We start from the raw sequence: 112090 nt of genomic DNA, 5'->3' as shown, positions 1-112090 counted from the left end.
GCTCGATCTCACAGGCGCCGAAAATCTCTTGCCTGTTCGCTCGCCGCGACGAGAGCGGCCCCGACTATTTCAGAGTGTTTCGCGCTGGCGGCTGAGGTCGCGATAACCCGCAGCCGGGTGGCTGGCCGGCAGCCGTGGGCCGTCGCCGAACAGCTTCTCGCGCAGGGTGCCGGGGCGGTATTCGGTCTTGTAGGCGCCGCGTTGCTGCAGCTCGGGTACCAGCAACTCGACCACGTCGCGGAAGGTTTCATGGGCCAGGGCATAGGTCAGGTTGAAGCCGTCGACATCGGTTTCTTCAACCCAGGCCTGCAGTTCGTCCGCCACGGTTTGCGCACTGCCGACGATCAGCGGGCCAAAGCCGCCGATGCCGACCCAGTCGGCGAGTTCTTGCACGGTCCAACGCTTGTTCGGGTCGGCGGTGGAAAACGCTTCCACGGCCGACTGAATGGCATTGGTGTGGATATGCTCCAGCACCTGGTCAGGCTGGTATTCGCTGAAATCGATGCCGGTCCAGCCGGAAATCAGCGCCAGGGCGCCTTCGTAGCTGGCGTAGCTTTTCAGCTCCTGCCATTTGGCCTGGGCCTTGGCGTCGGTTTCGTCGACGATCACCGTCTGCATGTTGAAGATCAGCACCTTGCGCGGGTCGCGCCCGGCCTCGGCGGCGCGGCGGCGAATGTCGGCCACGGTCTTTTTCAGGATGACCTTGGACGGCGCGGCGACGAACACGCATTCGGCATGGCCGGCGGCAAAATGCTTGCCGCGGCTGGACGCCCCTGCCTGGTACAGCACGGGGGTGCGTTGCGGCGAAGGTTCGCACAGGTGAATACCTGGGACCTGGAAGTGCTTGCCGTGGTGGCGGATCTCGTGGACTTTGCGCGGGTCGGTGAACAGGCCGGTTTCGCGGTCGCGCACCACAGCACCGTCTTCCCAGCTGCCCTCGAACAACTTGTACAGCACCTCCAGGTACTCGTCGGCGTAGTCGTAGCGGGCATCATGGTCGCTCAACGCCTTCTGCCCAAGGTTGCGCGCACCGCTGTCGAGGTAGGAGGTGACGATATTCCAGCCGATGCGGCCCTTGGTGAGGTGGTCCAGGGTCGACAGGCGGCGAGCGAACGGGTACGGGTGCTCGAACGTCAGCGAGGCAGTCAGGCCGAAACCGAGGTGTTCGGTGACCAGCGCCATGGGTGTGATCACTGCCAGTGGGTCGTTCACCGGCACCTGCGCCGCCTGGCGGATGGCCGCGTCACCGTTGCCGCCCAGCACATCGTAGATGCCGATCACGTCGGCAATGAAGATGCCGTCGAACTTGCCGCGCTCCAGCAGCTTGGCCAGGTCGGTCCAGTAGTCCAGGTCCTTGTACTGCCAGGCGCGGTCCTTGGGGTGCCGCCACAGGCCGGGTGACTGGTGGCCGACACAGTTCATCTCGAAGGCATTCAAACGAATTTCACGTGGCATGGGGGATTCCTGTTCGATAGGCTCGGCACCCTTCTCAGGTGCCCTTGATGCTTATCAACACGATTCATGCCAAAAAAATAATCTTTATAAATCAGTGGCTTATATGCACATAGACAGCACTGATGCCTGAGCGGCGACATCACTGTCGAACAACTGTCCGCTGGCAGACAGCAGGCAAATGTGAGCTGGTTTTAGCCGGATCGCGCCCGACCCGTTAAGATGGTGATTCTTCAACAAGATGCAGACCACAATGCCCAATGACGCACCCATCGGCCCAGGCCGGCCAAAGGACCTGGTCAAGCGCGAGGCGATTCTCGATGCGGCCAAGGCCCTGTTCCTCAGCCTTGGTTACGCCAACACCAGCATGGATGCGGTCGCTGCGGCGGCAGGTGTTTCAAAACTCACTGTGTACAGCCACTTCACCGACAAGCAGACCCTGTTCTGCTCAGCGGTCATGGCCACCTGCCAGATCCAGCTGCCGGACCTGCTGTTCGAGTACCCCGAGGGGGCACCGGTGGAGGAAGTACTGCTGACCATTGCCCGTGGCTTCCAGGCACTGATCAGCAGCGACGAAGCGGTCAAGCTCAGCCGCCTGATCATGGCCCAAGGCAGCCTGGACCCAAGCTTTGGCGAATACTTCTACGAAGCCGGGCCCAAGCGCGTGCTGGCAGGGATGGAAGCGCTGCTGCGCGGGGCGGATGAGCGCGGGCTGTTGCGCATCGACAACCCGCTGCGTGCGGCGGAGCACTTCTTCTGCCTGGTCAAGGGGGCACCGGATTACCGCTTGCTGCTGGGGTGCGCGGGGCCGCTGGAGGGCGACGAAGCCGAGGCGCATGTGCGCGAGGTGGTGGGGGTGTTCTTGCGGGCGTTCAAACCCTGAGCGCTGCCAGGCAGAGAACAGTGGCCATTGTGGGAGCGGGCTTGTCCCGCGAATGGGGCCACGCGGTGCATGGCACCGGCTTCGCCGGTGTTCGCGGGACAAGCCCGCTCCCACAGTAATCGCGCCAAGTTTCAAAATTTAAGCAAGACAGTTGCTCTCACAATGACCGCGCTAGCCGGCCAGTTGGGTGAAAATCAGGCCTTCAGGGCTTTCTTCGGGTAAATGTCATACCGGCTCGACTTGCCTTCCAGGCTATGGCTGGGCTTCGGCCCGTCGATGATCGGCGCCTTGCGCGGGCGCTTTACCACCACCCGGTGGCTGGCCAGCGCCAGGGCAGCTTCGAGCAGGGCCGGGGCATCCAGGTCGTCCCCAACCAAGGGCCGGAACACGCGCATTTCCTTTTTCACCAAGGCGCTCTTGTCGCGGTGCGGGAACATCGGGTCGAGGTAGATCACCTGCGGCGCTTCGCCTTCCCAGGCGCGCATGCGCTCGATGGCGTTGCCGGTCAGCAGGCGCATGCGCCCGACAATCGGGCCCACCTCGTCATCCGACCGCGCCCGCGCCAGGCCATCCTCCAGCAGCGCGGCAATCAGCGGCTGGCGTTCGATCAGGGTCATCTGGCAACCCAGGCTGGCCAGCACGAATGCATCTTTGCCAAGACCTGCCGTGGCATCCAGCACTTGTGGCCGCACGCCTTGGGCAATGCCCACGGCCTTGGCGATCATCTGCCCGTTGCCACCGCCAAACTGGCGCCGGTGGGCGGCCTGGCCTTCGACAAAGTCCACCCGCACTGGCCCCGGTGCCTGCGGCCCCAGCTGCTGGATCTGCAAACCCTCGGCGCCCACCTGCACGGCGAAGCCGGCGCTCTCGTCCTGTAGCGGCAGGCTTAGGCGTTCAGCCCACACCTTGGCCTGCTCCGCATACTCAGCCGACATCGCCTCGACCCTGATACCCGTGCCTTGCTCTTCCATCGTCCACACCTAAAAAATCAAACCAAGCCTTAATGAATCAGCAGCCACGGCCGATACAGGCAATATCCCGCTATTCTGCCAGAGCACAACGCGCGCGACTGCCATGTCAGATACTCTTCCTATCGGCTTGACCTATTTGTCGCCTGTCGGCAACTACAGTCAGCACAACACCCAGGCACTCGGGGGCGTCAGCCACCTGTGGCAGGATTTCTTTGCCCGGGCCATGGCCGAGCAGCAGGAAGAGCCCGTAGACAGCGTCAGCCAGTCGTTCGTGCAGTACGACCACGACAGCGGCGAACCCATCGGCGGCGCCCGTGCGCTGGCCCTGATCGACGCCCAGCGCGCCTGCCCGGTGCAGGACACCGAGGTAGTACCGCCCGAGCCGCTGTTCTTGCCCAAGGCAGAGCTTGAAGCCAACCTGCTGCCGCCTGCGCCTGAGCCGTTCAGTGCCATGGAACTGATCGAGCAGCAGCGCCAGCTCGACACCAGCAACAGCTGGATGCGCCCGGTGGTGATGAGCCAGGGCCATCCGATTGCCGAGCCCGGCCCGGGCCCTGCCCCGCGGTCGTTGTTCCTGCCAATTGCCGAGTTCGAGACCAACCTGCTGGACCCGGCACCCGAACCGTTCGACGACGCCACCCTGGCCAAACAGCAAAACGACCTGGAGTTCGACATCCACTGGGCGCGCCCGGTGGTGCTGAACAACGTGCGCGTTCACGCCTGAAGCTAACGGCAGATCTGCCAGCGGCCCATGTCCAGGTGAAAGTGATTGTGGTGCGCGGCGTTGTAATCCGGCCCCAGTACCGTGCTGAAGCTCTCGCAAGCCGCCTGCTGCACCTGCCGCAAGAATTCTGCCTTCTGCCCGCCCGCCTGCCAGTCACGCGCCAGCACGATGCGCCGGCCGTCCTGCAGGCGAAAGCCGCTGATGTCCAGCGCATTTGCCGTAGCGTGCTGGCTCAGGCGACCCTGCTTGCGGTGGTAGACATTGCGGCAGGCAAAGCTGCCCAGGTGATCGACCTGGGTCACCGGTTGGCCCAGCACACGCTGGGCCACCGGCTGCAAGCCATGGTTTTCGAAAAGTGCATAGGCCACCGCCAGCGGGCAACTGGCCAGGAAGCTGCTGCTGAGCCGCGCCTGGCCGCCCTCGATGCGCCATACGTTTTGCAGCGGGCAGTTGGCCGAAGTCGGGCTGTCGGCTTGCGCCCGGTAGCGCAGCTGGCTGGTTTCCAGCGCCTGCCGGCACAAGGCCGGGTCATCGCGCAGGCGTGAAAGCTTGTACGGCGTCAGCAGGTTGGGCGGCTGGCGGACGTCCAGCGGCGCCCAAGGGTTCCACACGGCAGGCAGGCGCCAGCCGAAGTGCCAGGCCAGGCCGGCCAGCACCAAAAGGCCGGCCAGCAGCGCCAACACTCCCCGCATCAGCGGCGGAACAGGTCGTTGAGCTGGGCGAACGGCAGTGCCTGCTCACCGTAGCCGAACGTGCCCTCGTTGCGAATTTCCAGCGCGGCACGGTGGAAGGCCCCCAGCGCAGCACGGGCCAGCGACGAGCCGACGCTGATGCGCCGCACGCCCAGGTCCTGCAACTGGTTCACGCTCAGCGGCACACCCGCCATGCCCATCAGTACATTCACTGGCCGCGGGGCGACCGCCTGTACCACCGCACGCACTTCCTCAACGGTGCGCAGCCCGGGGGCATACAGCACATCGGCACCGGCCTCGGCATAGGCTTGCAGGCGCAGGATGGTGTCGTCGAGGTCCATGCGGCCATGCAGCAGGTTTTCTGCCCGGGCGCACAGGGTGAAAGGGAATGGCAGGCTACGGGCAGCCTGCACGGCGGCGCGTACGCGCTCCACGGCCAGCCCCAGGTCATAGATGGGCGCATCACTGCGGCCACTGGCATCTTCGATGGAGCCACCTACCAGGCCGATTTCGGCAGCACGCAAGATGGTCTGGGCACAATCTTCAGGCATGTCGCCGAAGCCGTTCTCAAGGTCCGCGGCCACTGGCAACGCAGTGGCATCGACGATCTCGCCGGCATTGTCCAGGGTATCGTCCAGGCTCAAGGCGCCTTCGGCGTCTGGCCGGCCCAGGCTGAACGCCAGGCCGGCACTGGTGGTGGCCAGCGCCTCGAAACCCAGGCTGGCAAGCAGCTTGGCGGAGCCGGCATCCCACGGGTTGGGGATGACGAACGCGCCTTCGCGCTCGTGTAAAGCCTTGAAGGCTTCGGCTCGCAGGGTTTGCACATCCATGGTTCAACCTCCGGCAGTCAGGGAAAGGTCAGAGTAAGCCCAGTTGTTCGACCTCGGGCGCGCGCGGCAATTCCGGCAAAGGTGCAAGACCTGGCAGGCGTGCCATCAGCCGTTGATGGAAACGCTGGGCCAACGCCGCAGCCAGGCGATTGTCCGAGGTGTGCAGGAATATGTAGGGGTTGCGGCCTTCTTCGATCCAGTCGGCGACCTTTTCTACCCAAGGGCTGAGGAAGGTGTGATTGGCCTCCAGCTCCGGGTGGCCGATGAAGCGCACCTGTGGGTGCTGGCTGAAGGCCGCGGGGCGCGGTGGCACCTTGGGCTTTTTGGATTGCGCGTGCAGCACGGCAGGGTCGCGCGAGGTGCAGCTGAACAACGCACGCGGGTCCAGGCAGATGCGCTCCACGCCGCGTTCGTGCAGCAGGCGGTTGAGCAGGCGTTCTTCTTCACCCTTGGCGAAGAAGGCCTGGTTGCGCACTTCCACGGCCACCGGCGGGCCGATTTCGTCGAGGAAGTGGCAAAGCTCGCCCAGGCGTGCCGGGCCGAACTGGGCCGGCAACTGCAGCCAGTACGGCGAAACGCGCTCGCCCAGCGGTGCCATCAGCCGCGTGAAGTCGAAGGCAGGCTCCAGTTGATCACGCAGGTCACCCTCATGGCTGATGTCCCGGGGAAACTTGGCGGTGAAACGGAAGTGCCCGGGCATCACCTGCGCCCAGCGGGCAATGGTGCCGGGGGCGGGGCGTGCGTAGAAAGTGGTGTTGCCCTCAACGGCGTTGAACACCTGGCTGTAGAGGCCAAGCATTTCACTGCTGTTAGCGTCGGCGGGATAGAGGTAGTCGCGCCAGGCGTTTTCGCTCCAGGACGGGCAACCGAGAAAATAAGGCAGTGGTGATGGACTCATCCACTAAATGTACAGGTCGAGCCCCAGTACTTCCATGTCCCAGTCGGTAAAACCGGCGGTGCTCAGGTAGCTGGCCAAGGCAGTGGCGGTGCGCCGGTCACGGGCGCGGGGGAAGACCATGTCCTGCTGGCGGGCTGGCAGGCCACCGCTGCAGCGGCGGGCGGTGGCATCCACGGGGGCGCCCTGGCTGTCATCTATCAGCTCGGCATCATCGATGGCCTCGTCACGCGCCGGTGCCTTGCGCGGGGTGCGCTTGACCGGGTAGGACTGCGATGAGAAACCGTCGATACGCATGGCATGAGCACTCAGGACCAATGATGGCAATTTAGCAGCATCAGGGTTCCGTCGCTAATGCTTGACTGATAACTGGACCACAGATCGCGCAAAAGGTTTTAGAGTGATCGGCGATAACCGACGAACAGCACTCAGTGCTTCTTGGGCGTGGCTACATTATCGCGCAGATATACCGGTTGCGCCTGCTCGGCAACGATTGCCTCATCACGAGCCCAGGCGAAGGTAGCCAGGCTGAGAATGTCCAGCGCATTGGGCAAGGCGCCAGGGTTGCTGGTCGCCACCTTTACCGCCAGGCGCTCGGCATAGCCCCATCCGGTACCGGCACCGAACCACTCGCCATTGCTGCCCGCCGGCAGCGCTACCTGCTCGGGCGGCAACACCGCTTCGCGCCCGACCAGGCGCATTTCGCCGGCCGTGGCCTGGTAGCAGCCCCAGTACACTTCATCCATGCGCGCATCGATGGCAGCCGCCACCTGCTGCACGCCCTGCTCGCGCAAGGCACCCTGGGCCAGCGCGGCCAGGTTGGACACCGGCAGCACCGGGCGCTCCAGCGCGAAGGCCAGGCCCTGGACCACACCAATGGCAATGCGCACGCCGGTGAAGGCGCCCGGGCCACGGCCAAAGGCGATGGCATCCAGTGCATTCAGCGCAACGCCGGATTCGGCCAGCAGCTGCTTGATCATCGGCAGCAGCTTCTGCGCGTGCTGCCGTGGGATCACCTCGTAATGGCTGGTTACCTTGCCGTCATGCAGCAGCGCGACGGAACAGGCTTCGGTGGCGGTATCCAGGGCCAGCAGGGTGGTCATCGAACAGGTATCCAGGTGCGAATGAAAAGAGCGGCAGTATAGAGCAGCAGCGGCGTTGTGTCCCGAGGGGGCGCTGTGCGGCCTTTGCAGGCGGTCTACACAACATGGCCTTGACGCGGTCCCTGTAGGAGCGGCCTTGCGTCGCGATGGGGCGCGTAGCGGCCCCACGATTTCAGCTTCGCCGCAGAAATTGCCGGGGCCGCTTGGCGGCCCATCGCGACGCAAGGCCGCTCCTACAGGGGCCGCGCCAGGCCGTGGACTGCAGGCCGGAAACGACAACGGCCCGCTAGCGGGCCGTTGTCGGGGGGCGTCAGGCGCTGATCAGCTCAGGGCTGCCAGGACCTTGGCAGTGATGGCGTCGACCGAACCGACACCTTCGATGTGGCTGTACTTCGGCTTGCCGGCATTGGCGGCCGACAGCTTCTGGTAGAACTCCACCAGCGGCTTGGTCTGGGTGTGGTAGACCGACAAGCGATGACGAACGGTTTCTTCCTTGTCGTCGTCGCGCTGGATCAGGTCTTCACCAGTGACGTCGTCCTTGCCTTCCACTTTCGGTGGGTTGTACTGAATGTGGTAGGTGCGGCCCGAGGCCAGGTGCACGCGGCGGCCAGCCATGCGGCCGACGATTTCTTCGTCGTCCACGGCGATTTCGACCACGGCGTCGATGTCGACACCGGCAGAGACCATGGCCTCGGCCTGCGGGATGGTGCGTGGGAAGCCGTCGAACAGGCAGCCGTTGGCGCAATCAGGCTGGGCGATGCGCTCCTTGACCAGGCTGATGATCAGCTCGTCGGAGACCAGCTGGCCGGCATCCATGACTTTCTTCAGCTCCAGGCCCAGCGGGGTGCCGGCCTTGACGGCGGCACGCAGCATGTCACCGGTGGAGATCTGTGGAATACCGAACTTTTCGGTGATGAACTTTGCCTGAGTACCTTTACCGGCCCCGGGAGCTCCCAGCAGAATTACGCGCATCTTGTGCTCCTCAAATTTTTTTATGAAATTCAATGGATTCGGCAACCAGGGCCAAGTCCGGAAAATCGGGTATGACCATAAAACGGTCAGAAGGCTGCTCAAGATACACAGCGCCCGGCAGCCATACAAGCGTCCCAAAGTTGCAGGAATGCGCCACTTGTGGCCGACCGGGCAGGTGGTTGCGCCGGGCGCAACCACCCTCCCCTTACCCGTGCACGGCCTGCACGCCACTCACCCCTGCTGGCCTGGGCACACCTTCAGCCGGTATTGCGCAGCCCGGCGGCAATACCCGCCACGGTCACCAGCAAGGCCTGCTCCAACGGGCTGTCCAGAGCGGCTTCGCGGCTGCGCGAGCGGGCCAGCAACTCGGCCTGCAGGCGGTGCAGCGGGTCCAGGTAGGTGTTGCGCAGGCTGATGAATTCCAGGGTCTCGGGGCTGTGCGCCAGTAGCACCTGCTGCCCGGTCAGGCCCAGCACCACCTGGCAAGACTGCGACAATAGGTCGCGCAGGTGTGCACCTAAAGGAAGCAAGTGCGGTTGCACCAGACGTTCGTCGTAGGCCTCGGCAATTTGCGCATCGGCCTTGGCCAGCACCATTTCCAGCATGTCGATGCGGGTGCGGAAGAACGGCCATTGCTCGCGCATCTGTGCCAGCAACTCACCCTGGCCGCGGGCCAGGGCATTGCTCAGCGCGGTTTCCCAGCCCAGCCAGGCCGGCAGCATCAGCCGGGTCTGGGTCCAGCCGAAGATCCACGGGATGGCCCGCAGGCTTTCGATCCCCCCGGCGCGGCGCTTGGCCGGGCGGCTCCCCAGCGGCAGGCGCCCCAATTCCTGTTCTGGCGTCGACTGGCGGAAGTACTCGACAAAATCGGGGTTGTCGCGCACCACGCTGCGGTACGCCTTGACACCATCGGCCGCCAACTGGTCCATCACCTCGCGCCAGGCCGGCTGCGGGGGCGGCGGGGGCAGCAGCGTGGCTTCGAGCACAGCGGCCAGGTACAGGTTGAGGTTTTGCTCGGCAATGCCCGGCAAACCGAACTTGAAACGAATCATTTCGCCCTGCTCGGTCGTGCGGAACCGCCCCGCCACAGACCCCGGCGGTTGCGACAAGATCGCCGCGTGCGCCGGGCCACCGCCGCGGCCTACCGTACCGCCACGGCCGTGGAACAGCAGCAGTTCGACCTGGTGCTCGGTACAGATGCGCACCAGGTTTTCCTGCGCCCGGTACTGCGCCCAGGCCGCCGCCGTGGTGCCGGCGTCCTTGGCCGAGTCCGAGTAGCCGATCATCACCTCCTGCGGGCCACGCAGCCCGGCCCGGTAACCCGGCAGGCCGAGCAGGCGCTGCATCACCGGGCCGGCGTTGTCCAGGTCTGCCAGGGTTTCGAACAGCGGCACCACACGCATGGGGCGGGTCAGCCCGGCTTCCTTGAGCAGCAGCTGCACCGCCAGCACATCCGACGCGGCACCGGCCATGGAAATCACGTAGGAGCCCAGCGAGGCCGCTGGCGCAGCGGCAACTTCACGGCAGGTTGCCAGCACCTCGGCGGTATCTGCCTGCGGCTTGAAGTGCGCGGGCAACAGCGGCCGGCGGTTTTTCAGTTCGGCTTGAAGGAATTCGATGCGGCGGTCTTCATCCCAGTCGGCATAACGGCCCAGCCCCAGGTAGTCGGTGATTTCGGTCAGCGCGTCACGGTGGCGGGCAGCGTCCTGGCGCACGTCCAGGCGGCCCAGGAAAAGGCCGAAAGTGACGGCGCGGCGCAGGCAGTCGAGCAACGGGCCTTCGGCGATCACGCCCATGCCGCATTCGTGCAGCGACTGGTAGCACAGCTCCAGCGGCGCAATCAGGTCGCGGTTATCCACCAGCACATCGGCGCTAGCCGGTTGGCTGCTGGTCAAAGCGGTATGCGCCCAGGCACGCGTCGCCCGCAGGCGGTCGCGCAATTGCTTGAGCACGGCGCGGTAGGGTTCGGCACTGTCGCCCACCCGTTCGCGCAAAGCGTCGCTGGCCTGCTGCATGGACAACTCGGCGGCCAGTGCATCGATGTCGCGCAGGAACAGGTCGGCGGCCATCCAGCGCGCCAGCAACAGCACTTCGCGGGTGACGGCGGCAGTCACATTGGGGTTGCCATCACGGTCACCGCCCATCCACGAGGCAAAGCGGATCGGCGCGGCCTCCAGCGGCAGGCGCAGGCCGGTGACATCCTGCAGGGCCTTGTCGACCTTGCGCAGGTGGCTGGGGATGGCGTGCCACAGCGAATGCTCGATCACCGCGAAGCCCCACTTGGCTTCGTCTACCGGCGTTGGCCGGGTACGGCGGATTTCTTCGGTGTGCCAAGCCTCGGCAATCAGCCGGCGCAGGCGTTCACGCACCTGCTGGCGTTCGTCAGGGGTCAGGTCACGGTGGTCCTGGGCAGCCAGCTGGCCGGCGATGGCGTCGTACTTCTGGATCAAGGTGCGGCGGGCCACCTCGGTGGGGTGTGCGGTAAGTACCAGCTGGATGTCGAGCTTGGCCAGTTGCCGGGCCAGGGCATCGTTGCTATGCCCGGCCTGCTTCAGGCGCGCCAGCAATTCGGGCAGTACACGGGCCTCGAACGGTTCGGGCTGGCCGGCGTCGCGGCGGCGGATCAACTGGTACTGCTCGGCCATGTTGGCCAGGTTGAGGAACTGGTTGAAGGCCCTGGCCACGGGTAGCAAGTCTTCTTCGGCAAGGTCGGCCAGGGTCGAGGTCAATTGCTCGCCCGGGCCGCGGCGGTCGGCCTTGGCGCTGTGGCGGATGTCTTCGATTTTCTGCAAGAACGCATCGCCATGCTGCTGGCGAATGGTTTCGCCGAGCAGCTCACCCAACACATGGACATCTTCACGCAAACGCACATCGATATCGGTCATTGGCCCTCTCTTTGGCGCGGCTCTGGCGCACTCCTGTACACAGCTCTACCGAAGAGTGCCCCCAGCCGAGCGGCAATGGCAAGCCGTGATCAGCCAAAGCAAACTAAAGTGAAAGCAAGCACTCCCATGCAATGCAGCCTTAGCAGGCGTCAATAGAGGTCGTCATGAAAATCCGTGAACTCGCCCAGCACTGGGAACAGAATGCCGCTGGTACCCTAAGCCGCACGGGCCATGTCTTGCATCTGGATCTGGAGTCCGAGGCGCGCCTGGCCGCGCTGATCGACATGTACCCCAAGCGCACCGCCGAGGAACTGCTCGGCGAGCTGGTGGCGGCCGCCCTCGAAGAGCTGGAAGCAAGCTTCCCCTATGTGCAGGGTCGTCAGGTCATCGCTACCGATGAAGAAGGCGACCCGTTGTATGAAGATGTCGGCTCTACGCCACGTTTTCTGTCCCTCTCGCGACAGCACCTGCACAACCTGAGCACCACCGGCGACGACAGCGAAAGATAATTACCCGCTCCGCGTTCCGGGCCTGCAAAAAGGCCCGGAATACCGCTCCAGCCCGCGAAAGTTCCGGCCAGTCCTCACTGACCAATCAGTCAGAAATAATTCCTCGTTTAGCGCACTTTTTTCTGAACCATTCTGAAAACGCTCGAGTCGGAGCCAATAGCCATCACGCTAAAACCCTGCACACTGCCCTCGTGCACCGTTCAGCTGAAGCGCTCGGTTTTGTCAGGGATTAAGCGATGGACTGCTACGGACATCGTCGTTATCAGGAGTGATCCAATGGAGCTGACCACCATGAAGACCCGCACTAGCAAACTGTCATCTACTCATGTGCGCGGGTTCAAGCTGGCCGCGCTGGCCCTGGGCAGTAGCCTGGTCCTGGCCGGCTGTGCGGGCAACCCGCCCACCGAGCAGTATGCCGTTACCCAATCCGCCGTGAACTCCGCCGTGAGCGCCGGTGGCACCGAGTTCGCTGCCGTGGAAATGAAAGCGGCCCAGGACAAGTTCAAGCAAGCCGAAATCGCCATGCACGACAAGAAGTACGACGAGGCCAAGCGCCTGGCCCAACAGGCCGAGTGGGACGCACGCCTCGCCGAACGCAAGGCCCAGGCGGCCAAGGCCCAGAAGGCCGTGCAGGATGCCCGTCAGGGCGTTCAGGACGTACGTGAGGAAGGCCTGCGCAGCGCTCAGTGAGCCCTGCCCCGCCAACCTTAGCCTTCGCACTCGATCAAAGGATGAACACTATGCGCAAACACGTCATGATTCCCGCCCTGCTGGCCCTCAGCGTTGGTCTTGCTGCCTGCTCGCACGACCCTAACGCCAACCTCGAGTCGGCCCGCACCAACTTCTCCTCGCTGCAGAGCGACCCGCAATCGAGCAAGGTCGCGGCACTGGAGACCAAGGACGCCCAGGACTGGCTGAACAAGGCCGACAAGGCCTACATGGACCGTGAAGACGAGAAGAAGGTCGACCAGCTGGCCTATCTGACCAACCAGCGCGTTGAAGTGGCCAAGCAGACCATTGCCCTGCGTACTGCCGAAGGTGAGTTGAAAAACGCCTCGGCCCAGCGCGCACAGGCCAAGCTGGACGCCCGCGACGCCCAGATCGCCAAGCTGCAGGACAGCCTCAATGCCAAGCAGACCGACCGCGGTACACTGGTGACCTTCGGCGACGTGCTGTTCGACTTCAACAAGGCCGAACTCAAGAGCAATGCATACCCGAACATCACCAAGCTGGCCCAGTTCCTCCAGGAAAACCCGGAACGCAAGGTGATCGTAGAGGGCTACACCGACAGCGTCGGCTCGGCCAACTACAACCAGACCCTGTCCGAGCGCCGCGCCAACAGCGTGCGCATGGCACTGGTACGTGCCGGCGTCGACCCGGCGCGCGTCGTTTCCCAGGGCTATGGCAAGGAGTACCCGGTAGCTGACAACGGCAGCAACTCGGGGCGTGCGCAGAACCGTCGGGTGGAGGTGACCATCTCCAACGACAACCAACCGGTAGCACCCCGTTCGGTGAGCCAGGTTCAGCGCTAAGGCTGGCTAGCTGAACACATAACCCCGCCTTCATGGCGGGGTTTTTCATGCGCCGCAACCAAAAAAGCACCTTTAAAAGCACTCTTTGAGGTACTACACTTTCATCACCGCCAATCACACTCATCGGTTGATACAACTATGACCTACCCGGTTCTTGCCGATCTGGCAGCATCCATCACAGACCTCAAGAAAGACCCTATGGGCACTATCCGCGAAGCTGCCGGCGAAACCGTGGTCATCCTCAATCGAAACGAACCTGCTTTCTATGCCGTTCCGCCAGAACGCTATGAAGCGATGATGGAATTGATCGACGACATGCAACTGGCTGAGCTTGTCCGACAGCGGCGCGGTGGGCCTACCGTGAGAGTGGATATCGATGAGCTCATCGCCGAAGCCGAAGGAAACAAAAAGCTACGACCTTGAATTCGATGTGCGGGCAAGGAAGGAGTTTCAAAAGCTCGATGGCGCATTGCAGGTGCAGTTCGCGAGAAAGCTGAAGGAGCGATTGGCTCAGCCCAAGGTGGAGAAAGACAAACTTTCCGGCATGCCGGATTGCTACAAGATCAAGCTGCGTTCGGCTGGTTATCGGTTGGTTTATCGGGTTTTCGATCAGCGCGTGGTGGTGATCGTCATCGCGGTAGGCAAGCGAGAGCGAAGCGATATTTACGATTCTGCCCGTTCACCCCTGAAATGACCTGGCAGTCTTTCATGACCTGCTCGGGCCTCTTCGTGGCTAAAGCAATCCCACAAGGACCGCGTCAAATCGGCTTTACGCAGTACCTGTGGGAGCGGCTTTAGCCGCGAAAGGGCCGCAACAGGCGCTGAAAAGGCTGGCTCATTTCACCTGCTGCGGCGTTTCATCGCCCATGCAGCGCACCGCACGCTTGCGGTTGTCCACCAGCACGCCGGTCAGGCCTTTCTGCCCGGTGTCGAACAACACCAGCACGCCATCGACGCACTGGGCCACTTGCGGCGCCGGGTCCAGCGAAACCTTGTAGTCCTCGCCAGGGATGGTCTTGAGCATGGTGAAGTCCTGCAGCAACAGGGCATCCTCGGGTTTGGCGAAATGCAGGTAACCGTAGTACCACAAGGCCCCCACCGTCACGATGATGCTGCCGACGCCGGTCAGGATCAGCGGGATGGCGTTGCGTTCTTCACTCATTGCTTGTTCTTCTCGTCAGGGAAATTGGGCACTTCGGCAAGCCGCCGCAGGCCGTTGAAATGGCTGGGGTCGTCGAGGAAACGCAGCATCACCTGGCGCCACGTGGGGTCGGCGAAGGTCTGCACGTGGCCACCACGAGTCAGTTGCAGCACCCGCGGCGGTGGCGCGTGCTGGTACAGGCGGATACCGTTGTCCATCGGCACCAGGTTGTCGTCGATGCTGTGGAAGAACAGCTTGGGCGGGCTGCTGAGCTGCTCGATCGAACGGATTGCGCTGTCGCCGTCCGGCACCAGCCACGACAGCGGCACCTGCAACGGCCAGGTCATCCAAGAGGTGCTGAGGGCAAAGCGCCCGACTGACCGGTAACTGGCTGGCACGCCATCGAACACCAGGGCACTGAAGCGCTGGCGCTGCTCGGGGTGGGCCGCCAGGTAGTGAATGGCCATGGCCCCGCCAAGGCTCTGGCCCAGCAGCACCAGGGGCTTGCCCTTTACCTCGGGCGCCTGGTCCAGCCAGGCCATGGCGGCGGCGATGTCTTCGTACACCTCTGGCAGGCTCGGCGTCCCCTGCGACAGGCCATAGCCGCGGTAATCGATCATCAGCACCTGGTAGCCCTGCTCCGGCAGCCAGTAGCTGCCACCCAGGTGCCCCGGCAGGTTGCCACCGTTACCGTGCAAGTGCAGTACCGTACCCTTGACCTCGACGCCGGCCTTGGCCGGCAACCACCAGCCGTGCAGGCGCAAGCCGTCCGACGTGACAAGGGTGACATCGCGGTAGGCGAGCTTGGCCCGCTCGGGGGTGAACGCCTGACCAGGCTCCGGGTAGAACAGCAAGCTGCTGCAGCCAATCAGGCCCAACAGCACCAAGCCAAGCGCCAGCAGGCGGCAGCGCTCAGAGAATGTTCGCGTAGTCGGCTTCAATACGGTCCAGGCTCAGGTGGTTGAGGAAGTTGGAGAAACACATCCAGGCCGACAGCGCGTTAAGGTCGCGAAACTGCTCGGGCAGGTACTTGGGCGGCTCGACCAGGCCCTCCTCGACCAGCTGGCGCAGGGTGCGCATGTCCTCGAGGGTGGTCTTGCCACAGAACAGCAGCGGGATCTGTTCGAGCTTGCCCTTCTTCACGGCCAACTGAATGTAGTTGTAAACCATGATGAAGCCCTTGAGGTAGGACAAGTCCTTGGTGAATGGCAGGCCATTGGGCACCGAACCGCGGAATACCCGGCTGGCGTTGCTGTAGCTCTGCGCAACCTCGAAGCCTTGCCCACGGAAAAAATCGAACACCTGGAGGAAATCGGCGCCCTCCTCGACCATGTGGATGGCGCGGGTGCGGTTGGTGAGCTTGCGCAGGCGGCTGGGGTAGGAGGCGAAGGCAATTACCTCCATGAGGATGGCCAGGCCTTCCTGGGTGACCGTGGACGAGGGCGGGCCCTTGGCCAGGAAGGTGCAGATCGGCTGGTTCAGGCCATTGAGCGTGGTACCGACGTGCACCAGCCCTTCGTGCACCTCCAGGGCGCGGACATCGCGGGCGTTGAACATGGCATCGGCGCGCACCTTGATGTAGTCGGCGCCGGCGGCGGCATCGGCGACGATGCCGTCGGACTCGAACACGCGAATGGTTCCCTCGGCCTCGCCGAACACCGTGTTCAGCCGGCGCTGGAGGATCTCCACGGCCTCCTTGGCGGTAAGGTTCTTCGGCTCGTCCTTCAGGTCGCCACGGCCATCGATGTTGTTCAGGTAGTCCGACAGCATCAGGCCAAGGTCGGCCAGGGTCGGGTCACCGGCATGGAAGGCATCGGAGGCCGCGCCATACAGCTCCTGGGAGATCAGGCCGAAGTCCTCGGTACCGCGCGCTTCGAGCATCCGCACTACCATGCGGTATTCGCGGCACATGCGCTTCATGATCTGGCCGACCGGGTTGAACTGGCCAAGCTGGCGGATGATGTCGCGCTCGATGCCCTGGAACTCGGCCTTGACCGCGCCGGAGTCGAACGACAGCGGGCGCGACTGGTAATAGGCACGGTCGACGGCCGGCGGCTCCTTGCCCTTGGCCTTGAGGAAGCCCTGACGAATGTTTTCGTCCCATTTCACCGCGTCCAGCACCCGGATCGGGGTCTGCGCCGCAACGATGCGGTCGGACAGGGCACGGATGGTTTGCTGGTATTCGTCCACCGGGGACTCCTTATTGCAACAATGAGCCAAGCCTTGTGTTGCCTGTGCTGGCCTCTTCGCGGCTAAAGCCGCTCCCACAGGGACCGCACAGGTCTCAAGCCTGATGCAGTGCCTGTGGGAGCGGCTTTAGCCGCGAAGAGGCCGGAACAGGTAACTACTTGCCAGTACGCTGGAACCGCGCCACTTCGACGAACAGGTCGGAGTTGGCCGGGTCGTCCAGGTAGGCCAGCACCCGCGCCGACGGGCTATCGATCAGCACGCCGTCGCCGTTGTCTTCCGGCACCTCGGTGCTGCGCCCGGTCAGTTCCTTCTTGTCCACCGCCTGCTGCACCTGCTCGACATCCAGGTTGTAGACGACCAGCTCGTTGCCATCGACGATGTCGAAGCCACCGATCAGGAAGTTACCCCCCAGGCGCTTGGGCACGCCAGCCGACAGGTACCAGCGGTTGCCGTGGCGCGATACGGTGAACACGTATTCTTCAGGGGCCTTGCCCTTGGCCGTGGCCATCGCCTTGTAGGCACCGCCGCCGCTGCGGCTGATGGTCAGCTTCAACGGCTCGCCCCAGGCGTCTTTGCTGCTCCACTTGCCGAGCAGGGCCTTGGGCGCCGCCTGGTTGCTGGGCAAGGGCTCATGGAAGGTCACCAGACAACCGCCCAGCAGCAGGAATGACAGAGTCAACAAAACCACACGCCAGGCTTTCATCAGGTTCTCCTTGAAAAATCGATCTCGGCTCAAGCCGATGCCAGCACCAGCTGCAGGTATCGGGTAAGCATAGCGAGCATCTGCCCATCGGCTTGCGCGTTCGCATCCTTGAGCAGGCCCTGATATTCCATCTGCACGATAATCGCCGTCAACATCTGGGCGTCCTGTTCCGGTTGCCGCGACCCCACCACCTGCAGCAATTGCCGGGTGCCGTGCAGCAGGATCTGCTCGTGGGCACGCACCAGCTCAGCCAGGCGTGGGCACAGCAGCGCCTCTTGGCGGAAGGCCTGTTCGGCCATGAGGAAGTCGCGGCGGTTCAGCAGTTGCCGCTGCACATAGTCGGCAGTCATGCGCGCCACTTCGTCAGCCAGCCGTGCCCGTGCCTGCGGGCTACCGTCGCCCTGGGCCAGCAACTGGCGCAACACCACTTCGGTGTTGGCCCACAGTTTGGCCATGTAGGCGGCACTGCGCTCGACATACTGGGCGAAGGTGTCGGTGAGCAGGTCCTCGATATCCTTGAAGTAATAGGTGGTGGCCGACAGCGGCACAGCGGCCTCAGCGGCTACCGCACGGTGGCGCACACCGCGTACACCATCGCGTACAACGATGCGCATGGCGGCGTCGAGGATAAGCTGGCGGCGCTGTTCGCTGCCTTGGCGGGCAGTCTTGCGGCCTTGGTATTGCACGCTTTCGGCGACGGCGGTAGCGATGCCGGCGGCGCCTTGGTCAGGCATGGCGGGTGTCACGGGGATACCTCACGGTTCAAGTCATCTGCGGCCTGTACTGACCTCATCGCCGGCAAGCCAGCTCCCACCGGCCCGCACAATAGTCAGGACCTGTGCAGTTCCTGTGGGAGCGGGCGTGCCCGCGAAGAGGCCAGTACAGACAACATAAAGCTTCAGGCAAGAAAAAGCCGCCTCGAAAGGCGGCTTGTTCAATTCACTCAGGCCTGTGGACGCATGTGCGGGAACAGGATCACATCGCGGATCGACGGCGAGTTGGTCAACAGCATCACCAGGCGGTCGATGCCGATGCCTTCACCGGCGGTCGGCGGCATGCCGTACTCCAGTGCACGCACGAAGTCGGCGTCATAGTGCATGGCTTCGTCGTCACCCGCGTCCTTCTCGGCCACCTGGGCCAGGAAGCGCTCGGCCTGGTCTTCGGCATCGTTGAGCTCGGAGTAGGCATTGGCGATTTCGCGGCCACCGATGAACAGCTCGAAGCGGTCGGTAACGGCCGGGTTGTCGTCGTTGCGACGGGCCAGCGGCGACACTTCGAACGGGTACTCGGTGATGAAGTGCGGCTGCTCCAGTTTGTGCTCGACCAGCTCTTCGAAAATCATCACCTGCAGCTTGCCCAGGCCTTCGTGGCCCAGCACCTTGGCACCGGCCTTCTTGGCGATGTCGCGGGCGCGGTCAACGTCCTGCAGGTCGGCAGCGGTCAGTTCCGGGTTGTACTTGAGGATCGAGTCGAACACCGACAGGCGCACGAACGGCTCACCGAAGTGGAACACCTTGTCGCCATACGGCACGTCGGTAGACCCCAGCACCAACTGCGCCAGCTCGCGGAACAGTTCCTCGGTGAGGTCCATGTTGTCGCGGTAGTCGGCGTAGGCCTGGTAGAACTCGAGCATGGTGAATTCAGGGTTGTGACGCGTCGACACACCTTCGTTACGGAAGTTGCGGTTGATCTCGAACACCTTTTCAAAGCCACCAACCACCAGGCGCTTGAGGTACAGCTCCGGCGCGATACGCAGGAACATGGCCATGTCCAGGGCGTTGTGGTGGGTTTCGAACGGCTTGGCCGCCGCGCCACCCGGGATGGTTTGCAGCATGGGCGTCTCGACTTCGAGGAAGTCACGCTCGATGAGGAACTTGCGAATGTGCGAGATCACCTGCGAACGCACACGGAACGTGTGGCGGGTTTCTTCGTTGACCATCAGGTCGACGTAACGCTGGCGGTAGCGCTGCTCGGTATCGGTCAGGCCGTGGTGCTTATCGGGCAGCGGGCGCAGCGACTTGGTCAGCAGGCGCACGTTGGTCATTTCGACGTACAGGTCGCCCTTGCCGGAACGGGCCAGGGTGCCTTCGGCGCTGATGATGTCGCCCAGGTCCCAGGTCTTGACTGCGGCCAGGGTTTCTTCCGGTAGGGTCTTGCGGTTGACGTAGACCTGAATGCGACCGGTCATGTCCTGGATCACCATGAACGAGCCACGGTTGAGCATGATACGGCCGGCAACCTTGACCGGGATCGCGGCTGCTTCCAGCTCTTCCTTGGTCTTGTCCGCGTACTGTTTCTGCAGGTCGTTGCAGTAGCTGTCGCGACGGAAGTCGTTGGGGAAGGCATTGCCCTTGGCGCGCTCGGCGGCAAGTTTTTCCTTGCGCAGGGCGATCAGGGCATTTTCTTCCTGTTGCAGGTCTTGCGATTCAGTCTTGAGGTCGCTCATGTCGTCATTCTTTCCATCAGGTATTCGTTGCCCTTTTCGGGCAGGGCACGCGATACCGGCGGGTAGCCAGGTATCGCGGCAGTGGAGTGCGGCTTACAGCCCTTGCTTGAGGCTTGCTTCCAGGTACTGGTCAAGGTCGCCGTCCAGCACTTTCTGGCAGTCGCTGCGCTCTACGCCTGTGCGCAGGTCTTTGATGCGCGAGTCATCCAGTACGTAGGAACGGATCTGGTGGCCCCAGCCGATGTCCGACTTGCTGTCTTCCAGCGCCTGCGAAGCGGCGTTGCGCTTCTGCATTTCCAGCTCGTACAACTTGGCCCGCAGCATTTTCATGGCGGTGTCTTTGTTGGCGTGCTGGGAGCGTTCGTTCTGACACGCCACCACGGTGTTGGTCGGCACGTGGGTGATACGTACGGCCGAGTCGGTGGTGTTCACGTGCTGACCACCGGCACCGGAGGAGCGGTAGGTGTCAATGCGCAGGTCGGACGGGTTGATCTCGATCTCGACCTTGTCGTCGATTTCGGGCGACACGAACACCGCCGAGAACGAAGTGTGGCGACGGGCACCGGAGTCGAACGGGCTCTTGCGCACCAGGCGGTGCACACCGATTTCGGTACGCAGCCAGCCGAAGGCGTACTCGCCCTTGATGTGCACGGTGGCGCCCTTGATGCCGGCGACTTCACCTTCGGAAAGCTCGATGATGGTGGCGTCGAAACCGCGCTTGTCGGCCCAGCGCAGGTACATGCGCAGCAGGATGTTGGCCCAGTCCTGCGCCTCGGTACCACCGGAGCCAGCCTGGATATCCAGGTAGGCGTTGTTCATGTCCATTTCGCCGCTGAACATGCGACGGAACTCAAGCTGGGCCAGGGACTCTTCCAGGCCCTGCAGCTCGGTCTCGACGTCGCCGACAGCGCTTTCGTCCTCTTCCTCGACAGCCATGTCGAGCAGGTCCTTGCAGTCGGACAGACCGTTGGACAGTTTGTCCAGGGTCTCGACGACCTGTGCCAGCATGGCACGCTCGCGGCCCAGGGCCTGGGCGTACTCGGGCTTGTTCCAGACGTTGGGGTCTTCCAGCTCGCGGTTGACTTCGATCAGGCGGTCATGCTTGTGATCGTAGTCAAAGATACCCCCGAATGGACTGGGAACGCTCGGTGAGGTCCTTGATGGTGTTCAGGATCGGTTGGATTTCCATGGGCTGGCTACTCGTGCGAATTCGGTGAAAAGCCCGCGAGTATAACCGAGTCCGCTGCTGGGCGGCAGACCCGCCGGGCGGTCGCATGTATAGAGGGCACACAGGCGCGCAGTCTCTGGAGGCTCAAGCGATGCCGACCTGGTTACGCCCGCTGTTTTTGGCCTGGTACAGGCCTTTATCCGCCGCCGAGATCAACTGCCGGCAGTGGCTGCCGACGGCCGGGGTCTGGGTGGCCAGGCCGATACTCACGGTCAGACGCGCATCGGTCACCGGCGCGGTATGCGGGATGCCAAGGCCCAGCACGGTCTGGCGCAGCTTCTCGGCCACCAGGCGTGCCCCGCCTGGCGAGGTGTTGGGCAGCACCAGGGCAAACTCCTCGCCGCCATAGCGCGCCGGCAGGTCGGTCGGCCGCGAGCACGAGCCACGGATCGCCTCGGCCACCTGCCGCAAGGCCTCGTCGCCGGCCAGGTGGCCGAAGCTGTCGTTGTACGCCTTGAAATAATCCACATCGATCATCAGCAACGACAGCTGCTGCTGTTCACGCATGGCCCGGCGCCATTCCAGCTCCAGGTACTCATCGAAGTGGCGGCGGTTGGACAGCCCGGTCAGGCCATCGGAGTTCATCAGCCGCTGCAGCATCAGGTTGGAATCGAGCAACTGCTGCTGGCTGACGCGCAAGGCGCGGTAGGCCTCGTCGCGCTGCAACAGGGTGAGGTACGAGCGTGAGTGGTAGCGAATGCGCGCAACCAGCTCGATAGTATCCGGCAGCTTGACCAGATAGTCGTTGGCCCCGGCGGCAAACGCCGCGCTCTTCACCAGCGGGTCTTCCTTGGTCGACAGGACGATGATCGGGATGTCTTGGGTGGCCGGGTTGTTGCGGTACTCGCGCACCAGGGTCAAGCCGTCCAGGCCAGGCATGATCAGGTCCTGAAGGATGACCGTGGGCTTGATGCGCACGGCCTGGGCCACCGCCTGGTGCGGGTCGGCACAGAAGTGGAAGTCGATGTTGTCTTCATTGGCCAGACCACGCCGCACCGCCTCGCCGATCATGGCCTGGTCGTCGACCAGCAGCACCATCGCCGAGTTCTCGTTGGTGGTGGCAAAACCTTCGATCGGTAATTCATTCATACCTGTTCACCCGATCACTGCCGGCCTGGCGGCGTGATTCAATACATTTCGTCATTTTGCGAAAAAGTCCATCAAGCGCCCGGCGATGCGTTCCAGCGGGCGAATTTCCACTGCGGCATCGATTGCCGCAGCAGCCTTGGGCATGCCGTACACCGCACTGCTGGCCTGGTCCTGGGCAATGGTCAGAAAGCCCTGCTGACGCATCAGCTTCAGGCCCTGGGCGCCGTCGCGGCCCATGCCGGTGAGCAGCACGCCCACCGCATCGCCATTCCAGTAACGTGCCACGCTTTCAAAGAACACGTCGATCGAGGGCCGGTAGATTTCATTGACAGGCTCGGCAGTGTAGGCCAGTTGGCCATTCTGTAGCAGACGAATGTGGTGGTTGGTGCCTGCCAGCAAGACCTGGCCCGGCTGCGGCGGCTCGCCTTCGCGGGCCAGCCGCACCGGCAGGCCTGCTGCGCTGCTGAGCCATTCGGCCATCCCGGCGGCAAACACCTGGTCCACATGCTGAACCAGCACGATGGCCGCCGGGAACGCTGCCGGCAAACCCTTGAGCAGCACTTCGAGCGCCGCCGGGCCACCCGCCGACGAGCCGATCGCCACCAGCCCGCGACGCTGGGAGGCCTCGCGCAACGGCGCAGCAACCGGCCTTGCGGCAGGGGTGCGCTGCTGGCCGACCAACCAGCCGATATTGAGGATTTTGCGCAGTAGCGGTGCCGCCGCTTCGCGGGGGTCGCCAGCGCCCAGGGCGGGGGTGTCGACCACGTCCAGGGCGCCGTGGCCCATGGCTTCGAACACCCGATGCATGTTCTGCTTGCGGTCGACCGTGACGATGACGATGGCGCACGGGGTTTCGGCCATGATCCGCCGGGTTGCCTCCACGCCGTCCATGACCGGCATGATCAGGTCCATCAGGATCAGGTCCGGCAGTTGCTCGGCGCAGCGCTGCACCGCCTCGGCGCCATTGCTGGCCACCCACACCACCTGGTGCGCAGGCTCCAGGGCGACCGCACGGCGCAGCGCCTCGACGGCCATGGGCATGTCATTGACGATGGCGATCTTCATCCCTGAGCACCTCCGATCAGCTCCACCACAGCATCCAGCAACGCATCGTCGTGGAAACTGGCCTTTGCCAAATAGTAGTCGGCGCCTGCATCCAGGCCACGCCGTCGGTCTTCCTCACGGTCTTTATAGGACACCACCATCACCGGCAGCGACTGCATGCGCTGATCGCGGCGTACCAGGGTCACCAGCTCGATGCCGTCCATGCGCGGCATGTCGATGTCGGTGATCAACAGGTCGAAGTCCTCGCCGCGCAGGGCGTTCCAGCCGTCCATGCCATCTACCGCCACCGCCACATCGTAGCCACGGTTGCCCAGCAGCTTGCGTTGCAGCTCGCGCACGGTCAGCGAATCGTCGACCACCAGGATGCGTTTACGGGCCACGCCGCGGGCACCGCTGCTGCCGCGCTCGACGCGTTCCAGGCTGCCGGTGCTGAGCAGTTTTTCCACCGAACGCAGCAGGTCTTCGACATCGACGATCAGCACCACCGAGCCGTCATCAAGCAAGGCGCCCGAGGAAATGTCCTGCACCTTGCCAAGCCGTGGGTCGAGTGGCATCACCACCAGCACCCGCTCGCCTACCAGCCGCTCCACGGCCACGCCGTACAGTTGCTCGCGCTCGCGGATCACCACCACCCGCAGGCTGGCTTCATCGCTTTGCCCGGCCGGGCGGTTGAGCAACTGGCTGGCCGCCACCAGGCCGATATGCCGGCCTTCATGCCAGAAGTGCTGGCGCCCTTCGATCTGTACGATCTGCTCGGCGGTCACTTCCAGCGTGCGCTCGATATGGGCCAGCGGGAAGGCGTAGGCCTCACCGCCCACCTCGACAACCAGGCTGCGCACCACCGACAGGGTCAGCGGCACCTGCAAGTGGAAGCGACAGCCCTGCCCCGCCATCTGGGTCAGCTCTATCGAGCCGCGCAACTCGCGGATCATGTGCTGCACCGCATCCAGCCCCACACCGCGCCCGGACACCTCGGTGACCTTGTCGCGCAGGCTGAAGCCAGGCAGGAACAGGAACGTCAGCAACTCCGCCTCGCTCATCCGCGCCACGGTGTCGGCGGGCGACAGTGCACGCTCGACGATGCTGCTGCGCAGGCGCTCCAGGTCGATACCGCCGCCATCGTCGATCAGCTCCAGGCTGAGCATGCCGGCCTGGTGCGAAGCGCGCAGGCGGATCACCCCTTCGTCCGGCTTGCCCGCCAGCAGGCGCCGCTCGGGCAGTTCGATGCCGTGATCGACGGCATTGCGCAACAGGTGGGTCAGCGGTGCTTCGAGCTTTTCCAGCACATCGCGGTCAACCTGGGTCTTCTCCCCTTCCACCACCAACCGCACGGGCTTACCCAGCGAACGGCCCAGGTCGCGGACCATGCGGCTCTGCCCGGTCAGCACGTCGGCAAACGGCCGCATGCGGCAGGCCAGGGCGGTGTCATACAGCAACTGCGCACGCTGGCTGGCCTGCCAGCCAAATTCATCCAGGTCGGCCGCCTGCTGCTGCAGGATCTGCTGGGTTTCGGCCAGCAGACGCTGGGTTTGCGCCAGGGCCTCGAGCACTTCGCTGCTCTGGCCGCTGTCCTCCAGCTGCATGCGCAAGCCATCGAGCGCCTGCATGCCTTGGCCGTGCATGCGCTTGAGGCGCTGCAGGGTGGCCAGGTAAGGCTTGAGCCGCTGGGTTTCCACCAGCGACTTGCTGGACAGGTCGAGCAGGCTATTGAGGCGGTCGGCGGTAACCCGCAATACCCGCTCGGCACCTTCGCCAGCGCGCTTGCCAGCCTTGCGCTGCAGAATCGGCTCGGGCTCGGGCTCTGCCTCCGGCGGCTCGGCGGGCAATATCCGTGGTGCAAGCGGCAAGGTTGCGGGCGGCGGCTCCGGCACCACAGGTGCGGCCAATGGTTGCACAGGTAGCGCAGCGCCCGGGTCGAGCAGGCTGGCCATCTGCGCAAGAAACACCGGCAAGGTCGCCTGCGCCACGGCATCGCCCGGCGTGGCGATACGCATCAGCAGGTCGGTGCCCTGCAACAGCGCATCGATATGCTCGGCGGTGAGCCGCAGGCGGCCTTCCTGGGCCGCCACCAGGCAATCTTCCATGACGTGGGCGACGCTGACGCCAGCATCCACCCCGACGATGCGCGCTGCCCCCTTGAGCGAGTGAGCGGCACGCATGCACGCCTCAAGCTGGTCGGCCTGGGTAGGGTTGCGCTCCAGTGCCATCAGCCCAGCACTGAGCACCTGGGTCTGCGCCTCGGCCTCCAGGCTGAACAGTTCGAGCAACGATGCGTCGCGCATTTGCTCTGGGGTCATGACAGGCTCCGCTGCACGGCAGACAGTAAGTGTTGATCGTCCAGCACCCGCACGCTGCGGCCGCGCCACTGCAGGACTGCGGCGGTAAAGCGCGTGGCGTCCTGGCCGCTGCCCAGCAGCAATGGGTCTAGCCGGTGAATACCGTCGATTTCCTCAACGGCCATCACTACCGGCCCTCCCTCGGCCGCCAGAATCAGCATGCGTGGCATGGCCCGACCGCTGTGTTGCTCGGCGGTGTAGGCCTGCACACCCAGCAAGTCAGCCAGTGACAGGCACGGCACCAACGCACCGCGCACATTGGCAACCCCCTGCAGCAGCCGCGAGCGCTGGTGCGGCAGCGAATGCACAGTCTGCAACGGTGCGATTTCGGCCAGGCTGGCGGTGGCCAGCGCCAGCCACTCTTCGCCCAGGCGGAACAGCAGCATGGAGCGGCCGGTGTTTTCCTCGACCGGCTGTACCGCTGCAGCCTGGTGGTCCTGCATCAGCGCGTAGCGGTCGAGCAGCCGTGTGGCCGCAGCGGCATACACCTCGCAATTGCGGCAATGCACATGCCGCTCCAGCAGCGGGCACTGCTTGTCGCCGTGCACGCCAATACGGTTCCAGCAGTCGTCGATGTGCGCGTCATCCTCGGCCAGCAACTGCATCGTCGAATCACTGTTCATCGTTCAGGCTCCCGGCCAGCACGCGCCGCACGATCCTGCAGGCGCCTGGCGCCGGCCAGGTCGCCCTGGGCAGCCAGCAAGGCGGCCAGGTGCACCAGCGCTTCAGGGTGCTGTGGCTCCAGGTACAGGGCCTTGCGATAGTGGGTGAGCGCCTGCTGCGCATCGCCCTCGGTATCGCTGAGCAGCCCCAGCCAGTAGTACACCTGCGCCGACGGCGGATACTGGCCCAGGTAGCGCTGGCACTCGCCACGCGCCTGCTGGCTGGCGCCGGCATTGGCCAGCCGGGCGATGCTGGCCAGCAACTCGCTGGCGCCCTCGTGCTTGTGCTCGCGGGCTGGCGCCGGCCTGGCCGCCACCGGCAGCACACGCAGCGGGCGCGGCACCGGCACGTTTGGCGGCGGATAAACTGATGTAGGTAAAGTCGCCAGCGTGCGTTTCGCAGGCTGGGCAGGTGCCGCCGGCAACGGGGCGCTGTCGCCCTCCTGGCGCACGTAGGCAAACGACTGGGCGATCCCCAGCGGACGCATGCCCAGGCGTGCCAACAAACTGCCTTCGGCCGGGCCGATGAACAGCACACCCTGCGGATGCAGCAGGCGCTTGAGCACCTCGAACACACGCTGTTGGGTAGGCACGTCGAAATAGATCAACAGATTGCGACAGAATACGAAGTCATACAGGCCATCGCGGCTGGCCAACGCCGGGTCAAGCACATTGCCCACCTGCAGGCTGACCTGCTGGCGTACCCGCTCATGCAGGCGGTGGCCTTCGTCCAGCGCATCGAAATAGCGCTCGCGAAAGCCCAGTTCGCTGCCACGGAAGGCATTGCGGCCATACACACCCTGCCCGGCCTTGGCGACCGAGCTGGGGCTGATGTCCATGCCATCAATCAGGAATGCACCCGGCGCCATGCCGGCGTCGAGCAAGGCCATGGCCAGCGAATAAGGTTCCTCGCCGGTCGAGCAAGGCAGGCTGAGCAATCGCAGCGGGCGCGCGCCCGCCAGGTGGGCCTGGCGCTTGTGGGCCAGGCTGGCCAGCGCTGTGAACGATTCGGGGTATCGGAAAAACCAGGTTTCCGGGACGATCACCGCTTCAATCAGCGCCTGTTGCTCATCGGTCGACTGCTGCAGGCGCAGCCAGTAGTCGTCCAGGTCCATCGCGCCCATGGCCACGCAACGCTGGCGCAGCGCGCGTTCGACCATGGGCGCGCCCACCGACTCCACGTCCAGGCCAATTTGCTCACGCAAGAAGCGGAAAAAACGCTGTTCGTTCATGTAGGCATCCCTGTCGGGTCTTGCGTGTACAGCAATTGGTGCACGGCGTCGGTCAGCAGGTCATTGACTTCGATGCGCTGCAGCAGGCCCAGAGCATCCTGGCGCACCGGGCCCAGGTAAGGCGCTTGACCTGTGTCCACCCCATAGGGCTGGAATTCGTCCGGTTGGCAACGCAGGGTTTCGGTGGCCTGTTCCAGAATCAGGCCAAGCTGCAGGTTGCCACGGTAGTGCACCAGCACCAGGCGCGTGCTGGTGCGTTGCGCCGCCGGCTGGCCAAAACTCAGCGCGGCCAGGTCGATTACCGGGACGAGTTGGCCGCGATGGGCAAGGATGCCCGCGACCCAGGCAGGTGCCTGGGCAATCGGCTTGAGCGGCTGACGCGGCAGCACCTCGATCACCTCGTGCACGCTCAGGGCAAAGCGCTGCTCCTTGAGGCGAAACTGCAGGTACAACGTGCCCTTGGCGTTGGGCGCGGGAGCTGCGCGCGGGTGCAAGTCGTTCATCGCGGTCAGACTTTGAAGCGCGACACGCCGCCACGCAGGCCGGCGGCCACCTGGCTCAGTTCATCGATGGCAAAGCTGGCCTGGCGCAGCGACTCGACGGTCTGGGTACTGGCATCGCTGAGCTGCGCCAGCGCCTGGTTGATCTGCTCGGCACCGGTGGCCTGGGCCTGCATGCCTTCATTGACCATCAGCACGCGCGGCGCCAGGGCCTGCACCTGATGAATGATCTGGCTAAGCTGCTCGCCTACCTGCTGCACCTCGAACATGCCGCGGCGCACTTCTTCAGAAAACTTGTCCATGCCCATGACCCCGGCCGACACCGCCGACTGGATCTCGCGCACCATCTGCTCGATGTCGTAGGTGGCCACGGCGGTCTGGTCGGCCAGGCGGCGCACTTCGGTGGCCACCACGGCAAAGCCACGGCCGTACTCGCCGGCCTTTTCCGCTTCGATGGCGGCATTGAGCGACAGCAGGTTGGTCTGGTCGGCAACCTTGACGATGGTCACCACCATCTGGGTGATATTGCTGGCCTTTTCGTTGAGGATGCCGAGTTTGGCGTTGACCAGATCGGCGGCGCCCATCACCTGGTGCATGGTCTCTTCCATCCGCGCCAGCCCCTGCTGGCCAGAGCCGGCCAGGCTGGACGCCTGATCAGCGGCGGAGGTGACTTCGGTCATGGTGCGCACCAGATCACGCGAGGTGGCGGCGATTTCCCGCGAGGTAGCGCCGATTTCGGTGGTGGTGGCGGCCGTTTCGGTGGCGGTGGCCTGCTGTTGCTTGGAGGTGGCGGCAATTTCGGTGACCGACGTGGTCACCTGCACCGACGAGCGCTGGGCCTGAGCCACCAGGTTGGCCAGCGCCTCGGCCATTTCGTTGAAGCCGCTTTCGATGGCGCCGAACTCGTCCTTGCGGTCCAGGCTCAGGCGCATGCTCAGGTCACCCGAACGCAGCTTGTCGAGGGCATGGACAATGCGCTGCATGGGCGCCGTGATGGCCCGCATCAGCAACAGCCCGCAGATGCCGGCGGCAACAATGGCCAGCAGCAGCGATACCACCATGCTGCCCTTGGCCGTGCTGACGGCACTGACGATCTCGTTGGTAGCGGAGTCGGCAGACGCCCGATTGTGCTCGATCACCTCATTCAGGTGCTTGCGCCCCTCCACCCAAGCTGGCGTCAGCACCTCGATGATCAGCCGCTCGGCTTCGGCGTAGTTGCGCTGACGGTAAGTGTCCAGCACCTGACCGACGATCTTCATGTAGTTCTGTTCCAGCTGCACGAAGTTGTCGAAGCGGGTCTGGTCGTCCTTGTCCTGGATGGTGGTCTGGTAGCTGGCCATGTGTTGCTTGAGCCGGTCTTCGAAGCTTTTGAACAGCTCCATGTCGGCCGAAGTGATTTCCCGGTGGTTGGACAAGCCCACCAGTTGCTGGCTGGTGACGTAGCTGTCGACCCAGGCGCTGCGGATCATCGAGCTGTAGTAGACCCCGGGAATGCTGTCGGTCCCCACTGCCTCCTCGGCGGTTTCGATGGCCACCAACCGCGAGTAGGCGGCCACGATCATCAGCAGCATGATGGCGATGATCACGGCGAAACTTGCCAGGATCCGTTGGCGCAAGGTCCAGTTCTTCACATTCAGCCCTCAGGAATTCACAACGAGCGGGAAAAATCGCTGAAGTATAGCCCAGAGGCCTTACAGATTTGCGGGCGAAGTGAGGGCTAAACAGGCATCCCTGCTGATGGACATGCCATTTGTTTCGTAGATCGTGAGCGCACCATGGCCCCTGTAGGAGCAGCCTTGCGCTGCGAGAGGGCCGGGATGATCAATACTGCTGCATGGGCCTTCATGGCCTCTTCGCAGCGCAAGGCTGCTCCTACAGGGAGCGCGCACGCCTGAACGAGTGGTTATTGGCCAGCAGCAAGCCGTACCTGGCTTTCCAGTTCCTGGCGCAGGGCCGGGTCCAGGCGCAGCTGACGGGCCAGTTCGTCCAGGTAGGAACGCTCCATGAAGTTTTCCTGGTCGACCATCATCACGCTGGCCAGGTACATCTCGGCGGCCATTTCTGGCGTTTGCGCGGCGCGGGCCACTTCGGCCGGGTCCAGCGGTTTGTTCAGCTCGGCATGCAGCCAGTGCTGCAGTTCACGGTCGCTGTCCAAACGGGTGAACTCGCCCTCGATCAGCGCCCGTTCGCGCTCGTCGATATGGCCATCGGACTTGGCCGCCGCTACCAGCGCCCGCAGCACCGCCTGGCTGTGCTGCTCGACCTGGGCAGGCGGCAGGCGGTCGACGGTTTGCGGTTCGGCTGCGGCGCCCTGCTGATTGGCCTGCCAGTTGCCGTAGGCTTTGTAGGCCAGCACACCCAGCGCAGCCAGGCCACCGTAAGTCAGGGCTTTGCCGCCGTACTTTCGGGCTTTCTTGCTACCGAGCAGCAGGCCCAGGGCGCCCCCACCCAACAGGCCGCCACCGGCACCGGACAACAGCCCGCCAAGCCCACCGGCAGCGCTGCCGGACTTGTTGGTGCCCCCCTGTTTTTCGAGCATCTGCTGGCCGGATTTGAGGAGTTGATCAAGCAAGCCCCGAGTGTTCATTCGTGTGTCTCCACGCAAGAAGATTCAACCGCCAGAGTAAGGCTTGGCAGAACGCACGCCATCGCGGATTTGCTTCCGGATGTTGCATTGGCTGGCAAAAAGCCAACTAGACTCGATATCGCCAATACCTAGCGCCATCGCACTACGCTTATAACAATTGCTTCACGGCTTGCTTGATGACTGCCCCGAACAAGATCTGCAAAAAGAGGGAACACCATGTCAGTGCACAAGACCGCATTGCTCGGCGCCATGACCGGTGCCGTGCTGGCCAGCGCCAGCCTGCAGGCTGCCGAACCGCCCAAGGCCCTGGGGCCTGGCGAGGGGCGCCTGGATATCGTTGCCTGGCCCGGCTACATCGAGCGCGGTGAAAGCGACAAGGCCTACGACTGGGTGACCGGCTTCGAGAAGGAAACCGGCTGCAAGGTCAGCGTGAAGACCGCCGCCACCTCGGACGAGATGGTCAGCCTGATGACCAAGGGCGGTTATGACCTGGTCACCGCCTCGGGCGATGCCTCGCTGCGGCTGATCGTGGGCAAGCGCGTGCAGCCGATCAACACCGCCCTGATCCCCAACTGGAAGAACATCGACCCGCGCCTGCAGAACGGTGGCTGGTACGTGGTCGACAAGCAGGTGTACGGCACCCCGTATCAGTGGGGGCCGAACGTGCTGCTGTACAACACCAACACCTTCAAGCAGGCCCCTACCAGCTGGGGTGTGGTGTTCGAACCGCAGAACCTGCCCGACGGCAAGCCGAACAAAGGCCGCGTGCAGGCCTACGACGGGCCGATCTACATAGCCGACGCGGCGCTGTACCTGAAGTCGACCAAGCCCGAACTGGGCATCAAGGACCCCTACGAGCTGAACGAGGAGCAATACAAGGCCGTGCTGGAACTGCTGCGCCAGCAGCAACCGCTGATCCACCGTTACTGGCATGACGCCACGGTGCAGATGAGCGACGTGAAGAACGAAGGCGTGGTCGCCTCCAGCTCCTGGGGCTACATGGTAAATGGCCTGAAGGCCGAGAACCAGCCGGTGGCCTCGACCATTCCCAAGGAAGGCGCAACCGGCTGGGCCGACACCACCATGCTGCACAGCGAGGCCAAGCACCCCAACTGCGCCTACAAGTGGATGGACTGGTCGCTGCAACCTAAGGTGCAGGGTGACGTGGCGGCCTGGTTCGGCTCGTTACCGGCGGTGCCGGCGGCGTGCACCGGCAGCGAGCTGCTGGGGGCCGAGGGGTGCAAGACCAACGGTTTCGACAATTTCGACAAGATCGCCTTCTGGAAAACCCCGCAGGCCCAAGGGGGCAAGTTCGTGCCGTATAGCCGCTGGACCCAGGATTACATCGCGATCATGGGTGGGCGCTGAGGTTGCCTGAATGCCTGTGCTGGCCTCTTCGCGGGCACGCCCGCTCCCACAGGTAGATCACCGCCTGTAGGAGCGGGCTTGCCCGCGAAGAGGCCGGAACAGCAGAAACACTGATGTCCGGAGCCCACGCATGCCCCTAGCCGTCCAGTTCACCCAGGTTTCCCGCACCTTCGGCGAGGTCAAGGCTGTCGATCAGGTCAGCATCGACATCATCGATGGCGAATTCTTTTCAATGCTCGGCCCTTCCGGCTCGGGCAAGACCACCTGCCTGCGCCTGATCGCCGGCTTCGAGCAACCCACGAGTGGTTCGATCCGCATCCACGGTGTCGAGGCCGCTGGCGTGCCGCCCTACCAGCGCGACGTCAACACCGTGTTCCAGGACTACGCCCTGTTCCCGCACATGAACGTGCTGGACAACATCGCTTACGGCCTGAAGGTAAAGGGTGTGGCCAAGGCCGAACGCCACAGCCGCGCCGAAGAAGCCCTGGCCATGGTGGCCCTGGCCGGCTATGGCGCGCGCAAGCCAGCGCAGCTGTCCGGCGGCCAGCGCCAGCGTGTGGCCCTGGCCCGTGCCTTGGTCAACCGGCCACGGGTATTGCTGCTGGATGAACCCCTGGGCGCGCTGGACCTGAAGTTGCGCGAACAGATGCAGGGCGAGCTGAAAAAACTGCAGCGCCAACTGGGCATCACCTTCATCTTCGTAACCCACGACCAGACCGAGGCCCTGTCGATGTCCGACCGGGTCGCGGTGTTCAACCGCGGCCGTATCGAACAGGTCGACACCCCGCGCAACCTGTACATGAAGCCCGCTACCACCTTTGTCGCCGAATTCGTCGGCACCTCCAACGTGGTGCGTGGCGAGCTGGCCAAGCAGCTCAACGGCAGCCCGGCGCCCTTCTCCATCCGCCCCGAGCACATCCGCATGGGCGAGCCGGTGGTCACCAGCCACGAAGTGCAGGTAAGCGGCCTGTTGCGCGATGTCCAGTACCAGGGCAGCGCCACACGCTTCGAACTGCAACTGGAAAGCGGCCAGCTGTTGGCGGTCAGCCAGGCCAACGACCGCTGGCAAGCGCAGCCCCAAGTGTGGCAGCCCGGGCAACGGGTGCTGGCACATTGGCCGCGCGAGGCTATGACGGTGCTGCAGGAAACCGAGGCGCGCTGACATGAGCACATTGCGCAGCCTGGCCAACCTGCTGTACCGGCGGCCGAACCTGTACCTGGCATTGCTGCTGGTACCCCCGCTGACCTGGTTCGGTGCAATCTACCTGGGCTCGTTGCTGAACCTGCTGTGGCAAGGGTTCTACACTTTCGACGACTTCACCATGGCGGTGACCCCGGACCTGACCCTGGGCAACTTCGCCGCGCTGTTCAACCCGTCGAACTTCGACATCATCCTGCGCACCCTGGGCATGGCGGTGGCGGTGTCGTTGGCCAGCGCGGTACTGGCCTTCCCCATCGCGTATTACATGGCGCGCTACACCAGCGGCAAGACCAAAGCATTTTTCTACATTGCGGTGATGATGCCGATGTGGGCCAGCTACATCGTCAAGACCTATGCCTGGACCCTGCTGCTGGCCAAGGGCGGCGTAGCCCAGTGGTTCGTCCAGCAGTTGCACCTGGATGGCCTGCTGCAAGCGGTGTTGGCGGTGCCGGGCGTGGGCGGCAGCACGCTGTCGACCTCCCACCTTGGGCGCTTCATGGTGTTCGTGTACATCTGGCTGCCGTTCATGATCCTGCCGATACAGGCCGCGCTGGAGCGCCTGCCGCCTTCTCTGCTGCAAGCCTCGGCAGACCTTGGCGCACGGCCTGGGCAAACCTTCGTGCAAGTGATCTTGCCGCTGTCGATCCCCGGCATCGCCGCCGGCTCGATCTTTACCTTCTCGCTCACCCTGGGTGACTTCATCGTGCCGCAGCTGGTGGGCCCACCCGGTTACTTCATCGGCAGCATGGTCTATGCCCAGCAAGGGGCGATCGGCAACATGCCGATGGCCGCCGCGTTCACCCTGGTGCCCATCGTGCTGATTGCGGTGTACCTGGCCATCGTCAAGCGCCTGGGGGCCTTCGATGCACTCTGAAAAAGCCTCTACAGGGCTGCGCCTGGCGGCTTGGGGCGGGCTGCTGTTCCTGCATTTCCCAATCCTGATCATCTTCCTGTATGCCTTCAACACCGAAGACGCGGCATTCAGCTTCCCGCCCAAGGGCTTCACCCTGAAGTGGATCGGCGTGGCCTTCGCCCGGCCCGATGTGCTGGAGGCGATCAAGCTGTCGCTGCAGGTGGCCTGCCTGGCCACGCTGATTGCCCTGGTGCTCGGCACACTGGCGTCAGTCGCGCTGTATCGGCGCAGCTTCTTCGGCAAAGAGAGCATTTCGCTGATGCTGATCCTGCCTATCGCCCTGCCCGGCATCATCACCGGCATCGCCCTGCTCTCGGCATTCAAGTCCTTGGGGATAGAGCCGGGCGTGTTCACCATCGTGGTCGGCCACGCTACGTTCTGCGTGGTGATTGTCTACAACAACGTGATCGCCCGCCTGCGGCGCACTTCGCAAAGCCTGATCGAAGCGTCTATGGATTTGGGCGCCGATGGCTGGCAGACCTTCCGCTACATCATCCTGCCCAACCTCGGCTCGGCACTGCTGGCCGGTGGCATGCTGGCTTTTGCCCTGTCGTTCGATGAAATCATCGTCACCACCTTCACAGCCGGCCACGAACGCACCCTGCCGATCTGGCTGCTGAACCAGCTGAGCCGCCCGCGCGACGTGCCGGTGACCAACGTGGTCGCCATGCTGGTGATGTTGGTGACCATGCTGCCAATCCTTGGCGCCTATTACCTGACCCGTGGCGGCGAAAGCGTCGCGGGCAGTGGCAAATGACCCTGGAGGAGCCCCCGATGCAAACGCAGATGCTGATCAATGGCCAGTTGGTCGCTGGCCAAGGCCCGGCCTGGACCGTGCTCAACCCGGCGCTGGGAACCGCCCTGGCGCAGATCAACGAAGCCACCGAGGCCCAGGTGGACAGCGCCGTGCGCGCCGCCGACCAGGCCTTCGACAGCTGGTCGCAAACCAGCCCCAAGGACCGCTCGCAAACCTTGCTTGCACTGGCGGATGCCATCGAAGCCCATGGCGATGAACTGGCCCGGCTAGAATCGCAGAACTGCGGCAAGCCCCTGAGCGCCGCGCTGAACGACGAAATCCCGGCGATTGCCGACGTGTTCCGCTATTTTGCCGGCGCGGCACGCTGCCTGGGCGGCTTGGCCGCGGGCGAGTACCTACCGGGCCACACCTCGATGATCCGCCGCGACCCATTGGGTGTGGTTGCCTCCATCGCACCGTGGAACTACCCATTGATGATGCTGGCGTGGAAGATCGCCCCGGCCCTGGCAGCCGGCAACACGGTGGTGATCAAACCCTCCGAACTGACCCCGCTGACCGCTTTGCGGCTGGGTGAACTTGCCCAGGATCTGCTGCCACCGGGCGTGCTGAACATTCTGTTTGGCCGCGGCCAGACCGTCGGCAACCCGCTGGTCAACCATCCCAAGGTGCGCATGGTGTCGCTGACAGGCTCCATCCCCACGGGTGCGCACATCATCAGCGCCACCGCCGACAGCGTGAAACGCATGCACATGGAGCTGGGTGGCAAGGCCCCGGTGCTGGTGTTCGACGACGCCGACATCGACGCTGCCATCGACGGCATCCGTACCTTTGGCTTCTACAACGCCGGCCAGGACTGCACCGCAGCCTGCCGCCTGTACGTGCAGGACGGCATCTACGAGCGCTTTGTCGAGCGCCTGGGTGAAGCCGTCGCCAGCCTCAAACCGGGCCTGCAGGAGGCCGAGGACACCGAGCTGGGGCCGCTGATCAGTGCCCAGCATCGCGACAAGGTCGCCGGGCTGGTGGAGCGGGCCATCGCCCAACCGCATATTCGCCTGGTGACGGGTGGCAAGGCGATTGATGGCGATGGTTTCTACTTCGAACCGACCGTCCTGGCCGACGCACTGCAGGACGACGAGATCGTGCGCAACGAAGTGTTCGGCCCGGTGGTATCGGTCACGCGCTTCAATGACGAAGCCCAGGCGCTGGAATGGGCCAACGACTCCAACTACGGCCTGGCCTCATCGGTCTGGACCCGCGACACCGGCCGCGCCCATCGCCTGGCGGCGCGCTTGCAGTACGGCTGCACCTGGGTGAATACCCACTTCATGCTGGTCAGCGAAATGCCCCATGGCGGGCAGAAGCATTCGGGGTATGGGAAGGATATGTCGATGTATGGGCTGGAGGACTACACCTGCGTGCGGCATGTGATGATCAAGCATTAAGTGCTCACGCTGACCGAGGGTGCTGACTGCCCCTCGGTCAAAATCTCAGAAATTTCCTTCAACCGAGATCGACTCCCTCCTACTGCTCATCCATTGAACCTTCGCGAGTGGTATCATAATTTGATACCATGAATAATTATCAGAAAGCCACACTTGAAGCAGTACTGAAAAGGCCGGTTCCCAGGACTCTGGAATGGGCGCGAGTGGAGTCACTGTTGATATCGCTGGGTGCCAGGATCATTGAAGGAAGAGGGTCACGGGTTCGTTTCGAACTCAATGGAGCGGTGGCAACCTTCCACCGCCCTCATCCAGACAAGCACGCCAAGCCCTATCAACTACGAGACACCCGCCAGTTCCTTGAGCAGGCAGGAGTATTACCATGAATGTAATGACCTACCGCGGCTACGCCGCTCGTATCGAATACAGCGACGAAGACCAGTTGCTGATCGGCCATGTCGCAGGTATTCGCGACGTGATCGGTTTTCATGGCGAATCGATCAGTGAGTTGCGTCAAGCATTTGAAGAGGCCGTTGACGATTATCTTGAGACGTGTGAACGCCTCGGGCGGGAGCCGCAGAAAACGTACTCCGGCAAGCTTAGCCTACGCCTTGAGCCTACCCTCCACGCCAGTGTGGCGGCCAAGGCAGAGCTGGCGGAAAAGAGCATCAACCAATGGGTCAGCGATATCCTCAGCAAGGCTGCCTATAACTGATTCGAGCTGCCGACACGGTGATTGTAGGGGCGGCCTTGCGTCGCGAACGGGCTGCGAAGCGGCCCCAGCATTGTCAGCGGCGGAGCTGAAAATCTGGGGGCGCTTCGCAGCCCATCGCGACACAAGGCCGCTCCCACAAGGACCGCGCATGCCTTCGGTAAAGGGTTGGGTCAGTCGCGCAGATCGGACTCGTGAATCGGGTTGGCGCGGCTGGTCGCGCGTTGGTATTGCGCAGGCCAGGTGGCCTTGTTGCCGCCCAGGTCGTCGTCGGCGTGCAGTGGCCAGTACGGGTCACGCAACAGCTCGCGGGCGAGGAAGATGAGGTCGGCCTGGCCGGTGCGCAGGATGTGCTCGGCCTGGGCCGGTTCGGTGATCATGCCCACGGTGCCGGTGGCAATTTCCGATTCCTTGCGCACGCGTTCGGCGAAGCGGGTCTGGTAGCCGGGGCCGGTGGGGATCTCGGCGTTTACCGAGGTGCCCCCAGAGGATACATCGATCAGGTCCACGCCCAACCCTCGCAGGCGACGGGCCAGTTCGACGGTTTCATCCGGGTTCCAGCCGTCCTCCACCCAATCGGTTGCCGATACCCGCACCAACAGCGGCAACTCGGCAGGCCACACCTTGCGCACGGCCTCGACCACCTGCAGGGTCAGGCGGATGCGGTTTTCGAAACAACTGCCGTACTCGTCGCGGCGCTGGTTGCTTAACGGTGACAGGAACTGGTGCAACAGGTAGCCATGGGCAGCATGGATTTCCACCACCTTGAAACCGGCCTTCAAGGCGCGCTCGGTCGAGGCGACGAACGCCGCGATCACATCCTGGATCTCGTCCGGGGTCAGCTCATGTGGCGGTGTGTGTTGCGGGTCGAACGCGATCTTCGATGGGCCTACTGGCTGCCAGCCTCCCTCTTCGAGCTTCACACTGCCCTGTTTGCCCAACCATGGGCGATAGGTACTGGCCTTGCGCCCGGCGTGCGCCAACTGTATGCCCGGCACGGCGCCCTGGGCAGTGATGAAACGGGTGATGCGTTGCAGCGGCGCGATCTGGGCGTCGTCCCACAGGCCCAGGTCTTCGGCGGTGATGCGGCCATCGGCGGTAACTGCCACGGCTTCCGTGATCACCAGACCGGCGCCACCCACAGCGCGGCTGCCCAAATGGACAAGGTGCCAGTCGTTGGCCAAGCCATCGATGGCGGAATACTGGCACATCGGCGATACAGCGATGCGGTTGGGCAAGGTCAGCTGACGCAGGGTGTAAGGCTCGAGCAGCAGGCTCATGAGGGCACCTCCCAAGGACTCCAATGGTGATCCGGCCCGGACACTCAATTGCACGTCCCTGGCCCAGGTCCGGTCATAACTTCAGACTAGACCAGAATGGGTGGGGGGGAGGTTCCATGGGATTTTGGGTGGGGTGCGGGTGTCAGGCTCGAAAGTGATGGCGCCGGTGAGATCGAGCGCCGCGCGGGCGGCGCTCGATTTCCGCCACACCAAACAAATCAAGGCAAGCCCAGCGAGCCCGTCAGCGCGGCTCCATGTGGGCAATCATCAACTGCACACTTTCGTTGCCACGAAACTCGTTCACATCCAGCTTGTACGCCAGTTCGACCCAGCGCACGGTCGGGTTCGGCCACACTTCGCGGTCGACGCCAAAGGCAATGCCATCCAGGCGCACCGCACCACACTCGCTCTTGAGCACCACCTTCAGGTGCCGCTCGCCCACCACGCGCTGCTCCACCAGCTGGAACACGCCGTGGAACAGCGGCTCGGGGAAATGCTGGCCCCAAGGCCCGGCATGGCGCAGGGCCTTGGCCAGGTCGAGGTGGAATTCCTCCACGGCCAGGCTGCCATCGGACAACAGCCGGCCTGTCAGGTCTTCCTCACGCAGCTGGCGCCGCACTTCTTCGTCGAACGCCTCGGCAAAGGCCGGGAAATTACCCTCGGGCAACGATAAGCCCGCAGCCATGGCGTGGCCACCGAACTTGCTGATCAGCTGCGGGTGACGCGCCGCCACGGCATCCAGTGCATCGCGGATGTGGAAGCCTGGTACCGAGCGCGCCGAACCTTTGAGCATGCCCTCGCCGGCATCCGCGAACGCGATGGTTGGCCGGTGATAACGCTCTTTAAGGCGCGAAGCCAGAATACCGATCACACCCTGGTGCCAATCGGCATCGAACAGGCACAGTCCATACGGCATCGACTCGACCGGCAGGTCCTTGAGCTGGGCCAGGGCCTCGCGCTGCATGCCCTGCTCGATGGACTTTCGGTCCTGGTTAAGCTCGTCCAGCTGCTGGGCCATGTCCTGGGCCAGCGTCGCGTCTTCACACAGCAGGCATTCGATGCCCAGGCTCATGTCGTCCAAGCGGCCGGCGGCGTTCAGCCGGGGGCCGAGGATGAAACCGAGGTCAGTCGAGGTGATTCGCCGGTGATCGCGGCGGGCCACTTCGAGAATCGCCTTCAGCCCTGGCCGGGCGCGACCGGCGCGGATGCGCTCAAGGCCCTGGTGCACAAGGATGCGGTTGTTGGCGTCCAGCGGCACCACGTCGGCGACGCTGCCCAACGCGACCAGGTCGAGCAGTTCGCCGATGTTGGGCTGTGGTTGCGTCTCGTAGCGCCCCAGGCTGCGCAGGCGCGCACGCAGGGCCATCAGCACATAGAAGATCACCCCTACCCCGGCCAGCGCCTTGCTCGGGAACGTACAGCCCGGCTGGTTGGGGTTGATGATGGCGTCGGCCTCGGGCAGTTGCTGGCCCGGCAGGTGGTGGTCGGTGACCAGCACCTTGAGCCCGGCGGCCTTGGCTGCCGCCACACCCTCGACGCTGGAAATGCCGTTGTCCACGGTAATCAGGAGTTGCGGTTGACGCTGCAGCGCCACCTCGACGATTTCCGGGGTCAGGCCATAGCCGTATTCGAAGCGGTTGGGTACCAGGTAATCGACATGGGCCGCACCCAGCAGGCGCAAGCCCAGCACCCCGACGGTGCTGGCGGTGGCACCATCGGCGTCGAAATCGCCAACGATCAGAATGCGCTGGCGCTGGTCCAGCGCCTCGACCAGCAGGTCGACACCGGCCTCGATGCCCTTGAGTTGCTGGTACGGCAGCAGGCGCGCCAGGCTTTTGTCCAGTTCGGCCTCGCACTGCACGCCGCGCGCGGCGTACAGGCGGGTCAACAAGGGTGGCAGGTTACCCAGAAATGGCAGGGTCGGCGGCAGGGGGCGAGGTTCGATGCGCATGGGTCGCTTCAGCCACGCTCACCGAGCAGCCACTGCAGTTGCACTTCGTGCTGGCCACGGTCATCGGTCACGAACACCGTACCTTCACTGATCATCACGTCCCACTTGATGCTGCGCGGCATGTCGGTAGCCAGCGTCTCCAGCACCTCCTGAGGCACGGCAGCGATGTTCAGGTTTTTCAGGTTCTTGACCGCGCCCACCACCTTGCCTTCCCACACGCGCAGGCTGCCATAGGCCAGCAGGCTGGTGCGTTCGGTGCGCCGCGAGCACCAGGTCAGGCGGTCGGCGTCCGGCTGGCCAACTTCAATCCAGTGCAACACGCGATCATCCAGGCTCTTTTCCCACAGTGCCGGCTCATCGACATCCGACAGACCGCGGCCAAACGACAAGTTCTCGTTGTACCAGAGCGCGTACGCCAACAGACGAACCGCCATACGCTCTTCGGTTTCCGAAGGGTGGCGAGCAATGGTCTGCTTGACGCTTTCGTAGACATTGCGGTCAAGGTCGGTCAGATTCAATTCGAACTTGTAGGTGGTGGACGGCTGGGCCATGGTCGACGGGCTTCGTGCAAAAGAAAAGTGGCACAGTCTAACCCATCCGCTCCCTCCATGCGCCGCAGCAGTACCCGGCGAAACCGACGTGTGATAAAACCACGGCTCTGCCCAGCTGCCACGGATGCCCCATGTCGACGCCCAGCAAACCCCTCGCCGGCCTCAAAGTTGTCGAACTCGGCACCCTGATTGCCGGGCCGTTCGCCTCGCGCATCTGCGCCGAATTCGGCGCCGAGGTGATCAAGGTCGAATCCCCCGACGGCGGCGACCCGTTGCGCAAGTGGCGCAAGCTGTATGAGGGCACTTCGCTGTGGTGGTTCGTGCAGGCGCGCAACAAGCAATCGCTCACCCTCAACCTCAAGCACCCCGAAGGCCTCGAGATTCTGAAGCGCCTGCTGGCCGACGCCGACATCCTGATCGAGAACTTCCGCCCGGGCGTGCTGGAAAAACTCGGCCTGGGCTGGGATGTGCTGCATGCGCTTAACCCGCGCCTGGTGATGGTGCGCCTCTCGGGCTTTGGCCAGACCGGGCCGATGAAAGACCAACCGGGGTTCGGCGCGGTGGGCGAGTCGATGGGCGGTTTGCGCTACATCACCGGCTTCGACGACCGCCCGCCGGTGCGCACGGGCATTTCCATCGGTGACTCGATTGCCGCCCTGTGGGGGGTGATCGGCGCGCTGATGGCGCTGCGCCACCGTGAGGTCAATGGCGGCCAGGGCCAGGTGGTGGATGTGGCGCTGTACGAGGCGATCTTCGCCATGATGGAAAGCATGGTCCCGGAGTTCGATGTGTTCGGTTTTATCCGCGAGCGCACCGGCAACATCATGCCGGGTATCACCCCCTCCTCCATCCACACCAGCGCCGACGGCAAGCACGTGCAGATCGGCGCCAACGGCGATGCGATCTTCAAGCGCTTCATGCAGGCCATCGGCCGTGCCGACCTGGCAGACGACCCGGCCCTGGCCAGCAACGATGGCCGCGACCTGCGCCGTGACGAGCTGTACGGGGTGATCGACCGCTGGGCCAACAGCCTGCCTCTTGAGCAACTGATGCAGGTACTGACCACGGCCGAAGTACCGGCCAGCCGTATCTATTCGGCCGAGGACATGTTCAATGACCCGCAGTACCTGGCGCGGGAAATGTTCCTGCAGGCCAAGCTGCCGGACGGCAAGCCGTTCCGCATGCCGGGCATCGTGCCGAAGCTGTCGGATACGCCTGGCTCTACCGAATGGGTAGGCCCGGCGCTGGGCGAACACACCGACGCACTGCTCACCGGGCTGGGCTACGACGCGGCGGCCATTGCCGGCCTGCGCGAAGCCGGCGCGGTCTGACGCCTGACGCCGCCCTCGCCCATGCGCACTGCCAGCTGGTTACGCCACCTGATCCTGTTGAGCGGGCTACTGCCTGCATTGCTGCTGCAGCCTGTCAGTGCCAAGGAACGCATCTTCTGGCTGGTGCGTGACCTGCCGCCGTTCACCATTTTTGCTGGCCCGGAAAAAGGCCAAGGGGTGATCGACCAGCTGTTGCCGCTGCTGATCGGGCAGATGCCCGAATACGACCACAGCATCGTGCGGGTCAACCGCGCCCGCGGCATCCAGATGCTGCAAGACCGCAACAGCTTCACCTGCGACCCGACCCTGTTATGGACCCCGGAACGTGCCGAATATGTGCGTTTTTCCAGGTCATCACTGGGCGTGCTCAGCGGTGGCCTGGTGCTGCGCAAGGAAAACCAGGCGCTGGTGGCGCCGTACCTCAACGGTCAGCAGGTAGACCTGCATGGCCTGCTGAGCAACGACTCGCTGAAGCTGGGGATTGTTGCCGAGCGCAGCTACGGCACCCAGATCGACGCCATCCTGCGCCAGTTGCCCGACAGCGTGCTCAGCCGCCACTACGGCAACGATGCCACCGCCAACCTGCTACAGATGCAACAACTGGGGCGCCTGCGCATGGTGCTCGGCTACTGGCCGGAGGTGCGCTATCTGATCCAGCAGCAAGGAGGCTTACTGGCGGATTACCAGTTTCATCCGGTGCAGGGAGTAGAGCGCTACCAGTTTCTACATGTGGGTTGCTCGGACAGCCCTCTGGGGCGCGAAGCGATCGCGGATATCGATCGGCTGTTACCTGCACTGCGCCGGGATGTTTTGCCGGCGTTGTATGCGCGCTGGCTGGACCCGGCGTTGCAGGAAGACTATCTGGAAGACAGCAAGCGCTTCTTCGAAGGCCAATAAGCCAACCGACATACACGGTCGCTGTAGGAGCAGCCTTGTGCTGCGAAGAGGCCCTCATGACAAACGACATTCTCAAGCTGCACTGGCCCTTTCGCAGCACAAGGCTGCTCCTACAGGGAAATGTGCCTGCGCAGAAAAAAGAAACCCCGGACGCTGGGGAGGACGCCCGGGGCCAAGCGAAAGCCGATTGAGGCTTCCCGAGGCAGCCTTGCCAGCGCCGGAGCAAAGCTCTGGCTGGCTACCCTCACACTGTCTGATAAACCACTCAGGCAAAGGTTCCCCTTGGTTGCTGACGCTGCTGCAGCGCCGCGATCACACAGGGCTGCAACCGCCCTTCGGCAATCTGCAAGTCACGGTGCAGGCCATCTACCAGATCGATCAACAGGCGTTGCTCCTGCAACTGACGCTCGCTCACCGTGCGCCGCAGGGTAATGCCGGCAACGGGGTCGTGAAGGGTCAATTGGCGATCACCGCTGGCATCAGCGATGCCGAGCTGAGCCTGATAGGGAGTCAGGGCGTCGTTGAGCAGTTTGCAGATTCTTTCCATCCGGTTCACTCGCTGCGTGGTGGGATATAAAGGAACTGACCAACAGGCGCAGCGCAAAGTTCGTTGTCCGCGGCTGTTTCAGTGAGCATGCGGGGCAGACGTGACAGTTTTAGTATGCCGCCACGGGCGCACGTGCAGCGCTTGCAAGGCACGCTGCAGGCGCGTGGACGAAAGCGGCCAGGGGAGTTCGGCGAGTACCCACAGGCCCCGCTTTCTCGCCTCCTGGGCAAGGTTCTGGTGCTTGGGGGTAGCCTGGCCGACGAACAGCAACGCGCGTGATCGATGCTGCCGAGCGAGCAAAGAAAGGCCGGCCCGGGTTGGCATGGCATGGTCGAGAATCAGCAGGTCGGGGCGACGTTCAGCGGCCAGGCAAGCGTCCAGGTCGCTGGCGTTTGCGCTGATGCGCACGTTGAACATGCCTTGGGCATTGAGGGCCTGGTGCAGGAGGATCTGGTGGGACGGGCGAGCCTGATGGATCAACACGTAGGGCTGGTGCATATGCCGCTCCAGGTGGGAGGACCGGCTAATTTAGGCTTGGCGCTGGACGGGTCGAATAGGAAATTTCTGAAGGTTCAAGGGAAAGGGCTGACATGTGGGGCCGCTTAGGGGCCCCACATGGCAACGTGCTTACAACGGTTTGCCGCGGTTGCCGTGCTGGCTGACAAAGCCCTGCACTGCTTTCAGGTCATTGGCCAGCACCGTGCAACGCTCTTCACGGCTGAACAGGTCACTGAGGTGCGCCGGCAGCTCCAGCGCCTTGCCCACACCCGCCTTTTCCACCGCTTCCGGGAACTTGACCGGGTGCGCGGTACCCAGCACCACCATCGGCGTGTCCAGGCTACGGCGGCACTCGCGTGCAGCCTTGACGCCAATCGCGGTGTGCGGGTCGAGCACTTCACCGGTGGCAGCGAAGACTTCGGCAATGGTCTCGCAGGTCTGCTCGTCGCTGACGGCCAGCGAATCGAACAGTTTGCGGGCCTCGGTCCAGCGGCCTTGCTCGACGCTGAAGCCGCCACCTTGCTTGAAGTTGTCCATCAGCTCGGCAATGGCGGCGCCGTTGCGGCCGTGCAGGTCGAACAGCAGGCGCTCGAAGTTGGACGAGACCATGATGTCCATCGACGGCGACAGGGTGGCGTGCAGGGTGTCCTTGACGTACTGGTTGCCGCTCATGAAGCGGTGCAGGATGTCGTTGCGGTTGGTGGCGACGACCAGCTGGCTGATCGGCAGGCCCATGTTGCGCGCCAGGTAACCGGCGAAGATGTCGCCGAAGTTGCCGGTTGGTACCGAGAACGCCACCGAACGTGCCGGGCCGCCCAGCTGCAGGGCTGCGTGGAAGTAGTAGACGATCTGGGCCATGATGCGCGCCCAGTTGATCGAGTTGACTGCCACCAGGCGGGTGCCCTTGAGGAACGACTGGTCGGCGAAGCTGGCCTTGACCATTTCCTGGCAGTCATCGAAGTTGCCTTCGATGGCGATGTTGTGGATGTTGTCGCCGAAGATGGTGGTCATCTGCCGGCGTTGCACTTCCGACACGCGCTGGTGCGGGTGCAGGATGAAGATGTCGACGTTGTCGCAACGGCGGCAGCCTTCAATGGCGGCAGAACCGGTGTCACCACTGGTGGCACCGATGATCACCACGCGCTCGTTACGCTTGGCCAGCACATGGTCGAGCAGGCGGCCGAGCAGTTGCAGGGCGAAGTCCTTGAACGCCAAGGTTGGGCCGTGGAACAGCTCCAGCACCCACTCGTTGCTGTTCAGCTGACGCAGCGGGGCTACCGCAGCGTGGGCGAACTCGCCGTAGGTTTCTTCGAGGATCTTCTTGAAGTCGGCGTCGGCGATGCTGCCTTCAACGAACGGGCGCATCACGCGGAAGGCCAGCTCGTGGTATGGCAGGCCAGCCCAGGAAGCGATTTCTTCCTGGGTGAAGCGTGGCAGGTTTTCTGGCACGTACAGGCCGCCGTCACTGGCCAGGCCAGCCAGCAGCACGTCTTCGAAATTCAGGGCCGGTGCCTGGCCGCGGGTACTGATATAGCGCATGGGTGCAAACCTTCGATGCTGGGGCCGGGGCCGCGCTGGCGGCCCGACGGCAATAATTTTGTCAGTTGAGCTGTTCGACGCGGATACGCACGACCTTGCCGATCACGTCCTGCAGGGCTTCCAGGGCGACGATGGCGTCGTTGATGCTCTGTTCGACCACACCATGGGTCAGAAGGATCATCGGCACCAGGCCGTCCTGCTCCTCGGCTTCCTTCTGCATGATCGACTCGATGTTGATGCCACGCTCCGACAGGATGCTGGCCACCTGGGCCAGTACGCCCGGGTGATCCTTGGCCTGGATGCGCAGGTAGTAGGCGCTTTCGCAGGCTTCGATCGGCAGGATCGGGTGGGCCGACAGCGAGTCTGGCTGGAAGGCCAGGTGCGGTACGCGGTTTTCCGGGTCGGAGGTCATGGCACGGACCACGTCGACCAGGTCGCCAACCACCGACGAAGCAGTAGGCTCCATGCCGGCGCCCGCACCGTAGTACAGGGTGGAACCGGCGGCGTCACCGTTGACCATGACGGCGTTCATCACGCCGTTGACGTTGGCGATCAGGCGGTCGGCCGGGATCAGCGTCGGGTGCACGCGCAGCTCGATGCCTTCGGCGGTGCGACGCGCCACGCCCAGGTGCTTGATGCGGTAGCCCAGGGCCTCGGCATAGTTCACGTCAGCAGTGGTCAGTTGGGTGATGCCTTCGGTGTAGGCCTTGTCGAACTGCAGCGGAATGCCAAAAGCGATGGACGCCAGGATGGTCAGCTTGTGCGCGGCGTCGATGCCTTCGACGTCGAAGGTCGGGTCGGCTTCGGCGTAACCCAGCGCCTGGGCTTCGGCCAGCACGTCCGGGAAGGCACGGCCCTTTTCACGCATTTCGGTGAGGATGAAGTTACCAGTGCCGTTGATGATGCCGGCCAGCCAGTTGATGCGGTTGGCCGACAGGCCTTCGCGGATGGCCTTGATCACCGGGATGCCACCGGCCACGGCCGCTTCGAAGGCGACGATCACGCCCTTCTCGCGGGCCTTGGCAAAGATTTCGTTACCGTGCACGGCAATCAGCGCCTTGTTGGCAGTGACCACATGCTTGCCGTTTTCGATGGCCTTGAGCACCAGGTCGCGGGCGATGGTGTAGCCACCGATCAGCTCGACGACGATATCGATCTCCGGGTTGCTCGCAACTTCGAACACGTCAGCGGTAATGGGGGTACCGGTAATCTGGCAGTTCGGGTTCTGCGAGCGCATGGCGATCTGTGCCACTTCAATACCGCGCCCGGCACGGCGGGCAATCTCCTCGGCGTTGCGCTGAAGTACATTGAAGGTTCCGCCACCGACGGTCCCCAACCCACAGATGCCTACTTTGACCGGTTTCACTGTGAACTCCCCATTGAACGGCCGACACCTTCGCCGACCGTGAAACATGCCGTCACCCCATGACGACGGCGTACTGAATTGGATTACTTGGCAAGTGCCAGCTTGGCGACCTGCGGTGCCGGCTGGTAGCCCGGAATGACCTGGCCGCTTTCGAGGACGATAGCCGGCGTACCGTTGACGCCAATCGACTGGCCAAGCTGGAACTGCTTGCCGACCGGGTTGGCGCACTTGGCGGCCTTGATCTCTTCACCTTCGACCATCTTGTCCATCGCCCCGCGGCGGTCGCTGGAGCACCAAACAGCCTGCAGCTGCTGGTCACCCGGCGAGCCGAGCCCCTGGCGCGGGAAGGCGACATAACGCACTTCGATACCGCGACGGTTCAGCTCGGGCACTTCGGCGTGCAGCTTGTGGCAATACGGGCAGGTAGTGTCGGTGAACACGGTGATGTGCGACTTGGTCTCGCCCTTGGCAGGATAAACCACCATCTCGGCCGCTGGAATGCCGTTGATGAGTTTGGCAACACCCTGGCGTTCGGTCTTCTCGGTGAGGTTGACCGGCTTGCCGTCCTGGATCTGGAACAGATAGCCCTGCATCACGAACTGGCCGTCGGCGCTGGCGTACAACACGCGGCCGCCCTGCAGCTTGACTTCGTACAGGCCGTTTAGCGGGCTGCTGGCCACGCTTTCTACCGGTACTTCCAGCTCGAGGTTCTGCAACGATTTACGGATGGCCTGCTCGGCACCGGCATTGCTATCGGTTGCCGCAGCAACGGCAAAGGTACTGGCCAGCGCCAACGCGGCGGCGGCGAAAAACTGGGTCACGCGCATGGGAACTCCTGAAGGCGGACAGGGGCCGGAGGGCGCCACCTGCGGAAAATACGCGGTGGCCGTGCGGCCCTTGGTGCAAACCGCCCAAGCCTACCACATCACACCACCGGTGAAGGGGCTCGCAAGGACCAGTCGGCGGAACATGAAAAACATTCATCCACGCGGGTGGTGCTGCGCGTGCAACTGCTGCAGGCGGGCTTTGGCAACGTGGGTGTAGATCTGGGTGGTCGACAGGTCGCTGTGGCCGAGCAGCATCTGCACCACGCGCAGGTCGGCACCATGGTTGAGCAGGTGGGTGGCGAATGCATGGCGCAGCGTGTGCGGCGACAACGGTTTGTCGATGCCTGCCACCCGGCCATGGTGCTTGATGCGGTGCCAGAAGGTCTGGCGGGTCATCTGCTCGCCGCGCTGGCTGGGGAACAGCACGTCGCTGGGGCGGCCATTGAGCAACTCGGCGCGGCCATCGCGCTGGTAGCGCTCCAGCCACACCACGGCCTCTTCGCCCATGGGTACCAGGCGTTCCTTGCTGCCCTTGCCCATCACCCGCAGCACACCTTGACGCAGATTGATCTGGTCGAGGGTCAGGCTGACCAGTTCGGTGACACGCAGGCCGCAGGCATACAGCACTTCGAGCATTGCCCGGTCACGCTGGCCAATGGCTTCGCCCAGGTCCGGGGCCTGCAACAGGGCTTCCACGTCGGCTTCGGACAGCGACTTGGGCAGCGGCTTGCCCAGTTGCGGCATGTCGACCTGCAGGGTCGGATCTACCGCCACCAGCTTTTCCCGCAGCAGATAGCGGAAGAAACCGCGCAGGCCGGACAGGAAGCGCGCCGTGGAGCGTGGCTTGTAGCCCTGATCGAGGCGCCAGGCGAGGTGGTCGAGGATCAGGTCACGCCCGGCGTCGGGCAGGGAAACCGAATGTTCCTGCAACCAGCCGTTGAACAGTGCCAGATCGCTGCGGTAGGACACGCGGGTGTTGTCGGACAGGCCTTTTTCAAGCCACAGGGCGTCGAGAAACTGGTCGATCAGGGGGTGGTCTAGGGCGGGCATTCGGGGCTGCTGGGTATTGGACGTTGGCTTAGTGTTTCACAGCAGCTGACAGGTTGTCGTGATCAATCGGAGTCTGATCGGCTGACACCGCTCCCACAGCGACCGCGTCAGCCGATGAAGAAGCTCAGGCCTGGGGCAAAACGGGGACCGGGCGCTTGTCCTCGTCAATGGCGACAAAGCTGAACACCCCATGGATCGCCCGCTCACGGCCGTCCAGGTACATGTTCTCGACAAACACGTCCACCTGCACCTGCAGGCTGGTATTGCCGACCTTGATCACCGAACCCACCAACTCGACGATCGAGCCCGCCGGGATCGGGTGCTTGAAGTCGATGCGGTCGGTGGACACGGTCACCAGCGGCAGGCGGCAGAAGCGCGTGGCGGCAATGAACGACACTTCGTCCATCCAGGCCAGGGCAGTACCGCCGAACAGGGTGTTGTGGTGGTTGGTGGTGTTGGGGAACACCGCCTTGGTCACGCGGGTCACCGACAACTCGGTGCGGCGCTGGATTTCCTGGTCTCGGGTAGTCATGGCATTCACATCTTCGGGGTTCAAAACGCAAAAAAGCAGCCCGAAGGCTGCTTCTTTCTCGCTAGGCGGCCTTGGCCACCGGGCAAACTGTACTCAGGACAGTTTTTCCTTGATGCGAGCGGCTTTGCCGGACAGGTCGCGCAGGTAGTACAGCTTGGCTTTACGCACGTCACCACGACGTTTCACGGCCAGGCTGTCGATTTGCGGGCTGTAGGTCTGGAAGGTACGCTCTACGCCAACGCCGCTGGAGATCTTGCGCACGGTGAAGGCGCTGTTCAGACCGCGGTTACGCTTGGCGATAACAACGCCTTCGAACGCCTGCAGACGGGAACGCTCACCTTCCTTCACTTTAACCTGGACAACAACGGTGTCGCCTGGTGCGAAGGTCGGGATTTCCTTGCTCATCTGCTCGGCTTCGAGCTGCTGGATGATCTTGTTGGTCATGCTGTGCTCCTAAGATGGATACGCGATCCACCATCGATACGTTTAACTATCGTCCCGCTCGCGGAGGTATTCCTCGAGCAGCTTCTTCTCTTCTCCAGAAAGCGAGCGACTTTCCAGAAGATCGGCGCGTCGTTCGAAGGTCCTACCAAGGGACTGCTTCATCCTCCAACGCCGGATATGTGCATGGTTGCCACTTAGCAACACGTCGGGAACACGCTGATCCGCATACACCTCAGGTCGGGTGTAGTGCGGGCAATCGAGCAGACCGTCGGTGAAGGAATCTTCTTCCGCCGAGTCCACATGCCCTAAAGCTCCGGGCAGCAGCCGTGTAACCGCATCGATCAGTACCATGGCCGGCAGCTCGCCACCGGAAAGCACATAGTCGCCAATCGACCACTCCTCATCGACATGAGCCTCGATAAAGCGCTCGTCGATGCCTTCATAACGACCGGCGATCAGGATCAACGATTCCTGTTCGGCCAGGCCTTTGACCGCCTGCTGAGTCAGCTTGCGGCCTTGTGGCGAGAGGTAGATCACCTTCGCCGCAGCTCCGGTCGCTTGCCTGGCGCTAACCAGGGCGTCTTCCAGAGGCTTGATTTTCATCACCATGCCCGGACCACCGCCAAACGGCCGATCATCTACCGTGTGGTGACGATCTACGGTGTAGTCCCGCGGGTTCCAGCAAGTCACCTGAAGCAACCCCTGTTTCACCGCGCGGCTGGTAATGCCGTACTCCGTGATGGCCGAGAACATCTCGGGGAACAACGTGATGACGTCTACGCGAAGGTTACCCATCGTTTAGAAGTCCGCGTCCCATTCAACCCGCATCACGCCTGCTTCCAGGTCGACGTTGAGCACGCATTGCGCCGTGTAGGGCAACAGACGCTCGCGATCATCCAGGCTGCCTGCGCAGGGCTTGACCACCATTACATCGTTCGCACCGGTCTCCAACAGGTGATCGACCTTGCCGAACAGCTGTTCGTCCTGGTTGATGACCTTCAGACCTACCAACTGGTACCAGTAGTACTCGTCGGCTGCCAGGTTGGGCAAAAGGCTCCGCGCAATGCAGATTTCGTAACCGCTCAGAAGACGGGCTTCGTCACGATCATCGAGGCCTTTCAATTTCACGACCAGGCCCTTTTGGGAGCCACGACCGCTGACCAGTTCGACCTGCTTTACCTTGCCTTCGTGCCGAAGCGTCCAGCCGGGATAATCCAACAGGTTTTCAATCGGATCGGTAAAGGAATACACCTTCACCTCGCCGCGAACGCCGTGAACCGAAAAAATCTTGCCAACGACGATGAGGTCGTCAGCCTTTTCTGGCGTCGCGTTCATACTGTTCAGGCAGCGGCCTTGGCAGCGTCCTTCAGCAGCTGAGCAACACGCTCAGACGGCTGTGCGCCCTGGCTCAGCCAGTAGGTGACGCGCTCTTGGTTGACCGACAGTTTGACTTCGGCGCCCGATGCGATCGGGTTGAAGAAGCCAACGCGCTCAACGAAACGGCCGTCACGGGCGTTACGCGAGTTGGTCACGGTCAGGTGGTAGAATGGGCGCTTTTTCGAGCCGCCACGGGCCAGACGAATGGTTACCATGTGAACATCGTTCCTATAGTCGGTGTTGCAGTTTGTACTGCAAATCTGAATGCCAAATAGGCACACGGGTGCCCAAAAGGCCGCATATTCTCGGGGAATACACGGACATTTGCAAATGACTTTTTCGGCAAGGCATCGCCCCACCGTCCAGATTTGCCGGTTTAGCCGCTAATCCACGGCAGTTGCCCCGCCGGGGCGGGGGTTCTGGAAGCCTGCCCAGCTAAAGACAGGCCCCCGGAATAGGGGTTACAGCTTCGGCATGCCGCCGCCTGGCAGCATCCCGCCCAGGCCACGCATCATCTTGGCCATGCCGCCTTTGGCGGAAAATTTCTTCATCATCTTCTGCATTTGCTTGTGCTGCTTGATCAGCCGGCCGATGTCCTGCACCTGGGTGCCGGAACCCAGGGCGATACGACGCTTGCGCGAGCCACTGATCAGGTCAGGGTCGCGGCGCTCGGCCGGGGTCATGGAGTTGATGATCGCTTCCATCTGCTTGAACTGCTTCTCGGCCGCGCCCTGGGCGTTGCCCATCTGCGACAGGTTGACCCCGCCAATGCTCGGCAGCTTGTCCATCAGGCCGCCCAGACCGCCCATGTTCTTCATCTGTTGCAGCTGGTCGCGGAAGTCTTCGAGGTCGAAGCCCTTGCCCTTCTTCAGCTTCTTGGCCAGCTTGTCGGCCTTGGCCTTGTCGATGGTCTGCTCGGCCTGCTCGATCAGGCTGAGCACGTCGCCCATGCCGAGGATGCGCGAGGCGACGCGGTCGGGGTGGAACGGCTCGAGGGCCTCGGTCTTCTCACCCATACCGATGAACTTGATCGGCTTGCCGGTGATGGCACGCACCGACAGTGCAGCACCGCCACGGGCGTCACCGTCAACCTTGGTCAGCACCACGCCGGTCAGCGGCAGGGCCTCGCCAAACGCCTTGGCAGTGTTGGCGGCGTCCTGGCCGGTCATGGCGTCGACCACGAACAGCGTCTCGATCGGCTTGACCGCAGCGTGCAGCGCCTTGATCTCGTCCATCATGTCGGCGTCGATGTGCAGACGGCCGGCGGTGTCGACGATGACCACATCGATGAACTTCAGCTTGGCTTCGCGGATGGCCGCTTCGGCAATGGCCACCGGCTTCTGGCTGATGTCGGACGGGAAGAAGGTGACGCCGATGTCGTTGGCCAGGGTTTCCAGCTGCTTGATCGCCGCAGGGCGGTAGACGTCGGCGGACACCACCATCACGCTCTTTTTCTTGCGCTCTTTAAGGAAGCGCGCCAGCTTGCCGGCGGTGGTGGTCTTACCCGCGCCCTGCAGGCCGGCCATCAGTACCACGGCAGGCGGTGCGGCATTGAGCGCCAGGTCTTCGTTGGCCGCGCCCATCAGGCTTTCCAGCTCGGCCTGGACGATCTTCACGAACGCCTGGCCCGGGGTCAGGCTGCGCGACACTTCGGTGCCGACCGCACGCTCCTTGACGCTATTGACGAAATCCTTCACCACCGGCAGGGCAACGTCGGCCTCGAGCAGGGCCATGCGCACTTCGCGCAGCGTGTCCTTGATGTTGTCTTCGGTCAGCTTGGCCTTGCCGGTGACATGGCGCAGCGTCTGTGACAGGCGGTCGGTCAGGTTTTCGAACATGGTGATCCTTTCAGGCCTAGTAAAAGCCGAGGTTTGTCAGGCACCCTGGGGGAAATACACACCCGCCGGGCACAGCAAGGCGGCGATTATAGCGAAGTGCGGCGGCGGCGCACACCTTGGGAGATATTCGGTGGCTGCACTGCCCACTTCGCGGGCACGCCCACTCCCACAGGATTTCAACCCTGTTGCGGACCTGCGCGGTACCTGTGGTAGCGGGCGAGCCCGCGAATGCCCTGAGGCAAGCCTTCAGTCTTCCTTGATCAGCGGAATCTATGCCAAACTCCGTCTCTTTAAGGCTCGTCAACCAGGACTTATGGTCTCCTCTCCCAGCCTCATCCCCAACCTGATCGCTGCCGGCCTATATATAGCGGCGGCCATCTACCAGGGCTCGCACCTGGCCCAGGGCCGCAAGTCCGACAAGCGCCTGCTCGTCCTGCTGGGTACCTTCGCGGTGCTCGCCCAGGCCGGTGCGCTGTACTTCCAGCTGATCACCCCGCTGGGCCTGAGCCTGGACTTCTTCAGCGCCGCCAGCCTGATCGCCGTGGCCGTCATCGGCCTGACCCTGCTGGCCTGCCTGCGCATACCGGTCGAAAACCTGCTGGTGCTGCTGTTCCCGCTGGGCGCGGTGACGGCGCTGCTGGCGCAGTTCGCGCCGCCTGGCACCGTACCGCTGATCAACGAAGAGCCGGGCATTCTCGCGCATATCCTGCTGTCGATCCTGGCGTACGGGCTGTTCACCATCGCGGTGTTCCAGTCGCTGCTGCTGCTGCTGCAGGACCACCAACTGAAGAACAAGCACCCCTCCGGGCTGATCCGCAACTTCCCGCCCTTGCAAACCATGGAAAGCCTGCTGTTCGGCTTCCTCTGGGCCGGCTGGTGCCTGCTGTCGTTGTCGCTGATCTCCGGCTGGCTGTTCCTCGACAACCTGTTCGCCCAGCACCTGGTCCACAAAACCTTGCTGGCCTGTGTCGCCTGGGTGGTTTTCAGCGTATTGCTGTGGGGCCGCACCCGCTTGGGCTGGCGTGGTCACAAGGCCATCCGCTGGACGCTGGCCGGTTTCTGCCTGCTGATGCTGGCCTATTTCGGCAGCAAGCTGGTTCGCGAATTCATCCTGCATATCTGACGGCCGCTCATGGACACACTGCCGTACGCACCGCTACTCGGCACCCTGGCACTGGCGCTGCTGTGGTCGGCGCTGTTCACCACGGTGGATGCCGCCCGCCTGCAGCTCAATGGCTCGCTGCGCGCCCACGACGACCAGCCGGTGCTCCCGGCACAGGCCCTGGTGCTGTGCGCCAGCCTGGGCAAGCTGCTGGTGTTGGGCCTGGCCTGCCTGGTGGGCCAGCGCCATAGCGGCGAGCACGGCTTTTGGCTGGCAGGGCTGGCCGCCACCCTCACCCTGCTGGTGTTTGCCGAATACCTGCCGCGGCGCCTGGCCCGGCGCAACCCGCAGGCATGCGTGAACCTGGGTACCAGCCTGCTGAAAGTGCCCCTCGCCCTGTTGCAGCCACTGGCTTGCCTGCTGGACGGTTTCGCCAAGCTGCTCCTGCGCCCGTTTCGCCTGCAACCCACGGCCGTGGCCTTGCACCCGCAGGAAGCCGATGACTTCGACGACGACGACGAGCATGAAACACCCCGCCATGGCCTGCTCGACGGCTTGCAGTCGCTGGACAAGATCACCGTCAACGACATCCTGGTGCCGCGCAACGAAGTGGACGGCATCAATCTCGACGAGCCGATCGAGCGCATCATCGAGCAGTTGATCGTCAGCCGCCACACCCGCCTGCCGGTCTACCACAACGACATCAATCAGGTCGAAGCCATCCTCAACACCAAGCTGATCAGCCACCTGCTACCCAAGGGCGAGCTGACCCTGGAGGCACTGCACGGTGCCTGCTACGAACCCTATTTCGTGCCAGAAAGCACGCCCTTGCAAATGCAGTTGCTGAACTTCCACAAGCAACAGCGCCGGCTGGGTGTGGTGGTGGACGAGTACGGCGAGGTGCAGGGCATCGTCACCCTGGAAGACATCCTCGAAGAGATCGTTGGCGAGTTCGAGGACGAACAAAGCCTGGAAAACCCCCACGTACACCCCCAACCCGATGGCACCTTCGTCATCGACGGCAACGCCTCGCTGCGCGAAATCAACCGCACCCTGGGCTGGCACCTGCCCTGCGACGGCGGGCCGAAAACCCTCAACGGGCTGGTTACCGAAGCGCTGGAAAGCATCCCGGAAAGCGCCGTTTGCCTGAAGATCGGCCGCTATCGCCTGGAAATCCTCGAAACAGAGGACAATTGTGCCAGCAAGGTACTGGTGTGGACCGTGACCCGATAGCTATACTCGGGTCACGCTTACCCAGCCCCGCCGCCACGCCTGCTACCCGCACCCGGCGTTTCACGGCCAGTCCGCTCCACTGACACGCCCTGCGGTCCTGCTTCAACACCCCGAACAGTGCCCGCGCCGCCCCTACCCCCCTTGGGCTATCGTCAGTCGGGCGCACACAACAACAAAACGCTCCGGCGCCCGCGCAACCGTGCCTGCCCTTTTGCTCAGCACACCGCGCGGGCCACGCCCATGGAGCCGGACCAGACTGTTAGGGACCTACTTAATGACAAGCAGCACCTACGCCGAAGCGCCTGCCACGCCGGTCAACTCGCCCGCCCGGGTAGCCACTGCCAGCTTCATCGGCACCGCCATCGAGTTCTACGATTTCTACGTGTACGCCACCGCTGCGGCCCTGGTGATCGGCCCGGTGTTCTTCCCGTCCGGGTCGGGCACGGCGCAAATGCTGGCGGCCTTCCTCACCTTCGGCATCGCCTTTCTCGCCCGCCCGCTGGGTTCGGCGCTGTTCGGCCACTTTGGCGACCGCATCGGCCGCAAATCGACCCTGGTTGCCTCGCTGCTGCTGATGGGCGTGTCCACCACGGCCATCGGCGTGTTGCCAGGCTATGACAGCATTGGCGTGTGGGCGCCGATCATCCTTTGCCTGCTGCGCTTTGGCCAGGGCCTGGGCCTGGGCGGTGAATGGGGTGGCGCGGCGTTGCTGGCCACCGAGAACGCCCCGGAAGGCAAGCGCGCCTGGTTCGGCATGTTCCCGCAGCTGGGCCCTTCGATCGGCTTTTTGGCCGCCAACGGCCTGTTCCTGACCCTGGCCCTGACGCTCAGCGACGAGCAGTTCCGTGAATGGGGCTGGCGCATTCCGTTCCTGCTCAGTGCCGCGCTGGTGCTAGTGGGCCTGTATGTGCGCCTGAAGCTCGAAGAAAGCCCGGTATTCGCCAAGGCTGTTGCCCGCCACGAGCGGGTGAAAATGCCAGTGGTCGAGCTGTTTTCCAGCTACTGGCTGCCCACCCTGCTGGGCGCTGCGGCGATGGTGGTGTGCTACGCGCTGTTCTATATCTCCACGGTGTTCTCGCTTAGCTACGGCGTGACCACGCTGGGTTACAGCCGCGAGACGTTCCTTGGCCTGCTGTGCTTCGCGGTGGTGTTCATGGCCCTGGCCACGCCGCTGTCGGCCTGGCTCAGCGACCGTTACGGGCGCAAGCCGGTGCTGATCGTCGGCGGCCTGCTGGCCGTAGCTTCGGGCTTTGCCATGGAGCCGCTGCTGACTTCGGGATCGACGACGGGTGTGGCGCTGTTCCTGGCCATCGAGCTGTTCCTGATGGGCGTGACCTTTGCGCCGATGGGGGCACTGCTGCCCGAGCTGTTCCCGACTCACGTGCGTTATACCGGGGCTTCGGCGGCGTATAACCTGGGCGGGATTGTCGGGGCCTCGGCGGCACCGTTCTTTGCCCAGAAGCTGGTGAGCATGGGCGGGTTGAGCTGGGTGGGGGGCTATGTGTCGGCTGCGGCGGTGATCAGCCTGATTGCTGTGCTGTGCCTGAAAGAGACCCGTAATACCGAGCTGTAAGCAATGGGGACCGCGTTGCGCCCCATTCGCAGCACAAGGCTGCTCCTACAGGGACGTGCGTTGCCGTTGTAGGAGCAGCCTTGTGCTGCGAATGGGCCGCAACGCGGCCCCCTGCGGTTTCGAATCAGAACTCGACCTTTACCGCCTGCGAAGCGCGGGTCGCCTTGGCCCGCGCCAGCTCGACCGACTCATCACGCGCCAGGCACACGCCCATGCGGCGGGTGCCGTTGATTTCCGGCTTGCCGAACAGGCGAATGGCGGTATCCGGCTCGCTCAGCGCTGCACCCAGGTTGGCGAAGCTGGTCTGTTGCGACTGCCCTTCTGGCAGGATCACCGCCGACGCCGACGGGCCAAACTGGCGCACCACTGGAATCGGCAGGCCGAGAATGGCCCGGGCATGCAGGGCGAACTGCGACAGGTCCTGGGAAATCAGGGTGACCAGGCCAGTGTCATGCGGGCGCGGCGACACTTCGCTGAACCACACTTGGTCGCCCTTCACGAACAGTTCCACGCCAAACAGGCCACGACCGCCAAGGGCATCGGTAACAGCCTTGGCCACGCGCTGCGATTCGGCCAGCGCTTTCGGGCTCATGGCCTGCGGCTGCCACGACTCCTGATAGTCGCCCTTTTCCTGGCGGTGGCCAACCGGCTCCAGGAAGGTGGTACCGCCGACGTGGCGCACGGTCAGCAGGGTGATTTCGTATTCAAAGTCGATAAAGCCCTCGACAATCACCCGGCCCTTGCCGGCGCGGCCGCCTTCCTGGGCGTAGTCCCACGACTTCTGCAGGTCGGCGTCGCTGCGCAGCAGGCTCTGGCCTTTGCCCGACGAACTCATCACCGGCTTGACCACGCATGGGTAACCGACATCGGCCACGGCCTTGGCGTAGTCTTCATAGGTGTCGGCGAAATGGTACGGCGAGGTCGGCAGGTCCAGCTCTTCGGCGGCCAGACGGCGGATGCCTTCACGGTTCATGGTCAGCTGCGTGGCGCGGGCTGTCGGCACCACGTTGAAACCTTCGCTTTCCAGCTCGACCAGGGTGGCGGTGGCGATGGCTTCGATTTCAGGGACGATGTAGTGCGGCTTCTCGGCCTCGATCACCGCGCGCAGGGCAACGCCATCGAGCATGTTGACCACGTGGCTGCGATGCGCCACTTGCATGGCCGGGGCATTCGCGTAGCGGTCGACGGCAATCACTTCGACGCCCAGGCGCTGCAGCTCGATCACCACTTCCTTGCCCAACTCGCCACAGCCGCACAGCAGTACACGGGTCGCGGTAGGCGACAAGGGGGTTCCGATACGGGTCATTTCAGGTCCTCGAAGGCGTCCGGGGCCGCGCCAGGCTTTGCGCCGCCCGCTGAAAAAGGACCGCCATTCTACACCATCAACCGGCCACGGCAGCCCGTCGGGCGCGAAATGCCATGGCCAGCCACACGGCAGTGACACCGGCGAACTTCGACGCCATGGCGGTGCCGATCACTGCCGGGGTAAGAGCGCCGATCATGCCGAAAAAGATGAAGGTATCCACCGGGATACTCAGCGCCGAGCTGAGCCACAGGCGGTCGCGCAGCGGCCGGCGGGTGATGCTGAACACCAGCCAGTCGATCAGCTCGGAAATGAAGAACGCGGTGGCGCTGGCCAGGGCGATGGCCGGTTCCGAGGTGACATAGGACAGCACCAGGGCCACCAGCATGGCAACCAAGGCGCCATGGCCGAAGCGGGTCTGCACCATGTCGCGCAGGATGAACACCAGGCCGCCCCAGGCGGACCAGATGATGTCCAGGTGCGGGGCGCTGGAAAAGGCGTAGTTGATCAGCACTACGCTGCTGATGTAGGCAATCAGATAGAACATGGCTGGTAGTCTGTGGGCAAGCCGTACAGATTACCGCTGGCGCCCTCGACAGGCAACGCCGTCCCTGTAGGAGCGGCCTTGTGTCGCGATGGGCTGCGCAGCGGCCCCGGGGTTTCTGATGCACACCGAAGATTGCAGGGGGCTGCTGCGCAGCCCATCGCGACACAAGGCCGCTCCTACAGGATGATGCCGGCCTCTACTGCCCGTTCATGGCACAGTTTCAGCACCGCCCGGCGCTCATCGTTGTCCATCCGCCCCCAGCGGCCAATCTCCGCCACGGTACGCTGGCAGCCGGTGCAGATATCCTGCTCGTCCAGCGCACAAATGCTTACGCACGGCGAGGCCACCGGCCGCTCTACCACATTACTCATCATCAACCACCAGCTCCTGGGCATAACGCTGGGCATTGTGCACGTAATGCGCGGCACTGGCTTCAAGCATGCGCTTCTGCTGCTCGGTCAGTTCACGTACGACCTTGCCGGGCGAGCCGACCACCAGCGAACCGTCGGGGATTTCCTTGCCCTCGGCGATCAGCGCGTTGGCGCCGATGATGCAGTGTTTGCCAATGCGCGCGCCGTTGAGGATCACGGCATTGATACCGACCAGGCTGTAGTCGCCCACCGTGCAGCCGTGCAGCATGGCGTTGTGACCAACGGTCACGCCCTTGCCCAGGGTCAGCGGCGAGCCCATGTCGGTATGCATCACCGTGCCATCCTGCACGTTGCTGCCTTCGCCGATATCGATCAGCTCGTTATCCCCACGCAGCACCGCGCCAAACCACACGCTGGCATTGGCCTGCAGGCGTACGTTGCCAATCAGCGTGGCGTTGGGTGCGGCCCAACTGGTGGGGTGGCTCTCGACCCGCAGGTCGCCCAGGCGGTATTTCATGCATGCTCCTCAGGCTGGAACGCAGACGGCGAGGTAGGCCCCGCTCAGTTTTCGATGTAACGCTCTGGGGGCTGGTGCAGGCTGATGCCGGCATCAAACAGTACGTTGACCAGTTCGACGATCATGATCGCCGACAACCCCCAGATCTTGTATTCGCCATAGCGGTAGCTGGGCACATACCAGCTGCGCCCTTGATAATCGATACGGTGGGTATGGTCGCGCGGGTCCTGGCGGAAGAATTCCAGCGGCACGGAGAATACTGCCGCGATTTCGGCATCGTTGGCGCGGTATTCGACGAAGTCGGGTATAAGCCCGACGAATGGCGTCACTTTAAGGCCATGCAGCGAAATAAGCGGGCTGAGCGGGCCTACCACTTCCACCAAGCCAGGCGGCAAGCCGATCTCTTCCTCGGCCTCGCGCAGGGCGGTAAACACAAGGTCCGGGTCTTCCGGGTCGCGTCGGCCACCCGGGAAGGCCACTTCGCCACCATGGGTGGACAGGCCCTTGGCGCGCAGGGTCAGGACCAGCTCGGGCGCTTCGCTGCGGGTAATGGGCAAAAGAACCGCCGCTTCGGGGAACCGCCGGTCGGTTTCCAGTGATGCGGGTTGGTGATTGCTCATTCGGCGAAGTAGCTCGTCCAGCATTGCGCACGCTCGTATCCAAGGCCTGCCTTGCATGATGCACCAAAGCCGCGAAGCACCCAAGCCCCTGCGCTTGCGGCGGCCCTGCCGGCGCGCCAAGATAGCCTTGAACAAAAGGGAACCTCACATGAAATTCTGCAGCGCGTGCGGCCAGCCGGTCACTCAGCGGATTCCCGAGGGCGATAGCCGCCTGCGGTATATCTGCGAGTCTTGCCAGACCATCCATTACCAGAACCCCAACATCGTCGCCGGCGTGCTACCGACCTGGGGCAGCCAGGTGCTGCTGTGCCGGCGTGCCATCGAACCACGCCGCGGCTTCTGGACCCTGCCCGCCGGCTTCATGGAGAACGGCGAAACCCTCGACCAGGCCGCCCGTCGCGAAACCGTCGAGGAAGCCTGCGCCCGGGTCGGGCCGATGAGCCTGTACCAGCTGTTCGATTTGCCGCACATCGACCAGGTGCATGTGTTCTTCCGCGCTGAGCTGGCAGACCTGGCGTTTGATGTGGGTGTCGAAAGCCTGGAAGTGCGGTTGTTCGAGCAACATGAGATACCGTGGGGCGAGCTGGCTTTCCGCACCGTCACACGCACACTAGAATGCTACTATCGCGACCGCATCGGGCAGCATTACCCCATAGGCCATGAGTACCTGCCACCGATGAACGTCTCGACCTCGACCTCTACTTAGAAGAAGCCTTCAGGGATACCGTTACATGCGCTGGTTGCTTGCCATTTTCTGCCTTTGCGTTACCTCGGTGTCCCAGGCGGCCTTCACCGAGACCATCATCCGCAAGCCCGTGCCGGCAGCGCAGACGCCGTCGCCTTCGCAGCAGGCCATGCAACCGCTGATCGACAAAGTGCTGGTGATCAAGTCCGAGCGTCGCCTACAGCTGATCAGCCGTGGCGAGCCGCTGAAAACCTACCGCATTTCCCTGGGCAAGCAACCAAAGGGCGCCAAGGAACGCGAAGGCGACAAGAAAACCCCTGAAGGCCTGTACTGGCTGGACTGGCGCAAGCAAAGCGACCGCTTCAACCTGGCCATGCACATCAACTACCCGAACGTAAGCGATGCCGCCCGCGCCACCCGCGAAGGGGTCAGTGCCGGCAGCATGATCATGATTCACGGCACGCCGATCAACGACGAGTACCCGGAGTGGTATTTCCACACCCTGGACTGGACCGATGGCTGCATTGCCATGCGTAACCGTGACATGCAGGAAGTGTGGGAGCTGGTGCGCGATGGCACGCTGATCGAAATCCGGCCCTGAAGAGAAACACAGTCTCGTGTAGGAGCAGCCTTGTGCTGCGAAGAGGCCATTGCAGACGAAGATAATCTTTAGCCATACGGGCCTCTTCGCAGCACAAGGCTGCTCCTACAAGGTGAGGCGGCCGCCGGAGTTATGGTGAAAGACAGTTGCTCCCACAACTTACCAGCGCAGGTCGCGTTGCCCTGCCAGCGCCTGCAGCCCCAGCCACTGCGCACCTCGTAACAAGGGCACCAACGCCGCCTCCGGCTGCAGCTCGAACCCCACCTGGGCCCGCCGCCCTGGCAGGTCAGCATCCACGAACAGCTCATGCTGCCCCTGCTGCGCCAGCTGCCCACGCAGGTGCCAGCCACTGCGGCAGTCCATTTCCAGCCACCCCTGCCCCAGGCCCAGCGACCACGGTTCGCTCAGCGCCAGGTCGCTCACCGTGAAACGGCCTTCGCTGCCCAGGCATTGCCGCCCTGCCCCTTGCATGCGGAGTGTGCCCTGCCACGGCCCGGCCAAGCGGTAATCCGTGGCCACCGTCGCCTGGGCGCCCATCGCCGTTGCCTCCAGCCGCCAGCGCCACGGCCAGCCTTCGGCGCGCAACTGCCAGGCCTGCCCCTGGAACCCCAACTGCGCAGTCGCCTGCAAGCCCCAAGGCTGCACCGACCAGCGCAGGGGCCCCACTGGCCCCAACTGTTGTGCCTGCCCCTGCCACAGGCTGCCGCTGGCCTCGCGCACTGGCAGACCTGCCCCGCGAGCCACCCAGGCGGCGGGCAATTCAACGAGCAAGGTCAGGCCGAAAACCATCAGCACCCACGCCACACCTTTACGGCTCATGGCTGCACCACTAGGTCGAAGCGCAACGCCTTGCCATCCTGTTCCAACCCCCATTGCAGCGGCGTTGCGCCCTCTTCATGCAGGGACTGCAACCAGCCTTGCAGCACCCGCTCATCGGCCACCTGGCCACGCAGTTGCCAGGCCTTGCCTTGCACATCGACCTCGGCCAATACAACCTGCCGCGCCTCGGCCGACTGCTTCAGGCGCTCCAGGCTCAAGCCCGTGCCGCCATTCAGGCTTGCGGCTTGTTCTGCCAGCCCCCGCCATTGGCTCACCTCGCGCCATTGCGCCAAGCCCTCGCGCAGGGCCAGAACGGTCAGCAACAACGCAATCAGCAACCAGGCGAACTTCAGCCGATGACGCTGCATCCAGTCCTGGTTCATGCGGCGGCTCCCAAGTCGAACACCACTTCGCCACCTTGTACCTGTACGGCAGCACCGGCAGCGTTGGCCATGTCTTGCCAGGGTGGCGTGGCGCCGTCGCCCTCTAGCCGCAGGTGCCAGCGCTGGCCATCGAAGTGCACCGCCTGCAGGCGCCAGCCGGGGTGACCGCGCAGCCAGGCCTGCAAGGCTGCCTGCAGGTCTTCGAGCTGGCGGGTGCGTACTTGCTGCTGAAGCTCGCTTTCCCGCAGGCGTTTTAGGGCCTGCGCGGCGTGCCGTGGGCTGGCCTGCTCACCCGTCACGGCAAACACCTGGGCGCGCCAGAGTTGTGCCTGGCGCCACTGCTGGTTCAACCACAGCCCGCCCCAGACTGCCGCCAGTACCAGGCAGGCGGCCAACAGGCGTTGCTGCGGGCGTGAAACGACGGGCAACGAAGGTGCCTTGCGAGCGCGCTCGAACAGGCCGGGCATCGCGTCGAGCGGTGCCAGCGTGCCTGGCCAGTCACCACTCAGTGGCACGCTTTGCAGGTGTGCCCAGGGTTGCTGCGGCGCTTCCCCCAGTGCTTGCGGCCATGCCAGCCAATGCTCCTGCTCGCCCTCGGCCAGCCCTTTGTACAAGGACATGCCGGGCGTGCGCTGCCAATGCCAGGCACTGCCTGCCTCAGGCCTGGGCAGCAACTGCAACTCGGCCCAGCAACGTTCTACCTGCAAGCCCCATACGCCACACTGTCCGCGCCAGTCGTCCAGTTGCTGACGCGCCACCACCAGCAAGCGAAGGTGCCCGGGCTGACGGGCCAGGCAGGCGCAGGCCACCTCGTCGGGCGGTTGCAGCAAGCGGTCTTCGAGCAACAACGGCCACTCCTCACGCTTGAGCCCGGGTGGGGCAGGCACGTGGAAGACGCTACAGGCCTCGGCAGGCAGAACAAGGGCAACCCGGGCTTGCAGGTTAGCCGGTGGCTCACCCTGCCCCTGGTTTTGCACGATGCCGCCCTCGGCCAGCGCCCAGTGCCAGACAACACCTGGGCGCAGCAACAACCACGGTTGAGCAGGTGCGCGCTGTCGCCATTCAAATTTCATGAGCGCCCCCACGGGAGGGCGAAGGTGCAGACATAGGGTGCTCCATCACGCTGCAGTTCCAGGCGCACGCCACGGCCGGGGTGCGCAGGTTGGTCAGAAGGCCAGGCCAGCCACTGGCCGCCCTGGTAATAAAGGACGTTCATGGCGCCAACCCCGTCGAGCCGCTCACGCTGGACCCAGCGCGGCGTGGCGGCGGCGTACAGGTCGACCGAGCTTTCCAGCAGCAGGCGCTGCTCACGGGCCTCGAAGCGCAGCCGCTGGCGTTGCAGCCGCGAGCCACCTTCGGCTTCCGGCAGGCCGGTGGTGGCGACCCACTGTAATTGGTTGCTTGCCGGTTGCCAGTCCAGCCAGCGGCTGGCCAGGGGCAGGCGCTGGTCGTAAACGCGGCGCAGCACCGGGCTGTCGAAACGCCGCTCAAGGGCCAGGCAAAAGTCCAGCACCGAGGTTTCCTGGCTGATCACTTGCAGGCGTTCGCGCACTTTCATCCAGCCATTGACCAACGCAGCGAGCATGATGCCGAGCAGGACAGTCAGGGCCAGGGCGACCATCAGTTCGATCAAGGTCAGGCCTGCCTGGCGGCGCTTCATGTATTGATGCTCGGGTTCAATGCCTGCACAGAACCTTTGTAGGAGCAGCCTTGTGCTGCGAAGAGGCCGGAATGACTGGCAGATTTGCTGTGGCCACACTGGCCTCTTCGCAGCACAAGGCTGCTCCTACCGGGTCCGCGCAGTGGTGGCGAGCTTTTCATGGGCGTTCCAGAAACACGGTGTACTGGCCCAGCGGCAGGCGCTGGTCGCGGTCAGCGAACAGTTGCAGTTCGCCACGGCGCAGGTCGCGCACGCCAGTGCGGCGCAATTGCAGTTGCCAATGACACGGCTGGCCACCTTGCATCAGTTCACCCTTCACCTGGTTGGCAGAAGGCCAGAATTGCTCGACGGCAAAACGGGTTTCCAGTTCGCGCGCACACAATAGGCCAAGGCGATGTTGTTGCAGGTTGTGCTGCACGGCCAGGCGCTGACGCAGGACCTGGCTGGTGATCACCGCCAGCACGGCGGCGATCGCCAGGGCCACCGTTACCTCCAGCAAAGTGAAGCCACGCTGATGTTGCTTCATGGCGCAACCGCCACCTGCAAGCGCCCATCGCGGCCCCACGCCCATTGCTGGCTGCCATCGGCCCAGCGCCAGCGCACGCTGCCCGGCTGCGCCCAGCCGTGCGGGGTGAACAGCACGTGGGGCTGCGGGCTGGCGGGCCAGTCCGGGTGCAGGCCCCTGGGCCAGTCGCCAAGCCCGACCGCCTCGGCCACCCAGGCATTGCCCTCACGCCGCACGAACTCCGGCCGTTGGCCATTCCAGCGCAGCCCACGCAGTTGCCCGGCATGCCGGGCCAGCGCCGCCTGGGCCCGGGTTTCGCTGGCCAGGCGTTGCAGGGCCTGATCGACACGCGCCTGGCCGCTGCCGAGCCCGGCCACTGCCAGGCCTGTCATCAGCCCGGCGATGGCCAGCACCACCAGCAATTCGATCAGGCTGAAGCCCCGCTGACGGCTCACCCTTACAGCGCCCAGTTACCCAGGTCGGCATCCTGGCCTTCACCGCCCGGCTGGCCATCGGCACCCAGCGAATACACATCGACCCGGCCATGCTCACCGGGCATGCGGTACTGGTACGGGGTGCCCCATGGGTCTTCCGGCAGGCGGCGCACATAGCCGTCACTGCGCCAGGCCCGCGGCAGCGGCTCCTGGCTCGGCTTTTTCACCAGCGCGATCAGGCCCTGTTCAGTGCTGGGAAAGCGCAGGTTGTCCAGGCGGTACATGTCCAGCGCCTGCTCCAGGGTGGCCAGGTCGGCCATCACCTTTTGCTTCATGGCCTTGTCCTGGTTGCCCAGTACGCTGGGCGCGACCACGGCGATCAGCAGGCCGATGATGAAGATCACCACCATGATTTCCATGAGGGTGAAACCGCGCTGGCGGTTACGTTGATGCTGCATGGCAGTACTCCTTGTATTCACAGTTGCAGGCCCTGGTTGAGTTGCATGATCGGCAGCAGCACTGCCAGCACGATGAACAGCACCACGGCGCCCATCACCAGGATCATCAGGGGTTCGAACAGCGCCATGGCGGTATCCACCTGGCGGGCAAAGCCACGCTCCTGGTCGTCGGCCACGCGCTCAAGCATGTCGGCCAAAGTGCCGCTGGCCTCGCCGCTGCCGACCATGTTCACCAGCAGCGGCGGGAATTGCTGGCTGGCATCCAGCGCACGGTGCAGGCTGGTGCCGCCCTGCACTTGCTGGCGGACCTGCTCCATGGCCAGGCGGATACGCCGGTTGCCGACGGTTTCGGTGGCCACTTGCAAGGCTTCGAGCAGGGCCACGCCGCTGCCGCTGAGAATCGCCAGGCTGCGCGCCAGGCGTGCGCTTTCCAGCACCTGCAACAGGCTGCCGATACGCGGCAGGCGCAGCAGCATCTGGTCGCGGCGCAGGCACCAGTGCGGCTTGCGCAACAGCAAGGTGCCGAGCACGCCCATCAATAGCGCCAGGCCCAGCAACCAGGGCCCGACCTGCACCAGCCCCTGGCTCAGGCCGATCAGCAACGCGGTGATCAGCGGCAGGCTTTGCCCGGCGTGGGCAAACTGTTCTGTGAGCTTGGGCACGACAAAAGTCATCAGGCCAACGACCACGGCAAGCGATACGCCCATCAGTACGGTGGGATATATCAGCGCAGTACGCGCCTTGTGCTGTTGCCGTTGCACCTGTTCAAGGTGGTCGGCCAGCCGGGTCAGCACCTGTGCCAGGCGCCCGGAACGTTCGCCGGCTTCGACCAGCGCGCAGTACAAGCCAGTGAATGGCGCCCCCTGGCGCGCCAGGCTACGGGCCAGGCCCAGGCCTTCGGCAAGGGAGCCGCGCAGGGCCACCAGCACACTGTGCAGGGCAGGTTGACGCAACTGGCGCTCAAGGGTGCCCAAGGCATCGACCAAGGGGATGCCGGCACCGGTCAATGTGGCCAGCTGACGGGTCAGTTCACACAGCTGGGCACGGCTCAAACGCTGGCGCCGGGGTTGTCGATTACCGCTGTCCTGGCGCTGCAACTGGCGGGCAAACAGCCCCTGATCGCGCAGCAACTGGCGCGCATGGCGTTCACTGTCAGCCTGCAGGCTGGCCTTGCGGGTCTTGCCGGTGAGGTCGACGGCCACGTAGCGATAAGTCGGCATGGTTCAGCCCTGCACCACACGCAGCACTTCGGCCAGGCTGGTCTCGCCACGGGCCAGGCAGTCGCTGGCCATTGCGACCAGGCTCTGCCGGCGCCCGGCCAGGTAATCCTGCATGGCCAGTTCACTGGCGCCGTCATACAGCAGGCCGATCAGCCCGGCATCCAGTTCGATGAATTCGTACAGGCCCAGGCGCCCGACATAGCCGCTGCCCTGGCACTGCTCGCAGCCCACCGCGTGGTAGCTGCTGCCCAGCGCCGTCAGCTCTGGCCAAAGGTCACGCTCGGCACTTTGCAGCGGCTGCGCCACGGCGCAACTGCACAGGCGTCGCACCAGGCGCTGGGCCAGCACACCGCGCAGGCACGAGGCGATCAAAAACGGCTCGATGCCCATATCGCGCAGGCGGGTCACCGCACCCACCGCACTGTTGGTGTGCAGGGTCGACAGCACCAGGTGGCCGGTCAGGCTGGCCTGCACGGCAATCTGCGCGGTTTCCTGGTCACGGATTTCGCCGAGCATGATCACGTCCGGATCCTGGCGCAGGATCGCGCGCAGGCCACTGGCGAAGGTCAGCCCCGCACGCGGGTTGATGGCGGTCTGGCCAATGCCGGCGATGGCGTACTCCACCGGGTCCTCGACGGTGAGAATGTTGCGGCTGCCATCGTTGAGGCTGTTGAGGCTGGCATACAGGGTGGTGGTTTTGCCCGAACCGGTCGGGCCGGTGGACAGCACGATACCGTTGGGCCGTGCCAGGCAACTGCGCAGGCCCTGCAACACCGCGGGCGGCATGCCCAGGTTGCCCAGCGCGAGCAAGCTGGCCTGCTTGTCGAGCACACGCATGACCACGCGTTCGCCATGAATACCGGGCAGCGTCGAAACCCGCACATCCACCTCGCGCCCTGCCGCGCGCAGGGTAATACGGCCGTCCTGGGGCTGGCGCTTCTCGGCAATATCCAGCCGTGCCATGACCTTGATCCGCGACACCAGCATGGCCGACAGCGCACGCGGCGGGCGCAGCACTTCGCGCAGGTGGCCATCGACGCGCAGGCGCACCACCAGGCTTTGCTCGAAGGTTTCGATATGGATGTCCGAGGCGCGAAGGCGCAGGGCCTGGCCGAACAGGCCGTTGATCAGGCGGATCACCGGGGCTTCGTCATCGCTTTCCAGCAGGTCTTCGACTTGCGGCATCTCGCTCATCAGGCTGTCCAGGTCGACCTGGTCGCCGATGCCTTCGATCAGCGCTTGATTGGCGCCATCGCCGGCCTGGTAAAGCTGGCCCAGGCGCTCGTCGAACACGGCAGGCTCCAGGTATTCGAGCATGCAGGGCTGGCCATGTACCCGCAGCAGTTCCTGCAACTGGGCACTGTCGGCGTCGGGCCGCAGCCACAGCTGCCAGCCCTGTTCCGTGGTGGTCATGGCCACCCCGCTCTGGCGTGCCTGGCGATACGGCAACATCACCAGGCACCGCCTTCGAGGCGTGCGCGGCTGGAGGGGAACACCTGCAACAGCGGCGTGCCCTCTGCAAGGTCCGGCAGTTGCAGCGGTGTGGTCTGCTGCAGGGTGCGGTATTTGTTTTCGCTGAGCCCGGCCAGGCTCGGCCCGTCCCGCAGGATGCGCGGGCGGATGAACACCATCAGGTTCTGCTTGGTGTTCTTGCTGGCATCGGAGCGGAACAGCCGGCCCAGGTATGGGATGTCACCGAGCAGCGGCACGCGCTGGTTGCTGGTGCTCAACTCGTCGCTGATCAGGCCGCCGAGAATGACCAGGCCATTGTCTTCGACCATGACCTTGGTCTTGATCTCGCGCTTGTTGGTGATCACGTCGCTGGCCGCGCTGGACTCGGCAATCGACGACACCTCCTGAACAATGTCCAGGCGCACGCTGTTGTCGATGTTGATCTGCGGCTTGATGCGCAGCTTCACCCCGACCTCTTTGCGCTCGATGGTCTGGTACGGGTTGGCGTTGTTTTGCGTGACCGAGCCGGTAACGAAAGGCACTTCCTGGCCGACCAGGATCGACGCTTCGGCGTTGTCCAGGGTCAACAGGGTGGGCGTGGACAGCAGGTTGAAGCCGCTCTTGCCCTTCAGTGCATTGACCAGCATGGCAAAGTTGAACCCGCCACCGAAATGGCCGATGCCCGCCGTGGCGCCGGTGGTCGCGGACAACAGGTCGCCAAGCGCCTCGTTGTCACCACTGGCAGCAGCCCCGGCGATATTGGCGATGTTCACCCCGTTGCTGCCGAAGTTGACGATGCCGGCGCCGAATTTTTCGTCGGCAAACAGCCATTGCACACCCAGCTCCTGGGCGCTGCTGTCGGACACCTCGGCGATGATGGCTTCCACCACCACCTGGGCACGCCGGATGTCCAGCTGTTCGACGATGGTGCGGTAGGCGGCCAGCTCGCTGTCGGGGCCGACCATGACCACGGCGTTGGTACCTTCTTCGTACTCCAGGCGAATGCCCGGGCCACCGGCGGCGGCCATTACCGGCCTGTCCTTGCCCTCGCCTTCGCCCGCGCCTTCAGCCGGCGCCATGCCTTCCTGGCTCAGCCCGCGCAGCACCTTGACCACTTCACCTGCATTGGCGTGCCGCAGGTAGATGACCTGGGTACTGCCGTTGCCAGGTGCTTCCTGGGGGCGGTCGAGCTGGCGCAGCAGGCTGGCGATACGGTCCAGATTGCTGCGCCAGTCGGTCACCACCAACTGGTGCGCCGCCGGGTACGGCGTGATCACCCCGACCCGTGGGTCGATCAGCGGTTTGAGGATACCCAGTACCTGCTCGCTGGCGGCGTTGCGCACATTGAATACCCGGGTAGCCACGCTGTCACTGCCTTCGCCCTGCTGCCCACCCGTCTCCACCGGCACCGGCTCCAGGCGCGCGGCCTGGTCGGGGACGATCTTCACGCTGCCGTTGGGCAGGTCGACAGTGGCGTAGCCCTGGGCGCGCAACTGCGCCAGGAAGATGTCGTAGATGGCATCGGCGTCGTGCAGGTCGACGGTGCGCACGGTGACCTTGCCCTTGACCCGAGGGTCGACGATGAAGGTGGTGCCGGTGATGCGCGACACGCTGTCGATGAACTCACCCAGTTCGGTGTCGACGAAGTTCACCTCGTACATCGGCGTGCCGTTTTCATCGAACACCGGCTCTTCGGCGCGGGCTTCTGGTAGGCCTACGGCCAGGGCCAGGCTCAGCACGGCGGCCACGCAGTATCTAACAGGCATCGTTCATCCTTGCCGCTTGAAGCCGGTCACGGCGGGGCGTGGCGGCCAGGGCAGGCGTTCACGCCGCCCCTGGTTGTTGAAAATCAGGCCATCGGTGTCGATGTCCTGCAGCACGATCCCCGGCGCCAGGCGCTGACCGCGGGCCAGGGTGCGCACCTGCTCGCCGTAGCGCAGCACCACCACACTGGAAGACAGCGGCTGCGCCCTGAGGCCGCCGAGGTAGTGCAATGGCAGGCGGGTAATGGCGATGGCGCCGTCGTCGATGGGCGCTTGCCAGTGCCCGACCATCAGCCCTGGCAGCGGGCTTACGGCTGCCGTCGGCGCCACGGCCGGTTGCGGATGGCGGCTCATTTGCAGCACGCACTGGGCGGCCAGCCAGCCGGCCAGCGTCAGGCCAGCGCCGGTGAACAAGCGCGAGGCGAGTGTCACGAGGCCAACTGCCGTGGGTGCCAACCCGGGTGCCCCTGCACGTAACGCACTTCGGGCAGTTGCAGCGGCGCCAGTTGCCAGTCGCCAGGTTGGCGGGCGAGCCAGGCTTCGACCCGTTGCCACAGGGGTTCGCCAGCCTGGCTTTCAAACTGCAGGCCGAAGGTGCGGCACAGGCCCTGCACCGGCTCCAGCCCAGTGATGCGCTTGCCTTGCGGGCTGTAGCTGACACCCCAGGCCTGGCCCTGCCAGCGCGGCAGGTCCTGGCTGTTGTCGAGCAGCAGCGGGTCGCCGAACAGCTGCTCTGCAGCGTTCTCCAGCACTTGTTCCACCTGCCGGGCCGGTGCTTCGACCACCGGCGCCGGGTAGCCACCGGTGAGGCTGATCAGGTGTTCCCGTGTGATCGACGCACCTGTGGGCAGCGGGTAGTCGTAACGCAGGCCCGGCAACAGCACGGGCATGCTGCTGTCATCGGCCAAGGCCTGATGCAGCAGGCGGTCCCAGCTGCCGCCACGGGTATCACGGCGCCACAAGGCCTGTGGCGCGCGGGCCAGCGGTTGGTCGAGCCACGCCGCGTGGCCGGCACGTTGCTGGTGCAGCTGTGCCTGCAATGCCCCGACACGCAGTTGCGCGGCTGGCGCCAGTTGCTGTTCAAAGGCCGGGAAGAAACGCCCATCGAACTGCCACAGCCCGGCCACGCGCTGGCAGCGCAGGCGGAAAGCACCGCTGCCCCGGCAACCGGCAAACAGCACCGGCACACGCCGACCACTGGCCTGGGTTACCTCGACGGGCGCCGGCCACAGGTCCTGGCCACGGGCGCACAGAAGTACATCGATTTGCGGCACCCGCTCGGCCAGCCACAGGCCGGGGCCGGTGCCGACATCGGCCATGGCCACCACCAGGTCGGCCTCGCGCCGGGCCTGCTCGAACACCGGCTGCAGCGACTGGTACCACAGTTTGAGGGAGGCTTTCTGGTCCGGGGCATAGGGGTCGGTCACGCCGACCACGGCAATCCGTGCGCCGCCGCGCTCGAAGACGTGCAAGGCCTCAAGGCCCAGGGCCTGGCGTTGCCCGTCCGCCAGGCCGGCGCCGAGGGTGACCGCCCGCGCCTGGCGATAAAGCCCGGCGCTGCGTTGTGGCCACAGCACACGCTCGTCACTGCTGACCCGCGCTTCGGTGCCCAGCAGTTGGCTGCCCTGCACCCCGCTTTCGCCTTGGGTCAGGTAGGCCAGGCCACTGCCGTTCCAGCCTTGGCCATTCTCCAGGGTCAGGCTGTTGCCTGCGCCGGCCTCGCCGCGCAGTTGCTCCAGCAGTGCCGCCAGCACCGCATAACCGCCCAGCTGCGCGGCGGCTGCCTGGCTGGCATCGAGCAGCGGTGCCAGTTGCGGGTAGGCAAGGCTGGCGCTGCTGCCGGTCATCCACGGCGCGCGGCCCAAGTGGCTGACCGGCCCCAGGCGGGTCGCTGGCACCACGGCCTGGCCGGGTTGGCGGGCATCGAGGGTATCGGCCACGTACAACAGGTCGAGCCGGGCGTTGCCGCCCTGCTGCCCTGGGAAGGCAGAACAGGCGCCGAGCAGCGGTGCCAATGCCCCGACACCCATCCAGCCGATCACTTCGCGCCTGTGCACACTGCTCGCCATCGCACCCGCCGTCCTTTTCCACATTCATTCAGGGCCCCGGATGTTGCGGCGTTGGCATTACAGTTTGATGGCAGAAATCCGACAGACATTCCAAATTGATCTGTCAGAACGCCTTCTAAGAGCGAGCCGTTTTAAAAACCCCTTAACATTTCTGCCAATCAATCATCATATTTCCCCCCTAAAGTCGCGGGTTCCTCTAACTCAGCCACTACAAGGACACCCTGATGAGTCGAGATACCGGCGACAACCTGGACCGGAACCAAAGCGGCAACATGCCGATGGCCAACGTCATGGACGCCTACCTCAGCCGCCGCAGCGTGATGCGCGGCAGCCTGGGCGCCGCCATCGCCATGATTGCCGGTACCGGCCTGACAGGCTGCTTCGACGGTGGTGGTTCCGATCACGATGATCCGGTCACCGAGCCACCGGTGACCGAGCCGCCTGTGACCGAGCCGGAGGTGCCGAAACTGGCACTGGGCTTCCAGTCCATCCCGGGCTCGCGCACCGACGCCTGTGTGGTTGCCGCCGGTTACAGCGCCTACGTGCTGGCGCCGTGGGGCACGCCGCTGAACAGCAACGCCAACCCATGGAAGTCCGACGGCAGCAACACCTCGACCGACCAGGCGAACGCCATGGGCATGCACCATGACGGCATGCACTTCTTCCCTATCAACGGCAGTTCGGAAGACGGCCTGCTGGCGATCAACTTCGAATACATTGACACCGCTGCCCTGCACCCGGCCGGCCCGACCACCGATGTCAACGGCAAGCGCCCGGTCGAGGAAGTACGCAAGGAAATCAACGCCCATGGGGCTGGCGTGGTGCGCCTGAAGAAAGTCAGCGGCCGCTGGCAGGTAGTCGACAACGACCCGCTGAACCGCCGCTTCACCACTGCCTCGCGCATGGAAATCACCGGCCCGCTGCGCGGCACCGACCACGTCAAGACCAAGTACTCCACCGCCGGTACCCACTGCCGCGGCACCAACAACAACTGCGGCAACGGTTACACCCCGTGGGGCACCTACCTGACCTGTGAAGAGAACTGGCCGGGCATCTTCGTCAACAAGGGCACCCGCCCCGAAGACCAGCGCCGCATTGGCGTGGGCACCTCCAGCGGCCAATACAAGTGGGAAAGCGCTGCCGGTGACAGCACCGAAGTGGCCGACGAGTTCGCCCGTTTCGACGTGACCGTCAAGGGCGCCAGCGCCACCGACGACTACCGCAACGAAGCCAGCACCTACGGTTACATCGTCGAGATCGATCCGTACAACAGCAGCACCCTGGCCACCAAGCGCACCGCGCTGGGCCGCTTCCGCCACGAGGGCTGTGCCCCGGGCCTGCCAGTCGCGGGCAAGCCGCTGGTGTGGTACATGGGTGACGACTCGAACAACGAGTACCTGTACAAGTGGGTGTCCACCGCTGTGTGGGATGCCGCCGATGCCAACCCGGCCGACCGCCTGGCCACCGGCGCCAAGTACCTGGACCAGGGCAAGCTCTATGTGGCGCGCTTCAATGCCGATGGCACCGGCGTATGGCTGCTGCTGGACGTGGCCACTGCCACCACGGGTGGCAGCACCCTGGGTGCGCTGTATGGTGACCTGCCAGGCATCATCCTCAACACCCGTGGGGCTGGCGATGCCGTGGGCGCAACGCCGATGGACCGCCCGGAATGGACGACGGTCAACCCGCTGAACGGCGATGTGTACCTGACCCTGACCAACAACAGCGCACGCACCCCGGAAAAGGTCGATGCGGCCAACCCGCGCGGCCCGAACCGCCACGGTCACATCATTCGCTGGCACGACAGCGACGACCAGTTGAGCTTCAACTGGGACATCTTCGTGTTCGGCGCAAACGCCGCCGGTACTGCCGACATCAACCGTTCCGGCCTGACCGAACTGAACCAGTTCGCCAGCCCCGACGGCATGAGCTTCGATAGCCGCGGCGTGTTGTGGTTCGAGACCGACAACGGCGAGAGCACCCTCACCGATTACACCAACGACCAGTTGCTGGCGGTGATCCCCACCGACCTGGTGGACGCCACTGGCAAGCAGGTGCCGGTGAACGCACAGAACCAGGTGGACCTGCGCCGCTTCTTCGTTGGGCCGAATGAGTGCGAAGTGACCGGGATAGCCTTTACCCCGGACAACAAGACGCTGTTCGTCAACATTCAGCACCCGGGGAACTGGCCGTATACCGACAAGGCGACCGATGCGACCCCGGCTGGTGCCACCGTTCGGCCGCGGGCTTCGACGGTAGTGATCCAGCGCAATGATGGCGGCGAGATCGGCACTGCCTGATCGACCTGTGCACGGGGGCCGCTTTGCGGCCCTATCGCGACACAAGGCCGCTCCTACAGGGGGTACGCGAACCCTTGTAGGAGCGGCCTTGTGTCGCGATGGGCTGCACAGCAGCCCCGGCAATAGCAAGCCTTACCAGGCCATCGGCTCCCGGCTACGCACCCGCACTTGCTGCACCGGCACCCGGGCATGCCATTGCACCACCCCTAGCGCCTCCACCTGGAATTCGCTGCGCATCACCCGCCCCTCTTCCTCGAACGACAGCTGCAGCAGAAAGTACCCGCTGTTGAGCAGCAAACCCTCACTCAGCCGTTCAAACGTTTCGTCATCCACCGCCCCCAGCGCCTGGCGCAACGCGGCTGCATCCACGTACCCCGACGCTGGCCGCCCGCTGATGATGCGGCTGAGCAACGACCGCGAATAGCGCCCTTCGTACAGCGCCTCCAGTAACGGAAGGTGCTCCAGCCCAAGCGCATTGGCGTTCAGGCGCCAGCCGGTGACCTGGGGCAAGGCGCACAGCATCGGGTAACGCGCCTGGCGGCCGGCGCCGGGCTCCAGCAGCAGGTTCAGTTCGCTGGTATCGAGCATCGGCTGGTTGGCCGCCAGGCGCGGCGGTTGCTGGCGCAGGTACTGTGCGCTTTCGGCGCCCTGCAGGCGGGTGTCGCTGTCGGCGTCGAGCCAGTCGGCCAGCGCATCGACCAGGCGCTCGGCAGCCATGTCGTCGCCCAGCAGGTAGCGCAACTGGCGTTCGGCACGCTCGCCATCGGCCCCCAGCAGCGCATTGACGTTGAAGCAGGTGTGCTGGTCGCGCACCCGCAGTTGCGCCTGACCGGCGCCAAAATCGTAGTTCAGCGGCTGCCCACGCAAGGCCTGCCAAAACAGCGGGCTAAGCCGCCAGGCGGGGTCGCGCAGGGCCTGCTCGGCATAGGCCAGGCCAGCCTGCTCCATGGCCCGCGCCTGCACCCGCTGGTGCAGCAGGCGCACTTCATCCACCTGGCGCCGGCCGTCTTCCACCAGCCAGGCCATGCCCGCCGCCAGCATTGCCAGCACCACCATCACCATCAGCAGGGCCGCACCCTGCTGTTGCCTGCCACCCATCCGTGCGTGCCTCGCTCGCGCAATAAAGACGCCAGTCAACACGCGGCGTGTTGCAGGTAGATGGCAATGCCCGTTCGTCATGTGCACGTCATCTACACGAGGCAGGATTGCCGTTCCTTTTCATGACCTTACAGGAGTGGTCGCAATGGGTGGCATTGGAATCTGGCAACTGGTGATCGTACTGCTGATCGTATTTCTGCTGTTTGGCACCAAGCGCCTCAAGGGCCTGGGCAGCGATGTGGGCGAGGCGATCCAGGGTTTTCGCAAGTCCATGGGCGGCGACGCTGACGCCAGCGCACCTGGCCAGGCACAGGTTCAGCAACAGGCCCCACTGACTGGCCAGGCCACGCAGCAGCCTCAAGCGGACCGTCAGGCCTGATGTTCGAGATAGGTTTCAGCGAGCTGCTGCTGGTTGGCGTCGTCGCGCTGCTGGTGCTGGGCCCGGAGCGCCTGCCGGTGGCAGCGCGCACCCTCGGCCGCGGCCTGGGCCAGGCGCGCCGGGCCATGCACGCCTTGCGCACGCAGGTAGAGCGCGAGATCGAGTTGCCCAACCTCGACAGCGCACCCTTGCAGCGCCTGGAACAGGAGATCCGCCAAGGCATCAGCCTGAACACGGAGCCGGCCAATGATGCGGCCACCGTCACGCTGCGCAAGGAAAACGCCTCATGAGTATTGCCATGGACCCGGCGGCCAGCATGCCGCTGACCGAACACCTGCGCGACCTGCGCAAACGCCTGGTGCGTTGCCTGGCACTGGTGGCATTGGTGTTCGCCGGCCTGTTCCCCTTCGCCCAGACGTTGTACACGCTCATATCCGAGCCGCTGCGGCGCTTTTTGCCGGAAGGCGCGAGCATGATCGCCACCAGCGTCACCTCGCCGTTCTTGACACCCTTCAAGCTGACCGCAATGTGCGCGCTGTTCGTGGCCATGCCGCTACTGCTGCACCAGGCCTGGGGTTTTCTGGCGCCGGGGCTGTACCGCCGAGAGCGGCGCATTGCCTTGCCGCTGCTGGTGTCGAGCATCGTGCTGTTCTATGCCGGGATGGCGTTCGCGTTCTTTCTGGTGTTCCCGATGATGTTCGGCTTTTTTGCCAGCGTAACGCCGGACGGCGTGGCGATGATGACCGATATCAGCCAGTACCTGGACTTCATCCTGGCGCTGTTCCTGGCGTTCGGGTTGGCGTTCGAGATCCCGGTGGCGACGTTCATCGTGGTCTGGGTGGGGTTGGCCGATGTGGCCACGTTACGGCGCAGCAGGCCCTACGTGATCGTCGGGTGCTTCGTGGTGGGGATGATCCTGACGCCGCCGGATGTGTTTTCGCAGACGATGCTGGCGGTGCCGATGTGGGTGCTGTTCGAGGTGGGGTTGCTGGCTTGTGGAATGTTGAAGCAGCCTGAGCAAGGCAAGGAGATTGTGGCTGAACTGTAGGGCCTGTTCGCGGGCACGCCCGCTCCCACAGGGATCGCACAATACTCGAGGGTTGTGCGATCCCTGTGGGAGCGGGCGTGCCCGCGAACAGCCGTGATGCGGTCTAGAACTCGGCGAGCCGCCAGACCTCATAGGCTGGCGTCTCGTACGGGTGGCTTTGCTTGAGCGCAGCGACGGCCTGGGCAATCAGGTCGTCAGCCACCACCAGCTCTACCTTCCACTCCTCCACCACCTCGACCTGGCCAGTTTGCCCGAGGTACGGCTGGCTGCCGTCCAACGGGCGGAACTGGCCCTGGCCCAGGGTTTGCCAGGCACAGTGGTCATAGTCACCGATGCGCCCGCCACCCGCAGCGAACACAGCGGCCTTGACCACTTCGACGTGGCTGGCGGGGACGAAGAAGGCGAGCTTGTACACGCCTTAGTTCACCCACACCCGCGCGTTGCGGAACATACGCATCAGCGCGGCATCTTCCTGCCACTCATCCGGGCGCCAGGAGTTCTGCACGGCGCGGAACACACGCTCCGGGTGCGGCATCATGATGGTCACGCGGCCGTCACGGCTGGTCAGGCCGGTGATACCACGCGGCGAGCCGTTCGGGTTGGCCGGGTAGGCTTCGGTGACCTTGCCGTGGTTGTCGACGTAGCGCAGGGCCACGCAACCGGACAGGTCGGCTTCCAGCAGTGCCGCTTCGTTGGCGAACTCGGCATGGCCTTCACCGTGGGCGATGGCGATTGGCATGCGCGAACCGGCCATGCCCTGCAGGAAGATCGAGTTGGACTTCTGCACCTCGACCATGGCCACGCGCGCCTCGAACTGCTCCGAGCGGTTACGCACGAAGTGCGGCCAGTACTCGGTGCCCGGGATCAGCTCGTGCAGGTTGGACATCATCTGGCAACCGTTGCACACGCCCAGGGCGAAGCTGTCGGTACGCTCGAAGAAGGCCTGGAAGGCGTCACGGGCACGGGCGTTGAACAGTGCCGACTTGGCCCAGCCTTCACCGGCGCCCAGCACGTCACCGTAAGAGAAGCCACCGCAGGCGACCAGGCCCTTGAAGGCCTCGAAGTCGACACGGCCCGCGAGGATGTCGCTCATGTGCACGTCGATGGCGGCAAAACCGGCGCGGTCGAAGGCGGCTGCCATCTCGACCTGGCCGTTGACACCCTGCTCACGCAGGATGGCCACTTGCGGGCGCACGCCCTTCTTGATGTAAGGCGCGGCGATGTCGTCGTTGACGTCGAAGCCCAGCTTGACCGACAGGCCCGGGTTGTCTTCCTCGAGCAGCAGGTCGAATTCCTGGTCGGCGCAGTCAGCGTTGTCGCGCAGGCGCTGGATCTGGTAGCTGGTCTCGGCCCACTGACGCTGCAGCATGCGACGGTCGTCATCGAACAGCGCTTCGCCATTCAGGCTGATGGACACTTCGGCGTTGTTGACCGGCTTGCCGATCACCGCGACGCACTCTTCGCCCAGGCCAGCGGCGCTGAACTGTGCCAGTACGTCCGGGGTGGCATCCTGGCGAACCTGGATGACCGCACCCAGCTCTTCGTTGAAGAGGATGGCCGGGACGTCCTTGCGGTTGTCGGTCAGTGGGTCGAGTTGCAGGTCGAGGCCGCAGTGGCCGGCGAAGGCCATTTCCAGCACGGTGGTGACCAGGCCGCCGTCGGAGCGGTCGTGGTAGGCCAGCAGGTGGCCGTCGGCGTTCAGGCCCTGAATCACGGCGAAGAAGGCCTTGAGGTCTTCGGCGTCGTCGACGTCCGGTGCCTGGGCAGCGATCTTGCCGTAGGTCTGCGCCAGGATCGAGGCGCCCATGCGGTTTTTGCCACGGCCCAGGTCGATCAGGATCAGGTCGGTCTCGCCCTTGTCCATGCGCAGCTCAGGGGTGAGGGTCTTGCGGATGTCGGTGACCGGGGCAAAGCCGGTGATGATCAGCGACATTGGCGAGGTGACGCTCTTCTCGCCGCCCTCATCGCTCCACTTGGTCTTCATCGACATCGAGTCTTTGCCCACCGGAATGGTAATGCCCAGCTCCGGGCACAGCTCCATGCCCACAGCCTTGACGGTGTCGTACAGGCGGGCGTCTTCACCCGGGTGGCCGGCAGCGGACATCCAGTTGGCCGACAGTTTGATGTCGGACAGCTTCTCGATGCGCGAGGCAGCCAGGTTGGTCAGGGTTTCACCGATGGCCATGCGGCCGGACGCCGGGGCATCCAGCAGCGCCAGCGGAGTGCGCTCGCCCATGGCCATGGCTTCACCGGTGTAGACGTCGAAGCTGGTGGCGGTGACGGCGCAGTCGGCTACCGGTACCTGCCACGGGCCGACCATCTGGTCGCGGGCAACCAGGCCGGTGATGGTGCGGTCGCCGATGGTGATCAGGAAGCTCTTGCTGGCCACAGCCGGGTGGTTCAGTACGCGCTGGACGGCGTTGTCCAGGTCCAGCTCGCTCGGGTCGAAGTCATCGCCCAGCTCGGCTTCGCGGGTAACCGAACGGTGCATGCGCGGCGGCTTGCCCAGCAACACGTCCAGCGGCATGTCCACAGGCGTGTTGCCGAAGTGGCTGTCGCTTACGGTCAGGTGCGGCTCTTCAGTCGCTTCGCCGACCACGGCGAACGGGCAACGCTCACGCTCGCAGATGGCCTGGAAACGCTCAAAGTCGACCGCGCTGACAGCCAGCACGTAACGCTCTTGCGATTCGTTGCTCCATATTTCGTGCGGGGCCATGCCCGGCTCGTCATTGGGCACGTTACGCAGCTCGAAGCGGCCACCACGGCCACCGTCGTTGACCAGCTCGGGGAAGGCGTTGGAGATACCGCCGGCGCCCACGTCGTGGATGAAAGCGATCGGGTTGTTGTCGCCCAGCTGCCAGCAGCGGTCGATGACCTCCTGGCAACGGCGCTCCATTTCAGGGTTTTCGCGCTGAACCGAAGCGAAGTCCAGGTCAGCCGAGCTGGCACCGGTCGCCACCGACGAAGCGGCGCCGCCGCCCAGGCCGATCAGCATGGCCGGGCCGCCGAGCACGATCAGCTTGGCGCCGACGGTGATCTCGCCCTTCTGCACGTGGTCTTCACGGATGTTGCCCATGCCACCGGCCAGCATGATCGGCTTGTGGTAGCCGCGCACTTCTTCGCCGTGCGGGGTGTTGATGGCCTGCTCGAAGGTACGGAAGTAACCGGTCAGGGCCGGGCGACCGAATTCGTTGTTGAACGCCGCGCCACCCAGAGGGCCTTCGATCATGATGTCGAGGGCGTCGACGATACGCTCAGGCTTGCCGTAGGCCTGCTCCCAAGGCTGTTCGAAGCCCGGAATGCGCAGGTTGGACACGGTGAAACCGGTCAGGCCCGCCTTGGGCTTGGCGCCACGGCCGGTAGCACCTTCGTCGCGGATTTCGCCGCCGGAGCCGGTGGAGGCACCGGAGAACGGGGCGATGGCGGTCGGGTGGTTGTGGGTTTCCACCTTCATCAGGATGTGCACCGGCTCCTGCACCGCGCCGTACTGGCGGGTTTCAGGGTTCGGGAAGAAACGGCCGGCCACGTTACCAACGATGACCGAGGCGTTGTCCTTGTACGCAGACAGCACGCCTTCGCTGTGCATCTGGTAGGTGTTCTTGATCATGCCGAACAGGCTTTTTTCCTGAGCCTGGCCGTCGATGTCCCAACTGGCGTTGAAGATCTTGTGGCGGCAGTGCTCGGAGTTGGCCTGGGCGAACATCATCAGTTCGATGTCGTTCGGGTTGCGCGCAAGGTTCTGGAAGGCCGCGACCAGGTAGTCGATCTCGTCTTCGGCCAGGGCCAGGCCCAGGTCGATGTTGGCCTGGGCCAGGGCCTCACGGCCACCGCCCAGGATGTCCACCGAGGTCATCGGCTTGGGCTGGGCGTGGCTGAACAGGTCGGACGCCTGCTCCAGCTGGCCGAGCACGCGCTGGGTCATGCGGTCGTGCAGCTCGGCGGCAATCAGTGCGGCATCAGCGTCGCTCAGGGTGCCGGCCACGTAGTAGGCGATACCGCGCTCCAGGCGCTGGATCGACTGCAGGCCGCAGTTGTGGGCGATGTCGCTGGCCTTGCTGGCCCACGGCGAAATGGTGCCCAGGCGCGGCACGACCAGGAACAGGCGGCCGGTCGGCTCCTGTACCGGCACGCTCGGGCCGTACTTGAGCAGACGGCCCAGCACCTGCTGCTGGTCGGCGGTCAGCTCGCCGTCGACATCGGCGAAGTGGGCGAATTCGGCATACAAACCAGTAACAGCGGGGACTTTCTGGCTCAGTTGCTCGAGTAATTTACCGTGGCGAAAGGCAGAAAGGGCAGGAGCGCCGCGCAGGATCAACATCGTCGGGACAGCCTCAGGAAGGGGTGTGCTTAGAGGCCGTGCATTCTAGCCTAATTCGATGGCTTTCGGCACCCGCTCTAAGCCACGGCTGCCGGGCGGCGTAACCGGACTTTCGGGTCAAAAAAATCCACCCGCCGCACACAGTCCCTGTAGGAGCGGCCTTGTGTCGCGATGGGCTGCATAGCAGCCCCGGCAATTCGTGCCGGTACTCAGATTTTGGGGCCGCTGCGCGCCCCATCGCGACACAAGGCCGCTCCTACAGGCAAGCGAGGGCGCTGACATTGCACAGAAAGCGCTACCAGACAAGCTAACCGTTGTCGAGATATGGTTGAACCGGTCCTTTGCGTATACTGCAACCTATGTTCGCCCACACTGCTTTGCGCCAGCGTTGCGCCAAATGGCTTTTCGCAACCGGACTCTTTCTGCTGCTCGGTGCCTGCGTTGAAAAACCCAGCACCCTCGAGCGCGTGAAGGAGGATGGCGTGCTGCGCGTGATCACCCGCAACAGCCCGGCCACCTACTTCCAGGATCGCAACGGCGAAACCGGTTTCGAGTACGAGCTGGTCAAGCATTTCGCCGACGATCTCGGTGTGAAGCTGGAGATCGAGACTGCCGACAACCTCGATGAGCTGTTCGACGACCTCGGCAAACCCTCCGGCCCGGTATTGGCAGCAGCCGGCCTGGTCAGCAGCGAGCGGCGCGCGGCCCAGGCGAAATTCTCGCACCCGTACCTGGAAGTGACCCCGCAGGTCATCTACCGCAACGGCCGCCCGCGCCCGACCAACGCCAAGGGCCTGGTCGGCAAGAAAATCATGGTGCTCAAAGGCAGCAGCCATGCCGACCTGCTGGCCGAGCTGAAAAAACAGAACCCCGGCCTGGAATATGAAGAGTCGGATGCCGTGGAGGTGGTCGACCTGTTGCGCATGGTCGACGAAGGGCAGATCGACCTGACCCTGGTCGACTCCAACGAGCTGGCGATGAACCAGGTGTACTTCCCCAACGTACGGGTTGCCTTTGACGTGGGCGACACCCGCGACCAGCGCTGGGCAGTGGCAGCGGGCGAAGACAACAGCCTGCTCAACGAAATCAACGAATTTCTCGACAAGGCGCAGAAGAACGGCACGCTGCAACGCCTGAAAGACCGCTATTACGGCCATGTCGACGTATTGGGTTATGTGGGTGCCTACACCTTCGCCCAGCACCTGCAGCAGCGCCTGCCCAAGTACGAAAAGCACTTCAAGAGCTACGCCAAGGTCGAGCAGGTGGACTGGCGCCTGCTGGCTGCCATCGGCTACCAGGAATCGATGTGGCAGCCAGAGGTCACCTCCAAGACCGGTGTTCGCGGCCTGATGATGCTGACCCAGCGCACCGCCCAGGCCATGGGTGTGTCCAACCGGCTGGACCCGAAGCAGAGCATCCAGGGTGGTGCCAAATACTTCATGAAGATCAAGGCCGAGCTGGACGACAGCATCAAGGAGCCAGACCGCACCTGGTTCGCCCTGGCTGCCTATAACGTCGGCGGCGGCCACTTGGAAGACGCCCGTACCCTAGCCAAGCGCGAGAAGCTCAACCCGAACAAGTGGCTGGACGTGAAGAAAATGCTGCCGCGCCTGTCGCAAAAGCAGTGGTACCGGCAGACCAAGTACGGTTATGCCCGTGGTGGCGAGCCGGTGCACTTCGTGGCCAACATCCGTCGTTACTACGACATCCTTACCTGGGTGACCCAGCCGCAGCTCGAAGGCCAGGTGGCCGAAGGCAACCTGCATGTGCCTGGGGTGAACAAGGACAAGCCAGCGGATCAGTCGCCGCCGATGTAGGCACCACCGCCCTCAGGCCAATAGATTTCCTGTAGGAGCAGCCTTGCGCTGCGAAGAGGCCGGTATAGCCACAAAGAATCTATTGCCATGCGGGCCTCTTCGCAGCACAAGGCTGCTCCTACAGGAACTGCGCCTCTCTGGAGCGCTAAGCCTTGGCCCGGCGGGCCCTGAAGAAGTCGCTGAGGATCTGCCCGCACTCCTGCGCCAACACCCCGCCCTCCACCATCACCCTGTGGTTGAGGAACCCCTGGCTGAAGAACTGCCCCTGGCTCTGCACAATGCCTGCCTTGGGCTCGAGCGCACCAAATACCACGCGCATCACCCGCGAGTGCACAATCAGCCCCGCACACATGCTGCACGGTTCCAGGGTCACGTACAGGGTGCTGCCGGGCAGGCGGTAATTGCTGGCCGATTTCGCCGCTGCACGGATGGCCACCATCTCGGCATGCGCACTGGGGTCGCTGTCGATGATCGGCCGGTTGAAGCCCTGGCCGATCACCTGCCCATGCTGCACCAGCACCGCCCCCACGGGCACCTCGCCCAGCGCCGCACCTTCGGCGGCCAGGGCCAGGGCCAGCCGCATGAATTCCTGATCACGGCTGCGATCGATGATCTGAGGGCGCATCAGACCACCGCAATCGCGGCCATCAGGCCGGTTTCCATGTGGTCGATGACGTGGCAATGGAACATCCAGGTGCCCGGGTTATCCGCCACCAGTGCCACCTGTGCGCGCTCGTTCTTGCCCAGCAGGTAGGTGTCGGTGAACCACGGCTCCTTGATGTCGTGACGGTTGGAGCCGATCACCTTGAAGCTCATGCCGTGCAGGTGGATCGGGTGCTGGTACTGGGTCATGTTCTTCAGCTCGAAGATGTAGCTCTGGCCCTTTTTCAACGTGGCGATGGGGCGGTCGGCGCAGGTCTTGTCGGTGATATCCCAGGCCTGTCCGTTGATCTGCCACATGCTCGACGGTTTGTTCGGGTCGGGGGTAACAGAGACGCCGGCCGCCCACTCGAAATTGAAGTTGAGCTTTTCGGCATTCTCCAGGTCCGGCTCCGCGATCGGGTTGGCCGGCAGCGCTGGCGGCCAGTCACTCGGCGCGTCATTGCTGGCCACCGAACGCAGGGTACCCAGGCGCACGAAACCATCGCGCAGGGAGATCTCCTCGCCTGCCTCGGGAATACGGATAGCGAGGCAGATGCGCATGCCAGGGCCGAGCCAGTACTCGTCCTCCAGTGGTCGCGGGGTCACCGGATTACCGTCGAGGGCATAGATTTTCGCCTCGCAGTTACCCTTGAGGTTCAGGCGGTACGTCCAGGTGTTGTCCAGGTTCAGCAGGCGCACCCGCACCACTTGGCCAGCAGGCAGCTCGGTGACGGAGCCGGCCTGACCATTGATGGTGATCAAGCGCCCGGCGGTGCCGTTGCGCGCCGCCTCGCGAGGGATGCTGAAAGGCAGCCAGGCCCCCTGCTCGTCCACATGCCAGTTCTTCAGGCTCAACGTGCGCTCGTGCTGGAACCCTGTAGGCTCGCGCTCCTCAACGATCAACGGGCCGACCAGGCCGCGCCCCAGCTCTTCGGAGCTGCTGACATGCGGGTGGTACCAGTAGCTGCCGGCGTCCGGCACGCGGAACTTGTAGTCGAAGTACTCGCCAGGCTTGACCGGCAGTTGCGAGACATAGGGCACGCCGTCCATTTCCAGCGGCAGGCGAATGCCATGCCAGTGGATGGTGGTTTCCACCGGCAGGTGGTTGATGAAGCGTACCCGCAACCAGGTGCCCTGGCGCACGCGCAACTCGGTGCCCGGGGCCGATGGGCCGAACGCCCAGGCCTCGGTCTTGAAGCCCGGCACCAGTTCGACGTCCAAGGGCGCGGCGATCAGCTCGTAGTCATGCCCGGCGTTGTCGTCTTCGACCTTGCCCAGCCAGTAACGCGCCGCGCCACCGGCGCCCAGGCCAACCACAACCAGGCCGGTGAGGCCCTTGAGCATTTGTCGACGGGTGAAGGACATCGGTGCGGGTACCTCGTGTTCTGCGCAATCAAGCTGCCAGCAGTGGCTGGCGATGAAGGGCGAATACGATACACCTGCAAATGGGAAAGATTAAGTGAAGTCTTGTTTTGCCTGGGCTGGCCTCTTCGCGGGTGAACCCGCTCCCACAGGGACCGCACAGTTATTGGGGCTTGTGCAGGACTTTGTGGGAGCGGGTTTACCCGCGAATGGGCCGGGACAGGCGACAGATACAACAAGGGCGCCTTGCGGCGCCCTTGTGGCTCAACTTATTCCCACTCGATAGTGGCCGGCGGCTTGCTCGACACGTCGTAGGTAACGCGCGAGATGCCTTCGATTTCGTTGATGATACGGCCGCTGACGGTTTCCAGCAGCTCGTATGGCAGGTGTGCCCAACGCGCGGTCATGAAGTCCACGGTCTCGACGGCACGCAGGGCAACGACCCAAGCGTAGCGACGGCCGTCGCCAACGACGCCAACCGACTTGACCGGCTGGAACACCACGAACGCCTGGCTGGTCTTGTGGTACCAGTCGGCCTTGCGCAGTTCTTCGATGAAGATGTGGTCGGCGCGACGCAGGATGTCGGCGTATTCCTTCTTCACTTCACCGAGGATACGCACGCCCAGGCCCGGGCCCGGGAACGGGTGGCGGTAGACCATGTCGTACGGCAGGCCCAGTTCCAGGCCGATCTTGCGCACTTCGTCCTTGAACAGTTCACGCAGCGGCTCGACCAGCTTGAGGTTCATTTCCTCCGGCAGGCCACCGACGTTGTGGTGCGACTTGATCACGTGAGCCTTGCCGCTCTTGGCGCCAGCCGACTCGATCACGTCCGGGTAGATGGTGCCCTGGGCGAGGAACTGGATGTTATCCAGCTTGCTGGCTTCGGCGTCGAAGATGTCGATGAAGGTGCGGCCGATGATCTTGCGCTTCTTCTCCGGGTCGGCTTCGCCTTCCAGGTTGTCGAGGAACTGCTTTTCAGCGTCGGCGCGGATCACCTTGACGCCCATGTTCTCTTTGAACATGGCCATCACCTGGTCGCCTTCATGCAGGCGCAGCAGGCCGTTGTCGACGAAGACGCAGGTCAGCTGGTCGCCGATGGCGCGGTGCAGCAGCGCGGCAACCACCGAGCTGTCCACGCCGCCAGACAGGCCCAGCAGGACGTTGGCCGTACCGACTTGCGCACGCACCTGGGCGATGGCGTCTTCAACGATGTTGGAGGCGGTCCACAGGGCTTCACAGCCGCAGATGTCCTGCACGAAACGGGACAGGATGCGACCGCCCTGCTTGGTGTGGGTCACTTCAGGGTGGAACTGCACGCCATAGTAGCCGCGAGTATCGTCGAACATGCCGGCGATCGGGCAGCTCGGGGTGCTGGCCAGTACATGGAAGTTGCCCGGCATCTGGGTGACCTTGTCACCGTGGCTCATCCACACATCCAGGCCCAGCACGCCGTCGGCGTCAACGTGGTCTTCGATGCCGTCGAGCAGGCGGCTCTTGCCGACCACGTCCACGCGGGCATAACCGAACTCACGCAGCTCGGAACCTTCGACCTTGCCGCCCATCTGTTCGGCCATGGTCTGCATGCCGTAGCAGATGCCCAGCACCGGTACGTTCAGATCAAACACGGCCTGCGGGGCGCGCGGGCTGTTGGCTTCGTGGACCGACTCGGGGCCGCCAGCGAGGATGATGCCGCGCGGGTTGAATTCGCGGATCGCTTCATCGTCCATGTCGAACGGGTGCAGTTCGCAGTACACGCCGATTTCGCGCACGCGGCGGGCAATCAGCTGGGTGTACTGGGAACCGAAATCGAGGATCAGGATGCGGTGAGCGTGAATGTCGAGGGCCATGACTCAATCTCGTCAGTGGAAATCGGAAACGACGCGGGGCTGTCGTGACAGCCCCGCATCCTTATATTGCTGGAAGCCTCAGCCTACGCGGTAGTTAGGGGCTTCTTTGGTGATTTGCACATCATGCACGTGGGACTCGGCCATGCCGGCACCGGTGATGCGTACAAATTCCGGCTTGGTGCGCATCTCTTCGATGGTTGCGCTGCCGGTGTAGCCCATGGACGAACGCAGGCCGCCCATCAGCTGGTGGATGATCGCGGCCAGGGCGCCCTTGTAAGGCACGCGGCCTTCGATCCCCTCAGGAACAAGCTTCTCGGCGCCGGCCGAGGAGTCCTGGAAGTAACGGTCGGACGAGCCTTGCGCCTGTGCCATGGCACCCAGCGAGCCCATGCCGCGGTAGGCCTTGTAGGAACGGCCCTGGAACAGTTCGACTTCACCCGGGGCCTCTTCGGTACCGGCGAACATCGAACCCATCATCACGCAGGAAGCACCGGCAACGATGGCCTTGGACAGGTCACCGGAGAAGCGGATACCGCCGTCGGCGATCAGTGGCACGCCAGTGCCTTCCAGTGCGGCGGCGACGTTGGCGATGGCGCTGATTTGCGGCACGCCGACACCGGCAACGATACGGGTGGTGCAGATGGAGCCCGGGCCGATACCGACCTTGACGGCGTCAGCGCCAGCTTCGGCCAAAGCCTTGGCTGCGGCGCCGGTGGCGATGTTGCCGCCGATCACCTGCACTTGCGGGTAGGTTTCTTTAACCCAGCGAACGCGGTCGATCACGCCTTTGGAGTGACCGTGGGCAGTGTCGACAACCACCACGTCAACGCCAGCGGCAACCAGGGCGGCAACGCGCTCGCCGGTGTCCTTGCCGGTGCCGACCGCAGCGCCAACGCGCAGGCGACCTTGGTCGTCCTTGCTGGCCAGCGGGTAGGCCTTGGCTTTTTCGATGTCCTTGACGGTCATCATGCCCTTGAGGTTGAACTTGTCGTCGACGATCAGGACTTTTTCCAGGCGGTGCTTGTGCAGCAGCTCGCGGACTTCGTTCTTGTCGGCGCCTTCGCGGACGGTGACCAGACGCTCTTTGGGGGTCATTACGTCGCGGACCTTGGCGTCCAGGCGGGTTTCGAAGCGTACGTCACGGGAGGTGACGATACCGACCAGGTCGCCGTTCGCCAGCACCGGAACACCAGAGATGTTGTTCAGGCGGGTCAGGTCGAACAGGTCACGTACGGTGGCGTCGGCTTCGATGGTGATCGGGTCCTTGACCACGCCAGCCTCGAACTTCTTGACCTTGCGCACTTCGCCGGCCTGCTGTTCGATGGTCATGTTCTTGTGGATGATGCCGATGCCGCCTTCCTGGGCCATGGCAATGGCCAGACGTGCTTCGGTCACGGTATCCATGGCGGCGGAAACCAGCGGAATGTTCAGCTCGATGCCACGGGTCAAACGGGTCTTGAGACTGACTTCATTGGGCAGTACCTCAGAGTAGCCAGGTACAAGGAGGATATCGTCGAAGGTCAGGGCTTCTTGGCTGATACGCAGCATCGCGGGGGCTCCCGGGCGGGAAAAATGGAAGCGCGCCATTATACTCATGCAGGGCGCGCCGCTCAATGCAAAATAAGGGCCTTCGGTCAGCCTTGTGGCACTTTTACCTGCACCACGGCCACCGGCTGATCGAGCCAGTCGGCAAAGCTGTCGAGAAAGGCCTGGGTGAACCCGGCCTCGCCCCAGTTGTTGAAGATGTACCCCAGGTTGGAAAAGGCACATGGCTGCAGATAAATGAAGCCATTGATGTCATCTTCAAAGCCGCACAGCGGGCAGGTGAAGTTGTCGGTCACCGCCGGCGTCCACTCTTCCAGGCTTTCGAACAGCGGCTCGCCCACCTCGCGCCGGCACTCCGGGCAACCGGCTTCTTCGAGAAAACCTTCGGTGGGGGTATAGATGCAGCGCTTGAGCACCACCTCCATGCCGTTTACCTGCTGGTCGAAGGGCAGTTTTTCCGGATGGAGGGCCACCTTGCGCGCCCCTGCAGCCAGGGCATGGCCCATACGGTTGCCGGTGCGGCCACAGGTAGTCAGCTGTTCTTCGACGACCTTTTCGCGCACCAGCCAGCGCAGGATGGCGCGAGCGCGGGCTTCATGCGCCGGGACAGTGGACAGCTTGGGAACGATGATGCTCTGGGTGTTCATGAACGGGACAAGCCTGAAAAACGCCGGTAATGGCGCAATTCTACCGCTCAGGCGCTCAGGTAGCGACCGATCAACGCCAGGCCGCTGGCCAGCACCAGCCAGGTGACCAGGCGAACAAAGGCTTCACGCGACAGCCGGTTGGTCAGCCGGCGCCCTACCCAGAGGCCGACGAACATGACTGGCAGCAAGCAGGCGGCGAGCAGCAGCAGGCTTTGGTCGGCATACACACCGGCGATCAGGAACAGCGTCAGGCGTACGACCGTGCTGCAACTGATCAGCGCGCTCTGGGTGGCGCGTACCTGCTCCTTCACTTCCAGCCGTGCGCTAAGGTAAAGGGCATAAAGAAACCCGCCGCTGCCGAACAGCGCGCCGAACAACCCGCCAGCCGTACCCATCGGCACCGCCCACAAGCCCGACAGGCTGGCGGGCCGCACTTTCACTGCCAGCCCGTAGAACGCATAGGCGGTCACGAACACCCCCATCAACAGCAGCAAAAGGTCGGACTTCAGTTGCAGCAGGAACACCACGCCCAACGTGCAGCCCAGGGCCATGAACGGCAACAGCCGCAGCAACTCGCTGCGCACCACATCCCGGCGCGACGGCAGCAGGTTGCCGAACGCGGCAACAAAGTCCAGCAACACCAGCAGCGGGATGATGCGTGACAACGGCATGAAATGTATCAGTACCGGCCCGGCCACCAGCGCGGTACCGAAACCGGCAATACCAAAGACGATGTAGGCAACACCGACACCTAGCAGGATGGGTAACCAGTCAAGGCCGGAAAACGACAGTTGGGCAAGCATGGCAGCAATTCCTGGGAAGACAGCCCAAGGTTAGCCAGCGATGAGCCATGCCGACTAATATGCCTTTATCGCTAAAGCCATCTCGAAAAGGCATGACATGACGTCGATCCGCCAGTTGCGTTATTTCGTGGAAATCGCCGAGTGCGGCAGTTTCAGCGCTGCCGCCGAACGGCTGTACATCGCCCAGTCGGCGCTTAGTCGGCAGATCAAGGAGCTGGAGCAGCAACTGGGCACGCCGCTGTTCGAGCGCACCGCGCGCCTGCCACGCCTGACGCTGGCCGGCCAGGCCTTTCTGGAACGGGCACGCCGCTTGCTGGCCGACCTGGCGCAAGCTGAGCGCGTAACGCGCGACATTGGGGAGGGGTTGCAGGGCAGCCTGCGCCTGAATCATTCCAGTACTGTGCCGCTGACCGGCGTACTGCTGGCTCGCCTGGGCAACTACCTGAAAGACAACCCGGGGGTTTCGCTGGAGATCGCCCAGCAGTCTTCGGAGGCACAACTGGAAGATATTGCTGCCGGGCGGCTGGATATCGGCATGCTGCGCTTGCCGGTGCTGCGCCAGCATGAAGGTGTGGTGCTGCATGACCTGTTCAGCGAGCCCTTGTTGCTGGCGGTTGCTGCCGGGCACCCCCTCACTAGCGCGCCACGGGTGAAACTGGAGCAGTTGAGGGAAGAACGCTTTATTTCCATCCCGCACCGGGACCGTGGCGGGCTGAGTTACCTGTCGGCTTCGCTGTGCATGGAAGCAGGCTTTTTCCCGCAAGCTGCGCAGGTGCTGTCGCGCAAGACCACGCAGTTGCAGCTGATTCAGGCGGGGTTCGGGGTAGCGCTGTTGCCGCAGTGCATGCGCGAGATTGCGCCGGCGTCAGTCAGCTTCGTGGCGCTGGAAGGTGATTGCCAGAGCACAGTGGCGCTGGCCTGTCGCCGTGATGCGGGGCAGTTGGCCAGGCAATTCGTAACAGCCATGCAGGACTGAGACTTGTGGAAGCAACCGCATCACCCGGTAGGAGCAGCCTTGTGCTGCGAAGAGGCCATTGCAGCCGAAGATGATCATTAGCCCTACCGGCCGCTTCGCAGCACAAGGCTGCTCCTACAGGGACCGCGACAAGCCTGATGACAGGGCCGGGACAGACAACCGGGGCCGATGTCCTTTATGATGCCTGCCATGATCAAAGACCCCTTCGAACGACTCGGCCTGGACCGTGAGGTCCTCACCGTCAGCCAACTCAACGGCCGCGCCCGCGTGCTGCTGGAAGACGTGTTCCGCAGCGTCTGGGTGGAAGGCGAGATCTCCAACCTTGCCCGCCCGGCATCCGGCCACATGTACTTCACCCTCAAGGACAGCGGCGCCCAGGTGCGTTGCGCGCTGTTCCGGCAAAACGCCACGCGGGTGCGCCAGGCCCTGCGCGACGGCCTGGCGGTGCGGGTACGCGGCAAGGTTTCGCTGTTCGAAGGGCGTGGCGACTACCAGCTGATTCTCGACACCGTCGAGCCAGCCGGTGACGGCGCATTGCGCCTGGCCTTCGAGGCGCTGAAGGAAAAGCTCAGTGCCGAGGGGCTGTTCAGCGCTGAACGCAAAAAGCCCCTACCGGCCCATCCTCAACGGATCGGCATCATCAGCTCGCCTACCGGCGCTGTGATCCGCGACATCATCAGCGTGTTTGGCCGCCGTGCCCCACAGGTGGAACTGAACCTGGTCCCTACGGCGGTTCAGGGGCGCGAAGCCATCGCGCAGATCGTGCGCGCCATTCGCCTGGCCGACAGCCTTGGTTTCGATGCGCTGATCCTGGCCCGGGGTGGTGGTTCGCTGGAAGACCTGTGGTGCTTCAACGAAGAAGCCGTGGCGCGTGCCGTGGCTGCCTGCGTCACCCCGATTGTCAGCGCCGTGGGCCATGAAACCGACGTGTCGATCAGCGACTTCGTCGCCGACGTACGCGCCCCAACGCCGTCTGCCGCTGCCGAGTTACTGGCCCCCGACAACAGTGGCTTGCAGCAACGCCTGGACGGCCTGCAACGGCGCCTGTTGCTGCGCATGCAGAACCGTCTGACCCATGACCGCCTGCGCCTGGAGTCACTGACCCGGCGCCTGCGTCACCCGGGCGAGCGCCTGCGTCAGCAAGCCCAGCGCCTGGACGACCTGGACATGCGCCTGCGCCGCGCCTTCATGCTCAGCCTCAACCAGCGCCGCGAGCGCCTGGCCCGCATGGACACCCGCCTGGCCGCGCAGCACCCGGGACGCAACCTGAAACTGCTGAGCCAACGCCTCGACAGCCTGGCCGAGCGCCTGCCACGTGCCATGCGCGATGTGTTGAAAGACCGTCGCCAACGCTTCCAGGCCCAGCTGCAAACCCTGCAAGTTGTCAGCCCGCTGGCCACCCTCGCCCGCGGCTACAGCATCCTGCTGGACGACCAGGGCCAGGCCATTCGCAGCGCCGAACAGACCCGCAACGGCCAGCGCCTCACCGCCCGCCTGAACGAAGGCGAACTGCAGGTGCGGGTCGAAGACAACCACCTGACCCCGGTCACTCTTTCACTACTGGACTGACACATGCCCCGCCTGCTCGCGCCCCTGCTCGCCCTCTCCCTCCTGCTGCTGGCTAGCGGCGCCCAGGCCAGCTTTATCACTCGCACACTGAACAAGCCGGTGCCGGGTGGCGTGGCGGTGGTTGACCTGGGCCCCGCCACCAGCGCGCCCAGCGCCCGTTTCGACGGCAAGCCGGTGCTGGTGGTGAAGGAGCAGGACAACTGGCTGGCCATCGTCGGCATCCCCCTGACCCAGAAGCCGGGTACTGCCGTGCTGAACCAGGGCGGCCGCACCCTGCCCTTCAGCGTCGGGAGCAAGAAGTACCCCGAACAGCGCATCACCCTGAAGAACACGCGCCAGGTGAACCCGAATCCGGCCGACCTCAAACGCATCGACCGCGAGCTGGCCGAGCAGATCAAGGCCTACCGCAGCTTCAGCCCTACCCTGCCGAGCAACCTGATCCTCGACAAGCCGGTCAACGGCCCGTTGTCGAGCAAATTCGGCGTGCGCCGCTTCTTCAACGGTGAAGAGCGCAACCCGCATGCCGGGCTGGACTTCGCGGTGCCGGCGGGCACACCGATCAAGACACCGGCCAATGGCAAGGTGATTCTGGTGGGGGACTACTTCTTCAATGGCCGCACGGTGTTCGTCGACCATGGGCAGGGCTTTATCAGCATGTTCTGCCACATGTCGAAGATTGATGTGCAGGTGGGGCAATCACTGCGCCGTGGCGAAGTGGTCGGGCGCGTGGGTTCGACCGGGCGGGCAACCGGGCCGCACATGCACTGGAACATCAGCCTGAATGATGCGCGGGTGGACCCGGCGATCTTTATTGGTGCGTTTCAACCCTGAGACCTGTGCTGCCTGTGCTGGCCTCTTCGCGGGTAAACCCGCTCCCACAGGTACGACGCAGCTTTCAAATGCGGCGCGATCCCTGTGGGAGTGGGTTTACCCGCTAACAGGCCAGCACTGTCAGTACCCATACCACTGGGTTGCGCCATCGAAATATACCGCGCAAAAATAAAGAAACACTCAGCCAATTACAGCCATAAAATCTCGCTCATCAACTTTTTTTAAGCATTCCTCTCAATTTTTCCTGAACACTTGCCATCCTTCACCTCTCTGGTTAGGGTTGAAGGCATGAAAACCTTCAGCACCCTCATCCTGCTCCGACAACATCGCAGCCTCTGCCTGGTCAGCGCCCGACTACCAGGCTGAATCGCGTCGCCTCGCCTCTTCATCTCGTTATTGCTCGGCAGGCCCGATCTCGGCCGCACACAAAAGGATTGCTTCCATGTCCATGCTCAAAGACCCTTCGAAGAAATACCGCGCCTTCCCGACCATCGACCTGCCTGACCGTACCTGGCCGTCGAAGACCATCACCGCCGCGCCGATCTGGTGCAGCTCCGACTTGCGTGATGGCAACCAGTCGCTGATCGAGCCGATGGATTCGGAGAAGAAACTGCGCTTCTGGAAGACCTTGGTGCAGGTGGGCGTGAAGGAAATCGAAGCGTCGTTCCCGTCTGCCTCGCAGACCGATTTCGACTTCGTGCGTACCTTGATCGAAGACGGCCACATCCCGGACGACACCACCATCCAGGTGTTGACCCAGGCCCGTGAAGACCTGATCGCACGCACCTTCGAATCGCTGCGCGGCGCGAAGAAGGCCATCGTCCACCTGTACAACGCCACCAGCCCGTCGTTCCGCCGCATTGTCTTCAACCAGGACAAGCAAGGCGTGAAGGACATCGCGGTGAACGCGGCCAAACTGTTCGTCAAGTACGCTGCCCAGCAGCCGGAAACCCAGTGGACCTTCCAGTACTCGCCAGAAACCTTCAGCGCGACTGAAATGGAGTTCGCCAAGGAAGTCTGCGACGCAGTCATCGAGGTGTGGAACCCGACGCCTGAGCACAAGATCATCCTCAACCTGCCGGCCACCGTGGAAGTGTCCACGCCAAACATCTACGCCGACCAGATCGAGTGGTTCTGCCGCAACGTCAGCCGCCGCGACAGCGTGATCATCAGCCTGCATTGCCACAACGACCGTGGCACTGGCATCGCCGCCACCGAGCTGGGCCTGATGGCCGGTGCCGACCGCGCCGAAGGCTGCCTGTTCGGCAACGGAGAGCGGACCGGCAACGTCGACCTGGTGACCTTGGCACTGAACCTCTACACCCAGGGCATCGACCCGTTGCTGGACTTCTCCGACATCGACGGCGTGCGCAAAGTGGTCGAAGAGTGCAACCAGCTGCCGGTGCACCCACGCCACCCGTACGTGGGCGACCTGGTCCACACCGCGTTCTCCGGCTCGCACCAGGATGCCATCCGCAAGGGCTTCGCCAAGCAGCAGGAAGGCGAACTGTGGGAAGTGCCGTACCTGCCGATCGACCCGGCCGACATCGGCCGCAGCTACGAGGCGGTGATCCGCGTCAACAGCCAGTCGGGCAAAGGTGGCATCACCTACCTGCTCGAGCAGGAATACGGCATCAGCCTGCCGCGCCGCATGCAGATCGAGTTCAGCCAGGTGGTGCAGGGTGAAACCGACCGCCTGGGCCTGGAAATGACCGCCCAGCAGATCTACAGCCTGCTGCACAAGGAATACCTGCAGGCCAACGCGCCGTACGCACTGGTCAGCCACCGCCTGCAGGAAGAAAACGGCCACAGCGCCGTGGAAGTGGAAGTTGCTGGTGAAGGCGAAACCACCCTGCACTGGCGCGGCAAGGGCAACGGTGCCCTGGAAGCCCTGGTAGCCGGTCTGCCGATTGCGGTGGAGATCATGGACTATAACGAGCACGCCATTGGCGCGGGCACCAACGCCAGAGCGGCGGCTTACATTGAACTGCGCGTGGCCGGTGGCCGCCCGGTGCATGGCGTGGGCATCGATGAAAACATCACCACGGCCAGCTTCAAAGCACTGTTCAGTGCGTTGAACCGCTCGCTGAGCCAGCAGGATGCCAAGGCAGCCTGAGCCAAAAACTGCAATAAAAAATCCCGCATCTTCTGATGCGGGATTTTTTTTGGCCGATGCCGCCCCTTCGGGCGAGTAACACTCAGTAGTGCGAACCAGGCTTATGGTATGCGTTTGTATGGAAGAGCCAGTGGCCGCTATTATCCGCAGCGTTGTAATTTTCCATCAGCACAGCTTTCTGGATTTCATGCCAACCCAGCGGCGATATCGAGGAATCGGCCGCGACCGGTACGACGGTGTCGGTTGCTATGGAGGTGAGGAAGCACAAGTCTTCCCGCCCGCTTCCATCCGTGGCAACTTGGGAATACTGGAACATCGAGTGAAGATGGCCTGCCGATGTAGCCTTGTGCGCAAACACCATGTGCACTTGATAGAAGTTATACACTCCCGGCCCTTGTATTTCATAGGACTCGGTACGCTTGTTCGATCCATGAACACCTTCGGTATAACTATTAGAAAGCTTCACCCCTCCAGCGCCTAGCAGCACGAATCCATTGCCTACAGAGATCTCGGCCTCTGTCGTTTGGGTAACAGACGTGCTGAAACCTTCGGTGACTTCAAGTGCGTGAGTGTACTTGGTCGCGCTCGGTATACGTACCGTCTGCACATGTTCAAGGTAGGCAAATACCGGTACGCTGTAGGTCCCCCAGTTCTGATTCCAGATATGCAGGTCCCCATAGATAGTCCGGCCTCGTACCCAGCAACCGGGATTAAGCACCTGCCCGGATTCGCCCAGCAAATAGTTATCAATTTCGTAACTACCGTGCTTCTCCGGCATATAACTAATCTGCTCGATCATTGTTTTATCGATCATACTTCTATACCCCTGGCATTGACGTTTGGCTGAGGCCGTCAACTGTAGGAGCAACAGTGTTTGCAGCGAAGCATGAAGCGGTTCCGGGTCAGCACCCGCGTTAAACAAAAAAAAGGGGCGCCGACCAAGCGCCCCACAAGCCGTAAAGCACACAACAGATTCAGTGGGTGTCCAGCAGCGCCATCGCCTCAGCACTGCAGGCTTCAATCCGCGCCCAATCGCCGTTCTTGATCCAGCTGCTGTCTAACATCCAGGTCCCGCCCACGCACATTACATTGGGCAAGGCCATGTAGTTACGCACGTTGGCCGGGTTAACGCCGCCGGTTGGGCAAAAGCGAATATCGCCGAACGGGCCGCCAAAGGCCTTTATTGCCGCCACACCGCCGCTGATTTCCGCCGGGAACAACTTGAAGCGGCGGTAGCCCAAGGCATAGCCCATCATGATTTCGGAAGGCGTGCTGATGCCTGGCAGCAGCGGGATTTCACTGTCCACGCCCGCTTCGAGAATGTCCTGGGTAATGCCCGGGGTGACGACGAACTGCGCACCGGCAGCTTCGACAGCGGCGAACATGCTGCGATCAAGCACGGTACCGGCCCCTACACACAACTCTGGGCGTTGCTCGCGCAATACCTGAATGGCTTTTAGCCCATGCTGCGAACGCAGGGTCACTTCCAGGGTGCGGATGCCGCCGGCGGCCAGGGCATCGGCCAGCGGCAGGATGTCTTCCTCACTGGCGATGGTGATCACCGGGAGGATGCGCGCCTTTTCGCAGATGGCGTCGATCCTGGCGGCTTTGGCGGCCATCGAGAGCTTTGGCTGTGGGCGTTCGAGGGTGGTCATGACAGTGGATCCTTGGCTCATGGGCACCAGTAGATGTCCAGGGGGTCGTGAAGAAAAGCGCGAATCGGCATTTCAGTAAGGTCGTTGCCAGCCAGCGCGGCGCGCAGGGTAGCGAGTTTGCCCGGCCCTTGCACGGACAGCGCGACGAAGGCGGCGCTGGCCAGCAGCGAGCGGGTCATCGACAGGCGCTGGTGCGGCACGCTCGGCGCCAGCAACGGCAGGCAGCGACGCGGGCTGGCCAGGTCCAGGCCTGCCTCCAGGTTAGGGCTGGCGGGGAACAGCGAGGCGGTATGGCCATCGTCCCCCATGCCCAGCACCAGTACATCGATTGGCGGCAGTGCGAGCAGAGCCTGGTCGGCCTTGCCAGCAGCGGCATCGAGGTTTTCTGCCTGCTGGTACAGGCCGACAAAGCGGGCCTTGGCCGCCGCACCCTTGAGCAGGTGGCGGGCCAACAGGCCTGCGTTGCTGTCAGCGTGCTCTACCGGCACCCAGCGCTCATCGGCCAGGCTGACGGTGACCTTGGCCCAGTCCAGGTGTTCACTGGCCAGCTTCTCGAGGAATGGCACCGGGCTACGGCCACCAGACAGCACCACGCAGGCCTGGCCCTTGGCAGCAATCGCTGCTCGAAGGCGCTCGGCCACATCATGGGCCAGCGTTGCAGCCAGCACCTTGGCGTCCGCCAGGTCGTGAACCTTCACGGCTGCCGGCAATTTCAGTTCAGATATCCCCATACCACGCCCTCCCATCGCGTGTGATCAATGCAATCGAACTCATCGGCCCCCAGGAGCCCGCCGCGTAAGGCTTGGGCGCATCGCCCGCATTACGCCAGCCGGCGATCAACTGGTCGCACCACTTCCAGGCATATTCAATTTCGTCCTTGCGCACGAACAGGTTCTGGTTGCCACGCATCACTTCGAGCAACAGGCGCTCGTAGGCATCCGGAATCCGCGTGCTGCGCCAGGCGTCAGAAAAATTGAGCTGCAACGGGCCGCTGCGCAGTTGCATGCCTTTGTCCAGGCCCTGCTCCTTGGTCATCACCCGTAATGAAATGCCTTCGTCCGGTTGCAGGCGAATGATCAGCTTGTTACCGATTTGCAAACGCTGTTCCGGGGCGAAGATGTAGTGCGGCGTTTCCTTGAAGTGGATGACGATCTGCGACAGCTTCTGCGGCATGCGCTTGCCGGTGCGCAGATAGAACGGCACGCCCGACCAGCGCCAGTTGCGGATATCGGCACGCAGGGCGACGAAGGTTTCGGTGTCGCTGCGGGCGTTGGCGTTGTCCTCTTCCAGGTAACCCGGCACCGGCTTGCCCTCGCTGTAGCCGGCAATGTACTGACCGCGCACCACTTGGGTGCTCAGACCCTCGCCCGTGATCGGTGCCAGGGCTTTGAGCACCTTCACCTTCTCGTCACGAATGGCATCGGCGGACAGCTCGCTGGGCGGGTCCATGGCGATCAGGCACAGCAACTGCAGCAGGTGGTTCTGGATCATGTCGCGCAGTTGGCCGGCCTTGTCGAAGTAGCCCCAGCGGCCTTCGATACCGACCTTTTCGGCAACGGTGATCTCCACGTGGGAGATGGAATTTTGGTTCCACTGGGTTTCGAACAGGCTATTGGCGAACCGCAGGGCAATCAGGTTCTGCACCGTCTCCTTGCCCAGATAGTGGTCGATACGGTACACCCTGTTTTCCGGGAAGAACCGCGCCACGGCATCGTTGACCCGTCGCGACGACTCCAGGTCGTGGCCGATGGGCTTTTCCAGCACCACCCGGGTACGCGGGGCCAGCCCGGCGTTGTCGAGGTTTTCGCAGATGGCCCCGTACACCGCTGCCGCCGTGGCGAAGTAGGCGATCAGCGGCAGGTCCCCCGGCAACTGCTCGGCCAGGGCCTGGTAACCCTCAGGTTGCAGGAAGTCCAGGTGCTGGTAGCTCAACCGGGCCAGGAAGCGGCCCAATGCAGCAGGCTCGATATCGGCCTCGGGCACATGCCGGCGCAGGTGGGCTTCGATGCTGTTCAGGTGCTCCTGCGCGCTGCCTGCCTCGCGGGCAAGCGCCAGCAGGCGGGTGTCCGGGTGCAGCAGGTTGGCCCGGTCGAGCTGGTAGAGCGCAGGAAACAGCTTGCGCAACGCCAGGTCGCCAAGGGCGCCAAACAGGGCAAACGTGCAAGGATCGACACTGATCGCAGCCATGATGTAGGTTCTTTCCTAAAGTTGGTCTAGGAATACCGCTTTCGAATACGGTTTTCAAGGGATAATGTAGTAAAAACCACAACATTACACACAAGTATTACAGACAAGTGGTGCGCCACCCGCACCGACAGTACGATAGACGACCGTGCAAAAAGCCTGCTGCTTCGTCAGCCGGCTGTCTTCCCGACCCAAGGACACACCCATGGACCGCGTGCGAAACCTCCTGGAGCAGATCCAGGGACGCCTCGACGAGCTGAACAAGGCCGAACGCAAAGTCGCCGAAGTCATCCTGCTCAACCCGCAACAAGCCACCCGCTTCAGCATTGCTGCGCTGGCCCAGGCGGCCAAGGTCAGCGAACCGACCGTCAACCGCTTCTGCCGCTCGTTTGGCGTCAGCGGCTACCCCGAACTCAAGCTGCAACTGGCACAGAGCCTGGCCAGCGGCGCCGCCTACGTCAGCCGCGCGGTAGAGGCCGACGATGACCCGGCAGCCTACACCCAGAAGATCTTCGCCAGTGCCATCGCCTCGCTCGACGGCGCTTGCCAGCAATTGGACCCGCAGCAGGTCAGCCGCGCCGTGGACATGATGATCCAGGCCCGGCAGATCCACTTCTTCGGCCTGGGCGCCTCGGCCCCGGTGGCCCTGGACGCCCAGCACAAGTTCTTCCGCTTCAACCTGGCGGTGTCGGCCCACGCCGATGTACTGATGCAGCGCATGCTGGCCTCGGTGGCCCACACCGGCGACCTGTTTGTGATTATTTCCTACACCGGGCGCACCCGCGAACTGGTCGAAGTGGCCCGCCTGGCCCGTGAAAACGGCGCCTCGGTGCTGGGCCTGACCGCCGCCGGCTCGCCGCTGGCCAATGCCTGCAGCCTGAGCCTGCACATTCCGCTGCCGGAAGACACCGACATCTACATGCCGATGACCTCGCGGATAATCCAGCTGACCGTGCTCGATGTGCTGGCCACTGGTATGACCCTGCGCCGCGGCGTCGACTTCCAGCCGCACCTGCGCAAGATCAAGGAAAGCCTGAACGCCAGCCGCTACCCGATCGAGGACGACGAACTCAACTGAGCCGGTGCGCCTGCAGCCGCAGGTGGGCACGCTGCCCCGGCGCCAGGCTCAGGCCCTCGCCACTGCCGCTGGCAGCCTCAACGCAGACAAAGCGCTGGCTTTCCCGCCCAGTCACGCCCATCAACGGTCGGTTGCCCGGGTGCCAGACCACGGTGTCGTCGCTGTCACCCGTATCAATGCACAGCTCACGCTGCCAGGCCGGGTCCTGCAACTGCACCCGCGGCGTGCCCGGGTAGACCTTCTGGCAGCCACCCTTGAGCTTCAGCGCGCCCTCTTCACGGCAGGCCTGGCGGTTGAGACGGTCGTAACCTTCGATATCCTCCAGCCCGGACAGCGCTATCTCGGACACGTCGCTGATACGCCAGTACGCCAGCAGCGCATGGCTCAGCTGGCAGGGTTCGCTGTCCTGGTGCTCGGTGCTCAGGCTCAGTTCCATACGGCTGCCCAGCCTTGCGTGCAGGTCGACCTGCCAGTCGCACAGGTCCAGGCGCCACTTCAAGGTCACGCCCTCCTCGTCTTCGCGGCTGTCCACCAGCTTCCAGTCCAGCAGGCGCGCCCAGCCGTGGGCGGGCCACAGGTCCTCGCTGGGGTGGCGGCCATACCACGGCCAGCACACCGGCACGCCGCCACGGATCGCCCCCACCTGCGGCCACTGCTCGGCGCACCACAGCCAAGGCCGTTCACCTGCCGGCTGAAAGTGCAGCAGCTGCGCGCCCTGGCGGCTGAATACAGCCTGGCAACGGGGGTGATCGATGATCAGCACATCGCGCTGCTGGTAACGCTCCCACTCGAATGTCGGCCTTGGCCGCTGCGAGGAAAAGAAGCGATGGAGCGGATGTTCGGGCATGGTTCAGAGCTCTTGTTGTTTGAGATAGCGCTGTCTCGGCCTATCCCCGACAACCACTGCAGGCCAGTGGGTGCCGGGAACCGAAAAGGGATTGGCGTAAATTTACAACAAATGCCCTCAGAATGACGACTGAATCTTCAGGCCTGCGACCAGCGCGTTGTCCACTTCGTCCACCCCGCCCGGGCTCTTGATGTACTGCAGGTTGGGCCGCACGGTCAGCCAGTTGGTGACGTGGAAGCCGTAGTAGAGCTCGGCGTTGTACTCGGTGCGTTGCAGCGGCACGAAGCCTGGGTTGTCGTAATCGCTGATACCACTCTGGGCGTTGAGCAGTTGGGCGCGCTTCTTCACGTCGTCATTCACATGAATACGTGCCACACCGAAGCCGATGTCATCCTTGGGCCGGGCGTCGAAGGCGCCTTTGTAGACCAGCCCCACCTGCTGGTAGTTGTCGACCACGTTGGTGGCCTTGTCGTGCACGGTGAAGTTGGCGAACAGGCTGAGGCCGCGGTTGACGTCGCCACCATGAGCCGTGACCTGTTGCTGCGCCACTACCCACCAGCCATGCTTGCTGGAGTGCGACTTGAAGGCCCCGCCAGTCAGCGCCTGCGGGTTGCCGTTGACGTCGTCGAACACATCGTCGGCCTTGGCCGTGCTGTAGTAGTAACCCAGGCGGTACTCACCCGGCAGGCCGTTGACCTTGGGCGACCACACCGCCTCCACCGGCAGGATTGCACCCTTGGTGCCGCTACCGCTGAGCTTGAAGCCGTTGCCGGTTTCCAGGTTGGAGGGGTTCTGCTCGAAGGCGCCGACCTGCACGAAGAATTCCGGAGTGATGTTGTATTTCACCCGCAGCGCCCACTGGCTGACCGGCCAGTTGTACCAGATGCCGCCCACCCAGTTGCCCACTTGCGAGCCGCAGAAGGCCAGGTTCTGGAAGTCGCACGGGAAGCTGTTGAAATCCTCGCCCTCGCCGAAGCGGCCAAATTTCACGTCCAGGGCGCCGTCGAAATACTTCTGCTTGACCCACATCTGGGTCAGGCGCCAGGTCTGGCCTCGGCCCCACACTTCCTGCACCGAGCTGAACTGCCCGGCGCGCGGGTCGCTGATGCGGTCGTTGGACAGGTTGCGGCCGCTGCGCTCGGTGATCGCCAGCTTGAACTCGGCATCGTGCCAACCAAAGATCTTCTGCAGGTCCAGGTGTGCACCAAGGGCAAACTGGTCGCTGTAGCGTGCGGTCTTGTCGTCGTTGTAGCCACCGTGCAGGTTGCCGGCCACCTCGCCGACGTAGTCGAGGGTGAAGTCGTAACCCTTCTCCAGCAACTCGGTACGGGTGCCGCCCCAATCGCCGGTCATCCACTTCGATTCACTGGAAAAAGCCTCGGCAGCCTGCGCGCCGCTGCTGCCGACAACGGCGAGCAAAGCCAGCGAGCCCAATGTCCTGATACGTTTGCGCTGTTCCATCCCTTTGCGTCCTCTTTTTTCTTATTGATGGTGTAGACGAGTCAACGGCCTTTGAAGTGAGCCACGTTGTCCTTTACCGCAGCACCAGTGCTGGCCAGGCGCAGGCGCGCGCCCGTGCTGGCATCGAACAACAGCACCCGAGCCGGGTCCAATTGCAGGTCAAGGGTGTCACCAACCCGGCACGCCACATCCGGCGCCAGGCGGCAGCACACCTTGGTCTGGTTGAGCGTGACGAACACCAGCAGGTCCGGCCCGGTGGGTTCGGTGACCTGCACCTCGGCGCGGATGCCCGGCAGGCCGTTGCCCTCGCCGCTGCCCAGGGCGATCTGCTCGGGGCGGATGCCAAGGATGAGGTCGCGGCCTTCAAGCTCGCCATCGGCCACCCCCAAGGGCAGCTCGCAGCGCGCCTGGCCGCTGTCAAGCACGGCTAGCAGGCGCCCCTGCTGTTGCGTGAGGCGCAGCGGAATGAAGTTCATCGGCGGCGAACCGACGAAGCTGGCGACAAACTGGTTGGCCGGGTCGTTGTAGATCTGCTGCGGGGTGCCGAACTGCTGGATGATGCCGTCCTTCATCACCGCCACCTTGTCACCCAGGGTCATGGCCTCGATCTGGTCATGGGTGACGTACACGGTGGTGGTCTTCAGGCGCTGGTGCATCAGTTTCATTTCGGTGCGCATCTCGACCCGCAGCTTGGCATCGAGGTTGGACAGCGGCTCATCGAACAGGTAGATCTTCGGCCGCCGCGCCAGCGCCCGACCCATGGCTACCCGTTGCTGCTGGCCACCGGACAGCTGTGCCGGCTTGCGCGCCAGCAGGTGCTCGATCTGCAGCAGCTTGGCGACCCGCGTCACTTCTTCATCGATGGCCGCCTGCGGCATCTTGCGGATCTTCAGGCCAAATTCGATGTTCTCGCGCACGCTCATGGTCGGGTACAGCGCGTAGGACTGGAACACCATGGCGATGTCACGGTCCTTGGGGCTCATGCCGCTGACGTCCTGCTCGTCGATGAGGATCGCCCCGCCGCTGATCTGCTCCAGGCCGGCGATGCAGTTCATCAAGGTCGATTTGCCACAGCCAGAGGGGCCGACCAGGATCAGGAACTCGCCATCCTTGATCGACAGCTGGATGTCCTTGAGGGTGTCCGGCAGGCCGCTGCCGTAGGTCTTGTTCACATTGCGAAGTTCGAGCGTTGCCATGACTTACCCCTTTACAGCGCCGGCCGTCAGCCCGCGCACGAAATATTTGCCTGCCACCACGTAAACCAGCAGGGTTGGCAGCCCAGCGATCATCGCTGCCGCCATGTCGACGTTGTATTCCTTGGCCCCGGTGCTGGTGTTGACCAGGTTGTTCAAGGCCACGGTGATCGGTTGCGAATCACCGCTGGAAAACACCACGCCGAACAGGAAGTCGTTCCAGATCTGGGTGAACTGCCAGATCAGGCAGACCATGATGATCGGCGTGGACATCGGCAGGATGATGCGCCGGAAGATGGTGAAGAACCCGGCACCGTCCAGGCGCGCTGCCTTCACCAGCGCATCAGGGATGCTCACGTAGAAGTTGCGGAAGAACAGCGTGGTGAAGGCCAGGCCATAGACCACGTGCACCAGCACCAGGCCGCCGGTGGTGCTGGCCAGGCCCAGCTTGCCGAGGGTGAACGAGGCCGGCAGCAGCACGGTCTGGAATGGCAGGAAGCAGCCGAACAGCAGCAGGCCGAAGAACAGCTGCGAACCACGGAAGCGCCACATCGACAGCACATAGCCGTTCAGCGCGCCAATGGTGGTGGAGATCAGCACCGCTGGCACGGTGATCATGATCGAGTTCCAGAAGTAACCGCTGACCGTGCCCCAGGCCTTGACCCAGCCAATGCCGGTAATCACCGCCGGCCAGCTCAGCAGGTTGCCGGTGCTGATGTCTTCAGGGGTCTTGAAGCTGGTCAGCAGCATCACCACCAGCGGCACCAGGTACAGCAGCACAGCGCTCAGCAGCACCGCGTGGATGGCGATACGGCTCAGGCTGAGCGTGGGTTTTTCGACAGGGCTATGCATGGCGTTTGCTCCGCAGCTCCGAGTACAGGTACGGCACGAGGATCGCCAGGATCGCCCCGAGCATGAGGATGGCGCTGGCCGAGCCCATGCCCATCTGGCCGCGGCTGAAGGTGAACGAGTACATGAACATTGCCGGCAGGTCGGACGAGTAGCCCGGGCCGCCGGCAGTCATCGCCGCCACCAGGTCGAAGCTTTTGATGGCAATGTGCGAGAGGATCATCAGTGCACTGAAAAACACCGGGCGCAGGCTGGGCAGCACCACGGTCCAGTAGATGCGCGGCAGGCTGGCGCCATCCATCTGCGCCGCACGGATGATCGACGGGTCGACCCCGCGCAGGCCGGCGAGGAACATTGCCATGATGAAGCCCGAGGCTTGCCACACGGCGGCGATCACCAGGCAATACACCACCCGGTCGGGGTCGATCAGCCAGTCCAGGCGAAAGCCCTCCCAGCCCCAGTCGCGCAACAGTTTGTCCAGGCCCATGCCGGGGTTGAGCAGCCACTTCCAGGCGGTGCCGGTGACGATCATCGACAGCGCCATGGGGTACAGGTAAATGGTGCGGATGAAGCCCTCACGGCGAATGCGCTGGTCCAGCAGCACCGCCAGCAGTACGCCGATGGCCAGGCTGATGGCGATGAACAGGCCACCGAACAGCAGCAGGTTCTTGCTTGCCACCCACCAGCGGTCGTTGTCGAACAGCCGCGCGTATTGCGCAAGGCCCGCCCATTTGTAGGTAGGCAGGAAGGTCGAGGTGGTGAAGGACAGCACGAAGGTCCAGAGGATGTAGCCGTAGAAGCCCACCAGAACGATGAACATGCTGGGGGCCAGCACCAGCTTGGGCAGCCAGCGCTGAAGCGCGTCCAAGGGTGAGGCCCGCAGTTGGGCGGTAGTTGTGGTCATGGGTCACCTCAAAGGTACCGCACTCCCCTGTAGGAGCGGCCTTGTGTCGCGATGGGCTGCGCAGCAGCCCCAAAGGACCCAAGGTCAACACCTACCTGGAAGATCGAGTGCGCAGGTTTTGGGGCTGCTGCGCAGCCCATCGCGACACAAGGCCGCTCCTACAAAGGGGATCGCGTCAGCTCTACTGGGCAGCCTTGATCGCCGCCGCAAGCTTCTTCGCTGCATCGGCCGGGTCGGCCTTGGGGTCGTTGATGTAGTTGGTCACCACATCGAAGAACGCGCCCTGCACGGCCAGCGTGGTGGCCATGTTGTGCGCCATGCTCGGCTGCAGGCCGCCATTCTTGGCGTCGGCCAGGAAATCCTTGGCGGAGGTCTGCGCGCAGGCATCGAAGCCATACTTGCCCATGTCGGCAAGCATGTCGTTACGCACCGGGATCGAACCCTTGTTGCTGCTGAAGACCTTCTGGAAGTCCTCACCCAGCACCTTGCGGGCAATGTCCTGCTGGCCGGCAGACGTGCCCGCGTTGTTCTGCTTGAACACCACCAGCGAGTCGATGTTGTAGAGGAAGGCCTTGTCGGTACCGGGGAACGGCACACACTGGTAATCCTTGCCGGCGGTTTTCCTGGCCAAGGTCCATTCGCTCTTGGCCCAGTCGCCCATGATCTGCATGCCGGCCTTGCCGTTGATGACCTTGGCCGCTTCCAGATTCCAGTCCTGGCCTTTGCCGTCCGGGTCCATGTAGGTGGCGACCTTCTTCAGTTCGGTCAGCGCCTTGACCATGTCAGGGCCGGTCAGGGCGGCGTTGTCGAGGTCGACCATGGCCTTCTTGTAGCCGTCTGCCCCCATTACCGACAGCACCACACTTTCGAATACCGTGCTGTCCTGCCACGGCTGGCCGCCATGGGCGAGCGGGATGAAGCCGGCGGCCTTGAGCTTGTCGGCAGCAGCGTAGAATTCGTCGAGGGTGGCGGGCGCCTTGTCTATGCCCGCTTTCTTGAAGACTTCGGGGTTGATCCACAGCCAGTTGATGCGGTGGATGTTCACCGGCACGGCCACATAGTCACCGTCGTACTTAACGGTGTCGGCGACCTTCTTGTCGAGCAATGTGTCCCACTTTTCTTCCTTGGCCACATCCTTGAGCACATCAGCGTCGAGCAGGCCGGTGGCCGCCCAGTCCTGGATATCTGGCCCTTTGATCTGCGCGACACCCGGCGGGTTGCCGGCTACGGCGCGGCTCTTGAGCACGGTCATGGCCGTGGCACCGCCACCGCCAGCGACGGCGCCATCCTTCCAGATAAAGCCGTCTTTCTCGACCTGGGCCTTGAGCACGTCAACGGCCGCTTTTTCACCACCGGAGGTCCACCAGTGCACCACCTCGACACTGCCTTTGGCTTCGGCGGCCTGGGCACTGAGCGGGAGTAAGGAAGCCAGGGAAATTGCGGCAGCGAGACGGAGCGTGGGAATCATCGAAGCACCTTTCTTGTTGTTATGCCGGGCAAGTCGGTCGCTTGCGTTGCATGGAGTCTAAACAGCGTGCCCGCCTCGCCAGGTAACGAAGCGATGCGTGAATGTCATCGTCTGGTTACATTGCCGGCCAGGTTGCTGGCCAGGCTGGGGGCCAGCGGCAAACCTGGCAGCAGCAGCGCCTGGTAGGCGTGATAGAGGTCGGGCTTGCCCGGCCAGAGGGTCCCGGCGGGCTGGTTGTGGGCATCGAGTTCGTGGTGCCAGCTGCCACCGACGTTGTCGATAAAGTGGCTGGCGATGAAATCCCAGCAGGTGCGGTACCACTGCTCGTACTGCGCCTCGCCGGTGCGCTGCAACAGGGCCGCTGCGCCAGCGCAGGCCTCGGCGTGCACCCAGTGCAGGCGCGCATGCACCACGGGCTGCCCGGCCCAGTCCAGGGTGTAGACGAAACCGGGCGCGCCATCGACCTTCCAGGCCTGCTGGCAGGCTGCGTCGAACAGTGCCCGGGCACTCTCCGCCAGCCACTGCGGGGCCTGCAGGCCGGCCCGTTCGAGGCTGGCTTCCAGGTGCAGCAGCAGCCGCGCCCATTCCAGGGCATGCCCAGGCGTGGTGCCATAAGGGCGGAAGTGGTCGGCCGGATGCTCAAGGTTGTAGTGCGGCAGTGGCTGCCAGAGCGCGTCGAAATGCTCGATGACCCGGTAGCCGTTGGCGGCAGCATGGGTACGGATGATGCGCTCGGCAATACGCAAGGCGCGCTTGAGCCACAGGCTGTTGCCGGTAACGTCTGCCAAGGCCAGAAAGGCCTCGGTCGCGTGCATGTTGCTGTTGGCGCCCCGGTACGGCTCGGGCAGTTGCCAGGCGCGGGAGAAGGTTTCCCGCAGGGCGCCTTCTTCTTCGCTCCAGAAACGCGCTTCGATCACATGGATTGCGTCGGCCAACAGCGCGGGGGCGTCGACAGCGCCCGCCACCACTGCCGAGCTGGCGGCCAGTGCGACGAAGGCATGCAGGTAAGCCGCCTTGCCACTGTCGTCGTGGCCACCGGGGTGGGCGAACCAACCGCCATAGGTGGCATCCTGCATGGCACCGCGCAAGGCGGCCACGCCGTGTGCCGCGTGGTCCAGGCAGCCGGGCATGCCCTGCAGGTGAGCCAGGGCGAAGCAGTGGGTCATGCGAGCGGTGTTCATGGTTTCGGCACGGGCGCCGGGGGCTAACTGCCCCTTGGCATCCAGGTTGCCGAAGCCGTCGGGCAGTTTCGCGGCCTTGGCGAAGGCCAGCAGGCGCTGTGCTTCGGCCACGCGCCAGGCGGCGTGAGCCGGGGCATTGAGCCAGCTGGTGGAAGGCAGGTTGGGGGTGTTCATGGGCCAGCTTGATCCTTGCCAGTCGTGTGCGAAGTCTAGTCAGCCGGGTTGGCCGGGGTGTCACGAAGGGAGATGGGTTTGTCACTATGCAGTGACATTTGACTCGCCTGTGCCGGCCTCTTCGCGGGTAAACCCGCTCCCACAGAACCCCACACACTTCGAGGCTATGCAAAACCCTGTGGGAGCGGGTTCACCCGCGCAGAGGCCGGTGCAGGCAACCCGACAGCTCAGTCCATGCCCCGCGGTAGATACAGGGTCACCCGCAACCCGCCCTGGCGCAGGTTCAGCAAGCTCACCTCGCCCCCATGGCTGTGGGCAATGTTGCGCGCAATACCCAACCCCAGCCCATAGCCCTGCTGCTGTGCTGCCAGGCGGAAATGCGGCTCGAACACTTGCTCCAGCTGCTGCTGCGGTACGCCCGGCCCCTGGTCGTCCACCTGCAGCACAAAGCCTTCGGCACTGTCGATGATGCGCAGCCGTGCCCGCTCGCCGTACTTGATGGCGTTGTCGATCAGGTTGCCGATGCAGCGCCGCAGCGCCAGCGGCTTGCCTGGGTAAGGCGCCTGCGCCCGACCTTCGACCGTGATCCGGCCATCACGCAGAAAAGGCTCGGCCAGAATTTCCAGCACCTGGTTGAGGTCGACCGGCTCTATGTTTTCGTGGATATCGGTGTCCTTCACGCACTGCAGCGCACCTTTCACCAGCAGCTCCAGTTCGTCCAGGTCCTGGCTGAACTTGGCCTGCAGGCGCTCGTCCTCCAGCAGTTCGACACGCAGGCGCAGGCGGGTGATCGGCGTGCGCAGGTCGTGGGAGATGGCGCTGAACAGCTGGCTGCGTTCGGTCAGGTAGCGGCTGATGCGCTCACGCATGCTGTTGAACGCCCGGCTTACTTCGACCACTTCGCTACCACCACCTTCGGCCACCGGCGCTACATCGGCGCCCAGCGACATCTCCCGCGCAGCCCGCGCCAGGCGCTTGAGCGGCCAGCTCTGCCAGTGCACCAGCAAACCGATGAACAACAGCAGCAAGGCGGTGGTGAGCACGATGAAACCGATCTGCTGGCGTGGCAGGCGTTCGGCCTCAAGGCTGGTATAGGGCTCGGGCAGCAGCGAAGCAATGTACAGCCACTCGCCCTCGCCCAGACGGATCTGCGTCACCAGCACCGGCGGGTTGAGCGGCTCCAGGGTCAGCGAGTAATGCGCCCAGGAGCGTGGCAGTTCGTCGAGTTTCAGGCCGCTGTTGAAAATGCGCAGGTCGTCGGGCCTGACGAACTCGACGGAAACGTCCATCTGCGAACCCAGGCGCTCGTGCAGGACCTGCTGGAACACATCGATCACCGCCTGCTTGCGTGGGGTGATGGGCAGCACCGGCATGTCGAGCGGCTTGGCGTTGAGCGAGACGAAAAAGCGCGTGCCGCCCATGCTGCGCAACTGGTCGAGCACCATCGGCCGATAGGCTACCGGCAGCGAGCGGAAGTAACTGACGCTGGCGCTCATGGAGTGGGCCAGGCTGCTGGCGCTGGCGCGCAGGCCCTGCAGCTGGCTGGCACGCAACTGGGCCACCCAGATGATGCTCGACAAGCCTTGGGCCAGCAGCACCACCAGCAGGGTCAGCAGCAGCATGCGCCCCAGCAGCGAGCGCGGCAGCACGCGCCAGCGCCGCTCAGGGCGCACTGCAGACATGCGCCGCCAACAGGTAACCGCTGCCGCGTACCGTGCGGATCAGCCGGGGGGGCTTGTCGGTATCGCGCAGGCGCTGACGCAGGCGGCTGACCGCCATGTCGACGATGCGGTCCAGCGGCATCGGCTCGCGACCACGGGTGGCGTTGCCGATGGTGTCGCGGTCGAGAATTTGCTGCGGATGGTCGAGGAACAGCTTGAGCAGGGCGAAGTCGGCGCCGGACAGAATCACCTCTTCGCCGTCGTGGTGGAACAGACGATGGCTGACCGTGTCCAGGCGCCAGTCGTCGAAAGCCAACACCGCACTGCCCGGTGCCGACTGGCCGAATTCGGCGCGGCGCAGCAGGGCCTTGATCCTTGCTTGCAGTTCCCGAGGGCTGAAGGGTTTGCCCAGGTAGTCGTCGGCGCCCAGCTCCAGGCCAATGACCCGGTCGGCTTCGTCGGAGCTGGCGGTGAGCATGATGATCGGCACGCGTGCCTGGCGCGGGTGCTGGCGCACCCAGCGGCACAGGCTGAAGCCGTCTTCGTCGGGCAGCATGACGTCGAGAATGACCAGGTCGCAGGGGGTGGTTTCCAGGGCGTGACGAAAGCCCTTTCCATCGGCTTCGGCATGCACCTGGAAGCCGGAGCGGCTCAGGTAGGTTTGCAGCAGTTCGCGGATTTCCTGGTCGTCGTCGACCATCAGGATCGATTTGCCGGCAGTGCTCAAGGTGGTCCTTCCTCTTGTTGGTTACAGGTCTTGGTTGCCTGTTATTGGGGCCGCTTCGCGCCCCATCGCGGCACAAGGCCGCTCCTACAGGGACCGTGCTGTGCCGGACTATCAGCGGCCCCTTACACTTATCTGGGGTCCAAGGCCTGCTGCAAGGCCACACCGGAGCCCAGCAAGCCGGAAAACTCTGCGGTTACCAGCCACACCGGCACACCGGCGAAGTAACCACTCATGCAGCCCTTGTCGGCAAAACTCGCGGCAAACCCGCTACGCAGGAACAGTTCGGCAAAACGCGGAATCACGCCGCCGACAATATAGACCCCGCCTCGCGCGCCCAGCGTGAGCACGTTGTTACCCGCCACACGCCCAAGAAACCGACAGAACTGCTCGACCACCGCCAGCGCCCGTGGCTCGCCGCCCAGCGCGGCATCGGTAATCTGCGCCGGGGTCTTGTGCCTGGGTGTGTCGCCATCCAGCGCACAAATTGCCTGGTACAGCCGCACCAGGCCACCGCCACTGAGCACGGTCTCGGCACTGACATGGCCGATCTGGCCGTGGATCTGCTGGTGGATCGCCGCTTCGCGCGCATTGCCCACCGGTAGGTCGACATGGCCGCCCTCCCCCGGCAAGGCCTGCCAGTGCTGTTCGCCCAGGCGCAGCAGCGAACCCACGCCCAGGCCAGTGCCTGGCCCGATCACCAGCGCAGGCCGCAACGGGTCAGCCTGCCCGGGGCACACCTCGCGAAACTCCCCTTCGCGCAGGCGGGTCATGCCCAGCGCCATGGCGGTGAAGTCGTTGATCAGCAACAGCCGTTCAACCTGCAAGGTCTGGCAGAAAGCCGTACGGCTCAGGCGCCAATGGTTGTTGGTAAAGCGAAACTCATCGCCATCGACCGGCCCGGCGACCGCAAGGCACACCGCCGCCAAGCCGCCGCGGGCTATGCCCTGGCCTTCGAGATAAGCCTCGATGGCCTGCTCCGGGCTGGTGTAGTCCGCAGTGGCAAAGACTTTTACCTCATGCAGCTGGTTGTCACGCCACAACGCAAAACGG

Annotated in this window: 110 protein-coding genes (1 of these 110 only partly in view); 31 read left to right on the top strand and 79 right to left on the bottom strand. The window is 63.9% G+C overall.

Annotated elements, in window-relative coordinates; all coding sequences use genetic code 11:
* Positions 1–69 precede the first annotated feature (69 nt).
* Complete coding sequence (locus ABI582_RS17765; RefSeq protein ID WP_258655508.1) at positions 70–1455, bottom strand: LLM class flavin-dependent oxidoreductase; 1386 nt, start codon at positions 1453–1455, stop codon at positions 70–72.
* 238 nt (positions 1456–1693) lie between these two features.
* On the opposite strand from ABI582_RS17765, the gene ABI582_RS17760 reads away from it, so the two are divergent.
* Positions 1694–2335: a TetR/AcrR family transcriptional regulator gene (locus tag ABI582_RS17760; protein WP_338746286.1), complete on the top strand. Its 642-nt coding sequence runs from the start codon at positions 1694–1696 to the stop codon at positions 2333–2335.
* Between the two features lie 194 nt (positions 2336–2529).
* Here ABI582_RS17760 and ABI582_RS17755 read toward each other — a convergent pair whose 3' ends face one another.
* Positions 2530–3306 carry a class I SAM-dependent methyltransferase gene (locus ABI582_RS17755; protein WP_049275042.1) on the bottom strand — a complete coding sequence of 259 codons (777 nt, stop codon included), beginning with the start codon at positions 3304–3306 and terminating at the stop codon, positions 2530–2532.
* 103 nt (positions 3307–3409) lie between these two features.
* On the opposite strand from ABI582_RS17755, the gene ABI582_RS17750 reads away from it, so the two are divergent.
* A complete protein-coding gene (locus tag ABI582_RS17750; protein ID WP_442119842.1) occupies positions 3410–4030 on the top strand; it encodes an energy transducer TonB in 621 nt (206 codons plus the stop codon).
* A gap of 2 nt (positions 4031–4032) precedes the next feature.
* Here ABI582_RS17750 and ABI582_RS17745 read toward each other — a convergent pair whose 3' ends face one another.
* The 7 genes from ABI582_RS17745 to ppc all read right to left on the bottom strand — a co-directional run bounded on the left by ABI582_RS17745 (position 4033) and on the right by ppc (position 11407).
* Positions 4033–4722 carry an extensin-like domain-containing protein gene (locus ABI582_RS17745; RefSeq protein ID WP_442119841.1) on the bottom strand — a complete coding sequence of 230 codons (690 nt, stop codon included), beginning with the start codon at positions 4720–4722 and terminating at the stop codon, positions 4033–4035.
* A complete protein-coding gene (locus ABI582_RS17740) occupies positions 4722–5552 on the bottom strand; it encodes an isocitrate lyase/PEP mutase family protein (protein ID WP_016485183.1) in 831 nt (276 codons plus the stop codon). The genes ABI582_RS17745 and ABI582_RS17740 overlap by 1 nt, the downstream gene beginning before the upstream one ends.
* Positions 5553–5580: 28 nt before the next feature.
* Positions 5581–6450, bottom strand: a complete 870-nt coding sequence (locus ABI582_RS17735) for a DUF72 domain-containing protein (protein WP_442119840.1) — start codon at positions 6448–6450, stop codon at positions 5581–5583.
* A 3-nt stretch (positions 6451–6453) separates the two neighbouring features.
* The gene (locus ABI582_RS17730) at positions 6454–6744 is read right to left on the bottom strand and encodes a hypothetical protein (protein WP_442119839.1); all 291 of its coding nucleotides are present in this window, start codon (positions 6742–6744) and stop codon (positions 6454–6456) included.
* A gap of 131 nt (positions 6745–6875) precedes the next feature.
* Entirely contained in the window at positions 6876–7550 is a 675-nt protein-coding gene (tsaB, locus tag ABI582_RS17725; protein WP_442119838.1) for a tRNA (adenosine(37)-N6)-threonylcarbamoyltransferase complex dimerization subunit type 1 TsaB, read from the bottom strand.
* 321 nt (positions 7551–7871) lie between these two features.
* Positions 7872–8522 carry an adenylate kinase gene (adk, locus tag ABI582_RS17720; protein WP_016501192.1) on the bottom strand — a complete coding sequence of 217 codons (651 nt, stop codon included), beginning with the start codon at positions 8520–8522 and terminating at the stop codon, positions 7872–7874.
* A 257-nt stretch (positions 8523–8779) separates the two neighbouring features.
* A complete protein-coding gene (ppc, locus tag ABI582_RS17715) occupies positions 8780–11407 on the bottom strand; it encodes a phosphoenolpyruvate carboxylase (protein ID WP_442119837.1) in 2628 nt (875 codons plus the stop codon).
* A 164-nt stretch (positions 11408–11571) separates the two neighbouring features.
* On the opposite strand from ppc, the gene ABI582_RS17710 reads away from it, so the two are divergent.
* The 5 genes from ABI582_RS17710 to ABI582_RS17690 all read left to right on the top strand — a co-directional run bounded on the left by ABI582_RS17710 (position 11572) and on the right by ABI582_RS17690 (position 14142).
* A complete protein-coding gene (locus ABI582_RS17710; protein ID WP_258655497.1) occupies positions 11572–11916 on the top strand; it encodes a pilin assembly protein in 345 nt (114 codons plus the stop codon).
* A 276-nt stretch (positions 11917–12192) separates the two neighbouring features.
* Entirely contained in the window at positions 12193–12606 is a 414-nt protein-coding gene (locus ABI582_RS17705; protein ID WP_014592166.1) for a DUF4398 domain-containing protein, read from the top strand.
* A 50-nt stretch (positions 12607–12656) separates the two neighbouring features.
* On the top strand, positions 12657–13448 hold the full coding sequence (locus tag ABI582_RS17700; protein ID WP_338746280.1) for an OmpA family protein: 792 nt from the start codon (positions 12657–12659) through the stop codon (positions 13446–13448).
* Positions 13449–13586: 138 nt separating this feature from the next.
* The gene (locus tag ABI582_RS17695) at positions 13587–13871 is read left to right on the top strand and encodes a type II toxin-antitoxin system Phd/YefM family antitoxin (protein WP_258655496.1); all 285 of its coding nucleotides are present in this window, start codon (positions 13587–13589) and stop codon (positions 13869–13871) included.
* Positions 13825–14142 (top strand): type II toxin-antitoxin system RelE family toxin, encoded by a 318-nt coding sequence (locus tag ABI582_RS17690; protein WP_442119836.1) that lies wholly within the window; start codon positions 13825–13827, stop codon positions 14140–14142. The genes ABI582_RS17695 and ABI582_RS17690 overlap by 47 nt, the downstream gene beginning before the upstream one ends.
* Before the next feature lie 141 nt (positions 14143–14283).
* Here ABI582_RS17690 and ABI582_RS17685 read toward each other — a convergent pair whose 3' ends face one another.
* From ABI582_RS17685 to ABI582_RS17615, 15 genes are all read right to left on the bottom strand, one after another.
* Entirely contained in the window at positions 14284–14610 is a 327-nt protein-coding gene (locus tag ABI582_RS17685) for a hypothetical protein (RefSeq protein WP_338746277.1), read from the bottom strand.
* On the bottom strand, positions 14607–15530 hold the full coding sequence (locus ABI582_RS17680; protein WP_442119835.1) for an alpha/beta hydrolase: 924 nt from the start codon (positions 15528–15530) through the stop codon (positions 14607–14609). Before ABI582_RS17680 ends, ABI582_RS17685 begins: the two co-directional genes overlap by 4 nt.
* Positions 15502–16779, bottom strand: a complete 1278-nt coding sequence (locus ABI582_RS17675) for a flavohemoglobin expression-modulating QEGLA motif protein (RefSeq protein ID WP_019472389.1) — start codon at positions 16777–16779, stop codon at positions 15502–15504. Before ABI582_RS17675 ends, ABI582_RS17680 begins: the two co-directional genes overlap by 29 nt.
* A 154-nt stretch (positions 16780–16933) precedes the next feature.
* Entirely contained in the window at positions 16934–17482 is a 549-nt protein-coding gene (locus ABI582_RS17670) for a hypothetical protein (protein WP_442119834.1), read from the bottom strand.
* Positions 17483–17511: 29 nt separating this feature from the next.
* Positions 17512–18216 carry a TetR/AcrR family transcriptional regulator gene (locus tag ABI582_RS17665; RefSeq protein ID WP_019473756.1) on the bottom strand — a complete coding sequence of 235 codons (705 nt, stop codon included), beginning with the start codon at positions 18214–18216 and terminating at the stop codon, positions 17512–17514.
* 209 nt (positions 18217–18425) lie between these two features.
* A complete protein-coding gene (gene lysS / locus ABI582_RS17660; protein WP_012270790.1) occupies positions 18426–19928 on the bottom strand; it encodes a lysine--tRNA ligase in 1503 nt (500 codons plus the stop codon).
* 93 nt (positions 19929–20021) lie between these two features.
* Positions 20022–21117 (bottom strand): peptide chain release factor 2 gene (prfB, locus tag ABI582_RS17655; protein WP_155412698.1). Its coding sequence is split into 2 segments (ribosomal slippage): positions 20022–21044 and positions 21046–21117, totalling 1095 coding nucleotides; the frame shifts between segments, so codons are not numbered across the junction.
* Between the two features lie 123 nt (positions 21118–21240).
* The gene (wspR, locus tag ABI582_RS17650; protein WP_338746274.1) at positions 21241–22245 is read right to left on the bottom strand and encodes a Wsp signal transduction system regulator diguanylate cyclase WspR; all 1005 of its coding nucleotides are present in this window, start codon (positions 22243–22245) and stop codon (positions 21241–21243) included.
* A 51-nt stretch (positions 22246–22296) separates the two neighbouring features.
* Positions 22297–23310 carry a Wsp signal transduction system protein-glutamate methylesterase WspF gene (gene wspF, locus ABI582_RS17645; RefSeq protein WP_338746273.1) on the bottom strand — a complete coding sequence of 338 codons (1014 nt, stop codon included), beginning with the start codon at positions 23308–23310 and terminating at the stop codon, positions 22297–22299.
* Positions 23307–25607, bottom strand: a complete 2301-nt coding sequence (locus ABI582_RS17640; protein ID WP_442119833.1) for a hybrid sensor histidine kinase/response regulator — start codon at positions 25605–25607, stop codon at positions 23307–23309. Before ABI582_RS17640 ends, wspF begins: the two co-directional genes overlap by 4 nt.
* Positions 25604–26269 (bottom strand): chemotaxis protein CheW, encoded by a 666-nt coding sequence (locus tag ABI582_RS17635; protein WP_442119832.1) that lies wholly within the window; start codon positions 26267–26269, stop codon positions 25604–25606. Before ABI582_RS17635 ends, ABI582_RS17640 begins: the two co-directional genes overlap by 4 nt.
* On the bottom strand, positions 26266–27540 hold the full coding sequence (locus tag ABI582_RS17630) for a CheR family methyltransferase (protein ID WP_338746270.1): 1275 nt from the start codon (positions 27538–27540) through the stop codon (positions 26266–26268). Before ABI582_RS17630 ends, ABI582_RS17635 begins: the two co-directional genes overlap by 4 nt.
* Complete coding sequence (locus ABI582_RS17625; protein ID WP_338746269.1) at positions 27537–28043, bottom strand: chemotaxis protein CheW; 507 nt, start codon at positions 28041–28043, stop codon at positions 27537–27539. The genes ABI582_RS17630 and ABI582_RS17625 overlap by 4 nt, the downstream gene beginning before the upstream one ends.
* Before the next feature lie 5 nt (positions 28044–28048).
* Entirely contained in the window at positions 28049–29671 is a 1623-nt protein-coding gene (locus tag ABI582_RS17620) for a methyl-accepting chemotaxis protein (RefSeq protein ID WP_338746268.1), read from the bottom strand.
* Positions 29672–29943: 272 nt separating this feature from the next.
* Positions 29944–30627 (bottom strand): tellurite resistance TerB family protein, encoded by a 684-nt coding sequence (locus ABI582_RS17615; protein ID WP_338746267.1) that lies wholly within the window; start codon positions 30625–30627, stop codon positions 29944–29946.
* A gap of 216 nt (positions 30628–30843) precedes the next feature.
* On the opposite strand from ABI582_RS17615, the gene ydcS reads away from it, so the two are divergent.
* From ydcS to ABI582_RS17580, 7 genes are all read left to right on the top strand, one after another.
* Positions 30844–31995, top strand: coding sequence for a putative ABC transporter substrate-binding protein YdcS (ydcS, locus tag ABI582_RS17610; RefSeq protein WP_049274405.1), 1152 nt, complete (start codon positions 30844–30846; stop codon positions 31993–31995).
* A gap of 130 nt (positions 31996–32125) precedes the next feature.
* Positions 32126–33157, top strand: coding sequence for an ABC transporter ATP-binding protein (locus ABI582_RS17605; RefSeq protein WP_442119831.1), 1032 nt, complete (start codon positions 32126–32128; stop codon positions 33155–33157).
* Position 33158: 1 nt separating this feature from the next.
* Positions 33159–34070 carry an ABC transporter permease gene (locus ABI582_RS17600; RefSeq protein WP_338746265.1) on the top strand — a complete coding sequence of 304 codons (912 nt, stop codon included), beginning with the start codon at positions 33159–33161 and terminating at the stop codon, positions 34068–34070.
* Positions 34060–34866: an ABC transporter permease gene (locus ABI582_RS17595; RefSeq protein WP_049275623.1), complete on the top strand. Its 807-nt coding sequence runs from the start codon at positions 34060–34062 to the stop codon at positions 34864–34866. The genes ABI582_RS17600 and ABI582_RS17595 overlap by 11 nt, the downstream gene beginning before the upstream one ends.
* Before the next feature lie 17 nt (positions 34867–34883).
* Complete coding sequence (locus ABI582_RS17590; RefSeq protein ID WP_338746264.1) at positions 34884–36308, top strand: gamma-aminobutyraldehyde dehydrogenase; 1425 nt, start codon at positions 34884–34886, stop codon at positions 36306–36308.
* 128 nt (positions 36309–36436) lie between these two features.
* Positions 36437–36691 (top strand): type II toxin-antitoxin system HicA family toxin, encoded by a 255-nt coding sequence (locus tag ABI582_RS17585; RefSeq protein WP_241799647.1) that lies wholly within the window; start codon positions 36437–36439, stop codon positions 36689–36691.
* Positions 36688–37020, top strand: coding sequence for a type II toxin-antitoxin system HicB family antitoxin (locus ABI582_RS17580; RefSeq protein WP_043203391.1), 333 nt, complete (start codon positions 36688–36690; stop codon positions 37018–37020). Before ABI582_RS17585 ends, ABI582_RS17580 begins: the two co-directional genes overlap by 4 nt.
* A 170-nt stretch (positions 37021–37190) precedes the next feature.
* Here ABI582_RS17580 and ABI582_RS17575 read toward each other — a convergent pair whose 3' ends face one another.
* From ABI582_RS17575 to ABI582_RS17565, 3 genes are all read right to left on the bottom strand, one after another.
* Positions 37191–38297 (bottom strand): NADH:flavin oxidoreductase/NADH oxidase, encoded by a 1107-nt coding sequence (locus ABI582_RS17575; protein WP_442119830.1) that lies wholly within the window; start codon positions 38295–38297, stop codon positions 37191–37193.
* 241 nt (positions 38298–38538) lie between these two features.
* Entirely contained in the window at positions 38539–40248 is a 1710-nt protein-coding gene (recJ, locus tag ABI582_RS17570) for a single-stranded-DNA-specific exonuclease RecJ (RefSeq protein ID WP_442119829.1), read from the bottom strand.
* A gap of 8 nt (positions 40249–40256) precedes the next feature.
* Entirely contained in the window at positions 40257–40799 is a 543-nt protein-coding gene (locus ABI582_RS17565; RefSeq protein ID WP_016485154.1) for a YaeQ family protein, read from the bottom strand.
* 131 nt (positions 40800–40930) lie between these two features.
* Between ABI582_RS17565 and ABI582_RS17560 the strand changes: the two genes are divergently transcribed.
* Together ABI582_RS17560 and ABI582_RS17555 are read left to right on the top strand one after the other, a co-directional pair.
* Positions 40931–42130, top strand: coding sequence for a CaiB/BaiF CoA transferase family protein (locus tag ABI582_RS17560; RefSeq protein ID WP_338746262.1), 1200 nt, complete (start codon positions 40931–40933; stop codon positions 42128–42130).
* A gap of 21 nt (positions 42131–42151) precedes the next feature.
* Entirely contained in the window at positions 42152–43027 is an 876-nt protein-coding gene (locus ABI582_RS17555) for a TIGR02285 family protein (protein ID WP_442119828.1), read from the top strand.
* Positions 43028–43292: 265 nt separating this feature from the next.
* Here the strand turns inward: ABI582_RS17555 and ABI582_RS17550 are convergent, their stop codons facing one another.
* The 12 genes from ABI582_RS17550 to ffh form a co-directional block, all read right to left on the bottom strand.
* Positions 43293–43574, bottom strand: a complete 282-nt coding sequence (locus ABI582_RS17550; RefSeq protein WP_442119827.1) for a DUF3509 domain-containing protein — start codon at positions 43572–43574, stop codon at positions 43293–43295.
* 78 nt (positions 43575–43652) lie between these two features.
* On the bottom strand, positions 43653–44072 hold the full coding sequence (locus ABI582_RS17545; RefSeq protein WP_442119826.1) for a histidine kinase: 420 nt from the start codon (positions 44070–44072) through the stop codon (positions 43653–43655).
* Between the two features lie 129 nt (positions 44073–44201).
* On the bottom strand, positions 44202–45611 hold the full coding sequence (gene thrC, locus ABI582_RS17540; RefSeq protein ID WP_442119825.1) for a threonine synthase: 1410 nt from the start codon (positions 45609–45611) through the stop codon (positions 44202–44204).
* Between the two features lie 61 nt (positions 45612–45672).
* Positions 45673–46977: a homoserine dehydrogenase gene (locus ABI582_RS17535; protein WP_019473612.1), complete on the bottom strand. Its 1305-nt coding sequence runs from the start codon at positions 46975–46977 to the stop codon at positions 45673–45675.
* A gap of 83 nt (positions 46978–47060) precedes the next feature.
* Positions 47061–47804, bottom strand: a complete 744-nt coding sequence (locus ABI582_RS17530; RefSeq protein ID WP_338746257.1) for a thioredoxin fold domain-containing protein — start codon at positions 47802–47804, stop codon at positions 47061–47063.
* 153 nt (positions 47805–47957) lie between these two features.
* Positions 47958–48854, bottom strand: coding sequence for a site-specific tyrosine recombinase XerD (xerD, locus tag ABI582_RS17525; RefSeq protein ID WP_442119824.1), 897 nt, complete (start codon positions 48852–48854; stop codon positions 47958–47960).
* 124 nt (positions 48855–48978) lie between these two features.
* Positions 48979–49386, bottom strand: coding sequence for an acyl-CoA thioesterase (locus ABI582_RS17520; RefSeq protein ID WP_019470347.1), 408 nt, complete (start codon positions 49384–49386; stop codon positions 48979–48981).
* 93 nt (positions 49387–49479) lie between these two features.
* Complete coding sequence (gene rplS / locus ABI582_RS17515) at positions 49480–49830, bottom strand: 50S ribosomal protein L19 (protein ID WP_003252148.1); 351 nt, start codon at positions 49828–49830, stop codon at positions 49480–49482.
* 42 nt (positions 49831–49872) lie between these two features.
* Positions 49873–50625, bottom strand: a complete 753-nt coding sequence (gene trmD, locus ABI582_RS17510; RefSeq protein ID WP_338746254.1) for a tRNA (guanosine(37)-N1)-methyltransferase TrmD — start codon at positions 50623–50625, stop codon at positions 49873–49875.
* A 3-nt stretch (positions 50626–50628) separates the two neighbouring features.
* Positions 50629–51165, bottom strand: coding sequence for a ribosome maturation factor RimM (gene rimM, locus ABI582_RS17505; RefSeq protein ID WP_023047325.1), 537 nt, complete (start codon positions 51163–51165; stop codon positions 50629–50631).
* Positions 51166–51170: 5 nt separating this feature from the next.
* A complete protein-coding gene (rpsP, locus tag ABI582_RS17500) occupies positions 51171–51422 on the bottom strand; it encodes a 30S ribosomal protein S16 (RefSeq protein WP_008094480.1) in 252 nt (83 codons plus the stop codon).
* Between the two features lie 246 nt (positions 51423–51668).
* Positions 51669–53045: a signal recognition particle protein gene (ffh, locus tag ABI582_RS17495; RefSeq protein WP_012270758.1), complete on the bottom strand. Its 1377-nt coding sequence runs from the start codon at positions 53043–53045 to the stop codon at positions 51669–51671.
* 313 nt (positions 53046–53358) lie between these two features.
* On the opposite strand from ffh, the gene ABI582_RS17490 reads away from it, so the two are divergent.
* From ABI582_RS17490 to ABI582_RS17480, 3 genes are all read left to right on the top strand, one after another.
* Positions 53359–54168 carry a cytochrome C assembly family protein gene (locus ABI582_RS17490; RefSeq protein ID WP_019470346.1) on the top strand — a complete coding sequence of 270 codons (810 nt, stop codon included), beginning with the start codon at positions 53359–53361 and terminating at the stop codon, positions 54166–54168.
* Between the two features lie 9 nt (positions 54169–54177).
* Positions 54178–55380 carry a transporter associated domain-containing protein gene (locus ABI582_RS17485; protein WP_338746253.1) on the top strand — a complete coding sequence of 401 codons (1203 nt, stop codon included), beginning with the start codon at positions 54178–54180 and terminating at the stop codon, positions 55378–55380.
* Positions 55381–55654: 274 nt separating this feature from the next.
* Positions 55655–56953, top strand: a complete 1299-nt coding sequence (locus tag ABI582_RS17480; RefSeq protein WP_338746252.1) for an MFS transporter — start codon at positions 55655–55657, stop codon at positions 56951–56953.
* Positions 56954–57077: 124 nt separating this feature from the next.
* Here ABI582_RS17480 and purT read toward each other — a convergent pair whose 3' ends face one another.
* The 5 genes from purT to ABI582_RS17455 all read right to left on the bottom strand — a co-directional run bounded on the left by purT (position 57078) and on the right by ABI582_RS17455 (position 60335).
* Complete coding sequence (gene purT, locus ABI582_RS17475; protein WP_442119823.1) at positions 57078–58259, bottom strand: formate-dependent phosphoribosylglycinamide formyltransferase; 1182 nt, start codon at positions 58257–58259, stop codon at positions 57078–57080.
* A gap of 76 nt (positions 58260–58335) precedes the next feature.
* Positions 58336–58803 (bottom strand): VUT family protein, encoded by a 468-nt coding sequence (locus ABI582_RS17470; protein WP_010952556.1) that lies wholly within the window; start codon positions 58801–58803, stop codon positions 58336–58338.
* Between the two features lie 176 nt (positions 58804–58979).
* On the bottom strand, positions 58980–59177 hold the full coding sequence (locus ABI582_RS17465; protein ID WP_442119822.1) for a DUF1289 domain-containing protein: 198 nt from the start codon (positions 59175–59177) through the stop codon (positions 58980–58982).
* Positions 59167–59691, bottom strand: a complete 525-nt coding sequence (locus tag ABI582_RS17460; RefSeq protein WP_016501239.1) for a gamma carbonic anhydrase family protein — start codon at positions 59689–59691, stop codon at positions 59167–59169. Before ABI582_RS17460 ends, ABI582_RS17465 begins: the two co-directional genes overlap by 11 nt.
* 44 nt (positions 59692–59735) lie before the next feature.
* A complete protein-coding gene (locus ABI582_RS17455) occupies positions 59736–60335 on the bottom strand; it encodes a CoA pyrophosphatase (RefSeq protein WP_442119821.1) in 600 nt (199 codons plus the stop codon).
* A 124-nt stretch (positions 60336–60459) separates the two neighbouring features.
* On the opposite strand from ABI582_RS17455, the gene ABI582_RS17450 reads away from it, so the two are divergent.
* Both ABI582_RS17450 and ABI582_RS17445 read left to right on the top strand, forming a co-directional pair.
* Positions 60460–61017, top strand: a complete 558-nt coding sequence (locus ABI582_RS17450; protein WP_442119820.1) for an NUDIX hydrolase — start codon at positions 60460–60462, stop codon at positions 61015–61017.
* A gap of 25 nt (positions 61018–61042) precedes the next feature.
* On the top strand, positions 61043–61597 hold the full coding sequence (locus ABI582_RS17445; RefSeq protein ID WP_442119819.1) for a L,D-transpeptidase family protein: 555 nt from the start codon (positions 61043–61045) through the stop codon (positions 61595–61597).
* 159 nt (positions 61598–61756) lie between these two features.
* On the opposite strand, the gene ABI582_RS17440 is transcribed toward ABI582_RS17445, so the two are convergent.
* The 12 genes from ABI582_RS17440 to ABI582_RS17385 all read right to left on the bottom strand — a co-directional run bounded on the left by ABI582_RS17440 (position 61757) and on the right by ABI582_RS17385 (position 72360).
* Entirely contained in the window at positions 61757–62416 is a 660-nt protein-coding gene (locus ABI582_RS17440; protein WP_442119818.1) for a hypothetical protein, read from the bottom strand.
* On the bottom strand, positions 62413–62799 hold the full coding sequence (gene gspM / locus ABI582_RS17435; protein WP_338746248.1) for a type II secretion system protein GspM: 387 nt from the start codon (positions 62797–62799) through the stop codon (positions 62413–62415). The genes ABI582_RS17440 and gspM overlap by 4 nt, the downstream gene beginning before the upstream one ends.
* On the bottom strand, positions 62796–63872 hold the full coding sequence (gspL, locus tag ABI582_RS17430) for a type II secretion system protein GspL (protein ID WP_442119817.1): 1077 nt from the start codon (positions 63870–63872) through the stop codon (positions 62796–62798). The genes gspM and gspL overlap by 4 nt, the downstream gene beginning before the upstream one ends.
* Positions 63869–64459 (bottom strand): prepilin-type N-terminal cleavage/methylation domain-containing protein, encoded by a 591-nt coding sequence (locus tag ABI582_RS17425; protein ID WP_442119816.1) that lies wholly within the window; start codon positions 64457–64459, stop codon positions 63869–63871. The genes gspL and ABI582_RS17425 overlap by 4 nt, the downstream gene beginning before the upstream one ends.
* Positions 64460–64616: 157 nt before the next feature.
* Positions 64617–64985: a type II secretion system protein GspI gene (locus tag ABI582_RS17420; RefSeq protein ID WP_442119815.1), complete on the bottom strand. Its 369-nt coding sequence runs from the start codon at positions 64983–64985 to the stop codon at positions 64617–64619.
* Positions 64982–65419 (bottom strand): type II secretion system minor pseudopilin GspH, encoded by a 438-nt coding sequence (gene gspH, locus ABI582_RS17415; protein WP_442119814.1) that lies wholly within the window; start codon positions 65417–65419, stop codon positions 64982–64984. Before gspH ends, ABI582_RS17420 begins: the two co-directional genes overlap by 4 nt.
* A 2-nt stretch (positions 65420–65421) precedes the next feature.
* On the bottom strand, positions 65422–65856 hold the full coding sequence (gene gspG / locus ABI582_RS17410) for a type II secretion system major pseudopilin GspG (protein WP_338746243.1): 435 nt from the start codon (positions 65854–65856) through the stop codon (positions 65422–65424).
* A gap of 17 nt (positions 65857–65873) precedes the next feature.
* Positions 65874–67076 (bottom strand): type II secretion system inner membrane protein GspF, encoded by a 1203-nt coding sequence (gene gspF / locus ABI582_RS17405; protein WP_442119813.1) that lies wholly within the window; start codon positions 67074–67076, stop codon positions 65874–65876.
* A gap of 3 nt (positions 67077–67079) precedes the next feature.
* Positions 67080–68528: a GspE/PulE family protein gene (locus ABI582_RS17400; RefSeq protein WP_442119812.1), complete on the bottom strand. Its 1449-nt coding sequence runs from the start codon at positions 68526–68528 to the stop codon at positions 67080–67082.
* Positions 68528–70294, bottom strand: coding sequence for a type II secretion system secretin GspD (gene gspD, locus ABI582_RS17395; RefSeq protein ID WP_442119811.1), 1767 nt, complete (start codon positions 70292–70294; stop codon positions 68528–68530). Before gspD ends, ABI582_RS17400 begins: the two co-directional genes overlap by 1 nt.
* Positions 70295–70297: 3 nt before the next feature.
* Complete coding sequence (locus ABI582_RS17390; RefSeq protein WP_442119810.1) at positions 70298–70723, bottom strand: pilus assembly protein PilZ; 426 nt, start codon at positions 70721–70723, stop codon at positions 70298–70300.
* Complete coding sequence (locus ABI582_RS17385; RefSeq protein ID WP_442119809.1) at positions 70720–72360, bottom strand: lipoprotein UxpA; 1641 nt, start codon at positions 72358–72360, stop codon at positions 70720–70722. The genes ABI582_RS17390 and ABI582_RS17385 overlap by 4 nt, the downstream gene beginning before the upstream one ends.
* A gap of 224 nt (positions 72361–72584) precedes the next feature.
* Between ABI582_RS17385 and ABI582_RS17380 the strand changes: the two genes are divergently transcribed.
* Positions 72585–74660 (top strand): PhoX family protein, encoded by a 2076-nt coding sequence (locus ABI582_RS17380; protein ID WP_442119808.1) that lies wholly within the window; start codon positions 72585–72587, stop codon positions 74658–74660.
* Positions 74661–74792: 132 nt separating this feature from the next.
* On the opposite strand, the gene gspK is transcribed toward ABI582_RS17380, so the two are convergent.
* The gene (gene gspK, locus ABI582_RS17375; RefSeq protein WP_442119807.1) at positions 74793–75758 is read right to left on the bottom strand and encodes a type II secretion system minor pseudopilin GspK; all 966 of its coding nucleotides are present in this window, start codon (positions 75756–75758) and stop codon (positions 74793–74795) included.
* A 145-nt stretch (positions 75759–75903) separates the two neighbouring features.
* On the opposite strand from gspK, the gene tatA reads away from it, so the two are divergent.
* The 3 genes from tatA to tatC are packed head-to-tail and all read left to right on the top strand — an operon-like array spanning position 75904 to position 77185.
* The gene (tatA, locus tag ABI582_RS17370) at positions 75904–76137 is read left to right on the top strand and encodes a twin-arginine translocase TatA/TatE family subunit (RefSeq protein WP_043196800.1); all 234 of its coding nucleotides are present in this window, start codon (positions 75904–75906) and stop codon (positions 76135–76137) included.
* On the top strand, positions 76137–76427 hold the full coding sequence (tatB, locus tag ABI582_RS17365) for a Sec-independent protein translocase protein TatB (RefSeq protein ID WP_442119806.1): 291 nt from the start codon (positions 76137–76139) through the stop codon (positions 76425–76427). Before tatA ends, tatB begins: the two co-directional genes overlap by 1 nt.
* Positions 76424–77185 (top strand): twin-arginine translocase subunit TatC, encoded by a 762-nt coding sequence (gene tatC / locus ABI582_RS17360; RefSeq protein ID WP_442119805.1) that lies wholly within the window; start codon positions 76424–76426, stop codon positions 77183–77185. The genes tatB and tatC overlap by 4 nt, the downstream gene beginning before the upstream one ends.
* A 103-nt stretch (positions 77186–77288) precedes the next feature.
* Here the strand turns inward: tatC and ABI582_RS17355 are convergent, their stop codons facing one another.
* The gene (locus ABI582_RS17355) at positions 77289–77600 is read right to left on the bottom strand and encodes an NIF3 1 (protein ID WP_019470324.1); all 312 of its coding nucleotides are present in this window, start codon (positions 77598–77600) and stop codon (positions 77289–77291) included.
* A 3-nt stretch (positions 77601–77603) separates the two neighbouring features.
* A complete protein-coding gene (gene purL / locus ABI582_RS17350; protein ID WP_442119804.1) occupies positions 77604–81503 on the bottom strand; it encodes a phosphoribosylformylglycinamidine synthase in 3900 nt (1299 codons plus the stop codon).
* Between the two features lie 359 nt (positions 81504–81862).
* Here purL and mltF point away from each other — a divergent pair, with 359 nt between their 5' ends.
* Positions 81863–83320: a membrane-bound lytic murein transglycosylase MltF gene (gene mltF / locus ABI582_RS17345; RefSeq protein WP_258655451.1), complete on the top strand. Its 1458-nt coding sequence runs from the start codon at positions 81863–81865 to the stop codon at positions 83318–83320.
* A gap of 145 nt (positions 83321–83465) precedes the next feature.
* On the opposite strand, the gene tadA is transcribed toward mltF, so the two are convergent.
* The 6 genes from tadA to ABI582_RS17315 form a co-directional block, all read right to left on the bottom strand.
* Positions 83466–83945 (bottom strand): tRNA adenosine(34) deaminase TadA, encoded by a 480-nt coding sequence (gene tadA, locus ABI582_RS17340; RefSeq protein WP_338746233.1) that lies wholly within the window; start codon positions 83943–83945, stop codon positions 83466–83468.
* The gene (locus ABI582_RS17335) at positions 83945–85327 is read right to left on the bottom strand and encodes a multicopper oxidase family protein (RefSeq protein WP_442119803.1); all 1383 of its coding nucleotides are present in this window, start codon (positions 85325–85327) and stop codon (positions 83945–83947) included. Before ABI582_RS17335 ends, tadA begins: the two co-directional genes overlap by 1 nt.
* Before the next feature lie 266 nt (positions 85328–85593).
* Positions 85594–87171, bottom strand: a complete 1578-nt coding sequence (gene guaA, locus ABI582_RS17330) for a glutamine-hydrolyzing GMP synthase (RefSeq protein WP_442119802.1) — start codon at positions 87169–87171, stop codon at positions 85594–85596.
* 78 nt (positions 87172–87249) lie between these two features.
* The gene (gene guaB, locus ABI582_RS17325; protein WP_012270723.1) at positions 87250–88719 is read right to left on the bottom strand and encodes an IMP dehydrogenase; all 1470 of its coding nucleotides are present in this window, start codon (positions 88717–88719) and stop codon (positions 87250–87252) included.
* An 86-nt stretch (positions 88720–88805) separates the two neighbouring features.
* Positions 88806–89363 (bottom strand): sugar ABC transporter ATPase, encoded by a 558-nt coding sequence (locus ABI582_RS17320; RefSeq protein WP_442119801.1) that lies wholly within the window; start codon positions 89361–89363, stop codon positions 88806–88808.
* A gap of 47 nt (positions 89364–89410) precedes the next feature.
* Positions 89411–90166, bottom strand: a complete 756-nt coding sequence (locus tag ABI582_RS17315) for a sulfite exporter TauE/SafE family protein (RefSeq protein WP_338746230.1) — start codon at positions 90164–90166, stop codon at positions 89411–89413.
* Between the two features lie 97 nt (positions 90167–90263).
* Between ABI582_RS17315 and ABI582_RS17310 the strand changes: the two genes are divergently transcribed.
* The 4 genes from ABI582_RS17310 (at position 90264) to leuA (ending at position 95658) form a co-directional block, all read left to right on the top strand.
* On the top strand, positions 90264–91142 hold the full coding sequence (locus ABI582_RS17310; RefSeq protein ID WP_442119800.1) for a LysR substrate-binding domain-containing protein: 879 nt from the start codon (positions 90264–90266) through the stop codon (positions 91140–91142).
* A 189-nt stretch (positions 91143–91331) separates the two neighbouring features.
* Positions 91332–92711: an exodeoxyribonuclease VII large subunit gene (gene xseA / locus ABI582_RS17305; protein ID WP_258655447.1), complete on the top strand. Its 1380-nt coding sequence runs from the start codon at positions 91332–91334 to the stop codon at positions 92709–92711.
* A 3-nt stretch (positions 92712–92714) separates the two neighbouring features.
* Positions 92715–93542 (top strand): peptidoglycan DD-metalloendopeptidase family protein, encoded by an 828-nt coding sequence (locus ABI582_RS17300; RefSeq protein WP_442119799.1) that lies wholly within the window; start codon positions 92715–92717, stop codon positions 93540–93542.
* 442 nt (positions 93543–93984) lie between these two features.
* Positions 93985–95658 (top strand): 2-isopropylmalate synthase, encoded by a 1674-nt coding sequence (leuA, locus tag ABI582_RS17295; protein ID WP_442119798.1) that lies wholly within the window; start codon positions 93985–93987, stop codon positions 95656–95658.
* Between the two features lie 82 nt (positions 95659–95740).
* Here the strand turns inward: leuA and ABI582_RS17290 are convergent, their stop codons facing one another.
* The 4 genes from ABI582_RS17290 to zwf all read right to left on the bottom strand — a co-directional run bounded on the left by ABI582_RS17290 (position 95741) and on the right by zwf (position 99500).
* Positions 95741–96472 (bottom strand): monalysin family beta-barrel pore-forming toxin, encoded by a 732-nt coding sequence (locus tag ABI582_RS17290; RefSeq protein ID WP_338746225.1) that lies wholly within the window; start codon positions 96470–96472, stop codon positions 95741–95743.
* Between the two features lie 160 nt (positions 96473–96632).
* A complete protein-coding gene (locus tag ABI582_RS17285) occupies positions 96633–97313 on the bottom strand; it encodes a bifunctional 4-hydroxy-2-oxoglutarate aldolase/2-dehydro-3-deoxy-phosphogluconate aldolase (protein ID WP_338746224.1) in 681 nt (226 codons plus the stop codon).
* Between the two features lie 17 nt (positions 97314–97330).
* Entirely contained in the window at positions 97331–98044 is a 714-nt protein-coding gene (pgl, locus tag ABI582_RS17280; protein ID WP_442119797.1) for a 6-phosphogluconolactonase, read from the bottom strand.
* The gene (zwf, locus tag ABI582_RS17275; RefSeq protein WP_442119796.1) at positions 98031–99500 is read right to left on the bottom strand and encodes a glucose-6-phosphate dehydrogenase; all 1470 of its coding nucleotides are present in this window, start codon (positions 99498–99500) and stop codon (positions 98031–98033) included. The genes pgl and zwf overlap by 14 nt, the downstream gene beginning before the upstream one ends.
* 211 nt (positions 99501–99711) lie before the next feature.
* Here zwf and hexR point away from each other — a divergent pair, with 211 nt between their 5' ends.
* Entirely contained in the window at positions 99712–100575 is an 864-nt protein-coding gene (gene hexR / locus ABI582_RS17270; protein WP_169725179.1) for a DNA-binding transcriptional regulator HexR, read from the top strand.
* Here hexR and ABI582_RS17265 read toward each other — a convergent pair.
* The 10 genes from ABI582_RS17265 to ABI582_RS17220 all read right to left on the bottom strand — a co-directional run.
* Positions 100568–101422, bottom strand: a complete 855-nt coding sequence (locus ABI582_RS17265) for a D-hexose-6-phosphate mutarotase (protein WP_043196831.1) — start codon at positions 101420–101422, stop codon at positions 100568–100570. The two genes, hexR and ABI582_RS17265, sit on opposite strands and share 8 nt — an antisense overlap.
* Positions 101423–101539: 117 nt before the next feature.
* The gene (locus ABI582_RS17260; protein ID WP_442119795.1) at positions 101540–102883 is read right to left on the bottom strand and encodes a carbohydrate porin; all 1344 of its coding nucleotides are present in this window, start codon (positions 102881–102883) and stop codon (positions 101540–101542) included.
* A gap of 41 nt (positions 102884–102924) precedes the next feature.
* The gene (locus tag ABI582_RS17255; RefSeq protein WP_442119794.1) at positions 102925–104079 is read right to left on the bottom strand and encodes an ABC transporter ATP-binding protein; all 1155 of its coding nucleotides are present in this window, start codon (positions 104077–104079) and stop codon (positions 102925–102927) included.
* A 3-nt stretch (positions 104080–104082) separates the two neighbouring features.
* A complete protein-coding gene (locus ABI582_RS17250; protein ID WP_442119793.1) occupies positions 104083–104928 on the bottom strand; it encodes a carbohydrate ABC transporter permease in 846 nt (281 codons plus the stop codon).
* Complete coding sequence (locus tag ABI582_RS17245; RefSeq protein WP_003255050.1) at positions 104921–105829, bottom strand: carbohydrate ABC transporter permease; 909 nt, start codon at positions 105827–105829, stop codon at positions 104921–104923. The genes ABI582_RS17250 and ABI582_RS17245 overlap by 8 nt, the downstream gene beginning before the upstream one ends.
* A gap of 181 nt (positions 105830–106010) precedes the next feature.
* The gene (locus ABI582_RS17240; protein ID WP_442119792.1) at positions 106011–107297 is read right to left on the bottom strand and encodes an ABC transporter substrate-binding protein; all 1287 of its coding nucleotides are present in this window, start codon (positions 107295–107297) and stop codon (positions 106011–106013) included.
* Between the two features lie 104 nt (positions 107298–107401).
* The gene (locus ABI582_RS17235; RefSeq protein ID WP_442119791.1) at positions 107402–108652 is read right to left on the bottom strand and encodes a D-mannose isomerase; all 1251 of its coding nucleotides are present in this window, start codon (positions 108650–108652) and stop codon (positions 107402–107404) included.
* Between the two features lie 227 nt (positions 108653–108879).
* On the bottom strand, positions 108880–110334 hold the full coding sequence (locus ABI582_RS17230) for an ATP-binding protein (protein WP_442119790.1): 1455 nt from the start codon (positions 110332–110334) through the stop codon (positions 108880–108882).
* Positions 110315–111040 carry a two-component system response regulator GltR gene (gene gltR, locus ABI582_RS17225; protein ID WP_043196841.1) on the bottom strand — a complete coding sequence of 242 codons (726 nt, stop codon included), beginning with the start codon at positions 111038–111040 and terminating at the stop codon, positions 110315–110317. The genes ABI582_RS17230 and gltR overlap by 20 nt, the downstream gene beginning before the upstream one ends.
* Before the next feature lie 128 nt (positions 111041–111168).
* Positions 111169–112090 carry the 3' portion of a glucokinase gene (locus ABI582_RS17220; RefSeq protein ID WP_442119789.1) on the bottom strand. 41 nt of this gene lie beyond the right edge of the window, so 922 of the gene's 963 nt are visible here — the last part of the coding sequence; its start codon lies beyond the right edge, outside the window — the gene reads right to left on this strand; its stop codon occupies positions 111169–111171.

It is taken from the genome of Pseudomonas sp. SAS7 (assembly GCF_052112345.1).
Classification (GTDB): domain Bacteria; phylum Pseudomonadota; class Gammaproteobacteria; order Pseudomonadales; family Pseudomonadaceae; genus Aquipseudomonas; species Aquipseudomonas putida_Q.
Note: the sequence above shows the minus strand (reverse complement) of the source record. Positions and strands in the feature narration are given on the sequence as shown.

Bases quoted from the DNA above. Each gene is read 5' to 3' on its own strand.
- ABI582_RS17665 (WP_019473756.1), bottom strand. From the start codon at position 18,216: ATGCCTGACCAAGGCGCCGCCGGCATCGCTACCGCCGTCGCCGAAAGC.
- pgl (WP_442119797.1), bottom strand. From the start codon at position 98,044: ATGGGGATATCTGAACTGAAATTGCCGGCAGCCGTGAAGGTTCACGAC.
- ABI582_RS17605 (WP_442119831.1), top strand. From the start codon at position 32,126: ATGCCCCTAGCCGTCCAGTTCACCCAGGTTTCCCGCACCTTCGGCGAG.
- trmD (WP_338746254.1), bottom strand. From the start codon at position 50,625: ATGGGTAACCTTCGCGTAGACGTCATCACGTTGTTCCCCGAGATGTTC.
- tatA (WP_043196800.1), top strand. From the start codon at position 75,904: ATGGGTGGCATTGGAATCTGGCAACTGGTGATCGTACTGCTGATCGTA.
- ABI582_RS17315 (WP_338746230.1), bottom strand. From the start codon at position 90,166: ATGCTTGCCCAACTGTCGTTTTCCGGCCTTGACTGGTTACCCATCCTG.
- ABI582_RS17550 (WP_442119827.1), bottom strand. From the start codon at position 43,574: ATGGAAAGAATCTGCAAACTGCTCAACGACGCCCTGACTCCCTATCAG.
- gspG (WP_338746243.1), bottom strand. From the start codon at position 65,856: ATGCAGCATCAACGTAACCGCCAGCGCGGTTTCACCCTCATGGAAATC.
- ABI582_RS17255 (WP_442119794.1), bottom strand. From the start codon at position 104,079: ATGGCAACGCTCGAACTTCGCAATGTGAACAAGACCTACGGCAGCGGC.
- guaB (WP_012270723.1), bottom strand. From the start codon at position 88,719: ATGCTGCGTATCAGCCAAGAAGCCCTGACCTTCGACGATATCCTCCTT.
- adk (WP_016501192.1), bottom strand. From the start codon at position 8,522: ATGCGCGTAATTCTGCTGGGAGCTCCCGGGGCCGGTAAAGGTACTCAG.
- ABI582_RS17705 (WP_014592166.1), top strand. From the start codon at position 12,193: ATGGAGCTGACCACCATGAAGACCCGCACTAGCAAACTGTCATCTACT.
- leuA (WP_442119798.1), top strand. From the start codon at position 93,985: ATGTCCATGCTCAAAGACCCTTCGAAGAAATACCGCGCCTTCCCGACC.
- ABI582_RS17615 (WP_338746267.1), bottom strand. From the start codon at position 30,627: ATGAACACTCGGGGCTTGCTTGATCAACTCCTCAAATCCGGCCAGCAG.
- ABI582_RS17485 (WP_338746253.1), top strand. From the start codon at position 54,178: ATGGACACACTGCCGTACGCACCGCTACTCGGCACCCTGGCACTGGCG.
- ABI582_RS17520 (WP_019470347.1), bottom strand. From the start codon at position 49,386: ATGACTACCCGAGACCAGGAAATCCAGCGCCGCACCGAGTTGTCGGTG.
- wspF (WP_338746273.1), bottom strand. From the start codon at position 23,310: ATGAAGATCGCCATCGTCAATGACATGCCCATGGCCGTCGAGGCGCTG.
- ABI582_RS17755 (WP_049275042.1), bottom strand. From the start codon at position 3,306: ATGGAAGAGCAAGGCACGGGTATCAGGGTCGAGGCGATGTCGGCTGAG.
- ABI582_RS17555 (WP_442119828.1), top strand. From the start codon at position 42,152: ATGCGCACTGCCAGCTGGTTACGCCACCTGATCCTGTTGAGCGGGCTA.
- ABI582_RS17580 (WP_043203391.1), top strand. From the start codon at position 36,688: ATGAATGTAATGACCTACCGCGGCTACGCCGCTCGTATCGAATACAGC.
- ABI582_RS17560 (WP_338746262.1), top strand. From the start codon at position 40,931: ATGTCGACGCCCAGCAAACCCCTCGCCGGCCTCAAAGTTGTCGAACTC.
- ABI582_RS17760 (WP_338746286.1), top strand. From the start codon at position 1,694: ATGCAGACCACAATGCCCAATGACGCACCCATCGGCCCAGGCCGGCCA.
- ABI582_RS17635 (WP_442119832.1), bottom strand. From the start codon at position 26,269: ATGAACAGTGATTCGACGATGCAGTTGCTGGCCGAGGATGACGCGCAC.
- gspF (WP_442119813.1), bottom strand. From the start codon at position 67,076: ATGCCGACTTATCGCTACGTGGCCGTCGACCTCACCGGCAAGACCCGC.
- xerD (WP_442119824.1), bottom strand. From the start codon at position 48,854: ATGCCCGCCCTAGACCACCCCCTGATCGACCAGTTTCTCGACGCCCTG.
- gspL (WP_442119817.1), bottom strand. From the start codon at position 63,872: ATGAAATTTGAATGGCGACAGCGCGCACCTGCTCAACCGTGGTTGTTG.
- ABI582_RS17700 (WP_338746280.1), top strand. From the start codon at position 12,657: ATGCGCAAACACGTCATGATTCCCGCCCTGCTGGCCCTCAGCGTTGGT.
- ABI582_RS17385 (WP_442119809.1), bottom strand. From the start codon at position 72,360: ATGGCGAGCAGTGTGCACAGGCGCGAAGTGATCGGCTGGATGGGTGTC.
- rplS (WP_003252148.1), bottom strand. From the start codon at position 49,830: ATGACCAACAAGATCATCCAGCAGCTCGAAGCCGAGCAGATGAGCAAG.
- ABI582_RS17590 (WP_338746264.1), top strand. From the start codon at position 34,884: ATGCAAACGCAGATGCTGATCAATGGCCAGTTGGTCGCTGGCCAAGGC.
- ABI582_RS17440 (WP_442119818.1), bottom strand. From the start codon at position 62,416: ATGAGCCGTAAAGGTGTGGCGTGGGTGCTGATGGTTTTCGGCCTGACC.
- ABI582_RS17710 (WP_258655497.1), top strand. From the start codon at position 11,572: ATGAAAATCCGTGAACTCGCCCAGCACTGGGAACAGAATGCCGCTGGT.
- ABI582_RS17285 (WP_338746224.1), bottom strand. From the start codon at position 97,313: ATGACCACCCTCGAACGCCCACAGCCAAAGCTCTCGATGGCCGCCAAA.
- gspM (WP_338746248.1), bottom strand. From the start codon at position 62,799: ATGAACCAGGACTGGATGCAGCGTCATCGGCTGAAGTTCGCCTGGTTG.
- ABI582_RS17490 (WP_019470346.1), top strand. From the start codon at position 53,359: ATGGTCTCCTCTCCCAGCCTCATCCCCAACCTGATCGCTGCCGGCCTA.
- ABI582_RS17745 (WP_442119841.1), bottom strand. From the start codon at position 4,722: ATGCGGGGAGTGTTGGCGCTGCTGGCCGGCCTTTTGGTGCTGGCCGGC.
- ABI582_RS17735 (WP_442119840.1), bottom strand. From the start codon at position 6,450: ATGAGTCCATCACCACTGCCTTATTTTCTCGGTTGCCCGTCCTGGAGC.
- ABI582_RS17400 (WP_442119812.1), bottom strand. From the start codon at position 68,528: ATGTTGCCGTATCGCCAGGCACGCCAGAGCGGGGTGGCCATGACCACC.
- rimM (WP_023047325.1), bottom strand. From the start codon at position 51,165: ATGAACGCGACGCCAGAAAAGGCTGACGACCTCATCGTCGTTGGCAAG.
- thrC (WP_442119825.1), bottom strand. From the start codon at position 45,611: ATGCGCTATATCAGTACCCGCGGCCAGGCACCGGCCCTGAATTTCGAA.
- ABI582_RS17260 (WP_442119795.1), bottom strand. From the start codon at position 102,883: ATGGAACAGCGCAAACGTATCAGGACATTGGGCTCGCTGGCTTTGCTC.
- purL (WP_442119804.1), bottom strand. From the start codon at position 81,503: ATGTTGATCCTGCGCGGCGCTCCTGCCCTTTCTGCCTTTCGCCACGGT.
- ydcS (WP_049274405.1), top strand. From the start codon at position 30,844: ATGTCAGTGCACAAGACCGCATTGCTCGGCGCCATGACCGGTGCCGTG.
- ABI582_RS17630 (WP_338746270.1), bottom strand. From the start codon at position 27,540: ATGAACGAACAGCGTTTTTTCCGCTTCTTGCGTGAGCAAATTGGCCTG.
- ABI582_RS17420 (WP_442119815.1), bottom strand. From the start codon at position 64,985: ATGAAGCAACATCAGCGTGGCTTCACTTTGCTGGAGGTAACGGTGGCC.
- ABI582_RS17480 (WP_338746252.1), top strand. From the start codon at position 55,655: ATGACAAGCAGCACCTACGCCGAAGCGCCTGCCACGCCGGTCAACTCG.
- ABI582_RS17250 (WP_442119793.1), bottom strand. From the start codon at position 104,928: ATGCATAGCCCTGTCGAAAAACCCACGCTCAGCCTGAGCCGTATCGCC.
- zwf (WP_442119796.1), bottom strand. From the start codon at position 99,500: ATGGCTGCGATCAGTGTCGATCCTTGCACGTTTGCCCTGTTTGGCGCC.
- ABI582_RS17545 (WP_442119826.1), bottom strand. From the start codon at position 44,072: ATGCACCAGCCCTACGTGTTGATCCATCAGGCTCGCCCGTCCCACCAG.
- tatB (WP_442119806.1), top strand. From the start codon at position 76,137: ATGTTCGAGATAGGTTTCAGCGAGCTGCTGCTGGTTGGCGTCGTCGCG.
- tsaB (WP_442119838.1), bottom strand. From the start codon at position 7,550: ATGACCACCCTGCTGGCCCTGGATACCGCCACCGAAGCCTGTTCCGTC.
- ABI582_RS17575 (WP_442119830.1), bottom strand. From the start codon at position 38,297: ATGAGCCTGCTGCTCGAGCCTTACACCCTGCGTCAGCTGACCTTGCCC.
- ABI582_RS17230 (WP_442119790.1), bottom strand. From the start codon at position 110,334: ATGTCTGCAGTGCGCCCTGAGCGGCGCTGGCGCGTGCTGCCGCGCTCG.
- ABI582_RS17740 (WP_016485183.1), bottom strand. From the start codon at position 5,552: ATGGATGTGCAAACCCTGCGAGCCGAAGCCTTCAAGGCTTTACACGAG.
- tatC (WP_442119805.1), top strand. From the start codon at position 76,424: ATGAGTATTGCCATGGACCCGGCGGCCAGCATGCCGCTGACCGAACAC.
- ABI582_RS17670 (WP_442119834.1), bottom strand. From the start codon at position 17,482: ATGAAAGCCTGGCGTGTGGTTTTGTTGACTCTGTCATTCCTGCTGCTG.
- ABI582_RS17625 (WP_338746269.1), bottom strand. From the start codon at position 28,043: ATGAACGACTTGCACCCGCGCGCAGCTCCCGCGCCCAACGCCAAGGGC.
- ABI582_RS17245 (WP_003255050.1), bottom strand. From the start codon at position 105,829: ATGACCACAACTACCGCCCAACTGCGGGCCTCACCCTTGGACGCGCTT.
- ABI582_RS17470 (WP_010952556.1), bottom strand. From the start codon at position 58,803: ATGTTCTATCTGATTGCCTACATCAGCAGCGTAGTGCTGATCAACTAC.
- ABI582_RS17690 (WP_442119836.1), top strand. From the start codon at position 13,825: ATGAGCTCATCGCCGAAGCCGAAGGAAACAAAAAGCTACGACCTTGAA.
- wspR (WP_338746274.1), bottom strand. From the start codon at position 22,245: ATGAATGAATTACCGATCGAAGGTTTTGCCACCACCAACGAGAACTCG.
- ABI582_RS17595 (WP_049275623.1), top strand. From the start codon at position 34,060: ATGCACTCTGAAAAAGCCTCTACAGGGCTGCGCCTGGCGGCTTGGGGC.
- ABI582_RS17450 (WP_442119820.1), top strand. From the start codon at position 60,460: ATGAAATTCTGCAGCGCGTGCGGCCAGCCGGTCACTCAGCGGATTCCC.
- ABI582_RS17235 (WP_442119791.1), bottom strand. From the start codon at position 108,652: ATGAACACCCCCAACCTGCCTTCCACCAGCTGGCTCAATGCCCCGGCT.
- tadA (WP_338746233.1), bottom strand. From the start codon at position 83,945: ATGCGCCCTCAGATCATCGATCGCAGCCGTGATCAGGAATTCATGCGG.
- rpsP (WP_008094480.1), bottom strand. From the start codon at position 51,422: ATGGTAACCATTCGTCTGGCCCGTGGCGGCTCGAAAAAGCGCCCATTC.
- ABI582_RS17310 (WP_442119800.1), top strand. From the start codon at position 90,264: ATGACGTCGATCCGCCAGTTGCGTTATTTCGTGGAAATCGCCGAGTGC.
- ABI582_RS17425 (WP_442119816.1), bottom strand. From the start codon at position 64,459: ATGAAGCGCCGCCAGGCAGGCCTGACCTTGATCGAACTGATGGTCGCC.
- ABI582_RS17240 (WP_442119792.1), bottom strand. From the start codon at position 107,297: ATGATTCCCACGCTCCGTCTCGCTGCCGCAATTTCCCTGGCTTCCTTA.
- ABI582_RS17565 (WP_016485154.1), bottom strand. From the start codon at position 40,799: ATGGCCCAGCCGTCCACCACCTACAAGTTCGAATTGAATCTGACCGAC.
- ABI582_RS17465 (WP_442119822.1), bottom strand. From the start codon at position 59,177: ATGATGAGTAATGTGGTAGAGCGGCCGGTGGCCTCGCCGTGCGTAAGC.
- ABI582_RS17290 (WP_338746225.1), bottom strand. From the start codon at position 96,472: ATGATCGATAAAACAATGATCGAGCAGATTAGTTATATGCCGGAGAAG.
- ABI582_RS17445 (WP_442119819.1), top strand. From the start codon at position 61,043: ATGCGCTGGTTGCTTGCCATTTTCTGCCTTTGCGTTACCTCGGTGTCC.
- ABI582_RS17320 (WP_442119801.1), bottom strand. From the start codon at position 89,363: ATGAACACCCAGAGCATCATCGTTCCCAAGCTGTCCACTGTCCCGGCG.
- recJ (WP_442119829.1), bottom strand. From the start codon at position 40,248: ATGCGCATCGAACCTCGCCCCCTGCCGCCGACCCTGCCATTTCTGGGT.
- lysS (WP_012270790.1), bottom strand. From the start codon at position 19,928: ATGAGCGACCTCAAGACTGAATCGCAAGACCTGCAACAGGAAGAAAAT.
- ABI582_RS17750 (WP_442119842.1), top strand. From the start codon at position 3,410: ATGTCAGATACTCTTCCTATCGGCTTGACCTATTTGTCGCCTGTCGGC.
- ffh (WP_012270758.1), bottom strand. From the start codon at position 53,045: ATGTTCGAAAACCTGACCGACCGCCTGTCACAGACGCTGCGCCATGTC.
- gspD (WP_442119811.1), bottom strand. From the start codon at position 70,294: ATGCCTGTTAGATACTGCGTGGCCGCCGTGCTGAGCCTGGCCCTGGCC.
- ABI582_RS17695 (WP_258655496.1), top strand. From the start codon at position 13,587: ATGACCTACCCGGTTCTTGCCGATCTGGCAGCATCCATCACAGACCTC.
- ABI582_RS17685 (WP_338746277.1), bottom strand. From the start codon at position 14,610: ATGAGTGAAGAACGCAACGCCATCCCGCTGATCCTGACCGGCGTCGGC.
- ABI582_RS17265 (WP_043196831.1), bottom strand. From the start codon at position 101,422: ATGCCCGAACATCCGCTCCATCGCTTCTTTTCCTCGCAGCGGCCAAGG.
- purT (WP_442119823.1), bottom strand. From the start codon at position 58,259: ATGACCCGTATCGGAACCCCCTTGTCGCCTACCGCGACCCGTGTACTG.
- ABI582_RS17585 (WP_241799647.1), top strand. From the start codon at position 36,437: ATGAATAATTATCAGAAAGCCACACTTGAAGCAGTACTGAAAAGGCCG.
- xseA (WP_258655447.1), top strand. From the start codon at position 91,332: ATGATCAAAGACCCCTTCGAACGACTCGGCCTGGACCGTGAGGTCCTC.
- gspK (WP_442119807.1), bottom strand. From the start codon at position 75,758: ATGGGTGGCAGGCAACAGCAGGGTGCGGCCCTGCTGATGGTGATGGTG.
- mltF (WP_258655451.1), top strand. From the start codon at position 81,863: ATGTTCGCCCACACTGCTTTGCGCCAGCGTTGCGCCAAATGGCTTTTC.
- ABI582_RS17530 (WP_338746257.1), bottom strand. From the start codon at position 47,804: ATGCGCGTGACCCAGTTTTTCGCCGCCGCCGCGTTGGCGCTGGCCAGT.
- ABI582_RS17380 (WP_442119808.1), top strand. From the start codon at position 72,585: ATGAGTCGAGATACCGGCGACAACCTGGACCGGAACCAAAGCGGCAAC.
- ABI582_RS17640 (WP_442119833.1), bottom strand. From the start codon at position 25,607: ATGACCCCAGAGCAAATGCGCGACGCATCGTTGCTCGAACTGTTCAGC.
- ABI582_RS17600 (WP_338746265.1), top strand. From the start codon at position 33,159: ATGAGCACATTGCGCAGCCTGGCCAACCTGCTGTACCGGCGGCCGAAC.
- ABI582_RS17300 (WP_442119799.1), top strand. From the start codon at position 92,715: ATGCCCCGCCTGCTCGCGCCCCTGCTCGCCCTCTCCCTCCTGCTGCTG.
- ppc (WP_442119837.1), bottom strand. From the start codon at position 11,407: ATGACCGATATCGATGTGCGTTTGCGTGAAGATGTCCATGTGTTGGGT.
- ABI582_RS17765 (WP_258655508.1), bottom strand. From the start codon at position 1,455: ATGCCACGTGAAATTCGTTTGAATGCCTTCGAGATGAACTGTGTCGGC.
- ABI582_RS17455 (WP_442119821.1), bottom strand. From the start codon at position 60,335: ATGCTGGACGAGCTACTTCGCCGAATGAGCAATCACCAACCCGCATCA.
- ABI582_RS17460 (WP_016501239.1), bottom strand. From the start codon at position 59,691: ATGAAATACCGCCTGGGCGACCTGCGGGTCGAGAGCCACCCCACCAGT.
- ABI582_RS17730 (WP_442119839.1), bottom strand. From the start codon at position 6,744: ATGCGTATCGACGGTTTCTCATCGCAGTCCTACCCGGTCAAGCGCACC.
- ABI582_RS17335 (WP_442119803.1), bottom strand. From the start codon at position 85,327: ATGTCCTTCACCCGTCGACAAATGCTCAAGGGCCTCACCGGCCTGGTT.
- guaA (WP_442119802.1), bottom strand. From the start codon at position 87,171: ATGGCCCTCGACATTCACGCTCACCGCATCCTGATCCTCGATTTCGGT.